This is a genomic window from Ignavibacteriota bacterium (assembly GCA_019637995.1).
Taxonomy (GTDB): Bacteria; Bacteroidota; Ignavibacteria; order Kapaibacteriales; family UBA2268; genus JANJTB01.
Genome location: JAHBUQ010000001.1, coordinates 749729 through 865071 on the forward strand (window position 1 = coordinate 749729; position 115343 = coordinate 865071).

The following is a 115343-nucleotide window of genomic DNA, read 5'->3' on the forward strand; positions in this document are numbered from 1 at the left end:
GCACCTGTAAATGACTGAACAGTAGTTTGAATTCCGAGTATTATTACAGGTAATATAATGGGGAAGGACAGAACAGGAAAAAGAGCATTTTTGGAATTTGCTTTAGCTATAAGTGCTGAAATAATTGTTGTCGCTGAAGCTATAGCCAGGCTGCCCATTAAGATTGACAAAATAAAAATCCAGGCATTAGTTATTTCAATATTTCCGATAAAAAGAAAAAACAGGAAAACTGCAACAACGTTTAGTGATATACTTAGAATTATATTAAATATCAGCTTGCCGAAATATATAGCTGAAGAGCCAGCTACAAGCTTGAGATATAAGGAAGTGCCTCGCTCTTCTTCACTTACAAAGGATTTCGACAGTCCGGTCATTGCTCCGAAGAACATAACAATCCAAAGGACACCTGCAGCAACTTCAGAAGACAATACATCGCCTGATGTAGCAAAAACAATCATTGTTATTGTAGTAAGTACAAAAAGCAATATTGCAGAGATTGCGTATCTTGTACGAAATTCACTAAGCAATTCTTTTTTTAATACTGCGATTGATTTTGCTAACACTGCCATAATTTTTTCTATAGAAAATCAGAGTTGATATTTCACACCAAGTATAAATGACAAATTATTGATTTTCCAATCACCATCATTAATTATATCCATTGGATAAAAATTATAAGTTGTTTCAATAAATCCTGAAAATCTTTGGTACACAGGTATTGATGCACCAAGACCTCCAAATAATCCAAATCTGAATGCGGTAAGTGAAGTCATATTATCAAATTCGCTAAGAGTAATTTGATTTTCTCCATTTGCATAAACAAAATTATCAGGAATTGTGATTGCCCGTCTTAGCTCAATAGAGTTATTCATTCTAACAGACAGGTTCACTCCGGCTACCCCAGAAATAAACCTTGCAAGCGAATATTCTCCGGCAAGAGAAAGAGTTATGAAACTACTGTTTAACTCAAGATAATGCGTTTCCTGAAATGGAAGCAAGCCGCCCGTCTGTGGATCACGTCTGCTGGAAATTATGCTGTCAGGAGCCTCAATAGTCCCGCCAAATTGCTCAATTGATAAACGTGCTGACAAATTGAGTTTAGGCATAACTTTTTTGGATAAATATAATCCTGCTATACCGCCGCCACCTGAAGCTGATTCGAAGTTACCGGGAACGGCAATATTACCTGATTTAGAGAATCCTGTAGAATGTGTCACAATAGAATATCTGCCAAAAGCTCCGATAACAAAGCCCGGTTCGGGCACGCAACTTTTAATATATCCGGGATTAAGAACAAATTCATATTGTCCGGTGATTTCATCTATTGTCCAGCAGAGTGTATATTCAGCCTTATTGCCGGAGATGTCGCCAACTTCAAAATAAAGTTGTCCGGGTGTGTTATAATCTACCGGCTCAATATCAACAGGAAGCTGTAGCATTCCATCCATGATCTTATTGTGATTTATCTTTATGCCTGTGCTGTCAATTATATTGAATGATTTAAGCCCCAAGTCATCAGCACGGTCGTCACGCAAAATCATGTTTTGTTTACCTTCAACTTTTTTCAAATCTACTGTTGGTGGTATAGTATCGGAAACTTGAACATATTCTAAAAATGACTGTCCGCCCATATTGCCATAAGCGTCATAAGCATCAACATCACCAAAACCAAAACCATAAGAATACATGCCAAAAGGCTCATTTGCTTTGATAAAATGTGTTCCAAATGGTACTTGAAGATAAGCAATGGAATAACGACTTATTCCGAGTGGTTCAAAAATTTTAGGGTCAACTTTTTTTCCGTTAAGTTCAAATGTCTGTATTGCTCTTGTAGGAACAACTACATTTACATAGTGATTCCAGCTACCGTTTACAGGTGTTGCAAATCTGTATTGAGTCAAAAATTGTTGAGTCGGGCTGATTAAAAGCATCATAGGGTCACCAATTTGGTCGCCGTTTTCATAACCTTGTGAATATTGTGAAACCAATACCGGTTGGTCAGCAGTAATTTGAATTGCTTCGTTTATATTTTTTTCAACAAAATCGCCTGCTTTCAGTGTAGCAATTAACTTTGAATTTTCAAACACCCTTGTCCCATCAGTGTGAGCGAGTACTCTATAAGTAAATGTTGACCTGCCTTTCAGTTTGCCTATATAAAAGTGCTTACCCCAAGAACTAACAGGTGGAAGCTGCTCAACAATATGATTACATGCTTTAATCCGAGGTGGACCGACAGGTACATAAGTACATTCGTGCCCACTGAATACTGCGATATTTTTATTTGCTTTGATGTGAGAACCGGTTAAATCAATTTCGCGCTCACTAATTTTAAGTTGTCTTAACTGCATCCTGTTTGTTTCGGAGCGAACTTGATAAACATCACCTTTATTTAATGTAATATCAAAAGCTTCATTCTTTTTCTTGCCCTTGAAAGTTAGAGCATTCGGAGTAATTGTAACCAGGGTATTATCTTCTGTTGCTACGATAGAAAAAAGTGGTGACAACTCTTCAGCAACATGGTAGCACATAACGCGATACTCATCGCCAAGAACCTGAACCGGAAGACCGAGGTAAGTATCTGTTGTCTGATATCTTCTGTTCAGTCCATAAACAGAAACCGGATTATCTGATGATATCCTAACCGCAAGTTTTCTTTCGATTATCTCAAAGCTTTTAATCATTACTTTATCAGTTAGCAATATACTTCTTACAGTCCCGCCCGGAACAAAAAGTGTTTCTGTATAATTTATTGCAGGACATTCAATTAATACACTTGCATCCTTATCACCGGTGATGAAAAGTTCTAAGTTAAGAGCATTTTTGGGAGAAGATGAATCGTCGCGAAAATTCATCATGAATGTTAGCCAGAATTCAGTTCCTACAGGTTGTTTGAACTTAAGTTCCATATTTTCTTCCAAAGCTTGCTGAGAATATAAATTTACACTTAAACTCAGGAAAATGGCTGTAATTATAAAATGTTTTAGATAAATTTTCAAGTTTTTGAAATTATTTGACATACATAAAATTGGTTTTAAATACACCGGATTCAGTTTTCATAATTATAAAATAAGCACCTGAAGCTAATTCCCATGAAAATGGCTGTAAAGATAATCGGTAATTGCCACGGGAAAATTTTATATTTTCATAATCATTAATAATGCTACCGGACTCATCGGTAATCTGAACTTTAAAAATATTATTTATATTACTATTGTCGAGTATTTGCCTGCCTCCAATTGCGTAAACAGCAAAGCTGATTCTGGTTTCTTTGTTGATACCAAAAGGAAAAGTTGTCCAGTCTGAAAATGGGTTTGGACGATTTTGCCCAAGACCTTCAGTAATTCCGGGTACAACTGATGAACTCCGAACGGTGATTTTACCTGCTTTGAAATTTGTTTCAAGAATTTCGACGCCATCAATTAATGCTTTAACCGGCGTAAGCATTGTTACTGTATCAGCTCCTGCAAGACCTTCGACAGGTATTCCCCAATTAATAAATTCAGTAAAAACTTCAGGAAACCAAAAATGTATGATAGCTCTTGCATTATCAAGATTTGTTAAATCAGTTGCTATTAAAATTGAATCAATAAATGGATTATCATGCATTTTAATCCAAGGACCTGCTTTGATATCAATGACATTTGCGTCAAAAGTAAATTCGGTAATTATCTCTTTAATTGAAGTATTGTTAAGTTTAAGTTGGAACAATACACCATTTGTACCACCCCTGTCTATAACAGTATCCTGAACAGAAATTTCTATGTTTTGGGAATTTAAATTCCCAAAACATACCAAAATAATGACAAAAATTAATAAGATTGTTTGTATATATTTCATTTATCTAATTATATTTAACTATATATTTCACAAAAATAATACTTTTAATATTAAATTGACGAATTATTCTGAAAAAATATGCAATGACTATGTTTTTTGCTTTTTTTTCTTTGCAGCAGGAAATAGTATATTGTTAAGAATAAGTCTGTAACCGGGAGAATTTTTGAACAAATTTAGGTCAGTCGGCGGGTCACCTATTCTATGGACATAATCCTCAGGGTCATGTCCGCCGTACCATGTGAAAGTACCCCGACCAATATTGCCATGCAAATATCTTGCTTCAGGAGTACCATCTTTAATTGCAAGAATTGTAACAGTATTTTTAATAAACTGCTTGTCAAAAGCAGTTGTCTGACCTAAAAATCCTTTAACAACATTCACGTGATTTTGAGTAAGCATAGTTGGTACAGGGTCATATTTTGCAGAGAATTCAAAAAGTGTAAACCAGTCTGCATCCGGATTATTAATATTCTGAGCGCCTATATCTATATTCGAAAATTCAACTTCAGTAGGATCCATTATGAGTCTGAAATTTTCGAAAGCAAATGTATTTTCAAAATTTAGTTTATCATTGGAGTAATAATCAGCAGGAGTACCATCGAACATACTTTCGCAAATATCAATACCTTCTGTTGCAAGAGCTATATCAAAAGAGTCAGTTGCAGTACACATCGCAAAAATAAATCCACCGGAAGCAACATATTGCCTGATTGTCTGAGCTACTGCTTTTTTAAGCAGACACACATCACGATATCCCATTTTTTTTGCTACACTTTCATTTAAAGTTACTTGCTGAATATACCAGGGAGCATTACGATAGCTTACCCAGAATTTACCGTATTGTCCCGTAAAATCTTCGTGATGAAGATGAAGCCAGTCGTAATCCTTCAATTTACCTGTGAGTACTTCTTCATCCCAGATAATATCATGCTTTACTTCAGCATATTCCATAGCCATACGAACGGCATCATCCCATGGCTGAACACCAGGAGGGGCATACACGGCAATTTTAGGGGCTTTTTCCAGCTTCACAGCTTCCATATTGACACCTTCCTGACGAACTTCTTCAAGAATGGAATTTCCGGCAGCGTCGCTAATTCTCTCAAAAAATACTCCACGGATACGACATTCAGATGCAAGATTGTCGTTATAATCGAACATAAATGAGCCACCTCTGTAATTTAGAAGCCATTCAGATGTACCGCCTTCTGTTAAGTGCCAGTAGGTTATTCCATAAGCTTTTAAATGGTCTGTTTGGGACAAGTCCATAGGGATTAAAAGCTTCTGGGAATATGAAACATTAACAACTATAAATAATAATGCAGCTATAATTAATTTTAAATTCCTCTTTATCATAATCGGTAAATTTCAATAAAAATATTTAGACATAAGACTTAAACATACTAACGATTAAATTCATTAAAAATTCTTATTCTATATTAAATTTAATTATATGATTAGTCATATACAATAAATTCCAAAACAACAATACGGTATAAATAGCAACATTATCAACGATATAATCGTATTAGCTGACAAAATTGATTTGAGAATATTGTAAATATTTTATCAATTAATATCGTTTGATACGTCGCTACATCTTTTATTATTATAAAAATTTTCATTTATGAGCCAAAGCAAACTATATCTAATTGACGGAATGTCATTAGTTTTCAGAGCATATCATGCAATGTCTAATACTGCAATGAGAAATTCCGAAGGAGAGCCAACCGGCGCAGTCTTTGGATTTACTAATATGATAACTTCTCTTCTTGAGAGATTTAATCCAGAAAAAATAGCAGTGGTTTTTGATAGGGCAGAGCCTACATTCAGGCATAATATGTATGAAGCATATAAAGCTAATCGTGATGAATTTCCTGAAGAACTTGTTCCTCAGCTAAAGAGAATTAAAGAATTCTTAGATTTGAGTAAGATTCCAAGAATTGAAAAAGCCGGCTTCGAAGCAGATGATATTATCGGTACACTTGCAAAAAAGGCTGCAGCCCAAGGCAATGAAGTTGTATGTCTGACTTCTGATAAAGATTATTATCAGCTTGTAGAAGGCAATATCTCACTTCTTAAACCGGGTAGAAAAGGGGAGGATTTTGAGAGGATAAATATACCTGAAGTCATTGAAAAATTTGGTGTTACACCGGATAAAGTTATTGATGTTTTAGCAATAATAGGAGATTCATCAGATAATATTCCAGGAGTAAAAGGTGTTGGTGAAAAAACAGCGATTCCACTTGTTCAAAAATACGGCTCACTCGAAAGTATATATGAAAATTTGAATGAAATTGAAAGAACATCTTTAAAGACTAAATTTGAAGAGGCTAGGGATATGGCATTCCTGTCGAAAATTTTGGTTACGATTGATACAGATGTTCAGCTTGACTTCACTTATGAAGATTGCGTAATCAAGGAAGCAAAATTCATTGAGTTGGATAAATTCTTTGAAATTATGAATTTCAATACAATAAGATCTAAATGGCGTAACAAAGCTCCGGCAGGATTTTTCGACAATAATAATGCTCAAAAGAAAGATAGCGAAATTCAATCTGCTGAAGTTTTAGGTAATATTGAGACCAATTATGAGATGATTACTTCACTTGACAGACTTGATTTAGTGATAAGTGAATTATCAAAAAGTGAAATATTGTCTTTTGACCTGGAGACAGATTCTCTTGATAAACAGAATTGTGAAATTGTTGGAATTTCTTTATCCGCTAAGGAAGGCACAGGTTATTATATTCCTGTTGAATATATCGGAAAAGAAATCATAGAAGAAGAAGAATCCTTATTCTCAGAGCCAAAAATTAATAATTCCAAAAAATGGGATGAATCATTAAACATAGATGATGTTATTTTAAGATTAAAACCGATTCTTGAAGATGAAAAAATAGGCAAATGCGGGCAGAATGTTAAGTTTGACATGTTTATTTTGAAAAGGCATAATATTGGCGTAACGCCGATCGTTTTTGATTCGATGGTTGCATCCTATATTCTTGACCCTGACCAGAAGCACGGAATGGATGCACTATCTGAAAAATATCTGAATTATAAACCAATATCAATTTCATCTCTGATTGGAGAAAAAAAAGCAACTCAAAAATCTATGCGTGATCTTCCGCCATCAGAAATTTCAAATTATGCATGTGAAGATGCAGATGTTGCATTGAAACTTAAAAATGTTCTTGATAAATTGATTATAAAAGAAAATCTCAATAAACTTGCTTATGATATAGAATTTCCAATAATCGAAGTTTTGAATTTGATGGAGTTTCAGGGGGTGGCAATAAATACAAATGCACTTAAAGATATTTCAAAAATAATCAAAGTAGAAACTGAAAGATTGCAAAAATTAATTTATAGCGAAGCGGGTCAGGAGTTTAATATTGATTCTCCTAAACAGCTGGGTGAAATTCTATTTGAAAAAATGATGATTCCTGCACAAAAAAAGAATAAAACCGGCTACAGCACTGATGTACAGGTTCTGACAGAACTTTCAGAATCTTTTCCGATAGCTGAATATGTGCTGGATTATCGTCAAATAACAAAGTTGCAGTCAACTTATGTCGAAGCATTGCCAAAATTGATAAATAAACATACCGGCAGAATTCACACAACTTATAACCAAACAGTTGCTTCAACCGGAAGATTATCATCCACCGACCCAAATTTGCAAAATATTCCGATTCGTACTGATTTAGGTAAGGAAATAAGGAAAGCCTTCGTACCACAGCATAAAGATTATGTGATTTTGTCGGCAGATTATTCACAAGTTGAGCTAAGAATAATGGCGTATATTTGCGGAGATGAGTATCTAATAAATGCTTTCAAGGAAAATAATGATATCCACGCTGCAACCGCTGCAATACTCAATGGAATAAGTATCGAAGAAGTAAATCAGGATATGAGACGAATTGCCAAAACCGTTAATTTTGGCATTATGTACGGATTGGGAAGTTTTGGACTAGCCCAAAGGTTAGGTCTTTCCCGTACTGCTGCAAAGGAAATAATAGATAATTATTTTGAAAAATATCCCGGCATACGTAAATATATGGATATAACAATAAACTCAGCACGTGAAAAAGGTTATGCAGAAACCCTATGTGGTCGCCGAAGATATTTTGAAAATATTGACAGTAGAAATGCAAACTTACGCACCGCCGCAGAACGGGGAGCGATAAATATGCCAATACAGGGCACTGCTTCAGATATGATGAAGATAGCAATGCTCAATATTCATAAATATATAACTCAGAATAATCTCAAGTCTAAAATGATGCTTCAGGTGCATGACGAACTTGTCTTCGAAGCTCACAATGATGAACTTAAAGATTTGCGAAATAACGTAATCAGGCTGATGTCCGAATCACTTTCACTTGGCGAAGTACCTGTAATAGTTGATACAGGCACCGGCAGTAACTGGTTTGAAGCACACTAAATCATCTTAGCTCAATTCAGGGGATAAATCTAATTTTGTATAGATTTATTATCCCTGAATAAGCTGTAAGAATGATTGTGGATTTGAATTAGCCTGTGCAAGTGAAATCAATGAAGACTGCTGTAAGAACTGCGACTTAATAAGTTCTAACTGCTCTTTTGCAACATCAGCATCTTCGATTCTTGATATAGCTGCGTTATAGTTTACAATTTGACTCTTAAGCAAATCTTCCTGCGAATCAAGTCTGTTGACAATACCGCCTACAAAAGCAGCGACTTTGTTCACGTTATTGATTGCATCTGATATACTTTTAAGAGTAGCCGTCAAATTATCTCTTGAGAATAAACCAAGATCAGTAGAATTTACATCATTCAATTCTTCAAGGTTCAATCCATCAATACCTGCGAAATTTCCGCCTGCAAGAGCAACTGTGAATCCATTTGCTGAAGCAACGTTGAAATCAGAAGTATTGGTAGCAGATAAATCTACTGAAAGTCTGATTAGATTATTGGTTGCATCTGTACCAATCACGAAATCTGTTGAAAAAGTACCATCAATAAGGTTTCTTCCGCCGAAAACTGTTGACTGAACTACGGTATCAATTTGTTGAGCTAATCTGTATGCTGACTTTGCAAGCGCAACTTTTTCATCAGTACCGGTTGCACCTGAAGATGCGTTCAAAATTGCTTCTTTGATTTTCTGAAGCTGGTCACCAATGTTTTCATAAGAATCCATAATGATATTTGCAAGATTCTTAGCATCGCCCACTGTGTTTACAGCCGATTTGAGTGAAGTATTACGTGCATACAAAGCACGAGAAGTAATATAACCTGCAACATCATCAGCTGCACTGTTAATTCTTTTACCGGTTGATAATCTCAACTGACGTAATGATATACTGCGATTCGATACCTCAAGAGAATTATAAGCATTCTCCGCTGCAATGTTCGTGCGTATCCTCGCATTTCCGCCTATCGCAAAAGGCATAGTCAACCTCCCTGTGACATTAATTAATATAATTTTCTCTTCAACCGCAAAATTCTTCGCAGTTGTATGAATTATTACAAGTTATATGCCAAAATAAAATAATTCGACTCTTATGATGATTGAATAATCTATGAGTTTTGTTCATTCAATATTGATATAATCTATGTTTACAGAGATATAAATTATAATTATCTGAGTATTTTATTAGAATATTGCTAAAATTTTGAAATAATAAAAACTAAAATTTTGGTGAATATTTGGCGAAAAGTTATACTTTTGCACAATATTAGCAGATTACATTTTAAAATATTTTAATTTCAAGTTTTATATAATATAAAATGAATTATTTACCAAATATCAAACTTTCTGATTTTAACTACGAATTGCCGAAAGCAAAAATTGCTGATTATCCATTAAAGAATAGAGATTCGAGTAAACTATTATGCTGGAGCAACGGAAAAATTGAAGACAGAATGTTTCGGGATATTATAGACATTATTCCTGCAAATTCTCATATAATATTCAATAGCACTAAAGTTATTTCAGCCAGATTAAGAATGCTAAAGCCAACAGGTGGGAAATGTGAGCTTTTACTTGTTGATGCAATACAACCGTCTTTAGACCCGGCTATAGTTATGCAAACTAAAAACAAATGCTTATGGAATTGTATGATTGGCGGAAGAAATGTAAAAGAAGGAATGATAATATTGCCTGAAATTGAAACCGAGACAGGACTTACTGCAAAAGTAATTTCAAGATTAAACAATTATGGTGAAATTGAATTCTCTTGGGATGGAAAATTTTCATTTGCGGATATTATTGCAAAAGCAGGGTTGATTCCACTGCCTCCATATATTGAGAGAGAGACCGAAGATAGCGATTCAGAAAGGTATCAGACAGTTTATGCAAAATCTTCAGGCTCTGTTGCAGCACCTACAGCAGGTTTACATTTTACAGATGAAATTATAAATAAATTGGGTGAAAAAGGAATAAAAAAGTCTGAAGTTACTCTCCATGTAGGTCCAGGAACATTTTTGCCGGTAAGCTATGATGATGTAAAAACCCACGATATGCACGATGAAATGTTTATTATTTCTAAAAGTACAATATTAACCATAATCGAAAGCATCAAAATGAATAGAAATATCATTGCAGTTGGCACTACTTCCGTCAGAACTTTGGAATCTCTTTACTGGTTTGGAGTTAAATTGCTAAAAAAAGAAAATATTGATATGCGAAATATTTTATTACATCAGGATGAACCATACAGATTGATGAAGAGTGGTAATATTTTGTGTAGTGATTCTTTAGAGACTGTTATAAAATGGATGGAATCTGAAAAATTAAATGTAATAATCGGAAGAACAAAATTATTTATAATGCCGGGTTATGAATTCAAACTTTATAACGGTATTATTACAAATTTTCATCTGCCTAAATCAACTTTGATTCTTCTTGTATCTGCATTTACAGGCTCAGATGAATGGAGAAAAGTTTATAATTTTGCACTTCAAAATAATTATCGTTTCTTAAGCTATGGTGACTCTTCATTTCTATTTAAACGAAAGTTAGACGTATAATCTGTTTTGAACGTTTTATAATCAATTCATAATAAAATAATATAATATGAGTATAGCTAAACAATACGATTACGAAAAAAAGAAAGTAACTACATTAAGACTTAAAGAAATGAAAAAGTCTGGTGTTAAAATTGTCTGTTTGACAGCTTATGACGCATTGACAGCAAGAGTTTTTTCAGAGTCAGGAGTAGATGTATTACTTGTAGGTGACTCACTTGGAAATGTATTTCAGGGACTTGAGACAACTTTGTCAGTTACTTTAGAGCAAACAATATATCATACGAAAGCAGTTGTAAATGGGGCGGAAAGGTCGCTTATTGTTGCCGACATGCCATTTATGACCTATCAGGTTGCAGCCAATGAAGCATTTACCAATGCCGGAAAAATAATGAAGGAAACCGGTTGTAATGCTGTCAAGCTTGAGGGCGGCTCTGATGTTGTAATTGAAGCAATATCAAAAATGACAAGTGCCGGTATTCCGGTAATGGGACATCTTGGATTGACACCACAGAGCATTAATCAATTCGGTTCTTACAGAGCTCGTGGAAAAGATACTGATGAAGCAGAAAAAATTTTTAAAGATGCTCATCTTTTGCAGGAAGCGGGTGCTTTTTCAATAGTTTTAGAAAAAATTCCAGCTGAACTAGGAAGGAAAATCAGCGAATCTTTGACAATTCCTACGATTGGTATTGGAGCAGGTGCTCATTGTGACGGTCAAATTCTTGTTTGGACAGATATGCTTGGGCTTACAGTTGATTTTAACCCAAGATTTGTCCGAAGGTATGCTGAGTTATATAATTTAATGCTTAATTCCACTAAAAAATATGGGGATGATATCAGAAAAGGAGAATTCCCTAACGATAAGGAGTCATACTAATGATTAGAAATTTTGGTTTTATATTGGTTTCTATATTTATTTCTTCTGCAATACTTGGTTGCGAGAGTTCAATCAGCAGCCCCAAGGATATTATTTTTCCTGAAACAAATGTCAGCTATACTGCCCAAGTAGAGCCTTTTTTGAATTTGACCTGCGCTTTTGCCGGATGTCACGGGCATACTTCAGCTGCAGGAATCAGACTTAATGACTATTTTGCTATTATAAATTCCCCCGGTTTGGTAGTACCCGGTAATGCAGATGGAAGTTTGCTGAATCAAATACTTGAAGAAAGAAAACCACATTTTACTTATTTCGAGAAGTCGAATATTACTCAAAATCATATAACCGGTATGAGGCAATGGGTTTTGGAAGGTGCAAGATTAACTAAAGATTGATTATTAAGGGCTTATAATTTGTCATTTTGTATTGAAAGTATTTCACAAAAATAAGTTATTTTTTAATATTGTTATAAAATATACATAAAAAATGAATTATTTTGCATAATTTTTCATTTTTAAGTTTTATATTACCAATAAATTCGTTAATTTTGAGTTAGTTAATTGACAATTTTTTAAAAAGTATTTCTAAGTTGAAATCTTTGGTAATTTTAAATAACAATAAAAAAGGAAAATAATTATGTCAGAAGGTTCATTCAATCCGTTCAAGATGGCTCAACAGCAGTTTGATGCAATCGCTGAGCAACTTCAATTAGATGAAGCAACAAAAGATTTGTTAAGAAACCCTGATAGAGAATACCACTTCAATATTCCAATCCGTATGGATGACGGTTCATACAGAGTATTTCGCGGATACAGATGTCAGCATAATGATGCACGTGGTCCTGCAAAAGGTGGCATTCGCTTCCATCCTCAGGAAACAGTAGATACAGTACGCGCACTTTCAATGTGGATGACATGGAAAACGGCAGTTGTAGATATTCCTCTTGGTGGCGGTAAAGGTGGTGTAATTTGTGACCCGCGTAATTTATCACTTCGTGAACAGGAGGCTATATGTCGCGGTTGGATTCGCCAAGTTGCCAAAAATATTGGACCTCTTCAGGATGTTCCGGCACCGGACGTTATGACTAATGGTCAGCACATGCTTTGGATGCTTGATGAATACGAGAGAATCGTTGGATATAAAGCACCTGGTGTTATTACTGGCAAACCGCTTGGCTCAGGCGGCTCTTTAGGCAGAACTGAAGCAACTGGCTATGGCGTTATCTATACTTTAAGAGAAGCACTGAAAGAATTAAATATTGATATTAAAAATACTACTGCTTCTTTCCAGGGTTTTGGTAACGTAAGTCAATATGCTATGGATTTATACGCACAATATGGCGGTAAAGCAATTGCTGTATCAAGCTGGGATAACAAAGAAAAGAAAGCTGTTACTTACAAAAAATTGTCCGGTATTGACTGGAGGGAGTTACTTAGCATAACTAATCGTTTTGGCGAAGTTGATCAAGCCAAAGCAGCAGAATTAGGTTATGAAATTCTACATGGCGATGCATGGATTGAGCAGGATGTTGATATTCTTGTTCCGGCAGCTTTAGAAAATCAAATAAATGCTACAACTGTTAATATGATTAGTAAACAAGTTAAAGTTATTGCAGAGGGTGCTAACGGTCCTACTACTCCGGAAGCAGACGAAGTATTAAAAGCACGTGGTGTTTGGAATATTCCTGACTTTTTAGCTAATGCCGGTGGCGTTACATGTTCATATTTTGAACAAGTACAGTGCAATATGAATTATTTCTGGACTAAAGAAGAAGTTCTTGAAAAATTAGACCAGAAGATGACTCACGCTTACCATGCAGTTAGCGACTTAGCTCGCACAAGAAACATATATATGCGCGATGCTGCTTATTTAATTTCAATCTCAAGAGTTGCTGAAGCTTGTAAACTTCGTGGCTGGGTATAAGATAAGACATTTTATAATCTGAAATATGTTTGGGGCTGACTTGAAAAGGTCAGTCCCTTTTATTTATTAAATCTTCCGGAATATCATCATCTATTTCAAATATTTTTTTGACTTCATCAAATGTATATGTATTTGCTGCTTTTTCCTCATCACTCATATTATCAAATTCATCAATTATGGCTTGAAGCTCACAAGCTTGCTCCTGTATTTTTTCCTGAGTAAAACCGTAGAATGTCATTTCATTCAGACAATGACAAATTATTTCAGGTTCACTATAATTATTTCTTGTATTTTCATTTATACTCATACAAAGCCATTCACCCCATGGAGTAAAGTCCAACCCATATATTTCTGACTCTCCATTTTCTGGATTTAATTTTTTTCCTGAAACACTTTCATATACTATTTTTTCTCCATCGCTGTTTGTATCAATACAATTTTCGATAATTATTTCAAAATCAGTTTCAATTGTTTCAATACTTATTAATGTTTCAAAAACACTTTTGTATCCTTTCATATTTCTTTCTTCATCTGGATATAAAACAAGAAGTGATTCGTGTAAATCATTCCAATTATATTTATTTAGCAAATCATAGAAAATCATTCTTTCACCTGAAATTTATACTAAAATTAAATGTTACAATATGTTGTCTCCAGAATTCATCATTGATTACATTAGTAAGTGGATAGCTGTAAGTAATCTCATAACCCAACCCAAAACCATCAAACATAAATCTGTATCCAAGTCCCATTTCAGCTCTGAATTTTGTTAGATTTATGTTAGGAAGTTCCAGATTATGAATTAAGTTCAAAGTATCTCTGCCATTATCATATCTGATTTCATTCTTTACATTCAAAATTTGCAAATATTGGTTAACACGACTTTTTAGAATTTGTGATGTTTTAAGTCCTGTGTAAAGATAATAATGTGACTCCATAGTATTTTCATCTGCAGAAGCAAATGCGCCGTAAAAAGGGATTTCCATGCCTAAATTCATATTAATTCCATATTCCCTCAGATGAAGTAAATTGGCTTCCTCCAAAATTTTTATATTGCCATCTGTACTAAGGAACCTTTTGGACTTATCAACTGAACCAAGCAAACTGTGTCCAAAAACATATGCTAATTGAACCCGTGTGAAAAAATAATCTGTCGTTTTGAATCTTATTCCAAGCCCAATTTCGCCGTATTCTGTTGCCGGTCCGTTATCATCATCCTCTATAGAGTATGCTTTTTTGGTTTTCCGTCGGTCAGTGCTAATAGGAATTGAGGCAATTAAGGGCAATCTTGCGTGTGCTATGTGTGGAGTAGTTTTTAATTGCGCTTCATCCCAAATATCACCACCATTCGCATAAATCAGATAAGATAACTTCGATGTTACTATTTTTGGAAACCAGCCATAACTTGCCTGATAAGAGAAGTCTTCTTCAAAATTTAATTCATTATAATCCAGTGAATCCAAATCCCATGGCTGAAATTCTTCTTGTGAAAATACGGGAAGAACTGAAATGAGTAATATTGTAATTATCAAGTATTTCATTTTATAATAATTATTGGGACGAAATTACCTCTGAACTTTGTTCGAACTTCTAAATAATATAAACCAGATAATATATATGGATTTATTTCAAGCGATACAGATTGAAATCCGGGAGTATTGTTTTGAACAGTCTTTATCTTTTCGGTTCTGCTTAGATAATCAAACAAGTGAAATTCTACTTCGCCGATTATATCGTTATAATATTCAATATTCAGCAAACCATTGCCCGAGAATGGATTTGGATAAACATTAGTGATTTTGGTAAATCTCAGGTAGGGGAGTTCATTATTCAGAGTTTTTACAAAATATGATGCAGATTGGGGGTTGTATTGTGAATCATTAATACTTATGTTAGTCAAACTAATGTCGAAAATTGAATCATTTCCGGCTAAAACCTCTGAATTTAATATTATTGCAATCGAATCTGAAGGAGGAATATTTACTTCTAAATTATAATCATAATAATTGACTTTAGATAATTCAGCTTCTATTTCACTGTTATTATAAATAATTTTCGCGTTTAATATTCTTACAAGAGTGGGATTGCTGAAGTTAATAACTACTTTCAAATTATTTTCGACTAATGAATCAGTATTGAGCCAAAATGTAATTTCAAATGTATCTGAAATATTAACTAAAGTCCGTTCATTTGATAATAAATTGTTGCTAAAACAATTGAAAATTAAGAATAATATGTATAATTTAAATTTCATTTTTCAATTATCTCAAATTCAGTTCGGCGGTTTCTGCGACGATTTTCATCGCCGTCATTCGGAACCAAAGGTCTTGATTTTCCATATCCGGCATAGCTTAATCGGTTTTTATCAATTCCTGTCTCGATTAGTTCATTCATCACTGAAACAGCTCTGTCAATTGATAGTTTTTGGTTGAAATCATCATTCCCGATATCATCTGTATGGCCATTAATTTTAATTTTCAATTTTGGATTATTTCTCATAGACTCAGCTATGAGAGCAATACTTTTTTTCGACTCAGGTTTTATATCTGATTTTCCCAAGTCAAATTCAATATTCACAAAGTAAATCGTACCTACCGGGTCTAATTCTGAGAATGCTGACTTGTCATAAACTCCTTTTGCTTGAATGGTAACATTTTTAAGAAAAGGAAATGTTAGTTCTGCACAAACAAAGTGTTTATCGTAACATTCATCAGGTTTGTAAGTGATTTCATAATAATTATTGAGAATGGTGTAAATATCTCTGAAAACAAAAGGAAATTCCCGTGTTGAAATAATTTGGTAATATCTTCCTCCTGAATAGCGAGCTAAATCTTCAATATTTTTCCCCGCATAGCCATAAGCGATAGAGTGAACCTCTATTTTTTTTTGTCGTGTCAATCTCATGATTGAATCAATTTTAATTTTGGATTGATTATCTCCGCCATCAGAAAATAGAATTATTACTTTTTTAAAATTATCTGGTATTGTATCAAAATTTGAAATCGCAAATTCAATGGCATCATACATTGCAGTTCCCTCGCCATGGTTACCGCCTTTATGTTCGTTAATCTGAAAATAATTCCGATAATATTCACGGTCTGAATTATATGGTAATTCAAAAACAATTTTGCTTGCAAACCTTATAATGCCTATCATATCATTTTCTTTTGTTGCGAAAAGCACATGTTTTACAGCTTCACGAAGCTTTTCTATTCTTTTACTTCCCATAGAACCCGAATGGTCGAGAATAAATGCAATGGAATAAGGTTTCTTTTGGTTATCGCGAATTTCTTTAACTTCAAAATTATTGATCATATTCTGATTAATAAGGCATGAATCAGTTAGTAATTTCCAATATTTAAGATAACTGTCATCTCCTGTATAATAGGGTGGTGCAAGTCCAGAGATATACCTGCCGTTTGTATCGAAAACTACAGTCCGTAGAGAAATCTGATTTGGAAAATTTTCGGATTCGATTTTTGTAATTTCAAATCTTATCGGAAAGCTTTCGGCTTTAATTAATGAATCATAGTTTGCATTACTGTCATTAAAATATGTTGATTCAAGCTCTTCACCGCTTGCTAAAGTTCTACTTTGAGTTAGATATACCGGTTTCCTGTTTTTATATTCCTCCATCTGTTTTTCTTGCTTTTCAAGCATTTTAACCATTTGTTGGGGGCAGGATTGAAGAAGTAAAGCAGATAAAGCAATCATTATTGCTAATTTTGCTTTTGTGCTAATTCCTGATATTTCAATTTTATACATGGATGATTTAATAAGTCAATTTTAAACTGTCATCAATCAATAATGAATTATATGACTTTTCGAATATTTTTTCAAAATAATCAAAATTTGTTTCAGGAGCTTGAAAATATAAATATATCAAATTATCACCCCAGGCAATTACATATTCAAGCATACCGAATGCCATGTGATTTTCAGTTGCCTGTATTGTAGTTCTGTTTAGTATTGTTGCATGCCCTTTAAGCTGAAGATGACGTTGCCAGTAAACTTTATATATGAGCATATCTTCATTGCTTTGGTCCATGCTGCCCTTCCAGAATTCTAAAATATCAGGTTCAGTTGATACAGGTATTGATTTGCTTAAATTCTTTATAATTCCGGCAGTAACACCTACAACCATACCTTCAGATTGAGGATTAATATTTTCAGGTGTTAATAAAAATTCAACTCTGTCACTTGATTCAACCGGCATTTGAATTAATTTCCAATTATCAGGCAATTCGATAGAAAAGCTGCCATCCGGACTTGCAAACTGTTTAAAATTTAAATTTTCGAGTGGTGTAAATATTGCATTTCTTAATTCTGAAAGTAACTTTCTGTCTTTATCTGCTTCAGCCTCTTTTCCAATCAAGCTATAAGTATAAGCTCGATTGTTTAGTGCATCAAGTTCATCGGGGTCAAGTTCGAAAGCAGTAGTATAATCCTTAATGGCTTCATCATATTTTTCCATTTTATAGTAAGTGTTACCTCGATTATAGTAAACTTTTGCACTTGCAAGTCCGAGAGCAATTGCAGTGCTGTAGTCCTTTGCAGATGAAGCAAAATCCTCTTTTATGTAGTGAAGTCTTGCCCTTTGGAGGTAAATTTCAGGATTTTTAGCATCAAGTTTGATGGCTTTATCGAAATCTTTAACTGCTTTATCGAATTGCTGAATTGCTATAAAAGCGCTTCCTCTGTTGATATAAGCCTGAGAAAAACTTACATCAAGCTTAATAGCTCTGTTAAAATCTTCTATGGCTTTTTCCAAGTCTCCTTTATAGCTAAGAGCCAATCCGCGATTATTAAATGAATCAGGGTCATCGCCATTGATATCAAGGGCATGATTGAAATCGTTTATAGCTGCATCAAAATTATTAGTGTATAGAAATGCAACACCTCGTTTGTAGAGTGCATAAGCATCTTTCGGGTCTTTTTGGAGTATTTTTGTATACTCAGCAATTGCTTTATCATAATTTCTTGCAAAAAATGCAGCGTCGCCACTTTCATAGTCAGCATTTTGTGAGTATAATTTTATAAATGTCAATGAAATAATCGTTATTACTATCAGAAATCTAAGCATTAATCTACCATTTAATAAATTTAACAAATCATTTTATTTTTAGTCTATGACGAAGTACTTCGCTATTCATAACATATTGGTCTTTTTCAACGAGTAAATATTGTACTCCATTTATTTCTGCATCCCTCAAATCTGAAAAGAATGATGACTCTTCAGTTTTTTGGACACTAAAAATATCATGGATATTTTCACGGGAAAAAATCAAAATATCATTTTTGGATTTATCTTTGCAAAAGTCAATTATGGAATCAAAATTATCAAAACAAATTATCCTGAATGAGCTGTTTTCAAGTGAACTTTTTTTGTTATCAAATACTGCAATCTGTGTATTTAATGACTTAATTTCTCTACCAAGAGCTTCAGAAATAACTTTTTGCGAAATTGCACCCGGTCTGATAAGTTTTGGCTCATCAACAAGGCTAATTACTGTTGATTCAATCTGATAGCGACATTTACCGGCATCGAGTATTACAGGGACAAGACCCTGCAAATCATCATAAGCGTGCATTGCAATCACGGGAGACGGTTTGCCGGATTTATTGGCTGAAGTGGCTGCAATTGGCTGACCAAATTTTTGTGAAAGTTCTAAAAAAATGTCATTTGCCGGAAACCTGATTGATAATGTATCGCCACCACCTGTTACCAAATCAGGTACTTCACTCCTTTTGCTCATCACAATTGAAAGTGGTCCGGGAAGGAACTTGTCAGCTAGTATATAAAATTCATCCGGTATATCGCGGCAAAGCATTTTAGCATCATTGATATTGGAAATATGAGCAGAAAGTGGATTTTTAAAATCACGACCTTTTATTTTATAAACCATTTCTACTGCATTTAAATCAAATAATCCTCCGCCAATTCCATAAACAGTTTCAGTTGGAAAAACAACAGGCATACCGGCTCTGAGCCAGCTCAAAGCCTTCTCAATTGATGAATCAAAGTCGGTTGATATATTTAGTATTTCTGTTATCATCATTAATATTACAATAAAAAAAGTATCAAATTGACTAATAGACTTTATTTTTATTACATTTTATATTAGATATTATGCTTAATGACGATAGTAATTACAAAATTCTTCAAGATATAGCGGAAAAAAACCTAATTGCTTTGGACTCTTCATTCGAAGAATTGTTTTTGGAAATTGATTGTGATTTATGGTATGAGTCAAATTTTAATCCGAAAACTTTTTTAAAGAAACTTCAATCAAAACATAAGAATCATGAAATTGAAATCAAAATCTATGACAAGTATTGGCAAAGATATGAGAAATTGATTGAAAATTATGATAAAAATCCGACTTATAAAGTAGCATATTTCAGCCCGGAATTTGGATTTCATGAGACTTTCCCGAATTATGCAGGCGGACTTGGAATTCTTGCAGGTGATATCATTAAATCCTCAATAGCTAATAATCTTGGATTAATCGGAGTCAGTTTATTTTATACAAATGGTTATTTCAAGCAATACATCAGCAATAACCGTCAAAAACAAACTTATCCAAATGTAAACAAATATGAAACAGGTATAGAAAAATTTAAGGATAATAATGGTAAGGATATTTTTGTTGACATCAATATTGCCGGATTTGATTTAAAAATTACTGCTTATAAGTACAATATAGCCGGCGGCTTTGTTGTACTCCTGAGTACTGATTCACTAGAAAATGGTGATTACAGAAAAATAACTAAGCAGCTCTATACAGGCGACCGCACTCTAAGATTATTACAGGAGATCGTACTTGGTTTTGGAGGAGTAAAAATCTTAAATAAATTAGGTTTAACTGTTGAAAAATATCATATTAACGAAGGCCATGCTTCTTTTGCAATGCTTGAAAGAGCTATCGTCTATTCAAAAAATAATAGAATTGATTTATTTGAAGCGATTGATAATTTATTAAATGAAAATATTTTTACTACACATACTCCTGTGATTCACGGAAATGAGGAGTTCAAAATCTCGGAACTTGAAAAATATTTAGAAAATATAGTACCTGATTTCGAGTCGAATTTTCCAAAATTAATTAAGTTGGGAAAGACTTCTTCAATTGATGAAGATATGTTCTCAATGACTTCATTTGGAATTAATCTTGCAAAGAAATCCAATGGAGTTAGCAAACTTCACGGGCAGACAGCAACAGTAATGTGGGATGAAATCTATAAAGTTAATAATAAGATTGATTCTATGGATTATGTTACTAATGGAATTCATCTTAATTCATGGATGTCGGGTATTTTTAGAAATTATGTTGATGATTTCTCAGGAGATGAAGATAAAATTAGAGAAGCAATTCAGAGATTAAAGCCTGAAATACTTCTAAATGATAAATTAGAAGTAAAGAATCGCAGCTTGGAATTGATATTTCGCCACAAATCAATAAATCAAAATGAAATATTTTTTAAAAACAATGACTTAGCAAGTCTGAAATCATCTTTAGTAATTGGGTTTGCAAGAAGATTCGCAAGTTACAAGAGAGCAGACCTGATTTTCAGCGATATAGATCGTTTGAAGATAATTTTGGACTCAAGCCCGGTAAATATAATCATAATATTCAGCGGGAAAGCTCATCCTAAAGATAAAGAAGGTAAGAAAACCCTCCAGAAAGTTCTTGATTCAATAAATAATAACAAACTTAATAAAAATATTATTTTTATTCCGAATTATGATATTAGATTGGGCAGATTATTAGTAAGCAGTACTGATGTCTGGTTAAACACACCAGAAAGACCATTAGAAGCATGCGGTACTTCAGGTATGAAAGCGGCTGCAAATTTTGGTATAAATCTTAGTATTAATGACGGTTGGTGGCATGAAGCTTTTAATAAAAAGAATGGATACTCAATTGACGGTAATCAATCGGAAAATGAAATTGTTAGTAATATTTATAATATACTTGAATTCGATATTATTCCTAAATATTCAAATGCAATATATGGCAAATCTTATGAATGGACTGAAATTATGAAAGAGTCTTTTCTTACGTCCATTATTAACTTCAGTTCTGAAAGAATGATGCAGGATTATTTTCGAACGTTATACAATGCATGATTTTTCAAATTTTAAACACGGAAAGATAGTGAATTTTGAATTAAAACCCCTGGGAATTGTTAAATCAGCCTTGATTTTTATATTCTTCACGATTATTTTGTATTTTGCTTGTTGGAATTATCTTCCATTTTTGATTCGCAAATTTGGAGCTCACCCTGTTTTAGCATGGCACATAAGTGGCGGTATTGTATTTGTAATGCTTTTTTCATCAGCTTTTGCAGCATTCTTAGGTGAGAGGGCTATTGGATTAAGACAGTCATTCTGGGAAAGATTCAGGATTAAAAAGCTTGACAAAACAGACTGGAAGTGGTCTTTATGGGGATTGCTTGCATTATATGTTTCAAGTGGCTTAGTGTTTTTTGCAGAAAGTAGTTTGATATCGAACTTCAGTACAAATCCTGCATTTATGGAGATGCCTCCGATAAAACCTAATGAATGGTGGCTTCTTCTTACTTGGTTAATAATGTTCTTTTTCAATATTGTGGGAGAAGAAATTTTCTGGCGTGGTTATATGTTCCCCAAACAAAGAATAGTATTGGGCAAATATACATGGATAGTCAATTCAGCTGGTTGGATGCTTTTTCACCTTGCGTTTGGTTGGCAAATGATGATTATGTTAATTCCAACAATTGTTATTATTCCATATATTATGCAAAAAAGAGATAATACTACTATCGGAATTTTTCTGCATGGTGTATTCAATGGTTTAAGTTATCTGGCAATTACATTAAGTAGTTTCTTTTCTTGACTAACTCTGTTGTAAGGACTTTAAATATTGTTTAGTTGGGTTAGAATCTTTTTTGTGCCACTCTGAGCGAAGTATAAATTGACTTCGCTCAGTTGGACATCATTATTATAAATTATACAAAAATCAGAATATTAGTTATTGCCACCGCGTTTGATACTGTCAATTACTCTGAAAGTAATATCAATCGACTGGTCAGAATAAATTGCAGCCATTTTATCAACAACAAGCATAATTTTTTCTTCCTTGGCTACTTTCTCAATAGCTTTACGAATCTTGTTTCTGATTGGCTCAAGCAATTCTTCGCGGAATTTATTAAGTTCACCCTGCTGTCCGAACTTTTCTTCCTGATATTGCATCATAATCATGTTCTGATTTTGTAATGATTCTTCTTCCACTTGCTGTTTATCTTGGGGCATCATAGATTTTTGCTTCTGATACTGCTCGATTTTTGCAGTCAAATCTGAACGCATTTTCAAAAGTGTATCCTGCCACTTTTGTCCTTTGTCTTTGATAAGCCTGTCTGCATCAATAGCATCAGGAAGTTCCTTCAAAACTGATTCAACATCAACCACACCAAGTTTATTCCCTGCCTGGCTGTAAGAATTTTCCGATACTGTCAGCATCAAAATTGCTGACATAAATATAATCGGAAGATAAAATTTCAACTTATTCATACTCAAAATTCTCCAAAAATTAAATTAATATAATATACTGTTACTGTCCTAAATGAAATAGAAATCTCCAACCCGATTGTTCGCCATTTGATAAAGTGTCAAATCCATAACCATAACTAAATCCCATAATGCCAATGGGCATAACCATCATCTGAATACCAAAACCTGCTGATCTTTTTAAATCAAAGGGATTGGTCGAGCGTAAGTCACCCCAGACATTACCTGCTTCGGCAAAGCCATAGACATAAATTGGCATAGGGTCAAGGGATATTGCGAATCTTAATTCTGCAGTGTATTTTGCCATTACTTTACTTCCTGCTCCCGGTCCGATTTGATTATCAGGATAGCCTCGTAAAGGAGTAACACTGAAACCGCTAAGCCCGTTACCACCCATTCTGTACAATTCAATAGGAGAAATTGTAGTATCAGATTTGAATCCCGCAAGATATCCGAATCTTGTCGAAAGCATTGCTACGAGTCTGTCATTGCCTTCAACTTTCGCTAAAGCATTGTACATATCGAAATTTAACTCGTTTTTGAAATAATCAACTTGACCGATACCAATTGCGCCCATTGCAAAATTTGTGGAATATGAAAATCTTGAGCCTGCTGTTGGGAAAAACATGTGATTGAGCGAAATACGTGATAGTCTTTGTCCGATCGTTACTTCCGTAAATTTGCCCTGTCTGAAGAAGAAAGACTCAGTTTTGTTGTCGTTAATTTGTAATCGGGTACTCCAGTCGGCTCTCCAGTAATCATCAGGCCATCTGAAACGACGTCCAATGTTTATACCAATCCCGGTTCTGCTTTGGTCTAAGTCCTGAAAATTAAAATAAGTATCAAAAACATTAAATCCAACAGTTGTCGGCTCATCAAAAAGCCATGGCTCCGTTACACCAAGAGAGAAGTTTCGGTAGCGGTTAGCTTGTCCAAATTCCCAATTAAAGTTAAAAATTTGTCCGCCACCACCTTTCAATGGTTCTGTAATTGAGAAATTATTAAAGGTAAATCCAACTGCACCGGTAAGTCCAAAACTACCTGCAAAACCAATTGAGGCATTAAAAGTATCTGTCGAGCGTTCTTCTACTTTATAAACAATATCAACTGCGGTGTTATCATTTTCGGTTGGTTTGATGTCAGGTCTTAAAGTTTCAGGGTTAAAGTACTGTAGCACCTGAAGTGCTCTTATGCTTCTAATTATTGCTGACCTGTCAAAGAAATCTCCGGGTCTTGTAAAGAGCTCACGTCTAACAACTTTATCTTTAGTTTTAGTATTGCCGACAATTGTTACTTTACCAATTTTAAATCTTTCATTTTCATATACATTTACAAGAATATCTACCGAATCAGGAGGCAATCTTAGTATTTCAGGCATCATCCTTGCCTGTAAATATCCATTATCAAGATAGAGAGAAGAGGCGTCAGTTTGATTTTCATTTCCGGTTAAATTCTGTTGAAATCTTTCTACATTATAAACATCACCTGTTTTAAATTCAAGTCGTCTCAATAGCACTTCGTCAGGATAGACTGTATTTCCTTCGAAGCGTATATTTCTGACATAAACCTTTGGACCTTCATCCACAGTGATGATGATATGAACAGCTTTTTTGTCTGCATCATAAATAACTGAATCTTTAACAATAAAAGCATCAATAAAACCATTCTTTTGAAAGAATTTTTCAAGAAGTTTTTTATCATCTTCGTATTTTTTCATTTCAAATTTAGCTGACCTCCAAACTTGCCACCAGGATTTGGTTTTAGTTTCTTCAAATGCACCGGACAATTCACCATCGCTAAAATTCTCACTTCCTTCAAATCTTATGGAGCGAACTTTGAAATTAGTTCCTTCATTGACTTTTACTAAAATTCTTGTATATGCATTTGTATCGGTATCCTCAAAATTTGCTTTAACTCTTGTAAAAGGAGAACCTTCTTTTTCATATAAAGCTTCAACAGAACGCTCCGCAAGATATAAATCATATTTTGAAACAATATCACCCCGCATTTTACCAACAGCTTCGATAATATCATTATCGTTTATATCATCATTGTCTTCAATAATTACTGCGCTTACTCTAGGATTTTCCTTTACAACAATTTCAAGAAATACACCCATATCTGTAATTCTGTCCAGCTTAATATCTACAAACGAAAACTGTTTTCGACCCCAAAGAGTTTGAATTGCCTTTTGAACTTTTGGGTCATTTACTAACCTGATACTTTCGCCGGGAACAAGTCCTGATAAAGCTATAATGCTCTCAGTATCTGCGAACTGATTGCCACGAACTGTAACACCGGCTATGGTATATTGTTGAGGTTGTTGCATCTGCATACCACCTTGTGCAGACAATTCGGCTGACAGCGTAAGGGCGGTAAGCAAAAACAAAACAATTTTTTTAAGCATATTCAACTTATTTTCTGAAATCTAAATTTTATTAAAAATACACTGCAAACAATATAATGACGAATGAGTTTCTATTTCTTTAACACATTCATAACTTTTTGCAGATATGATGTTTCGTTATTCATATCTGCTTCTATCAAAACTTGCGAAGAGGTCTTTCCATACCTTCTCTCACGGTTCATATAATTCTCCAAAGCTTCGTATAAATCTTCTCTTCTGAACTCAGGCCAATACTTGTTTGATATATAAATCTCTCCGTAAGCAACTTCCCAAAGAAGAAAATTACTCAATCTCATTTCTCCACTTGTGCGAATCATAAAATCTGCTTCCGGAAGGTCAGCTGTCTGAAGATAAGATGTAAATAAATCTTCAGAAATATCTTCAGGTGATATTTTACCTCTTCTGACATCTAAACCTATCATTTGAACAGCACGGACTATATCCCATCTGCCACTGTAGCTGAGAGCAAGGGTCAAATTCAGACCCGTATTTTCAGCTGTAAGCTCAATGGACTCCTTAAGAAGTTTCTGAACTACTTTAGGTAGTGAGCTAAGCTTACCTATAGTTCTGAGCCTTACTCCATTATCATGAAGCTCATTAATCTCAGACCTCAAATACTGCTCTAAAATATTCATCAGACCCATTACTTCAGTAGCAGGTCTTTTCCAGTTCTCTATCGAAAATGCGTAGAGAGTCAAGTATTTAACACCAAGCTGGGAGGAAGCTTTAACGATATCTCGTACACTTTCCATTCCTGCTTTATGTCCTGCAATTCTGGGCATTCCTTTTTCAATTGCCCATCTGCCATTGCCGTCCATTATGACGGCTACATGTTTTGGCAGCTTGCCAAGTGCTGTAATACATTCTTGTTTTACAACATCTGTATTGCTGCGTTGTTTATTCCAATTCACCATTTCCTCAAAGAAATCTCAAAATTTGACTTTGAACAATTTCAAATTTACGGTTATTTTTCGATATATTCAAGAAATTGCTATTTTTTATCTGTTTTTAAGTTGAATTGTGCGTTCTGCGTAAGCATCTTCTGTCTCATATAATCGAATTGTAAGACTGACAAGATTATCAAATTGACTAAAATGCGGCTTTGCAATATCGAGCATATATGTTACCAGATTTTCTGATGTTGTTAAATATGATATTACATGATACTTAAATCCGTTATCCCGCAGAAAGTTAATCATTAAATCATCTTTATCATCACAAATAAATGAGTGATCTAACTTGTCAAGCAGTGGTTTGACAAAACGGTCAATGTCATAATAATCCAAAACCATTGAATTATTGTCTTGCTCACCTTCTAAAATCACAAACATTTTGTAAGAGTGACCGTGGATATTCTTACATGGTCCATCATGAAATGGCAGTCTATGGCTCATTTCCCATTTATATTCTTTACCAATTTTGGTCAGCATTGCATTAGTCCTGCTTTTTGTAATAAGCCTTGATTACAGACGAAATACCGCCTCTAACATCCCACTCGCTAATGATTTCCATCTCTCTTGGTTGGCAAGCCAATACCAAATCATCAAGAATTTGATTAGTTACTGCTTCATAAAATATTCCTTTGTTTCTGAATTCAAGGAAATAATACTTTAAAGCTTTTAATTCTATGCAAACTTCATCAGGTACGTAGCGGACTGTAATTGTTCCAAAGTCAGGAAGTCCTGTCTTTGGACAAACAGATGTAAATTCAGGATTTATGTGACTTATCTCATAATCCCGCTGAGGGGCAGGATTTGGGAATGTTTCGATATTCAACTTGATTTCTCCGAATAATTTTGTTAAATGAATTTATAATTATGCAAAAATAATCATTTTTTTAATTGTATTAAAACATTGATGGTAATTAATTTAAAAAATATTATATTGTAAGACTTACTGAGAAATCGTAACATCAATTCGAGTACCTTTTCGGTGCATTTCTCCTGCAGGAGGAAACTGAGCAATGACTGTATTTAAAGTATAAGTTTCATTTTTTTGAAAAGTTATATTTCCCAGCTCAAATCCGTGTTCGTCCAGCACGAAACTGACTTCCTCCAGCCATAATCCTGTAAGCATAGGTACTTCTTCCTGAGCATTTGACCCTTGGCTGACAGTAATGTGTATAACACTGCCATAAGGAACAAATTTATTTCGCTGCTCACTTTGAGCCATAATCGAATCTCTTCCTACGGTTTCGCTGAAATCATAACTAATCTCACCAAGTTCCAAACCTTTGTTCATTAGTTCTAATCGAGCTTTGCTCAGTGGTAAGTTGATTAAATAAGGTACTGATACAGTTTCCTTGCCCTTGCTGACTGTCAAATATAATGTTCGTCCCTCTTTTACTTCCATATTATGATATGGAACTTGTTTTACGATTGTTCTGCTTGGATATTCCTCACTATATATTTCGTGGGAAATTTTGTAAGCCAGTTTTGCACCCGAAATAAGTGCCAAACCTTCGTTTAATGATTTACCGGTTAAATCAGGTACTTTTACCAATTTTTTATTATGTACCAGAGCTGGCATCAAGACTCCATCAACCAATAAAAATACTAAATATAATGATAGGATAAAAATTAGAATTACAATCAAATATGGAAGAGCATGTTTAGGTTTAAAACTTAAGTTCAATCTAAAATTACTCTCAGTATCATTTTGGTTGCGGTATTTACTGTAAGGTTTATGCCTTTTTTCTTCTTCGATATTTTTTTCTTGTTCTGACAATATTCAAATTTTAGTTTCTAAAAAAATTAAAAATAAGCATTTTATTTGAGAATTAAAAAAACTTTAAGACTTAATCAATATTTTACATCATTTTCCGTTATGTAAATTTATATTTACAATAATGGTAAAATATATTTTCAATAGAGAAATAATAATATTAAATTATGCTAAACGAAAGTATTGAAAATTACTTGAAAGCAATTTACGGCTTGAGTAATAATGATTATGTTTCTACAAATGAAATTGCAGAGAAATTAGCTGCTTCACCATCATCAGTATCAAAAACATTAAAAAAATTATCAGATTCAGGATATGTTTATTATACTTCTCACAAAGGTGTAAAGCTCACTGAGTCAGGTCTTGCAGAATCTATGAAAATTCTTAGAAGGCATAGACTTCTTGAGTTGTTTCTTCATAATGTGTTAGGATATGATTGGGATGAAATTCATGATGAGGCTTGTGTTTTGGAGCATCATATAAGTAATAAATTTGAAGATGCTATTGATAAATATCTTGGATATCCAAATAGAGACCCACATGGCGATCCAATTCCAAATAAAAATGGTGAGCTTTCACATTATGAAACCAAACCTGTGTCTGAGCTTGAAGTCGGAAATGAGGGAAAAATATTCAGGATTAAAGGGAATGATCCGGAATTGCTTAAATATCTATCAAAAAATAACCTATTACCTGATAAAATTGTAAGAATTATCAGAAAGGAACCTTTTGAAGGCTCAGTCGTATTAGAGAACGATGGCAAGAATACTGTAATAGGTATGGAAGTTGCCAAATCAATTTTAATTTTAGAAATCAACAATAACTAAATATAAGGTAAGATTTTATGAATTTTTCAAAGTTTTTTATAAGCTTCACAATCATTTTTTTTGGATTTTTAATATCATTATCAGCTCATGACAGAACAATTAGGGGTATTGTTCATGATAAAAACGACAAACCAATTCCAAGTGCGACTATTCGCCTTGAAAATACAATGCTTGGAACAATAGCAAACAAGCAAGGTGAGTTTATGCTCAGACGTATCCCCGACGGGAAGTTCAGATTAGCAATAACTGCTGTGGGTTATGAACCATATTATCATACAATTGAATTCGAGCACGAAGATGGAGATGATATGGATTTGAATATTACAATGTTTGAGTCTGTCATATTTTCCGGTAATGTTGTTGTCACAGCAACACGCTCGGACAAAATATATGAGGATGTACCCGTAAAAGTGTCTGTAATTGATGATAAGATATTTACAACATCTCAATCAGTAGCTCTTCGTGACGGACTTAGATTTCAACCGGGACTCAGAGTAGAGGCGAACTGTCAGAACTGCGGTTTTACTCAGGTAAGGCTCAACGGACTTGAGGGCAGATATTCTCAGATTCTAATTGATAGCAGACCTATATTTTCATCATTGAATGGATTATACGGCTTAGACCAAATTCCGGCAAATATGATTGACAGAGTTGAGGTCGTAAGAGGTGGCGGCTCTTCACTTTATGGTGGGAATGCTATTGGCGGGATTATAAATATCATCACAAGGAAGCCTGAAGAAAGCAATTTTGAAGCATCATATCTGCATGGTTTTATAGATGGCAGAATCCCTGACCGTTCTATGCAGTTAAGTGGTTCAAGTGTAACCCAAAGGCAGGACGCCGGAGTTTATCTTTTCGGAAATTTCCACGAAAGAAATCCATGGGACGCAAATGGTGATGGGTTTACAGAGTCGTCACTTCTCAAAGAAAATTCATTTGGAGCAAGAGCATTTTATGCTCCAACAGCATACAGCAAATTATCACTTGATTTTCATTCGATTGGCGAGTTCAGACGTGGGGGAGACCAGCTCGAACTTCCACCACATGAAGTAATGATGGCTGAAGAACTGACACATGATATTCATGGAGGAGGACTAACTTATGAGCAGTACTTCAACCGTAATCTATCGAAATTATCTGCATATACTTCTGTGAATTTTACAAACCGCAGAAATTATACCGGTATTGAAATGGACCCTCGTGGCTATGGCAAAACCAATAACTCTGTATATGTTGGCGGGCTTATGATGTCGCATGCTATTGAAGATGCATGGATAGGAAGCAATGTGCTTACTTTTGGTGCTGAATATCAGTATGACAATGTAATTAATGAAGCTACAGGTTACAGGACATCACTAAATCAGACTACGAGATTATGGGGATTCTATTTCCAGACAGACTGGCTTATGACTGATAAATTCAGCTTACTTACAGGTGCAAGAATTGATAAACATAATTTTGTCGAAAATCCAATGATTAACCCAAGACTTACTGCAATGTATAAAGCTACAAAAGATTTAACTTTCAGAGGTAATCTTACAACCGGTTACAGAGCGCCACAGGCGTATGATGAAGACCTGCACGAAAGTCTCCGCTCCGGTACAAGAATGATTATCCTTCTCGACCCTGATTTGAAAGAGGAACGCTCATTTGGATATTCCTTCAGTGGTGATTACACATATTACATTGATGAATTGCCAATTTCACTTTCGTTGGAATATTTCAATACAAGGCTATTGGATGTCTTCGTTAATGAAGAAACTGGTATTGATGCCGCAGGGAATATTGTATTTACAAAAAGGAACGGAGATGGTGCTACGGTTCAGGGAATGACAGCTGAATTCAAAACATTTTTTACTTACGATATTCAGCTACAGACCGGTATTACTTACCAAACAAGTACTTACGATTCGCCCATTTTATGGTCTGAGGGGGATGAGACTGAAGGAATTCCGGAGCAAACTACAAGCAATATCCTCCGAACACCTAATCTTTATGGCTATCTTACACTGTTTGCACAAATCACTGATAGCTGGGATGTTAACCTGACAGGCATTTATACTGGCAATATGTATGTACCACATTATGCCGGTGGAATTCGACCGGATGGTTCTGTACTTGAATTAGACAGAATGACTGAATCGCCTGATTTCTTTGAGCTGAACATTCAATCATCTCTAAAGGTTTTCAAAAATCCTGATATTTCTCTCAGTTTTGGAATAGTCAATTTGCTGAATCAGTTTCAGAATGATTTCGACAGAGGAGCTTCCCGAGATACAGATTATATATATGGACCTATTCGCCCACGAACATACACCTTTGGAATTAAAGCAGGTATATAGAAGTTTTAAATTTTATACAATCAAAAAAATGTAAATTAAAAATTATTTTAATTATCATTTTTTTATTATATTACAATTGTGATTCTGTCAATTTTGAATTTTGTTCTTTTTATTTAGTGGGTTGAGAGATTAATTGGCGCAAATAATGTGCCACTTTTACTTTATATTAGGAGTATTTATTATGTATTCTAATTTATTTTTAGGCGGCTCGCAGAGCCGCCGGACAGCCGGACAGCCGGACAGCCGGACAGCCGTATTAGATTTTTTATTGCCACAATTATACTTGGTATAATAATAACTTTAGGAGGCAATAAAATGTATTCCGACATACCTGTACCTGAGAAAATGATTGAGATTACAGATTTTCAGGTGCTTACAGGTGATAGCGTAAGCATTGGTGATACTATTGCTGTATTATTGGATTTCAGAGCTATAATTGATTGTGATGTTATGGTTTCTTTGCCAATATTTGGTGGAATCAGATTACTTAACGATACTACGAGAAACTTCCAATATTCACAGAACATAAGTGTGGAAAAGGATAGTATCGAAAGCCTTACTTTTTACTTAATTGCAAGTGATTCAGGTACTACCTATATTAAAGCTGCTGTAGCTATTATACCCAATGATAGCTATGTAAGATTCCCTCAAAATTTTTCCGGTATGGATGAATCACCACATTATGAAATTGATATTGGTACACCCGATATATCGTATTTAATGATTTGTAAGAATTTTATACCAAATCAAGATATTGTATGCCAAAATTTATACTTCGGACAGCTTGTTTTAAATGTAGGTACTGAAGAACTTTCACCTGTTAGAAGAAATGTAAATGTTAACGGAAAAATATTATTTCATGATTATTATGAACCATTCGCTCCAAATGAAGCACGAGAAAAAGGTGCATTAACTAATGTCTGGCTTTTTTTCTACAAGTCAAATTTACATGTTTCATTATATCATCCTGTGCCTTATCATAATGGAAAACCTATTGAAGGGGTTCATTTTGCAAGATGTAACGAGCAAGGTGGATTCGGATTTGCATTTGACTATCTTTTAGATTCTCTGATTTTATCTGACCCTTCAGCAAATTGGAAAATTGGACTTTTTGTAGGCAAGGAAAATGAAGCTGTTTTATTAAATTCTATGAATAAACATCATTTGATACATAATATTGTCAATCCTGACAGAGATTCTGATGAATTAAAAGTATTTCAAATAAGAATAAATCCTGACTTAAATAATCAATTTTCGTCAACTGCAAACTACACATGGCATCTTGGAAAAAGATATTTCGGGTCATTTGGTTCGAATGATGAAGAAGGAGCTATTTTCAGACACACGACTTTAGCAAGAAAATTCTTAATTGAAAGACTGGAAATTGATGAAAACAACTCAATTCAAATGGCTGAAAATATTCCTAATCAAGTTGTTATTAATGAAAAATATCATCCATCTGATAAAAACCATTTCAATGGATTTACAAAGTCGATAAATATCGTACATCGTAATAATGTTAGAAGGTCATTACCAACTGCAAACTTGATGGCTCATGAATGGGCTCATTATTATCATGACTTTTTAACATTTAGAGGTAGCTCAGAAATTTATGAAGGATGGGCAATGTTTTTCGCTAATGTATTTATTGATTGGCAAGAGAACAAATATGGGGACTACCGAAATCATATCGATGATACTGAAATGGGACCGTTTACTTCTCATGAACTTGATGATGATGGCGGGTTAGAAATTTGGGAGCGATTTGGAAATTGTAGTCAAGTTACTTTTAATAACTTGAATGCATATAACAGATGTCGATTTGCAGCTTATCTCGGCAATCTTTATGATAGTTTTGATGAAGGGGATTTTAAAAGTTTTAGATATAGAGGGTATGATAATGATGATGTGCAAGGTTTAGGAAAAACAGTGTTTGATTGTTTTGTACATTACAACCTTAATTACGAGACATTAACAGTTTCCGATAAATCAATACCGAAAGGTTTCAATGATTTATTCAAATCATTTGCTGCTGATACCGACAACGAATTACAAGAATCCATTCAAAAAATATATGATTTTATGGAGTTTGGTGATAATGTATTACCATTATCTTCTGATATCGCTATAAGATCACCACAGATAAACTTATCGTCTTTTGTGGAGGATACAGATTTGGTTTTAGAATTTGAAACCCGTGCTTATCCTGATAATATTGGACTTGGTTCAATAGTGTATTATGAAAATTCAATCAAAGCATTTTCTACTACATCATTTGATTTTCGTAATAGAGAAACAGGTGTTAACATCTATGTTTCAGATGGTTTAGACTGGGTGTTGCAAAATTTTGTCAGTTTTACAGAGCAGGATTATTCTTATGTTATAGATAATCGAATTCCCAATAACTACAAAATATCAAGTTTCAAGTTACATGGTGGTGATTCATACAATCCCTATATAAGGACGACTCCAGGTAAGAGAAGTCTATTTGGATTTGAAGAACAAAACACTAAACCTTTGATATACCCGAATCCTAATAACGGATTAATAAACATCAAGTCCTCATTATTTGGTAGTACAGATTTGACAATCGAACTATTTGACTTATTGTCAAATACAATATTTGTTGTAAATCTTAAAGCAAACAACAATCTTGTTACTTTTTCGATACCACAGCATTTAACAAATGGTACTTACTTTATAAAAATTACTGATAAAATTTCAGGCAATAACTTAATGAGCAATTCAGTAATTCTTAAACGTTAATCTATAACAGGAGTTTGTTATGAAAATATTTTATTTATTTGTGATCATACTGATGACATCAAAAAGTTTTAGTCAGGATAACTGGCGTATTATTGAACCAAATTGGGCAGGATTTGATATATCAGTAATTTACCACATTAATTCATTTGATAATGGGCAGCTAATATTACACACAGATGGTAATATATACCACTTATTTCCAGAAGATTTATCTAATATATCACTCATTAATTTTACTGATTGGAATACTCTCTTAGGGGGTGTATCCGGAAAAAGTCAATCTGAAATTGTATTTTATGGAATTGATTTTAACCCTTTTACTTTCCCTAAAGCTGAAAGAAGACGAGTTTATTATAAGTTATTCAAGGACACTACAAAAAATGTTGATGGCAAGAAATTCAAAGCTTATGCTTATGATGCAATTCCGTATCAGGGATATTCAGATGCTGAAGTTGTTTATTCCAACATCAATACATCAGGTTATGGAATAAGTGTTGCTAAACCTAAAATGATGACTTTCTCTTATGAAAATTGGGTGGAAACAACAGAAGGATTTAATGATGAATACGAGGCACAATGCGGAGTTTTTCACAACGATAAGAATTACATTGTAGCAGTCAACAAACAGAATGAAATTAACATTTTATCTACAATTGATGGCTCTGAATGGGTACTTGAAAGCACTCTAAGTCATTTTAAGTTTGATGAAAACGATGGAATTGTTAAGCTTCTGATAAACAACGAAAATGATTATTATATCATTACAAAAAAAGGGATTCATTATTCCTTAGATTTCGGTAAAAACTGGAATACTATAGAACTGAGTTCTTATGAAATCAACGATGCGGTTCTTAGAAATCAAAATGAAATTTACTTTTGTGGGAAATTAGGATTGGTTGCAAAATTAGATTTACATACATTTGATTATCAAATATTCCAGAATTCAATCGAATTTGATTTAAACACTATTCACTTCACTAATATTGGTGATTGTTGGCTTGGCGGTAAGAGTACGAAATTGCTTAAGTATCAATTTGGTACAAGTCTAGAAGATGCTACTTACAAGTTAGAAAATTTAACGAGTATTTACCCAAATCCAAGTCAGAGTTTTATTCGTATCAAAAGTCCAATATTGGAAAATAAATCAGTCATAATAAATATTTATGACATCAATTCTCTAAAGCTACATACTGCTTATTTGGTTGCTAAAAGTAATGAACTCAACATACAACTTCCTACTTCACTATCAAATGGTGTTTATTTTATCAATATTATTGACAAAAATGAAAACCAACTTTTGTTGAATGATTCATTCATTATTAGTAAATAATTATCAATAGCCCCACTCCATAAAAGTAGGGCTATAACAGGAGAAAATTAAGATGAAAAAAATTATATTTTTATTCATAATGGCCAATGTAACATTAACAATAAAACTTACAGCAGAATGGGAAAGAATACCTTTTGGTGATGATATTTATTCAATAATTATAAAAACAAATGGAGATATTTTCGTTGGTACAGAAGGTCGTGGAGTCCAATTAAGTACAGATAATGGTAATAAATGGAAAATATTAGATAATGGTTTTCCATTTCCGTTTGTTTCTTCCTTAAGTGTAAGTGATTCTAATATTTATGCTGGTACATTTGGTGAAGGTGTATTTTTGAGCACTAATTATGGCGTTGAATGGAAATCATTAAATACCGGATTGGACTCACTAAATCCAAGTGGTTCGGTTTGGTCAGTCGTTGCTGAAGGTACAAATGTATTTGTCGGTACACCGGGAAGAGGTATATTTGTGAGTACAAATTTGGGTCAGTCATGGTATCCAATTAATAATGGATTACCTGAACGAATAATTTTTTCAATTTGTATGAAGGATACCAATATTTTTATTAGTGTAACTGGAATTGGTAGTAATAATAGCTTTGGGATTTACCTTAGTACAAATAAAGGAGAAGGTTGGAACGAAGTAAATAGTGGTTTATCAAACCTTTCTATTAGAACTATAGTTACAAATGGTACAAATCTTTATGCTGGTACACTAGGAGGAGTATTCAAAAGTACAAATAATGGAGAAAGTTGGGAATCTATAAATATTGGTATTACAGATTTTCGTATTTTATCATTAGCATTGAATGATAAATATTTATTTGCTGGTACATATGATGGCAAGATTTTTATGAGCACCAATAGCGGTGATAGTTGGAAAAGAATTGATAATGATATTACAACAAGTCGTATTCAAACATTAGCAATTGGTAATGGATATATTTTTGCCGGTACATCATATGGTTCACCTAAAGGTATTTTCAGAGCAAAATTAAGCGACATAGAAACAAGCGTAGCGGACATACCTGTAAATAATAATCAAATATCAGTTTATCCGAATCCCGCAAGTGATTATATTACAATTTCTATCCCTGAAATCAACCCTACGGTTAACCGCAGGGTTGATGGGTTGGTTGATAAAGTGCAAATATTTGATATGCTTGGGCTGGAAGTTTTATCTGTAGGGATAGGGCTTGACCTGTCCACACAGAAAATTGACGTATCGCATCTGCCGACGGGAGTGTATTTCATCAGAATTATTTGCAGCAATGGAGCTTGCTCCATTGTCGAGAAGTTTGTGAAGCAATTGTAGCAATGGAGCTTGCTCCATTGTTGAAAAGTGCCACACTTGCGAAGTGTGGCACAATTGCCTATTGTTTTCTTTGATATTTTTCCTACTTTACAAGTATCATTTTCTTGGTCTCAGCAAAAATTCCGGCTCTGATTGTATAGAAATAAACCCCTGAATTCAGACCATCTGAAGGTAGTCTTACTGAGTATTCTCCTGGCGACATTACTTGAGTTCCATCAAGAAGAGTCATAACTCTTTCGCCCGTTGTGTTGTAAATTTCAAGATATACAGGCACGCGCTCCATTATTGAGAATCTTATATCGGTATAATCGTTCCAAGGATTTGGGAAATTCTGGTCAAGATTATGATTGTTGTCAGTAAACTTAAGATAAGTCAGGTTGCATCTGCCTCCTGAATTGCAATAACCAAAAAGTGGTACAGGAATCAAATCTAAAAACATTATTGAGTCAGTGCTGAAATCAGCCGGAAAAATATCAAAAGTACTAAAAATACTATCCGGTACTACAGAAAGAAACTTAAGGTCGGCAATTTCACCTCTTTTCAGAGCATTAATACCTATAAATGATAGTCTTATCAATCCATGTTGATACCCTGTAATCATTTCTCCGCCAATTCGATTGGAAGTCGAAAGTAGTTTGAGTGTCCTTGGATTATATACGAAGTAAACATCGAAGGATAATCCCATAATATGATATTCAATATTGTTTCTGATGGCTGAAAAATCGTTTTCATTAAAAATTGATACAATAACAGTATCGCCAAGGAAATAATTCAATGTATCGGGTGTATCAAAATTATAAGATATATCCATTCTTACAGGGAATTCAGGTGCGTAACCAATACCTTCTACAGATACCGTATCAGTGACATCACAAGGCTCAAAACTGAGAGCCTTTGCAAGTGAATATCTTTCACCGCTTCTTCTTGGGCAAAACTCAATTTCGATTACTGCCGAGTCACCTACTTCTATATAGGTTCCTGCAACAGGTGTCATGTTTACTATTTTCACATCATCGGGAAGGTCAATCAAATCATTTACTTCCAGTGATACATCGCCAATATTAACTATTGATATAAGTCTTGTCACACAATCTAAAACCTGTACACTGTCGAAATCAGCACCTGAAGTAATTTTAATTTCAGGCTGTAAAATTATAACGGTTCCGTAATCATTGGCAGCTACAATATTGAATAAAATAACTTCTTCAGTATCAAACGATATTGAATCTATTGAAATATTGAAAGTATCACGTAAACCAAACTTAGATGTATATTTAGCATACATTATTGGTCTGATTGAATCAACTGAACAGAAATTTTTGAGTAAAAATTCACTTCCGCCATATTGCGACAGCTGATGACTGATAGAAGGAATGTGTGGTTTGCAGGTATCTCTTAGATATGGCGATTCGTAGCCAGCAAAATTAAGTTTGGTAGTGTCATATCCTAAACGAAGTTTAATATCAACAACATCAGCAGGAAATTTACGAGATGAATAAACCGGTACATAAAGTGTGTCGCAGGAAATAAAACGTAGTGTATCTGGCTCAATTCTCAGATTGTCGAAATTGAAAGAAAGACCGAATGCCGGTGCATATCCTGAGCCGTAAACCAAAATGGTAGTATCAGCAGAGTTACATGGTTTACTGTAGTGAATTACCATTTTTGCCCTATATTCTCTTACAGCCCGAGGTTTGAAATCAATCTGAATTACTAAAGAATCTTCTCTTTGCAATTCCACAGGAAAATCAGTAAATCCATTTATTGAAGCCGAAAATACTCTTTCATTTGGCATAAATGTGATTGAATCAATTACAACTGTTTCCTGATTTTGATTAAACTCTATAGGTGGAATTTTAATTTTTGTAAAACGTGGAGAAGCAAAAGTATCAACTCTTGTTGGTGGAAAGTCAAGATAATGATTGTCTGATTCAAATAGAAGTTCCATCTTACCGGCAAGATATACGTTATATAATCTGTCCCAACCATTACCATGAGCTTTTATCCAAATTCTTGCTTCATGATTTATACTGTCACGGTCGAAAACACCACCCGGGCAATAATTGATTCTTAATGTGTCTCTTGTTGAGGGCGGTATGCTGTAGGGCAAATTGACTGCACTTTTAGTCATAATATCAGAATTCCATGTGTATAGCTCAGGATAAGCATTTACAATATTGGCACCATCAATATAAATACTGTCTATTATCATATCGAATTTAGCCGATTCATTTATCAATTGAATTCGACGTTCAGAGCATCCGCAAGGCTTGATATAACCAAAACTAAGTACTGAAACAGGTATATCGAGCGGAACAATTAATCCTCGTCCTGACATATCTCCGCTGAACTGAACAGGGCATGGTGATGATGAGTAAACTCTGATTTTTTCATTGTAAAATTTGTCCTGAGTAGGAGCAAATTCAATTGTTACCCGAATTGTATCGCGTGGATTAATTATAGCTCCGGTAAAATTCTGAGGGTAAATAATATTAAAATCCTGTCCGGAAATAATGCTGTCAATCTTAATATCAAATAATGAGATATTTTCAATCATAATTACTCTGCGACGAGTATCACCAACTTCAAGCTGACCAAAAGCTGACTCTTGAGTAACAAATATTTTTGGAGACTGCGAGGTCCCGATTATCTTTAGGTTCCATTCAATTCCGTCAGAAGTTTTAAAGTAGATAAATGCTCTGTCAACTCTGTCGCGGGTTACATCATTAGGGCTGTATTCTACTTCAAAATCAAATGTCTGATCAGGATTTAAAGTCATTGCTGTTGGTAAAGTTGAAGGATTAATAAGTTTAAATCTCCCTGAAGTATCAGCGAAGAAAAATTCATTCATATTCAAAATGCCTGAGCTCTCGTTTTTAAATTTAATTGTGCCTCTACCTGTTTGACAACCAATTACGTCGTTAATTCTTAATACATCAGGTTCGTAACTGAATCTTTCAATATATGCGTTTCCTTTTACAGGAATACAGCCGGAATTATAGCAACGAGTCTCAAAGAAGCATACTTCATCAAAATATTCTTTTGCCTGCGATGGATTAAATGTCAGTGGAACTTTGCCTACTCCGTTTGGTGGAATATTTATCGTACGTGATCCTGTAAGGAAAAATCCGCTTCCTTCTTTTACATAGAATGAAACCCTTATCGGGTCACTACTCTTATTTCTTACTTCCACATCAACTGTACGTGATTGCCCTACAGGTATAGAGCCAAAGTCAATCTCCGGAAGTATAAATTCGAGCTCAGCTTCATAGCCAACTCCTCTTACATAAATAGCTTTATGAATAGTGCATCCCCCAGAGCGAACTACAAATATTATTGAATCATTATAAATACCTTTTCGAGTGGGATAAAACCTGAAAAAATCCGGAAGATAACCTGTTTCAGGGTCTAAAGTTACAGGATATCTGAATGGAACTCCCGTAAAACCATCAGGAAATATTATGGTATCGACAGTAATTTTTTCACCAATCAACAAATTAGCCCACATATACTGAATGGCATCTGAGGCGAAATTAACGCAAACTGTTCCAAAATCCAAGGGAGGAAGTCTGTCAATCCCATTTGTTTGATAAATTCCAATAACTTCCTGTACTTTTCCAACTAAGTCTATCTCTACTATAGAATTACATTCATCATTCGATAAAATTGTTAGTTTACCTTTGTATAATTCAGTTGTATCTTTTGACCTGAACCTGATAGTAACATCACGGCAATCACCTGGTTGAATATCAAAAGGAACAGAAGGGGAGATTACTTGAAATATTTCCGGGATTGATGATATTAATGAATTGATTCTTAATGTTTTGTTAGTTGTTGTATTACAAATTGTAATAACTGAGTCAATAAAAGGAGTTTCGCGGCACATCGCTTTCAGCATATCAAATCCCAGAGAATCTTTGCTGTATGATAGCTCAGATCCTCTTGTCAGACGAACAGGAATATTAATTAAATCTCGACAACGATTGAGTGAATAAATCTGAAGAGTTGGAGCTATATTGCCAATTAATTCTCCATCAAAGCTCACTGTAAATTCATATTCCTGATTTTGGTTCGTATTGTTAAAGCGGTTAGGCGTAACTTTAAAAAATTGATTACCATCTCCGATGACCCGTACAAATAATGTTTTTGAACATGAAGAGGTATCTCTGACTTTGAACTTCCATTCTTTAGTGTTTTCACATTTTAAAGTATCCCTCAATACGCTAATATCAGGTTCGATTAATACAGTTCTTTTGAATGACCTGTTCGACTGTCGACAAGCTGCATTGCTTCTTGCAATACCATTATTACCAAAATCAGTTGCATCGCAGAGATTAAATATTGTTGGGTTTTGATTATATCTATGGTATAAGATAAGTCCGGATTCATTTCCTTCAAGCGACATATCTTTACCACAATATATTTCTGCAGCTGTACGTACACGATGCCAGATTCTGAATTCATCTATTTGTCCTAAAAAAGTACGGTTATTATTCGGCTCGTTCCAAAGAGCATTAGTCGAGCCTATTTGAAGTGACAAATCAGCTCTTTCAGGCTTTTTAAGTACACTAAGAGGAAAATTTGTATTTGATGCAGTAGCTGCTGTTGAACCATTTATATATATAGTTGCAGTGTTATTGCTTCCATTGAAAACAAAAGCACCGTGTACCCAATTCGAATAAAATGCAGAAATTGGAGTGCCGACTATTGTATTATCACTACTTTTAAAACTGAAATTTGGATGATTGAGTTCAAAAATAAGGTTATCATCAGGTGATATATATATTGCCCAGACATCATTAGCATCTTCGGCAGGTCCCCAAATACCTGCCACAAACTGTGTTTTTCCTGATTGGCGCTCAGGTTTGAACCAAAATTCAACGGTTAATTCATTTGTATAGGAAAATAAGGAAACAGATGAATTAACATCTACATACTCTGCTGCGTTTCCGGAAGTGACTGATAATGTGAGGGCATTGCCGATACATGCTTTCAGGGAATCACATTGGCTTGCTGAATATGAATTAAAGGATAGAATTACAAATGACAGCAAATAAAATCCTACCGTTAACAATATTTTTCTAAGTTTGTAACGAGGTCCCAAATCTCAACTCGCATTGATGAATTTACATAAAACTATGACTTATATTAAATAAATAAATTGTAGTCGTGACATTTAAAATAATAATTTTGTATATTCATTTTTTTTGATGATTTTTGTTTACTATTATGATACAATTTTGATTTATCTATGAAAATATCTGTAATTCAATTTAAACCAGAGTTTGGAGATTTGGAAGGAAATTTCCATAAGATTGCTTCTTACTCAGAATCTATTGAGAGTGATATTCTGCTATTTCCGGAACTTGCATTCTCAGGGTATGACTTTTCCGGCAGAGATGAAGCTATGGACTTGTCGGAGGAATATCTGAAAGGATATACAGGCAAATTGCAGGAAATTTCAACTAAATTGAACAAAATAATTTGTACAGGCTTTGCAGAAAAGTCGTCTGACAGGTTACATAATTCTTGTTGTTTGTTATTTCCAAATTCAGATTATTCAACAACTTATCATAAAGTACATCTCTTTTTTAGAGAAAGATTTGTTTTTGATGAGAGTGAAAAAGGATTTTTTGTTGTTAATTATCCTGATTCCGAAATTAACATCGGTCCAATGATTTGCTATGACTGGAGATTCCCGGAGGCATCAAGAACACTTGCTCTAAAGGGAGCTGATTTGATTTTATGTCCTTCAAATTTAGTTACTAAAGTATGGCATATTTCAACACCATCTAGGGCACTTGAAAATAAAGTTTATCTTGCTGTCGCTAACCGAACAGGAATCGAAAACCGAAATGGTAACGAACTTGAATTTAACGGTGGTTCTGTTATACACGGTTTTGACGGCAGCACCATTTCTAAAGCCGGATTTGACAGCGAAGAAGTGATTACAGCAGAAATATTTCCCGAAATGACAAGGGATAAATCATTCAACGAATATAACGATATTTTTACAGACAGACGTCCAAATTTTTATATATAAATTTTATGAAAGAAACAATTTTAAGTGTTAACAATCTCACAAAGATTTACTCCAAGGGCACGAAAGGAGAAACCAAAGCACTTGACAATGTATGTTTTGAGTTATCAAACAGTGAAATAACAGGACTTATTGGTCCAAATGGTGCAGGCAAGACTACTCTCATTCGCATAATAATGGGATTTGACAAGCCCGACAGCGGCACAGTATCTTTCCTTGGAAAACCAACTACTGAACTTAGTGTCAGGAATTTGATAGGTTATCAATCTGATTTGCAATTCCGCAGCAAATATATGACTTTATTCAGCTACTTAAAATTTCATTGCGAAATTCGAGAGCTTTTCAATTTCGACGATAAGATTATGGAACTGCTAAGATATTTTAATCTGCAATCATCCGCTGACAAAAATTTATCGGCTCTTTCTAAAGGTATGCGACAAAAAGCTGAGCTTGTAGCTGCTTTTGTTGTCAATCCGAAGTTATTAATTTTCGATGAGCCGACAGCGGCACTCGACCCTCCGTCTGTGTTTGAGTTACGTGATTTTATTATGAATTATAAGAAAACAGGTGCTACTATAATCTTTAGCTCTCATCACCTGACCGAAGTAGAAAAAATTTGTGACAGAGTTCTGTTTATACAGTCAGGCCAAATTATTTCAGATATTAATACTTCTAAAACTGAGAGCGGGTTTATGGAAGAAGCATTTAGAAAATATGAAACTGAAAGGAGGTTCTTATGATTCTCAAGACCTTAATTTCAATTGAATTAAAGCGTACCTGGACCCTGGGAAAGATTGTAACAGTTTCTGCTTTGACACTGATTGCCTGCATAATCACATTAATTCCAATATGGCTCGATATTGCCGATTCATTTCCGGCGATGAAACTTGATTTTTCTGAGATGCTTTTTGGAGTTTTCAAGATTTTAGTTCCATTTTCAGTATTCTTTTTTGCATCAGGTATAATTTCCAATGACGTAAAAAATCATTGGGCTCGTTCAGTTCTAACTGCTGCAGTAACAAGACAGGATTTTTTGCTATCAAAATTATTATCTGCGACAATTTCAGTATTATTCATAATGATTTTGCTTGGAGCTTTACCACTCGCTGTGTTTGATATTTTCTCTGAAATCAGTTTTGATTACAGCTTTTCAGCAATAATCAGTGTTATATTTTTTCAAATGTTGAACACATTGCTTTATATTACGGTTGCGGCTTGGATTTCATGCCTTGTAGGAGGTTTTTTGAATATTTTTCTACTTGCAATATGGATGTTTTTGGATAATGTTGTGGTCAAAGGAATTTTAGCAGGATTTTTTGAAAATAACATCGTTGGTAGCATGTTTGTGGATTTTTTCTTTCCATCAGGTTTCAGTGATGCAGCTCAGGTTATTGGAAGTAGTGGTTCATTTCCATTTGAATTTATATTATGGGGTCTTGCTGCCTTGACTCTTTTTGGTTCTCTTGTTTTTTGGAATGTAAATAAATTATTAATTGATACAAGTTCAGATTAATTAAAAATGAAACAAAATTCAAATCAATATTCGAAATATTTAGCTGTAGTGTTTATTTTGGCATTCGTACCTGCATTTGTAATGTATTTTTTTCCGACTTCAGGGAAAATAAATTGGGTTACCATTGAAGAAGCTACTAAGAATGCAGAGAATAATCAAAAGCCAATATTTTTGTATGTCTCAAATAAATACTCCGGCGTTAATAAATTAGCCGGAAAGTCACTATTTTCCAATGATTCAATCGTTTCTTTTATCGAAACCGAATTTAATCCAGCAATTCTTAACCTTCAAAATGATGAAGAGAAACTTCTTGCCGAGAATCGTTATCAGGTTACAAATGGAAATTATTCAATCTTGCTTGATAAATACGGACGTGGTGTTTCTTTTTTGGATAACTCATGGACAGCGTCAAATTTTTTGAGTTTCGCGGCAAAATCAGTTGATTTTCCATATTTTAATTTACCATATATTGATAAAGCACAATTAATTGCCAATGAAAGTGGAAAGTATATACTTGTAATTCTTACACACGCATATTTTCAGAATATTAGTATGAATGAATGGCTTTTGTCAACTAATATGGAATTACTCGATTCGAACTTCGTTATTTGTGCTATGATGGCTTATGAAGAGAAGGATAAAGCTCGTTTAAAGAAATATTATGATGATGATATTTTATTTAATCAACATTTTGATACTAAAATAAGCACAGGTGGATTGAATTTTGCTAAAACAAATCAAGCATCTTTTTTAATTATCGCACCTCAGGATTCTTTAATAGGTAGGGTAGAGGCTGATCTCTCAAGAAATATTGTAATTGATTTGCTTGAAACAATAAATGTCGAAAAATAGTTATTTATATTCCAGCTATTGAATTAATATACCGATATTTTGTAATTATTTATTCGGTTTCAAATGCGACTTTTCTTTTCAGTTCAGCTTGACGGCGCTTTCTAAAGGTGATTTTTCCTTTGTGCATTTTTTCGAAAATTGAAATGATGTCAAAAAAAGTCTTATAATTATAGAATGGGATTCTATTTTTTGTACAATATGCAGCTAAATTTTTCTTCGCAAAAATTATGTCACAATGTTCAGCTACACAAAAATCAGAGTATCCGTCACCAATAAATACAGTGATTTCTTCATCTTTTGAATTAGTAAGTACTACATTTCTTTTGCACGATGCTGAGAGACAGTTGCAAGATTCGCTCGCACCATAAAATTCAGGCTTAGGCTTTTCTAAAAAATTAATTTTGTTACAATATATATCATTACTAGCTAAAGAATATTTCTCAAGTAATGGCTCTATATAGATTGAAAAGCCATCGCTTACAATTTTTGCATCATATTTGTATTTTGAACATAGGTTTAAAAATTTTTCAAAATAAGGGTCAACGTCTGATTCTAAGGCTAGTTTCTTAATATCATCCGGAAAGTTGCCATTCAGAGTAGGTACTATTCTGTGCCAATACTCTTTGATATTAATAACACCGCTAACAAGTTGCGTATGATAAGGTTCAAACTCACCGAATACCTTAAAAATCTCATCACCTAAGTCTTTATTTGTGATAGTTCCGTCAAAATCACAAAATATTTTTATCATTTTATCATTAATCATTTTTTAGTTATCAAATTATTTCTTATTTTGCATTACTTAACGTTATCAATAATTAAAAATTGGAAAAAACATTGAGCGAATTATCAAAAAGAATATTGGTTGCAGTAGTGGGAATTCCACTTGCTGTTGGATTAATTCTTTGGGGTGGCATATTTTTTAAAATATTTGTTTTGGTTTTAGTATGGCTGGGTGCGTCAGAATTTGCATCATTCATCCGTTCAAAGAATCCAAATTATAAAGGATATGTATTAATATTATTTTCCATACTCATCTCAAGTGCACTCATTTTCAATAAAAAGCCTGAAATAATTTTGGTTTCATTACTAATTTTATTTCTTTTTTTGATAATTGCAGCATTCTCCTTCAATCTGAAAGCAGGTCCTGAATATTCCATAGTTTCAATTTCAGGAACATTCGCCGGAGTAATATATGTTGGATTTGGATTCAGTTCTATTGTACTGCTCCGCGAATTCAATCTTCTACTTCTTTACTGGAGAGATATATTTAATCAGGAGTCAGTATTTTTCACTATGAATTTTGCTGAATCAATTACTTGGGGCTGGCTGGTATTATTTGTTTTTATATCAATTTGGGTTTGCGATTCAGCGGCTTACTTCATTGGTACTAAATTTGGTAAAAACAAACTTTTACCTTCTGTATCACCCAAAAAATCCAAAGAAGGTGCTTATGCAGGTCTTGCCGGTGCAATTGTTTCTTTTGTGATACTTGCATTTTTCTTCTTTGATGATATGCCAATATGGGTTGCTTTAGTAACCGGAGGGATTTCCGGTACAATCGGACAAGCAGGCGACCTTGCTGAATCTCTTCTGAAACGTGACGCAGGACTTAAGGACAGTTCGAGTATACTTCCCGGTCACGGAGGTATATTAGACCGCTTCGATAGCGTTCTTTTTGTTTTTCCTGCAATATTAATCTTTTATTTGATATTATCGTTTATTTAAAAAAAGAGAAGAATGAAAAATATAACTGATATTTAATTTTACGAAAAACCAATTGAATCTGATAAACTAAATAATTATTTCAAAATTTGAATTTGTTTATGAATAATCGAATTATTAGATAGAATTTTAAGAATATAAATGCCTGAATTTATGTTGCTCAAGTCTAACCCAATACGTTCACCGGGAAAAAATTCTCTTATATTTTCAGGTAGAATTACTTGTCTGCCTAAGATATCGATCAATGAATATTCAACACTGTATAAATGTTCGCTTGTCTCAAAATAAAGAACTTCACGAGCCGGATTTGGAAAAATAATTACATCATTAGATTTTACGATCGAATTTTTATTAACAGATGTAACTCCTGTAAGGCACTTTTTAAGCTCACTGCTTAATTCATCTTCATTATCTCCTGCTCCGATGCAAATTACACAATTCCGTGTTTCACCTGGCTCCCACGCCCCTGGAAATTTGATTCCTGTTAATCCACCCATATCAGAAACTATCTTAGATTGAATGCTTTTACCGCTGTTAAGAGCCTGATACCTCTGAGGTCTATCGAAACTACTTATCATCGAGTTATCGAGTCCGGCAGATTGGGCTTCAACATTCGGAAAGTCACTATATGCAGCAGAACCAAAATAAGGGAAATTATCATCAACATAAACTGCCTGAGCTGCTACAGAATTAGCTGAAAATTCTTCAGGAATTGCATTTAATAGCAATTTAGTTCGATTATTTTCGGGATTACTACCAATATCCCAGTCTATATAAAGCCCGAAGGAGGCATCTTCAATGATATTGCCGGATTTATTCTTCAATGAAAATTCCATACGAGCAGCTTTTGAATTACTGGTAAGAAATTCGATTTTATGATCCACTTCGACTCCTATTCTATTACTTCCGCCGTTAGCATCTTCATAAACAGCATTATATCTGTCTGGTGGAACAAACCCTTTAATCGCCGTAAAGTTGTAAATCTTGCCGATATTGGCATTATAGACGACCTTATTTGGAGAAGCTGAAAGCATCACCGATGAGTTACGATATATTTGGTTTCCTAGATTCCTGTAAGCAAATCCAATGCCTGATACAGTTGCAGTATTTGTACTATATCCAAATTCACCGATATCACTCATAGAAAATTTTATTTCATCGTTAGCAAATGTGCTGATATCTTTTGCCGGTACAAAGTTGAACTTGAAAAAGTCACTATAGCCGCTATTGCTTGTAATATTTACTCTTAATATTGTATAACCAGAATAATTCTGGGAGATTCGAAGTTTGAATTTATCTAATATTATATCCTGACCTGAAGATATAGCTTCAATATTCTGAACACTATCAATAATTACAATGCTTGATGCGGGGTCATAAGCGATTTGCAGAGTAAATCTCAAATTTGAGGTATTACCAAGGATATTTTTTGCATTAATAACTATACTTATATCATCACCTGCTTTAAATCTGTCAGTTTCTAAGCCTTCTGAATCAAAATAAGAAATTGCGTGGGGAAGTATTGCAGGTATTGAGAATGGGTCATTGCTTACAGCTTTTTCGAGATTTAATCTGCCTGGAATAAGAAGTTTATCGTTATTACTAAAATTATCATGCTTGTCAACTGATTGGCGTACAAATTCCAAAGCTTGCAAAGCATTTAACTGTGGATATTTCGAGCGAGCCAAAGCTACTGCACCTGCTACTACAGGAGCAGCAAAAGATGTACCGCCATCACAAACTGAATATCCGAAATTAGTTGTTGTAAAATTACCATCTCCCGGTGCCAGGATTCTCGAACCTGCTGAAATTGAACTCGAGCCTACAAGTCTGTCATTTGAATTAACTTCGCCAACACCTAAAACGCCATAATAACCTGATGGGTAGAATAAATCATATTTGTTTGCTCTAGTTGATGTATTGCCAGCAGCGGCAACTATTGAGACATCACGGCTTACTGCAAAATCTATGATTGATTGATCTATATCTGAAAAAGGTTTGACAACACCCCAACTGCAATTTATCACCTTGAATCCTCGTACAGCTGCATAAATTATTGATTCGTAAGCATATTTTAAAGTATTCCCTTCAATTATTTTTAGTGGAAATATTCTTGAATTAAAAGCAATGCCTGCGATCCCGATTCCATTATCAGTTGTTGCCCCTGCTATACCTGCTACTTGCTGTCCATGCGTATCAGAATTGTTGAAAGTATCTCCCGGGTATGCTGAACCTGTAGTCTGCCATGCGAAATCATAGCCGGCATAATCATCAATATAACCATTGCCGTCATTATCTATGCCATCATCAGGAATTTCACTTTCGTTTATACCTATATTTCCTGATATATCTTCGTGATCTTGGTTTGTGCCACTGTCACTTATACCAATAATAATGTCAGGACTTCCTTTTTCAATTGCCCAAGCTTCGTATGCTTTAATCAGCCTGAGATTCGCATCCTGATTTGGTATATGTGTATCATCAGGTAAATAAGACAAAAATTCGGGTACGTAATATGGTTCTGCAATTTCAACTGCTGGATTTGATAACATCAATTGTTTGCAATAATCTTCTGGGTTGGTTTCACCGTCATAATAGACTATGAATGTTCTGAGAATTTTTTCTTCTGCTTTGTAAGCTTTTATTGTTTGCAAGTCTGGTGAAAGCTTTTCAAGCATTTTATTATTATAAGTTATACTTGATGAAGGGTGCAAAAGAAAATTTACTCTTTTAGTATTATTTTTTATCAGAATATCATCTTTTCTAAAAATATCATAACCTGCCTTGAGCCGCACCATTACTTTATTTGCAAATACTGATGATCTACGTCCTTTCTTAAGGTCTGGAGGAAGAACTTCATCTGCAAAAACATTTGCAAAAATTACAAAACTGAGTATTATAATTAAGTATTTCATAGAATTTCTCAAAATTATTTTTTTATATAGACAAATTTAATTAAATTTGGTTACAATTTCATAAATATTTTTCGATTTTAAATTATGTGTGGAAGATTTGCTCTAAAAGCTACAACCAAAGACATAGAGAAGCTAAAACCCGGAATTATTGTAAATTCTGATGTTTTAGCTTCGGATAATATTTCGCCTATGCAAAATATTTCTATCATCACTAATGACAATAGCGATTTACTTCTTGAAAGTGCAAACTGGGGTTTTATTCCAAAATGGGCAAAAGACAAATCGATTGGAAGCAAAATGTTCAATGCAAGAGCTGAAACTATAGATGAAAAGCCATCATTCAGAAGTTCATTCCAAAATAGAAGATGCCTGATTCCGGCTTCTCACTTTTATGAATGGCAAAAAACAGACAGAATTAAACAAAAAATTCCTTTTAAAATTGACGTTATAAATCAGAGCTTTTTTTTCTTTGCAGGAATTTGGGATGAATGGAAAGACGAAAATTCAAATATTATAAAATCTGCAACTATAATCACTACTGAACCAAATTCATTAATGTCAACAATTCATCATAGAATGCCGGTTATTCTGAATATAAATCATGTAGATTTATGGTTGAATGTTACATCTAATAGCACAATATTAAAAAAATTTTTGGAGTCTTATTCGTCTGAAAGTATGAGCTTAACTGAATTACCACCAGATTATTTCAAAAATAAATACAAAGCAAATGAATCTCAGGAGTTATTTTAAAAAAACAGAGGAGTTTGTGGCTCCCCTGTTATGCCGCGACTGTTCAAAGTCGCCGGTGAATTGGAATGTTTAATAATTATTCCGGTATTTTTATTCAAACATATATTAATCTCAACCTAAAAGTAATACCGGAAGATTCATATTCTTAATATTCAATTATTTAATTACGTTAACTTTTATATTTTCAAATGAATTACCAGCTTTTATTCTGAGCATATAGACACCGTTTGATAAATTACTCAGGTCAAGGGATATTACTTGCTCTCCGCTGTTTTTATAGCCTATATTGTTTGTTCTGATAGTCTTACCGAATACATCCACAATATCAACAACTACTTCAGCACTTACATTTAGACTGATATTAATATTAGCTAAATCATTAGCAGGATTAGGGAATACTGACGCATTCGTAAATTTTGCTTCATTATTTACTGATGTTGGTATTGAAGGAAGCTCAATTACAGTACCATCAGCAAGAGCTGCAAATAAACCAAAAGCAGGACCATCAGAGTTATTCGCAGGATTTAGAAATCCACTCGCAAATACTGTAATTGCAGCACCCTGAGCATTCAAAGTTTTGAGTGGGGCGGCATATGATGCAACAGTTACTTCGCCTGTCTCATCTCTGATTTCTAATACATAATCTGCATTTGGCAATTCTAAATAATCTGAGAATTCACCGTAAGAAAGGTCATTAATAATTGTACCCGCACCTACTAATGTTTCCACGACATCTACAGTCGGAGCGTCTGTTGACCCGTGGTAAACCAATACATCAATATTCAATGGGTCGGCTGCAACAATTCTTGAACCTGCAAAAACAGCTAAATTAAATGAAGGAGAAGGTTCGTAACCTTCGCCACTTATAATACCTGTTGCAATGATTGTATAAATACCATCAGCTTCGAGATTATAAGTAAATTCAGCCAAAGGATTTTCTGCACTTGTACTGTTTGCAGGCTGAATAGCAACTGTAAAATCAACTCCGGCGACAAATGGTAAATATTCAGTTGCCTGGCGGAATTCAAAATCATCCAATGCAAGCTGACCATCAACATATATATCTACTTTTGCTGCTGCTGCATCCGCTACATTGTGAATAATTTGTACATAAGCAGTTGGTTCTTCGTTGGCTAGCGGTAATTCAATTACAGTACCATCAGCAAGAGCTGCAAATAAACCAAAAGCAGGACCATCAGAGTTATTCGCAGGATTTAGAAATCCACTCGCAAATACTGTAATTGCAGCACCCTGAGCATTCAAAGTTTTGAGTGGGGCGGCATAGGCTGCAACAGTTACTTCGCCTGTCTCATCTCTGATTTCTAATACATAATCTGCGTTTGGTAATTCTAAGTATTCTGAGAATTCACCGTAAGAAAGGTCATTAATTACTGTTCCTGCACCTACTAAAGTTTCAACAACATCTACAGTCGGAGCGTCTGTTGACCCGTGGTAAACCAATACATCAATATTCAATGGGTCGTCTGCAACAATTCTTGAGCCTGCAAAAACAGCTAAATTAAATGTGGGAGAAGGTTCGTAACCTTCGCCACTTACAATTCCTGTTGCAATGATTGTATAAATACCATCAGCTTCGAGATTATAAGTAAATTCAGCCAATGGGTTTTCAGCACTTGTACTGTTTGCCGGCTGAATAGCAACTGTAAAATCAACACCTGCAACAAATGGTAAATATTCAGTTGCCTGGCGGAATTCAAAATCATCCAATGCAAGCTGACCATCAACATATATATCTACTTTTGCTGCTGCTGCATCCGCTACATTGTGAATAATTTGTACATAAGCAGTTGGTTCTTCGTTGGCTAGCGGTAATTCAATTACAGTACCATCAGCAAGAGCTGCAAATAAACCAAAAGCAGGACCATTAGAGTTATTCGCAGGATTTAAAAATCCACTTGCAAATACTGTCATAGCAGCGCCGTCTGCATTTAAAGTCTTAAGGGGAGCTGAATATGCTGCAACAGTTACTTCGCCTGTCTCATCTCTGACTTCTATTACATAATCTGCAGTGGGTAATTCTAAATAATCTGAGAATTCACCGTATGACAAATCATCTACGATTGTTCCTGCTCCGGCACCCACTTCTACTACATCTACAGTTGGTGCATCAGACGCTCCATGGAAAACGAGAACGTCAGTATTATTTTCACTAATTGCAACATCGCGGCCCATTGAATATACATCTATATCAAACTCTTCTTGTGGGTTATATCCATCAGGGCTTACAATACCATTAAGAACGATTACATAAGATTCACCATCTTCTAATAGAATTTCCTTCGACTTGATAGGGTTTTCAGGGCTTGTACTACCGGTAGGTTGTATAGCAATGGTAGCTAAACCTGCAGTAACTTCAACAAATGGAATAGCCGTACGGAAAGCAAAGTCTTCTATCCTGATGTCTTCTATCCAAACATCAACTTTGGCAGCGGCGGCATCTGCGGAATTATGTATGATTTGTAATTTAGCAAATTCATTTTGCTGTGGAACCAATGGTAATTCTATAAGCTCACCGCCTGTTGGTAGGGCAACCCATAAACTAAGCTCTTCACCATTACTATTATTTTCAGGATTAAAAAATCCGGATGCGACGACTGTTATCGCATCTCCATTTAAACCCAAGGAAGACAAAGGAACTTCATATGTTGCAAAAGTTCCGTTCACCGCTTCAAAAAGATTTAAACGGTATCTGTCTGAAGTAGGTAATTCAAAATAGCCTTCAAATTCTCCATAAGAAATGTTATCAATGATTCTACCATAACCAACACCAGCTTCAACTACTTGAATAGTTGGGGTATCAGTTGAACCATGGTGTACAAGTATATCTGTATTGCTTGAAGTACTTGCTTCTTCTCTTCCCATATTGTAAACATAAATGTCAAAGGGTTTTGAAGGTTCGTAACCTGAAGCTCTTACAATACCATTAGCAACAAGAATATATGTTTCTCCTTCAGCTAAGGTGTATTTCTCTGACCATATAGGGTTTTCAGGACTTGTACTGCCGGGTGCTTGTATGGAAACAGTAAATTCAACTCCAGCGGGTGCATCAATAAAAGGTGTAGCTGTCCTGAATGCAAAATTTTCTAATAGTTTGGTTTCATTTAACCAAACATCAACGTTAGCGGCTGCTGCATCAGCAACATTGTGTATAATTTGTACTCGTGCATTTTCTTGCGAAAAGCTTTTTGTGTTCAACATCGTTATTGCGAACATACCGAAAAATAGAAATTTAAATAAACTCATAAATCACCTTGTATAATTAATTAAGTAAAATGTATAATATTCGTATAATATTTAAAATAGCAATTAATATTAATATTTTAATATTTTGCTTACTGTTACAAAGTATAAAACAATTAAATTGAAATATTATTGTATAAATAATATAAATTTTATATAAAATTTTTATACAGTTAATTTTTTATGTTGAGATATTGTATAAAATTTGTATTTTTGTATTATGAAAGATAACATAAAATATAATATTGATATAGCTTCCAAAAAAACAGGCCTCACTAAGAATACAATCAGGGCTTGGGAGCAACGCTATAGTTTTTTGAATCCTGAAAGAACTGAAACAAAGCGTCGGCTTTATTCAGATGAAGAAATCGAAAAGCTATCGCTTCTTGCGATGGCTACTCAATCGGGATTTAAGATAGGTAACATATTCAGTTTATCTAAAGATGAACTGATGAAATTGCTTAACCAGTCAATTAATTCTTCTATTGGAGTCTCAAATAGTACGGGCTTTGATTTCTCAAAAGCAATGGAATGTATCAAAAATTTTGACCATTCAGGTTTCAGGGGTCTTCTTGATGATGCTATGATTGAGTTTAGCAAACCTGCATTTCTTCAGAATATCTTAATACCACTTGTAGAACAAATAGGCATAAGATGGAAAGAAGGAAGTTTCAGAATATCTCAGGAGCATTTTGCATCATCAATAATAACAGGTGTATTATCAAGGATGAGAGAGACAGAAGTTCCAAACGATAATTCACCCGCAATCATTGTTTGTACACCGGCAGGGCAGAGGCACGAAATAGGTGCTCTGATAGCTTCGGTGTTGATTGCATCTTCAGGTTGGAAAGTTGTATATCTTGGAATAGACCTTCCTGCAGAAGATATTGCATTTGCAGCGAAAAAAACTAACGCCAAAGCAATTGCAATGAGTATAGTATTTCCAGTGAATGATTCACAAATTAAGACCGAACTTTTAACTCTTAACGAGTATTTACCAACTATAAAAATAATCATCGGTTCCAGATATGTTTCAAAAAGTCTTGTTGATTTCACGAACAATATTACAATTCTTGATGAATTCAGTTCAATATTTGAAATTTTAGAAAAAATTAAAAATTAAAATAATTCTTTTGTCATTCAAAAATTACTTAATTTTGTAGGTATTTTGTTTACAATTTTAGGAAAAAGAAAAATGACTAAGTATTATTTTTTGTTATTTGCATTATTATTAATTTCATGTGGTATGGAAAAGAAGTTGGCAGAGGAACAGTTGGAAACCAAAGGACATAAGAAGTACGTGACCGAATTGACAATAGAAAAAACTATCAAAGAAATCCAATTAAATTTTGAAGTACCTGACAATATTAGAATTGAAAAGGGTGTAAGACAGGCAGCAGAATTTTGGCGCTTCGAAGATGGTACTGAAAGTGAATTCGCTGAATTCTGCATCCAGAATTTCATCAATTCGCAAGAAGATTTGGAGAAAGCATTTGTGACGTTGCAGAATAATTTTGAAGTACTGAACGGACACTTTAATAAAATTAGTTTGAGTCTCAAATTTGCTTTGCATATTGATGAAGGAGAAGTTTCACCCTTAGATTTAATGTTTGGAGGATACGAACCTTCTTCGAATATGCTGACTGATTTATTCAAAAATAAAATTGCATTTTATATTCTTCTTAACTTCCCTCATTACAGTCTTGATGAAAAAAATACTATAAGTAAAGATTGGACACCAAAACAGTGGGCTTATGCAAGGATTGGAGATATATTCTCTTCACGTGTTCCTGCTGATTTGATGATGCAATTTGCTGAGTTGAACAACCAATGCGACCATTATATTGCAAATTACAACATTTATATGGGAAATATTATTGACCCGGAAGGAAAAGCCGTTTTCCCTGCAGATATGAAACTTATATCTCATTGGAATTTAAGAGATGAACTTAAATCTAACTATAAATCTGAAAGCGGTCTTGATAAACAAAGAATCATTTTCAACATTATGAAAAGGATCATTAATCAGGAAATTCCAGAAGATGTTATAAATAACCCTGATATTAGATGGAATCCTGTATCAAATAAAATTGCAGATGGTGAAATTGAAATTGAATCTGCAAGAGAACCTGATACAAGATATAAATATTTACTGGATAATTTTAAACAGCTCTCAGCAATGGATGCATTTAATCCATTTTATCCAACATATATTGACCGCAAATTCAATCAGGATATGGAAATGCCGTTTGAAGATGTAGAGAAATTATTTATTGAGTTGATTTCATCAGAGCAAACCAAAAAAGTTGGAAATTTGATTAAACAAAGGCTTGGACGCAATCTTGAACCTTTTGATATCTGGTATGATGGATTTAAATCAAGAAACGCCATCCCTGATGAAGATTTGAGTAAGATTACAATGGCAAAGTATCCTGATAATAAAGCATTTGAAAAGGATTTACCTAATATTTTATTCAAACTTGGTTTTACAAGTGAGCGTTCAAATTATCTTGCAGATAAAATATTGGTTGATGCTTCTCGTGGTGCCGGTCACGCCTGGGGTGCTCAAATGAAAGGTGAAAAAGCTCGGCTACGTTCTAGAATTGGTAAATCAGGAATGGATTACAAAGGTTATAATATCGCAATGCACGAATTCGGACATAACGTTGAACAGACATTTTCGCTTTATGATGTACCTGAATATATGATTGCTGGTGTTCCAAATACTGCATTCACAGAAGCTATGGCATTTATTTTTCAGCAAAGAGATTTAAATGTTCTTGGAATAAAGAATCCTGACCCAAATGCTGAATTTCTGCACGCTCTTGATGTTTTTTGGTCTTCTTATGAAATTATGGGTGTTGCCTTAGTTGATATGTATGTTTGGAAATGGCTTTATTCTAATCCAAAAGCAACTCCTTCTCAGCTTCGGGAAGCAGTTGTTTCAATAGCTAAAGATGTTTGGAATAAATATTATGCCGATGTTTTTGGAATAAGAGACCAGGAAATTCTTGCTATTTATTCACATATGATTAGTTATCCGCTTTATTTATCTGCATATCCAATCGGACATTTGATTGAGTTTCAGATAGAACAGAAAATCAAAGGCAAACAATTCGGAACAGAAATTGAGAGAATGACTACTATCGGTCGGGTTACACCCAAAGACTGGATGATTAAAGCCGTCTCAGAAGCACTTTCAGCAAAACCCGTTCTTGCTGCTGTTGATGATGCTATAAATAAACTGAAATAATATTCGTTCAACTAAAATTTTAAAGCCATCCAAAATTATCAATATTGGATGGCTTTATTAATTTAATTTTTATATATAATTATCTTACTGCTTTCTTATCAGGGTTATTGTCTTTATCAGAAGTAACATAACCTGACCAATTAATTGCTCCATTATTAGCCAGTAATATACCTGCTACATGTGGCGCTGCCATTGATGTACCGGATTTGGTTGAATATTTGCCTGATTTTGAAGTAGAATATATACTTACTCCTGGTGCAGCAAAATCTATAGGCGGATTGCCATAATTTGAGAAAGTTGCGAATTTCCCTTTTGAATCATAAGCTGAGATTGTAAAAACATTTTCAGCATTCACTCTTGCCGGGGAGAAATTAGTTGCACTCATTGAAGAATTTCCTGCTGCAATTACAATATAAGCTCCCTTAGAAGCAAGGGATACAACAGCATTATCCAATGTTGTTGATGCTGAACCACCAAGACTCATATTCACAACATTGATTCTATCAGACTTTAAATTTTTTCCAATATAGTCAAGCCCTGCAATAATCTGAGATGCTGTTCCGCTACCTCTTGAGTTGAAAACTTTAATTGCAACAAGTTCAGCGCCTGCACATACTCCAACAACACCAAAATTATTGTTTAAAGCTGCAATTGTTCCTGCTACATGAGAACCATGACTATTACCATCGTTTGGTGATAAAGCATCAGCACCTGATCTAACAAATGTACGACTTAAATCAGTACTTACATTTAAATCAGGGTGAGTCAAATCTATACCAGTATCAACAACCCAGGCAACTCCTGTTGATGAACCGGAATTGACAAAACTACCTACTGCATTGATTCCCCATGGAATATTTTGAGTTTGCATTTCGTCACTATCATTTTCTTCTAAATTATTTACTACATTGATTAAAAACTCCAAATCTTCCTCAATATTTGAAATTCTTTTGTCATTTAGTAAAGAATTTAACTGTTCATTATTAAGTTCTGCTGCAAATCCTAAAATAACAGTATTATATACAAAAAATACTGACGTTGGTTCAATGGAATGAAACTCAAAAATTTCTTCTAATATTGACTCACTTTGATTTGCACTTTGAAGTATCTCTGAATTATTAGAAATTGTAACAATGTAATCTTTTGTTTCACCGGGATCATTAATCAATGAATGATCTGATGAATTCTCGCATGCTAATATTATGGTCAAAATTACCATAATGATTGATAATTGAATTGTTTTTTTCATCACAGAAAGCCTCTTAAATTATTTAATTGAAATGAACAACCTAATAAATGATATAATAGGTAGCTACTACAATTCAAAAATAAGTAATAAATTTCACATAAACAAATAATTATTTAAAATATATATACCTAATATGATTTATTTTTATTATTTAATTGATATTATTATTATTATTATTAATTTTAAGTATTACAACAAAAATATATTAGGTATTATTTCAATAAATTTTGTTATTTTTGTATAAAAAGGAATTAATAGTTATGGATAAAATATATAAAATATTAATAATTGATGACTTTGAACTTTCTGCTTTAGGTATAAAGGCTCTTTTAAGAGACTTGCCCTTGAGTTTTGATATAAGTACAGCAACCACAGTTAAATCAGCTTTGGAGATGATGGAAAATTCTTATTTTGATTTAGTTTTGTGCGATATTATAATGCCTAATTTAGACGGATTTTATGCATTAAAAGCAATAAAAAGTAAATATCCTGATACAAAATTTATGTTTTTATCAATTTACTGTGAGAAATCAATTATATATAAAGCTATTTCATATAGAATAGACGGTTATCAATTTAAGGATGTATCAAAAGATGAACTTTTTAAATCAGTTAAGTTGATTTTGAATGGTTCTAAATATTTCAATCAGAGAATAATTGATATGATTTATGACGACTTAGTGGAATACTCAAGTAAAAATCATAGTTCCTATTTATTGAATATTCCTAAAAATAATTCAATTATATTGAGTAAAAATATAAATAATGGATTAAGTAATGGCTTTCATAATGATTATCTCGAAATAAATAAATCTATGTTAGAGTGCTTATCTTCTAGAGAACAAGAAATATTTGAACTCGTAGGAAAAAACCTGAATTCTCAAGAAATAGCTAATAAATTGAATATTAGTATTTATACAGTAAGTACTCATAGAAAAAATATTTACTCAAAACTTAATTTGAAAAATTTAACTCAAATGCGTGAAATTTCGAAAAAAATATTTAATATAGGTTGATATTGCTAAATCCAAAAAATGTATAAAAACCAAAATCCCCTGAATAGTAATCAAAACCTATTCAGGGGATTTAAATTTATGTGAAGAATGATATTACTTTTGAATTACAACTTCACCTGAATAGATATTACTTCCAGAGATTACTTTTATGAAATAAACGCCAGTATTAACATTACTAAAATCAAGTTCCATTAATCCATTTGAATAATTTACATTGGATATTTCTATTACTTTTCCTGTCATATCAGAAATTTCGATTTTCTGTAATTCCGCAAAAATCCTTTCAAAATTAATCAGAACAATATTCCGGGAAGGATTTGGATAAATCATAGAGCCCGAAATTTTGATTTCATTAACGCTGTTAGGGTCTTTAGTTCCAAACATCCATGTCTGAGACCATGGAGAATTACCTTCAGGTGTATTAGCTCTAATTCTCCAGTAATATGTCTTAGGATATTGTAATTCTGAACTAATATAGAAAATCGCATTAATATCAGAGTTGAAATGAGCCATCGAGGTGAAATCAGGTTGCTCGGAAATATTTATTTCATATTTAATAGCATCTGTTACTGTATTCCATTCAAATTTCACAGGAACAATAACATCTGTTTTTCCATTTTCAGGAGCAACAAGAATTGGGATATTGTTGCCTGTTGTAAACTGCCATACTTCTGACCAATCTCCAACACCTTCCGGAGATACAGCTCTAACTCTCCAAAAATAAGTTGATGCAGGCACTAACTGAGTAAATTCATGAGATAGACTACTGACTGTATCCTGAGAGAAAATCAAATCATTGAATGATTGGTCATTAGCTATCTGTAAGTGATAAGTCTGTGCACCCTTTGTAGCAAGCCAGATAAACCTCACAGCTACAGGATGATTATCTGATAAATCTGCAGGGAAGCGCAAACCAATCTTATCTACTTTTGTTTTGAATTTATAAACATTAGACCAAATACCAGAGTTTACATCTGAAATTACTCTAGCTCTCCAGAAATAATTCTCATAAGATTCTAAATTTCCGGCTGTAAAGTCAGTTTGATTTATAATGTCTTCAAATATTACATTATTTTGGAAATCTTCAGTCTTTGAAACTTCCAATTCGTAATTGTTTTGAGTCTCGTGCTGTTGCCAATTGAAAATTGTGTTAATTACAACATTGACTGACTCATGTGCAGGACTTGTTAAAAGCACAGGCGAATAGCCGGTTCTAAAATGATAAACCAATGACCATTCACTTACTACCTGACCATTACGTGAGCGTACTCTCCAATAATATTGTGTATCATAATTAAGTTCTGTTGAAATGATGCCGGTTGACATAACATTTGATTTTTCAAAGACAACTGTTTTAAATTCAAGATCTGAAGCAATCTGAATATCGTATTCAGTTACTTCGGTTGCTTTTTCCCATATCATTTCCGGGTTTATTTCTATTCCATAAGATAAATGAGCCGGTAAAAGAAGTCTTGGTGGTCCAAAAACTGTTTCAAATGACCAAATAACTGACCAGTCACTTGACGAAATGTCATTCAAAGCTTTAACTCTCCAGTAATATTTGGTTCTACCATCTAAAAGGGGAGAGGTTGTAGTAGTATCATCCGAAGACCATTCAAATTCAATATCGTTGAAATTTTGTGATTTAGATAATTGAATACTGTAATTTGTTGCACCGTCAGCTTTATGCCACACTAATGGTGCATATACAGCTATATTAATTTCTTTATCGTCAGGTGATATCAATTCAGGTGGCGAAAGTTTTGAATAAAATGTACGAACTTCAGACCAATCACTTACAGCTTCATGATTTTTTGAACGAACCCTCCAGTAATATTTTGTATTTGGAAGTAAGGAACCATGAAGCAAATGCATTGTATCTCTTTGAGTAACACTTTCCCAAACGTATGCAAAATCCTGCTCATAAGAGATTTGAAGTTGATAAAGCTCTGCTCTCTGAGATGATGTCCATTTGAATTCTGCTCCAGTATCTACATCTTTTGCTTTATCTTCCTGATTAACCAATATAGGTATGCGAAGATTTTTCTTGCTGATAGCTCTGTAAATCATCCCTGAGACAGTTGACATATACATATCTTCAGCATTATTGACAGTAAAGGACATCACCTTTTCTCCGTTGAAACTATTATTTATATTAGTAAAGGTTTCACCTAAGTCTTTAGAAATATATGTTGCTTCAACAAACGCAAAAGCTGCATCAATAAGAACATTCTCGCCGGAAATATACATTATATTGTTCTTGTCAATATAAACTGTTGAAATTGAATTCGCCGGAAATTCATTTATCCTGACAAAAGAATTTACTGTGACAGACTTGTATAATCCTGCACCCGTAGTCCCAACAATCACAGTATTATCTCTAAAAAATCCAATAGAGGAAACAAAAGTTTGCATCAATCCTGAAGAAGCCCATGTTTCACCATCATTTGTCGAATAAAACATAACATTACCGGCAGCAACATAAATGTTTCCATTGTAGTTAACACCAATTTCATGAGGTCTGGGAACTTTCAAATCAAACAATAATGGAGCTTCAACCCAATTTGATCCGCTACGATTGTACCATACTTTTCTGATATCAATAGGTTCCTGCATTTCACGTTCAAGGAAAAAGTGTGTTGCTATAAATTTCGTACCGCTTGGTGAGATTTCAACATCCAAAACATTCGTATCAAGACTTTTTATAGGATTCCATGAACTTAATGAAGGGTCTGCTGCAAATAACCCTTTTTCAGTTGCAGCATAATAAAATCCTGAAGAGTCAACAGCAATTTTATTAATTCTGGCAATCGTTGGTGCTACAAAGGACCATGTTTTACCTTCATCAGTAGATTTTTTTACGATATTATTCGAGTATGCTACTAATTCCTTTTCTTTCATTGAAATAACATTTGTAAATTGTATCATTGGTTCAAATTGCTCTTTTGCTCTTTCTCTCCATATTTCGTTTGAACCTGCACTTTTCCTTGGGGGCATACTTGGGAAAAAACCGTATAAACTATCCTTATCTCTTAATAAAAGATTAACTCCCTTGCCCCTCGTATTTGTTGGCACCCAAGTATAATCTTCAAACTGATCATCAGCGTAAATTCCACCATATCTGCTACCAAATACAGGGTGGAAACTATCATTAAAAGTAATGGTAGTGGCATTCAAGTCAGGAAGAGGAACGGGGTCAATTTTTAATGGCCTGGTCATAAATGTGTCAAGCTCAGCCCAGGCTATACCATCATTTACTGAATAATAAACACCTCTACCGTTTGTAGCTGCGTATAAATAATCAAAATCATTAATCTTAATTTCATTTATAAATAGATTTTTCAGGCCAGAACTTTGTCTTGACCATGTTTTGGCACCATCACGGGATTGAAAAATACCGCCTCCGTATGTTCCGGCTACTATCCAGCCATTATCAGCAACTTCTATTGAAGTTACATCTTTATAAAGTAGTCCCTTGCTTGATTCAACCCAAGTTTCTCCTTTGTCGGTTGACAAGTATATGCCGTTTCCATAAGAGCCTAATAAAATATTGCCATTTGGAAGTCTTTTGACTGTACGAACATCAAGATTGTTCAATCCGTTATTTGCTTCTTTCCAAACTACATTCGTAAGTGAAGTTGTTTTAAAAACACCTCCACCCTGAGTAGTTAATAAAATTTCGCTTGATGAAATAATTGCAATTCCTGTAAAATTGAAATTTGTCAAGCCATTCAGAAGTGGAGTCCAGGTGCTTCCCTGACTATTTGAACGAAATACACCTGTTCCCCAAACTGCAATATAAATATCACCGGTTGGACTTACTGTGCCAGCTGTAACATAACTTGTTGGACCAATTGGAAGCATTCCAAACAAATCCTGTGATTTCGTTTCAATGTTTGAAAAGAATGTAACTAAAATCAGACAGATAATGAAGTTTACAGTTAGTGACTTCAAAGTATAAAGTTTCATAATTCACCAAATAATTATTTTGTTAATATCTAATTAATTCTATAAAACAAATTAAACAAAAAAGTTACAATTTTATTTGATTCTATCTCAATTTATTTGAAAATTTCAACGAATTTTTTCACTTTGGATATAATCTGCCTTAATTATTAATCGGATTAATATTGCAATTAAAAAAAGGCGAACTCTCAAGTTCGCCCTTCTAAAAATCATTCATCAATAGATATCACAAAGCCACATATAAGAAATGCAATAAAATTACTTAACTATCATCAAGGATTGTGCTTCAATAAAGGGTCCGGAAACCATTTTAATCATATAAGCACCTGAATTTATCTCATTTGTTGGGACAGATAATGTATAGACTCCTGCTTTAGCTTCACCTCTGGATATGGTTCTGATTACTTCACCATAAGCATTAATTATCGCGATATCAGTCTCAACATCAAATGCCACAGTATAAGTAAATTCAAAGGAATCTCCTGCAGGATTAGGTTTTGGAACTGTCATTCCAAATTTATGACCGGACATTTGGATAATTCGATTATCATTTAAACAAACTTCATTTGTATTGAAAATTGTTAACTCATAAAGGTCGGTTGTGCAACCATAATCAATTTCAGCAGCTAAAAGTGTTCTATGTTTATCATTCAGATAAGTTTGAATCTCAAAATTCATTATTTCCAGAATTTGATTATCTCTCAAAGCCCCACTACCTGTAACTTCAAAGTATCCGTTTCCAAGTGATACTATATCTGACCAACTGAATTCATTGCCAATCTGAGCACCTTTTCTGATAGAGTTTTGCATTATGCCGAGTACACTTGGGTCAGCAGAAAATGTGATTTTAATATTATTTATGAATCCTGAATATGTTTGAGGCAATTTAGCCATAAGTGAATATCTGAATTTCTCACCAATAGTCATTGTTATCTCCTTAACGGCACTTTCTAATTCTATACCCAAGGACTTTCCGGAAATTGGTACTTTAAATGGAGCAGACATAGAATTTGGTACGATAAGTTCAACATCAAAATTGCCTTTATTTTGAGGTTTGAAATTTACATCAAATGTGAAGCTTTCACCACCTTTTAAAGTTCTGTCTCCTAGAGAAGGAAGTTCAAACTCATTTGAACCACTTCCGGTTATTACCATTTCGCTGAGTCTTATTATTAAGTCTGTATCACGGCTCTTGTTTAATATAGTGATCGGTAAAGAACGTTCAGTACATACCAGAAGATTACCAAAATCAAGAGGGTTAGTAATTTCAGCATCTAAACCATCACAAACAATTGGGACAATTGTAGTATTCCATTCATCCATAAAACTACCGTCATAATCATCGGCTAAAATGATGAAGTTATCAGTATTATCGCCACCTGATATAGGTTTGAAAATTACAGGGATAGTTAATGAGCCTTCCTTATCAATTGTCAAATTACTTGTAACTGTACCGGGTAAAAATTCAAATTCATCATCATTTTCAATTGTAATTGATTCAACTGTGAGAACAGATGAACTGCTCGGATTATTGATAGTAATACTTCCAAGGGCAGTTTCACCTACATTTACCTGCTCGCCGCAACTGACAGAAGTCGTAAGTTTAGGAAGAAAGCCGGTACCTGTTAAGTAGGAAACAATTGGCTCTTCTCTTGAGCCCAAAAACACTAAGATTTGTTCTGAATAATCAATCTCTTCCTGTGGTCTGAAAGAGACGTTCATTTTTATTTCACCATTTGCTGGAATCAATAAAGGGAAATTACCTGGGCTGGTGAATCCAAAAATATTGCCGATATTTCCATTTTCAAATTGAATATTTTCAATCATTTCAGCGACATTGCTGTTGTTAATAATTTCAACTTGTGCAGTATAATTTCCTCGAATCCTTTGCTGACCCCAGTCATGTGATGTGATTCCAACATCGGAAGTTATACCGGTACCATATAATTTTGTTATTGAATTTTTGCATGGAGCCTGAACAAAGAAATTCAATTCAGCTTCTCGTAATCCCAAAGACTTTGGTTCAAATATTACAATTATATCAATACATTCACCAGATCCAACTGTAATTCTACCATTGACTTCCTTAGCTTTGACATAGTCTGGCAGAATTCTGAGGAAATCTGTAATATGAAGTCCTCGAATTTGAGGCGATATAATCGTAGGTGATTCACTAATATTTTGAAAAACACAAATAAGTGTATCCATCTTTTGCTTATTCAAATTAACATCGCCAAAATCATATTCTTCAAGTGCTGTACCACCACATACTCCATTGCCTACTAAACTGAGTGTAATATTATCAGCACAATCTCCATAAAGAGTAAGAACAGCTCTTCTTTCGTTCAAACCACCAGGTTTGAACCACAAAGTTATATCAATACTCTCTCCGGGATTTAATGTCATGCCTACGATTTCATCAATAACTCTGAAGTCAACCATATTAGCATTTTGAGCATCTCTTATTGTATATCTTGTTATAGTATAAGGCAATTTTCCAACATTAGTTATTAATCCATCAACAAGTTGTTCGGTTTCATCACCGAAGACAACTGGACCAAAATTATATTCCATAGTTGAAAAAGCTGCAGTAGGTCTCAGAACTTCAAATTCTTCTGTAATATCCTGACTAATTGGATTTCTCGCATATTTTGTAAACCAGAAATCTGACAATCCAGATGAACTAAGTTGTTGTCCCTGAACATTAGTATTTCCTGAAAAATTACCTGCTGTATAGATTGTTCCTGATGGAATATGATTAGAAATCAAATCAGAGAAATTGTTATTATCAGGTACACCAGCTATCAGGTCTATCATATTCAAATTTTCATCAAAAACAGCTGTGAAAGGTAGTTCAGCTCCGTCTGAATCAGGAAGGGTTTTATTTAATTGGAGATTTGTGAAGGTGCCTTTGTATTTACCAATTACAACAATCTTTGTTTGCTGTCCTAAAATCTGCACTACTTTAATTCTTGAACCTTCAGCTTCAAATATATTGAAAAAAGTAGATGCACCTACAAAAGTAGAATTGAGATATTGGCCTGTCGGACTATATTTTGCCAAAAACATATATTTCTTATCTGGCATTTCAAGAGATGGAGCGATGTTTCCGAATCTTATTCCACTATAAGCAAAGCCTGTTACATATATAAATCCTCTGCGGTCTAATGCCAAACCGTTTGCTCTGTCATTACTTTGTCTTGCACCGGCAACATTAACCCAGACAGGATTCCCATCCAAATCAAATTTTGCAACAAAGAAATCTTCCAGACCCGATTCATTGAAATTTTTTCCGGCAATATTTAATGAGCCTTTGAAATATCCGGAAGCAATATAATAAAGTCCGTTGCTCTGAACTGCTACAGAAGTAACAAATTCATCACCTGCTCCACCATAAGAGCGTATAAAGTCATACCCAAACTGGTCTGAAACTTTGGCTTTTACTAATATCTTGTCTGAAGTAAAATTAGTAAACCAAGAATATTTATTACCAGTAGCTTTTTCTCTGATTACATTCCATCTATTGCCACCATCAGTTGAATAATAAAGGTCAACCTGCACATTTGCAGGAACGCCGCTCCAAGAAATTTCAACAGTATCGCATCTGGAGATTATTTCTGCATCAACTGGTGTATCAACATTTATTTGCTGATAACCACCATGTAAAGGAATTTCAATAGGGCACGGTTCACCATTTATCATAAGCGTAGCTTGTCTGTATTTCCGTTCGTTCTGAGGAGTATAACGAATCTTAATTGTTCTTGCAATACCTTCGGGAATGAGAAAAGGATATGCAGGAACATTTCCGGGTCCCTGACCATAATCAACAATTTCAAAATATTCGGCGGGGGAGACCTCAATATTTAGTACTCTCAAGGACCTTACCCTTGGAGTAATTATTACATCACGCTGAGAAGTCTGTCCAATAGGAGGGTCACCAAAGTTGTAAATTTCCTCGCTTTTATCAATATAAACAATCGCTTCTTCAGGTGCAGTATATTCTCTTGTAACTCGATCATCATGAACTAAAAACCAAATTTCAGCTTTTCTAAATGTTTCACTTATATCACATATTTCGGGACTAATCCAAGATAAATTACATTGTACAGTCATTTGTAAATCAGAGGCAAAAGTTTTGTAAATGTTATTTAAAGCTGATTTAGAATTAACAAAAACGCTTTTTCCTGCTGTGTTGAGCGACCAATAAGGCAGGTCAGGACTATTCTCGTACATTAATGTAATACCGTAGAAGCGAATATTTAATTCATTTAAATTTTTCAGTATTTCTTCCCGTCTTAATTGGACACCTAGTTCGTGCTCACCATCTGAAAGGAACACAATAGCCCTTCGGTGATGTGCAGGACGCGTTTTTAACAAATTTAAAGCACCAGCCTTTTCATCGAAAAAAGGACCGTTGAAATTAGTTGAACCATAAGGATTTGGCAATGCATAGAGAGAATCTATCAATTCTTTTTTATTATTAGTGAAATCACAGACTAATATGGAAACTCCTGAAAAGGCTGTTATAGCTATAGTTGAGCTGTCGCCAAAAGCGAAATTATCTATAAAAGAAGTTGCACCTTCAAGAACCCATTGCCATAGTGTTTCACCCTCATATTTCTCAGTCATAGATGTACTTCTGTCTAAAACCAAAACTGCATTAACAGGTGAATTATTTGTACAAGTAAGTTCATATAATTCCAGTGGAATTTCAAAACCATTATCAAAAACCTTAAAATCTGTTTTGGATAAATTTGTGTAATATTGTCCTTGAGCGTTGAAAGCAGAGAAATTAACGCTGACTGATGGATAATTTTCAGAATTCACTTCTGAAACATTGAATCTCTGAGCATTTAGAAGTGATGAACTGAGAATTAAGAATAAAATAAGTAGTCCAACTTTATGCATAAAACACCTAAAAAAAAAACATTTTTATATAATACTAAAACAATATAAAGCATTAAAAGTTACAAATTGATTTTTATTTTATTATTTTTTGAATTAATTGATTTTAATCACCTTTTGAGTAACATTAAAATTGTTACTTTTAAAATTGATCAAATAAATATTTGATGGTAAACTCATTCCGTTTTCATCGAGAAATTGAATTTCATACACTTGATTATTTAAAACATTTTTATATTCTTTATTAAAAATCTGCTTTCCATTTAAATCAATAATTGTAACAATAAAATCAGTCATTTCTTCAGAACTGATAATAAAATTCAAATAATCAGAGATAGGATTTGGGAAAATATTGATTAGGTTATTGTTAGTAACAGTATTGAAAAATATTGAATTACTAATTTTACCTGTGGATAAATTATTATAGGATCCGGATGCCGTGTACTGAATATCTTCCACTCTTATCATATAATGATTAATTCCGGCATTTGGATAAATATCAATATAAAATGTATCCTTTACTGCTTGAGAATTAAGAAGTATATATTTGCCATGTATTGAATTTGAGCGATAAACATAATAACCATTCACATTATCTTTGTTAAAATTGCCTGACCAATTTATCATAATGCTATCATTGAATTTTTCTGCTATTACAAAATCAACAGGTTTTACATAATGAAGTCTTAAAGTAGGGTCACCGAGCAAAGCAATATGGTTAAATCTACGGGCATAAGGGCTTGCTGCAGGATAAATATCAGGCAGGGCATTCTGACTTAACTTTGTTGAGTATCCTAAATTATAACCAATAGCTAAATGATGCAAAAACCAAAACGGTCTTCCTGACCACATAGTACCAAGTCCGAAAGGCTCAGCAGCAAGAGTAGCACGTAAAACATTATCTTCCGAATCCCAATCACCGTTATAAGAACCAAAAAAGAGTGAAAAAGCAGCATTGAATGGGGTGGAGGCAAGCTCATCAGTATAAACAGTTTGACTTACAGAATTGAAACTACCTGCACCACAACCATAAGCCAAAAGAAAGCTTCTTTTTTTGACTGCATCCCTTAGGTGTGAATTTGAGATCATATTAATACCTGAAACAGGTGCAAAGTTCATCCAGCCTGATGCTGCAAATCCTTCTCGATAATCCAATCCAAAGAAATCATTAACAATCGTGCTATCAGAAGTCTTGATTTCAGAATTTCGGAAATTATGATTTTTAATCAAATATCTTCTTAAAAGTTCAATTTCATTTTCCTGAAATGCCGGAAGATTATACATGTCAATTCTTCCGATTTCAAGTAATGATGATGCGTTTAGTATTGTTTGGTCATATTTCCCGTCACCGGGAAGATTTATTATTCTTGGATTATCAGATTTTATGTTAGTGATATTATCTGTCCAACTTCCTTCGAATACTGAATAAAAAACATCGGTGGGCCATGCCCCGTCATGGTCTGGTGAATGACCGTCCACAGCAAAACTACCGGAATAGGGAACTGCAACTCTACCGATTAAAATGACAGATTTCAAATCAGTATGGGTATCTTTAAATTTTACAATTAAAGATTTGGTAAATTGAACATTTTCAGAGTTAAAATCAATAGTTCTAGGTACTTTCTCAATGAATGGCTTCCAACCGTCACCCGATAAATTCAACTTAAGTGAATCCAACAAATCTTCTAAATAAACATAAACCGAATCATCACATAAGATAAGACAAGTTCCGTGATAATGAACAGGCGGGATGTCGTATCCAACAGCTATGTATCCGTATGCCCAATAATCCCATGCATCTCTTTCAATTTGATATTCATATATAGTGCCAGGGCTTAGGCTATCAGTAAATGTAGTTATATTTTTGTTCAATTCAATATAAGGTGAGCCAAAGGTAGAATCTGAAACAAGTTTTTTATAAATTATGTACTTATAAGTATTAGTGTCATGTGACCAATTGAGAATAACTTTCTTATTGTTACTATCAATATATGCTTCTATCATTACAGCTAAATCTTTAACAGAATTTGGTTTAGCTGCAAATACATTAAAAGTCAACATTAAATTGACGATAAAAATTTGGAGTATGATTAATATTATTCTTAAAGTTCTCATTTCCCTTATTTGTAAATAATCAGATTGCCCTTTTTGACAACCTGATTATTTACTAACTAATAAATCAACATATTTTAAGAAGTAAAAAACACTAAACCATTATAATATATAGTTACTGCACATCGACACTATATAAAGTCAATAAATTGATATAATATATTATAATATCAATTATTTAATAGCCTTTACAGTGATTGGTTTAAAATATATAGTTTCAGCAAATTTGTAAGCCCCAAATAGTACAGTCGAATATAATAACACACTTTCAAGAGTATATCTGAAAAATGGTATTGCTTCAGTATAACATCTTACAAGACCGGTGATATCTTTAGAGTATGGCATATTCATAATATCAAGACCAAACATCCATGAAGAGAAGTTTGTTACTACAAAAAAAAGTATAGCTGATGCAAGTGAAGTACCTAATATTGCTAATGGCTTGATATTGCTTGCAAACTTCATACCCAAAAGCACAATCAAACCAAAACTTAAATAAACAGACCACATTGAAGAGTGAAAACCGGCATAGTAGCCAAATAAACTCTCACTGAAAAAATGAAGAAGAACATCACTAAATAGCATAGCTGATACAGGAATTAGAAATCCAAGTAATTTGTTACTTGAAAAAACAGCACCTGCAAAAAGTGCAATTGCCATTATCGGTTGGAAATTTGGCAATACAGGAAAAAGCCTGGAAGCTGCAGCGAGAAAGATCAATCCAGCTGCAAAAATTATCTTTAGATTATTATTCGAAGTATTCATAACAAAATCTCATTAATTATTTAAAATATTCAAATTATGGGGGATATACCTTTATGGTCATATCCAAATGTTAGTTTACATAATATAGATTATATTGCAAAATATATTATAAATTTATTTATAAAGAACTATCTAATCATCTTCTTAAAAGTTTGTATTAACTTAGTATCGCCTTCCAAAATGGCTTTTTCGATCAATTTAATTTTCCTTTTCTTTTCAGATTCTTTCTCTACAATATCCTGAGCTTCAATAGTCTGAAGTAAATTTTTCATACTAATTACAGATCGCATTCAAAATACTGATTTTTATTAATTGACATCACAGGCTTACCTTTCAATTTAAAACCTTCGAATGGTGAGTTTGACGATTTAGATTTAAACTTCTTTTTATCAACAGTCCATTCTTCATCAGGATTAAATATTGTCACATTAGCGATCTCGCCTGTTTTGATTTTTGGTTGAGCAATTCCTAAAATTTCTCTTGGGTTATTTGTCAACATTTCTATCATACGATTTACAGAAATATGACCGGCATGAACTAAATATGTCATAGAAAGTCCAAGTGCAGTCTCCAGACCAATTATTCCATTAGGTGCTTTTTGTAATTCATTATTCTTTTCAACTTCTGAATGTGGTGCGTGGTCAGTAGCTATGCAATCAACTGTTCCGTCTTTAATTCCCTCAATAATACCATCAACGTCAATTTGTTGTCTAAGTGGTGGATTCATTTTATAATCGGCATTATATTGCCGCATATTTTCTTCAGTCAAAACAAAATGATGAGGCGTGACTTCACATGATACTCTTTGATTATTCGATTTTGCATATCGGACTAAGTCTATTGCTCCAATAGTACTTAAGTGTTGTGCATGATATTTCCTGTTACCATAATAATCCGCCATTCGAATATCTCTGAAAAGAATTATCTCCTCAGCGATTCTCGGATAGCCTTCCAATCCCAATGTTGTTGATAATTCACTTTCATTCATCACAAAATTTCCGGTAAGTTCAGTATCTTCACAATGTTGGGAAAGTATTAAATCTTTATAGGCAGCGTATTCAAAAGCTTGTTTCATAACATTGCTGTTGCTTACAGGTGCCCCATCATCTGTAAAAAGCAAAACACCTGCTTCACTAAGTTCATTCATATCAGTGAGCTGATCGCCTTTTCTGCCTTTAGTGATTCCGGCAGATATAAATACATCTACTAATAAATCCCTTGATTTTGAATTTATGTAGTCAATTACTTCAACATTGTCAATATCAGGTTTTGTGTTTGGCATACAAACCACACCCGTAAAACCACCGTTTGCAGCCGAAGCTGTACCTGTTTTGATTGTTTCTTTGTGTTCCTGTCCAGGCTCGCGAAGATGAACGTGAATGTCGATGAAGCCAGGAGTCATAATCAAATTAATACCATCAATTTTACGAGTTTCTAAATCCAAATCACATTCAGATTTTGATATTTGGGCAAAAATACCGTCTTTAATTCGTACATTAAAAAAATCATCTATTTTTTCAACAGGGTCAATCAATCTAATATTATGAAAATAAAAATCCATTTAACAACCAAAGTTTAATAATAATATCATACAAAAGTAACACTAATTTATGGGCTATAAAAATATTGTTATTGAATTTCCATTTCTTGGCAAAACTTTTGATAAATTCTTTTCGCTTCTCCTATTCCAAGTTCATTTGCCTTAGTCCAATCCCGGCATGCAGAATCCATATCTCCTTTCTCAAAAAATACATTTGCTCGTTCCAAAAATATAAACCCATCATCGTGATATATATTGATAATACTCGATAAATCATTGATGGACTTATCCAGCAATCCAAGCATACGGTATGACTTAGCTCTTTCTTTGTAAGCTGCAACATAATCAGGATTAATTTCTAAAGCTATATCATAGTAAACAAGTGATTCTTTCAAATTGTCCATTGCAAATTCTAATCTTCCCATCAATACAAACGCTTCATAGTTAGTTGAATCATTTTTAATGACTTTTTCTAAATTCAACCTCGCAGATTCGTATGCACCCTTATTGAGATTTGCTTTAGCTTTAAGCAAACGCTCATCATTTTCTTCAGAGCAAGATATCATTAAAAGTAATGAAATTAACAAAATTATTTTTTTCATGAAATATTTCCAATTTAATTATTTAAAATTTTTACAAAAATAATTTATTTATCTTATTCTTTTTGATTTTTTTTTAAAAGCATAACAAATACAACTAAATTTTATACTTATTATAAAATTTTTGTAAAATTAACTAACTTTTGGATAAAAAAATGTATTTTTGTGTTATTAATCAAACTAAAAAAAAAAAATGAGTTTATCCGAAAATCTTGCAAAAATTGACAGACTGTTCAGACCCATAGCATCATTGATGTCTCCGGGTTTTTATATTGATTTCTATTCCAGAGCCAGACGTGATTTTCTTTACAGATTATCGAATGATGAACCTCGAAATTTAGACATTGAGAATTGGAAAAAACCTGTCAAGCTATGGGATATAGAATTTAACAACCCAATTTTTAATGCAGCAGGAATGTTTAAATCGGGTAACGGATATCAAATGTCGGCATTGGAAGGTGCCGGCGCATGGCTTGCAGGTACATCAACTTCAAACCCCAGAGCAGGCAACAAAAAATTCGATATTTTGCATCCTTTTTTATCTCTTCCAAGGACTAAATCAGCTCTTAACTGGCTTGGTCTTCCGAATGATGGTCACATTGCACTTGCCGGAAAAATCAAAAGGTTTGAGAAAATCAAAGGATGTCCTGTAGGTGTTAGTGTAAGTGCAGATCCAGGTGATTCAGGTGCACTAGCTTTAAAAAATTTAGTTGAAGGTATGAAAATTCTACACCAATCCGGAGCTGACTTCATTGAGCTTAACGAGAGTTGCCCGAATGTTCCTCACCATGACAATAATTCAGAAACCGGACTTGATAATGAAATGATAAATAGGCTTGAGTATATTAAAGATAATTTTATCTCTCAATCAAATAGTAAAGTTCCACTCATTGTAAAATATTCAGTGGATACCAAGCCGGAACTTCTTGATGAATTAATTCCAATGCTTATTGATATGGGATTTTCGGGTATTAATTTAGGGAACACTTCTATATCTTATGAAGATTATATGGAATTTATTAATCCAAAAGAATTGACATCATTTAAATATTTTACTGAAAATTTCGGTGGTGGAGTTAGTGGAAAATTAATAGCTGCAAAATCTTTAAACCTTACAATTAAAGCTGCCCGGATACTCAAGTCCCTACAAACAAGAAATGAGTTCCATATAATTAGAACCGGGGGCATCGAAAATTCAAAAGACGTACAACAAACACTTGACGCAGGTGCCTCTTTAATGCAATGGTACACAGGATACTTTGAGAATTTCTCAATTTTTGGGCACAAAGTTTACAAAAATATCATAAGCAATAATATCTAATTTAATTTTGTGAGTTTAGAATCAATTTTTGCTATATAAGAATCTATCCTGGCAATCAAGTCCACCCTTTTGGCTGAAATATCACCTTTTACTAAAATAATCTCATTCAACTCTTTTTCGAGAATATTTATCTGCTCATACCTTGTTTTAAGTAAATCTTCAAGGTCTGCAATTTTTTCACGTGATTGATTAAGATTGACCTCTGATATTGTGAACTTACCATTTAATTCATTTAATGAAAGTTCAAGTGCATGGATAGTATTGTCTTTAATTGTTATAAGTTCATTTAATTTGTCAATTTGCTCTGAATATACATCGGAATTGTCAATCAATCCAAATAAATCATTTTCTTTAGATTTGATATTTATTATCTCTTTATCTTTTAAAATAATTTGCTCAGATAAATTTGATATAATTTGCTTTAGCTCTTCAATTTTTCTAAGTTGTTCATTAATATTATCATCTTTTGATGATAATTCGCCATTCAATTCACCTATTTCCTTTCGATAACTATCCAATTCTTGTGTAGCTTCATTGAGTTTGGATTCAAAATTGACTTTAGAAATTTCATATTCGTTTAGCGACTTTTTGGAAAATTCTAATTCATTATTCAATAAATCAATTTTTGAAAGGTTTTCATCAATTGAAGTTTTGAAAATATTTATTTGTGTTTCTTTTGTTTCTAAATCAGAAATAAGTATTGAATTCTCTTTTTTAATGGTGTCAATTAAATGATTTAGCTCATTAATTTTTATAGTTAATTCATCTGTAATATTGTTAGTTAAATTTGTGTTATCAACATCTTTAAGTCTATTTTCAAGCTCTTCTACTTTAGATGTAAGTGCTCTAATTTCAATATCTTTAATTGCTAATCTATTATCAATAATGTTAGAATTTTCATCAGATGAAGCCATAAATTGAGAAATTGTTTCATTAGCTTCTATTAGTTTATTATCATATTTTTCAATTGTTTGGATAAGTTTATCTAATTCTTTTTTATTGTACTCATAATTTGTTCTCAACTCGTCTGATTCTAATTTGTAATCTTCATAATTTGCAATTGATTCATTAAGTTGATTTAATAATTTTTCATTTTCAGATTTTAAATATGATATTTCTGCGTTAAATTTTTCTATTTCAGGTTTGTAAAAATTCTCAATATTACCACTTAAAAATGCCTGTTTTTCGATATTCTGATTATTAGTATGAGTTAATTCTTCATTATTTTTCAATAATATATTATAATCAACTTGATATTTCTGATATTCATTTTTAATGGTCTCAAATTCTTTTTCCAAGTCAGAGTGATTATTAGACAACTTGAAGATTGTATTCTCTAAATTGGCAATCTTATCTTTAAGTTTTTCAACTTCAATAGCTCGTTCATTTAATACTATATTCTTATGAGCTAACTCTTTACTTACTATTGATAAATTCTTTTCAACAGGCTTAAGTTGTTTGAGTTCATTCTCAAGATTGTCAATCATAATTTGTAGAGAAGCTTTCTTTTGTCTTTCGTCGTTAAGCTCTTTATCCAATGCTGTAACAAATCCAGCTTTTTCATTGACAAGTGCAAATTTGTGTTCTAAATCATTGTACTTCTGTTTAAGATTATCAATCTCAATTTCTTTATCTTCAAGTTGTTTAGTTGCATTTCCACTATCTGATATAATACTTTCAAATTCCTGATTTTTTTTCTTCAGGGATTGAATTTCACTCTCAAGCTCGGATTTTTGATTAACTAATTCATAAAATCCGCTGTCTTTATCTCCAAGCGATTTTTCAAGAATTGAATTACGACTGATGAGTTCATCATTTTTATCCTTAAGCTTATTTAGCTCTTCCATAGAAAATTCCACTAACTCACTCAATTTATCTACAAGTGGCTTAATTCCACTGTTCATTTTTTCATCAAGATAATTTTCAGCCATAATTTTATTCCTAAATTAATTTTTTCTTAAATGCGCAGAATATTTGGATTCAATTTTATTAATAATATTATTCAAGGATTCATCAATCTCATTTTCCTTTAATGTCCTGTCAATTGCTCTGAAAGTCAAATTAAATGCCAGACTCTTGCTGTTATCATCAATTCCCTGACCATGATAAACATCAAAAAGAACTAAATCCTGAAGAAATTTTCCACCCGATTCTTTAATAGAACTCAGTACGTCACCAGCGGCTATATCATTGCTTAAAATAAAAGCCAAATCTCTGGTTATTGCGGGGAAATGACTTATAGGCTGATACGTTTTGAGGAATTCAGCCGATTTATAAATTTCGCTTAAATTGATTTCAGCAATAAATACTTTTTGCTCAATATCATAATGTTTCAAAACAGATTTTTTGACTTCACCGAAATAACCAATTAATACCTTTTTCAAATATAATGTAAGTGAATTTGGAGAAAGTAAATTATGCTTTTCAAGTTGCTTTATTTTTAAACCATTTATAGAAACAATTTCAGAAAATTCTTCAACACAACCTTTAATATCATAAAAATCGAAATCATTCGGCTGCGCTGCCCATTGTAAAGGAATATTTTCACCTGTTAAAGCAATAATTAATTTTTCATTTTCCAAAATTCCCGGAATAAAACTGTTTTGATTATCAGTTTTCTCAAAAACTTTTCCAATTTCGAATAGTTTTAAATTTTTGCTCCCATTTCTGATATTATGGTTAATAACTTTCAGCATGGAGTTTATCAAGCTGGTACGCAATAATGAAAGTTCCTCACCAAGAGGGTTCGAAAGTTTAACAGCCTCCACCCCATTGAGTTCGATTGATTTTGGGTCAATTTGGTTCTGAGTTAGTATCTCAGTAAATCCAGCATTCACATAATGATTTCTTAGGGAACCTCTCAAACTTGGAGATGATAATTCTTTAACTATTCTATGAAGACCAAAATTAATCTGAGAACTAAAATCTGACTCAATATTGTCATAATTATAAAGTCTCGCAATCTCTTCAATCAAATCAATTTCCATTGAAATATCAACTCTGTAAGTTGGAACCGATATTGTAACAGTTCCGTCTTCAGAGTTAATTATCTTAAAATTAAGTCTGCCGAGAAGATTCAAAATCGTATCGTCATCTATGTTTATTCCAATAATCCTTCTAACTCTCTCAAATCGTAAATTAACACTTTGTTGTTCAATTTTATCAGGATAAACATCAATCATGCCTGTTATTAGTTCACCTCCGGTTAGCTCTGCTATAAGTTCAGCTGCTCGCATTGAAGCTAATGGTACATTTTGAAAATCAACTCCTCTTTCAAATCTGTAAGAAGAATCACTTTGAAGACCAAGTTTTTTAGAAGTTTTACGAATCGAAGATGGATTAAAATATGCTGATTCTATCAAAATATTAGTTGTTGCATCAGTAATCTCAGAATTTTCACCCCCCATCACACCACCTATTGCTATGGGTTTTTCTGCATCACAAATCATAAGCATTTCACTGTCAAGGACTCGTTCCTTTCCATCAAGAGTAATAAATTTCTCCCCCGAATAAGCAGACTTGACAATAATTTTTCCTTCGGAAAGTTTATCAAAATCAAAACCATGAAGTGGCTGACCTGATTCCATTAATACTAAATTTGTTACATCAACAGCGGAGTTGATCGGTCTAAGCCCTAAAGATTGCAATCTTGCTTTAAGCCAGTCAGGTGATTCACCGATTTTGCAATTTCTTATTAATTTTGCAGTATAACGCGGACATTTATCAGTATCTTTTATTACAACTGAAATATAATTTTCAATATTACCTGTTTGAGGTATATTTTTGGTTGCGGGCATTCTTAATTTATTACCATTCAGGGCTGCAATCTCTCGGGCAATTCCAATATGACTAAGGCAATCAGCTCTGTTTGGAGTAACAGATATTTCGAATATAACATCATTTACGCCTAAATATTCAGCTAAAGACTTACCCACAGGAGCATCATATGGAAGCACCCATATTCCTGACTCATCTTCACCAAGTTCCAGTTCTTTTTGGCTGCAAATCATTCCATTTGATTCGATGCCCCTTATTTTTCTCTTTTCAAGTTTAAAGCCTGCAGATGGAACTATTGCACCTGATGTTCCAAGAACAACTTTTTGACCTTTGTCAACATTTGGTGCACCACAAATCACCTGCAAATCATCGCCACCAATAGTAACCTGGCAGACAGATAATTTATCGGCATCCGGATGATTTTGTTTTTCGTTAACATAAGCTACAAAAAAACCATCGAGCTTTTTTGCAGGATTTTCAATTCCTTCTACTTCGATACCGAGCATTGTCAAGGACGCATCCAATTGCTCAGGTGTCATTTCAAAATCAATAATTTCTTTAAGCCAATTTAAGGATAATTTCATTTTAAAACTTAGTGATAAATATTCAACATCATTTAATTTGTATTAAAATTATAATTCAATTTATTCAATTTGGTCTGCAATCGAGTCATCAATTTCAAAATTGTGATATAAATTCTGAACATCATCCTGTTCTTCAAAAGCATCAACAAATTTCAATATCTTGCGAGCTTCATCAGGATTAGATATATTCACTAAATCCTTAGGAATATACTCCAGTTTACCCTCACTAATTTCAAAATTATTTTCTTCAAAATATTTCATTACAATACCAAAATCAGCCATCTGACAAACAATTCTTGTAACTTCCTCATCCCATTCCATATCTTCGGCACCGGACTCAAGAACATGTTCAAGAAGTTCCTCTTCACTTTTGCCGTTTGTTTTAATATTTACCACACCTTTTCGCTCGAAATTCCATGCAACAGAATTTGTTTCACCCATATTCCCGCCAAGTTTTCCGAAAAGCGCACGAACTTCAGCAACAGTTCTTAATTTTTTATCAGTTACAGTTTCAAGTATGATTGCTACACCATACGGAGCATAACCTTCGTAAGTGATTTCTTCATATTGCACACCTTCAATTTCCCCTGTACCTTTTTTTATTGCTCTTGTGATATTCTCGTTAGGCATATTTACAGCTTTTGCATTCTGCACAGCAAGACGTAGTCTCGGATTTGCAGCGATGTCGCCACCACCTTCTCTTGCTGAGACTGTGATTTCTTTAGCTAATCTTGTGAAAATTTTTCCTCTTAAGGCATCCTGTCTGCCTTTTCTATGTTTAATATTTGCCCATTTACTATGACCTGCCATATCTCTTTTATCGTTTATTTATTTAACATATATATTTTTTCAAAAGTAACAATAATTTAAGACTTAATAAAATTATCATCGTTAAGTCTGTAAGGAATTTTTATTATCATATTATCAATTAATCTTGTTTTACCAAGATGAACAGCTAAAAGCAAGACAATCTCATCCCCCGGAAAAAAATGCTCAGGTTCATAAAGATTAACAGCCAATGCTGCTGCTGCATAATCAATTTTAATTTCCTGCACAGTTCTTAAAGTCATTTGCAACGTGGTATTAATTATCTTCCTATTTGTTTCGCCCTTAGCAATTATTTTTCTGGTTTCTTCCATAGCAAAGAATAGAACTCCGGCTTTTTTTCTTAAATCCTCCGGTAAGTAGGTATTTCTCGAACTCATAGCCAAACCGTCTTTTTCTCTGATAGTAGGTGCTATAATTATATCTATTCCAAAATCTAAATCATCATTGAGCTTTTTTAATAATAGTGTCTGTTGATAATCCTTCTGTCCAAAAATAGCAAAATGAGGTATCGTTGCATTAAACAGCTTAGCAACCACAGTTGCAACTCCTTGAAAATGAGTAGGTCTAAACTCTCCCTCAAATTTTTCTGTAACTCCCTGTATCAATATAGATGTATTAAATCCTTTAGGGTACATCTCATTGACCTCAGGGAAAAATATATAGTCTGAGCCATTCTCTTCACATAGTTTGAAATCTTTGTCGTAATCACGCGGGTACTTGCTGAAGTCCTCATTTGGAGCAAATTGAGTTGGATTTACAAATAATGTTGTAATCACAATATCAGCAACCTCTTTGCCTTTTCTAATTAAACTTAAATGTCCTTCATGCAGGAAGCCCATAGTTGGTACTACAGCTATTTTGAAGCCTTTCAGCTTATTTTCAAATGATATTTTCTGCATTTCGTTTACTGTTTTGATAATTTGCATATAAGGTTACTCCATTTCTGAAATTTCGTCCTCATTAAGTCCAAATAGTGCCTCAACAAACAAACTTGGGTCGAAAACCTGCAAATCATCAATTTTCTCACCTACTCCGATATATCTAACAGGTATTTTAAGCTCGCTTGCAATAGGAATTACGACGCCGCCTTTAGCAGTGCCATCAAGTTTTGTAAGTACAATTCCGGTGATTGGTGCTACTTTCATAAATTCCTTAGCCTGCATGACTGCATTTTGTCCTGTTGTTGCATCCAATACTAAAAATACTTCATCCGGTGCTTCAGATTTATGCTTTTTCATAACACGACTTAGTTTTTCAAGCTCCTGCATCAAATTAACTTTATTATGAAGTCTTCCGGCGGTATCAATTATTACAACATCTTTCTTATTAGAGATTGCTGATTTCAAAGTATCAAACACAACAGCTGCAGGGTCAGAACCCTGAGATTGTTGAATAATATCTACTTCTGCTCTCTGTGCCCAAACCTCCAACTGTTCATTTGCTGCAGCACGAAAAGTATCAGCTGCTCCAATGATTACATTTTTACCGGCTTTTTTGTAATTATGTGCTAATTTACCGATTGTTGTTGTCTTACCGGCTCCATTGACACCAATAACCATAATCACGTGAGGTTTTTTGCTTTCATCAATAGAATAAGTTGAGTCATTGGCTGCTGAAGGTGTTTTAAGAAGTATTTCATGGATTTCTTCTTTCAGAATATTATATAAATCTTCTGCTTCTTCAAATCCCTCTTTTTTGACCCGAAGCTTCATTTTTGAAATAATCTGCTCTGCAGTTTCAACGCCAATATCAGCAGTAATTAATATTTCTTCGATTTCTTCAATAAGTTTATTATCAATCTTTCTGCCTGAACCTAATAGAGCTTGAAATTTGTCTATAAAACTAACACGGGTTTTTTGAAGACCGTCTTTAATCTTATCAAATTTAATAGCATTTCCTGCTTGGGAAATTACCGTACTTACTTTTTCTTGTACTTTGTCAACCTTTTCGGTGAATTTTTCTTTTAACTTTGAAAAGAAACTCATATAAAATTTTACCAATTATAATAGATAAAGAATGCAAATATAATCAATTTCATTGATATAATAATGAATAAAATGACTGTAATTGTGAAACAATAGTAACATTATTACGTAATTTTTATTTTATAAATTATTTTTTTATTTTTTATGAACAGATTAAACAATAAAATTGCTCTGATTACAGGAGCTGCAAGAGGAATTGGTAAGTCAATCGCAGAAATATTTAAAAATGAAAATGCTTATGTTGTATTGTCTGATATAAAAGATGATTTAGGCATTAAAGCAGTAAATGAAATTGGAAATAATTGTGAATATATAACTTTGGATGTTCGTGATGAGAACAACTGGATAAAAGTTTCTGACTATATTCTTCATAAATTTGGCAGATTGGATATTTTGGTAAATAATGCCGGTATTACGGGATTTTTAGAAACAAATGGACCATTTGATGCAGAAAATGTTAGTATAGAAAGTTGGGACGAAGTGAACAAAGTTAATTCAACAGGCACTATGCTCGGTTGTAAATATGCCATCAAATTGATGAAACAAAATGGTGGTAGTATAATTAATATATCATCCAGAAGCGGAATGGTTGGTATTTCAGGTGCTGTTGCGTATGCTGCTTCCAAGGCATCAGTCAGAAATCATACAAAAAGTGTAGCATTATATTGCGCAGATAAAAAATATAATATCAGATGCAATAGCATTCATCCTGCTGCAATTATGACCCCAATGTGGGATGCTATGCTCGGTGAAGGAGAGCAAAGGAATAAATTCATAAGACAAATTGAATCAGGAATACCGCTCGGCAGATTTGGAAAGCCAGAAGATGTAGCGTACGGAGCATTATACTTTGCTAGCGATGAATCGAATTATGTCACCGGTACTGAGCTGACTATTGATGGCGGAATACTTGCCGGTATGGATGTTAAAACTAATCAGGAATGAAATCTTCTGTTAGATTTTCTGAAACAGTACCATATCTTTCTAACTTGAAAGTTTCACCAAGATAAAGTTTGCGGACTTGTTCGTTATTTGCAATATCTTCTGCTGTACCCGAAATATAAATATTGCCATCAATCAAAATATAAGCCCTGTCAGTTATCGAAAGGGTTTCATGCACATTATGGTCAGTTATCAGCACACCGATATTTTGTTCTTTTAGCTTGAGTACAATTTTCATAATGTCTTCGACAGCAATAGGGTCAATACCTGCAAAAGGTTCATCAAGAAGAACAAATTTTGGACTCGATGCCAGTGTTCTTGCTATTTCGCAACGTCTTCTTTCACCTCCTGAGAGCATATATCCTTTACTTTTTCTGATATGATTGAGTCCAAATTCCATTATTAAGCTTTCAAGTTTTTCTTTTCGCTGCTTGGAATTCATCTTTTGCAACTGAAGAATAGCCCTGATATTATTTTCTACAGACATTTTTCTGAATACTGATGGTTCTTGCGGTAGATAACTTATTCCAAGGCGCGAACGCTTAAACATAGCTTTACCGGTAATTTTTTCATCATTAAAGAAAACTTCACCTTCATTTGGTTTAATCATTCCTACAATCATATAGAATGATGTGGTCTTCCCAGCCCCGTTTGGACCGAGAAGACCAACAACTTCACCTTGTTTGACTTCAAGACTAACGCCTTTAACTACTACCCTTTTCTTGTATTTTTTTATTAAATTTTCTGCTTTGAGAAGATTTTGTTCAGACACTTTATCGCCTTGGATTACTTTCTAAAATAAGATTTTTGATAATACTTTTACCGTTACGATTAATATTGAAAATAAGTTTATCTCCTGTTTTATTATCACCAACAGCAATTAAATAATCTTCAATCCTATTAATTTTATTACCATTAATTTCAATTATTATATCACCAAGTTCAAATCCTGCTTTCTCTGCTGGTGAATTCCTCTGCATACCGAAAACCACGACACCGTCATTAATGTCTGTTTTTATCATTCTGGCAAGTTGTTCATCAAGCTGTCTAGGCTCAATTCCTGTATAAAAGTCTCTGTCAATGGTTTTATTCGCTTTAAGAATTTCCATTATTTCTTTTACTCTGTCTATAGGAATAGAAAATCCAATACCTATACTTCCTGCACCTTGTCTGCCTTGAGAAGTTGAGTATATGATAGTATTCATTCCGATAACTTCACCAAGGGAATTTACAAGTGGACCACCTGAATTACCCGAACTGATTGCTGCATCAGTTTGTATCATTCCTTTGTAAACTCTGTTAAATGGTTGGTCTTCATGTAGAATATTTACGTTATTATTTGAAACAACACCGACAGTTACAGTTGGTTTAGCATTTTTATCGAACAAACCGAATGGATTTCCAAAAGCAATTACCCATTCTCCGATAATTAAATCATCTGATCTGCCAAGCTTCAAATAAGGTAAATTTTTGCCTTTAATTTTAAGTAGAGCAACATCAGATACCATATCAGAGCCAATTATTTCAGCATCATATTTTGAACCATCAGTCATTGTTACTACTATTTTACTGGCATTTCCTGCAACATGGTGATTTGTCAATATATACCCGTCCGGTGAAATAATAAATCCTGAGCCTAATCCGCTTACTTCGTATTCACGGCTTCTGCGGGATCTATTAGAATTGTCTCCAAAAAATCGTCTCATGAATTGATTGAAAAATGGATCGTCGTAAATCGGATCTCTTACAATATACTGGCGTACTTCAGTAACATTAATCCCAACAATTGCAGGACTTCCAACCGAAACAGCTTTTGTAATTGAATTTTGTCTTGAATTATATACCTCATCATTAGCTTTAATCAATTCATAATTTTGAGTTTTACTATTATTAGAATTGTTATTTTGTGACAGATACACATCATTTGCAATATTATCACCGTTACTATGTAGTTTATGCTCGGAATTGCAAGAATTTAAAATTGTTAAAAAAACAATTATTAAAATCCAAAATTTACTCATATTTTTGTATCCTATAATAATACTAAAAAGTTTTTTTCAATTTTACATTAGTATAAACGTAATTCAAATTAAAAAGTTTACATATTCAATTGTAAAGACGGAAAAATTAATAAAGAATTTGGTTTTAATAAATAATTTCGGATTTGATGAGTAAGGCAGTTAAAATAGCAGTTCCGGTACCAACTGACCAGCTGTACACATATACTATACCGGATGATGAGGTTGATTATATCGGTAAAAGAGTTCTGGTAGAATTTGGTTCCAGAGTTCTAACAGGGATAATTGTATCTGATGAGAATTTATCAGTAATGCGCGAATTAAAGCAAGTATCTGAAATACTTGACATTTCTCCAACCTTTACTGAGAGTATGCTAAGGTTGACTAGGTGGATATCTGAGTATTACATGTGTTCTTGGGGAGAAACACTCAAAGCGGCTACACCTCCTTCAATGTCGCCTGAGACTACTATTAAAATAAAGGTGTTGAAAGTTCCGGGCTCTTATGAAATTATTCGTATGCGCCACAGAAGCCCGCTTAGGGCTGAACTCCTCAATTACCTTATGAATCAGGAAGACCCCGTTACAATATCAACTATAGAAAGAAATCTAAACAACAAAAATATACATTCAGCTTTATATGCTCTTGAACGTTTGGGATTCCTTGAAATCAAGCGAGTCCTCAAGAGGGAAGCAGCAATGAAAAAAATTAAATGTCTGCAAGTTTCACGACATATTTACAATGATGAAGCAAGACTGAAATTTGTTATGGAAAAACTTGAATCCGGCTCTCCGATCCGTTCCCGATTATTCAGTTATGTCTTCATGAAAAATAAAGATAATGATTATCCTATAGTTAAAGCGGCACTTACATCTACCCAAAGCAATCACTCACATCTGAAGTTTTTGATAGATAAGAATTATTTGCAAACAATTGAAATTGAGACTCCCAAAAAAGCTTATGATGAAAAAAATAGCCTTGGCAAGGGAGATGAATCATTTTTGCAAATGACAACTGAACAGGAAAATAATTACAAGATTATAGCCGAGTCTATCGAAAAAGGAGAAAACCATACATATTTATTGCATGGAATAACCGGAAGTGGTAAAACATTAATTTACCTTCACTTGATTAAAAAAGCGATTGAGCAAAATAAATCAGCTCTTGTACTTGTACCTGAAATATCTCTGACACCTCAGTTAATAGACAGATTTTCTGCTACATTCGGTCATCAGATTGCATTGTTGCACAGCCGTATGACTGATGCAGAAAGATATGAATCATGGAAAAAAATTCATACCGGAAAAGTTCGTATAGCTCTTGGGGTGAGATCTGCTGTTTTTGCTCCATTTAATAATTTAGGTATTATCATTGTTGATGAAGAACACGAATCTTCATACAAGCAGGATTCACCGGCTCCGAGATACAACGCAAGAGATGCTGCTGTTATTCGGGGAGTTTTTGAAAATGCTACTGTTGTTTTGGGTTCGGCAACACCATCGCTTGAGTCTATGTATAATGCTCAAACAGGAAAATATACACTTTTAGAAATAAACTCAAGAGCTGATGGAGCTTTACTTCCTAAAGTAACCATAGTTGATATGCTTAATATAATGAAAAAAGGGCAGTCTAAGTCTATGGTATCAAAAGTTTTGTACGATAAAATCAAGGAAAATCTTTCCAATGACAAGGGTACTTTGATTTTACAGAACCGCAGAGGTTTTTCTGTAAATATTCGGTGTACTGATTGTAGTCATGTTCCTCAATGTAAAAATTGTGCTATAAAACTAACTTACCACAAGAGCAAGAACCAGCTGAAATGTCATTATTGTGGCTTTCAGACAAAAGCCCCCACGAAATGTCCCGAATGTAATAGTTCACATTTCGAAATTGTGGGATTTGGAACTCAGCGTGTCGAAGATGATATATTCAATAATCTCAAAAATGAGGGATTTAGTGCAAATGTATCAAGACTTGATATGGATACTGCATCAAAAAAAGGCAACCAAAGACGCATTCTTCAAAATTTTGCATCAGGCAAGATAGATATTTTAGTTGGCACTCAAATGATTGCTAAAGGACTTGATTTCAAAAATGTTTCCTTAGTAGGTGTTATTAATTCTGATATTCAGCTTTATCTACCTGATTTCAGAGCTGCTGAGAGGACCTTCCAGCTCCTCACACAAGTATCCGGTCGGGCAGGTAGAGATAAAGCTATCCTTGGAGAAGTATTCATTCAGACTTTTGAACCAGATAACAGCGCTATTAAATATGCTCAAAATGCTGATTATAAAGGCTTTTATGATAGTGAAATAAAAATACGAGAAGCCGCAAATTATCCACCTTATGCAAGATTTGTTATAATTGAATTTTATGGTAAGGAAGAAAATCTTGTGTCTAATTATGCTTCTGCATTTGAGGGTTTACTTCCAAAAGATATAGATTTTGCTGAAATATTAGGTCCTATATTACCTGCTATGCCTAAGCTGAATAATAATCACAGAAGACTGATTATTATCAAAAATAATAAAGCTAACGATAAATCAGGTTCAAAACTTAGAAAAATGTTGAGAACTACTCTGCTTGACTTTAAGTTAAACATATCTCATCAGGGTGTTATGATGAAGATTGATATTGATTCACACTCAGCAATTTGATTTATTCATTAATTCGATTGATTATATCATTGATATATTCTCCAATAGCCGGTGCTGCAGTTAACCCCGGTGATTCAATACCTATGAGATTAATCAAACCTGAGTAGCCCTTATCAATTTCATTAAGTATAATAAAATCTTTAAGGGCTTTCTCATATGGCTTTTGAACTGATGACATTATACCACTCATATCTGATTTTATATCATTATACTCTAAAAAAGGCAGATACAGCTTCACTTCATTATAAAATAACTCATGAAAACTATCATCAACAGAATAATCAATTTTATCAGACCAAATAAAATGGGGTCCTAATCTCATCCCTCCATTTAAGTCGGGTGTTGTATGAATTCCAACAGAGCCTTCTTCCGGAGGTATCGGATAAATCAGCATCTCAGGATATAACTCCAGTTTTCTAAGGGCACGAAAATAAATCCCTTTATGATAATGGATTTTATATTCCGGCAAATCAAGACCTGCCATAGCTGATACTTCCCCACTCTGCAAACCTGCTGAATTTATTAAAATATCGCACGTGAATTCATAAATGTCTGAACCTGATTTTACTTTTACAACAAATCCTGAATACAATTTTGTAATTCCAATAACTTCCTGATTGTATAAAAATGAAACACCATTTCTAATGGAATTGTTTTCAAAAAATGACATCAGTGACTCAGAATCAACATACCCGGAACTAGGAAAATAAATTGCTTTTTTAGCTCTGATGTTTGGCTCAAAAGAATTTATTTCATCCAAATCAATAATTCTGCAATCTTTTGCACCATTTGATTTTGCTAAATTAAATAATCCATTCAATTTTTCAATACTTTTTTCATCATTAGCAATTAATAATTTTCCAGAATTTTTATGAGGAATATTATTTTTCAAGCAAATATCATATATTAGCTCGTTACCTCTTAGGCATAACACCGATTTTAAGCTGCCAGGCTGGTAGTAAATACCGGCATGGATTACTTCACTACTTCTTGATGATGTTTCTTTTCCAAAGCGATTATATTTATCAATTACAGCAATTGAACTATAAGTTTGAGACAATTTACTTGCAATTGCAAGACCAACTACCCCTGCTCCGATTATAAGAATATTAACATCACTCATACTATTTTCTAATAATATTTTATAAATTACTTAAAAAGTGTAAACTGAAAATAAATTGTATTAAACTTTAAAGATTAACAAATTGAAATTATGAATTAATTAAAGGAACAACTTATTAATTTTTCATAAAAATGGTATAATTTATGCTTAAATTATAACATTTATCGTATAAATTTGTACTAAAATTAACTTTTTTTGTGAAAATATTATGAAAAATAAATTAAATTCAATATTTTGGAGAAGAATCAAATGAACATTTTTGACAAAGTATTAAAAAAAATGAATTTTGTAATAAAAACTGGTATAATAATACTGCTCTTTTTGATGCTTCAAAACGAGTTAAACTCACAACCCAACTACTCTGCATGGCATTTCAGAGATGGTAATTTAAGTGGGTCGAAACGAGGTGGCTCTGGTTTTTATATTCAAAATATTGATTCATTCAGAGTAAAATGGGCTACTCCTGATATAAGCGGTGATGTTACTCCGCTGATTGGTAATCTTGTTGATAATACTTTTGAGGGGATTTCTTTCACTCAACCACTTGAAATGACTGCGCTTATGGGTGATGAAATTGTTATTATCGGTGGCTCCGGTGTGCTTCTAAAAAAACAGAAACTTCCTGCTTATGCACAAAATGTTAAAGCATTTACAGTTCTGTTTGATTCAATGAACACAGGATTCAGCAATTATGCAAATAATACTGTTCTCATTGGTAGTGAATCAATAGAATTTTTTAATCCTAATAGCACCGATACTCTTGCACACTCTTATATTTTCGGTTATGACGCTGAACTGGATTCAATAAAAGTTGTAAAACGCCTTTCAATTGATTTGAGAGATTTTGCACCCAATGTATCAGCCTCTATCAAACCTTTTTACGGAAGAAGAGTTGGTGGCAGACTGATGGTATATACCGTAATTGACATGAATAAACCAATTATTTCGGGAAGTTCTACAACTGAGCCTGAATTTTTCAGAGGCTTTGCTCAATTTTACGATGATGACCAAAATTCGATATTTCCACTTCCGGATATGAAGGACCAGAAGGATTTAAGAATTCATTTAGCATCTGATGTCGGCTTATATCAGCCATCTGTGCAGTTATTAGCCAATAATTTTACAGGTGTTCTCCTTCCATGGCAATCTTCTGTACAACCAAACATAAATATTTCAGAGCTCGTTGGAGGTGGTAATTTTAACACATCTTCCGGAGAAAGTTATCTTCTTGGTTTCAATATAGCAGGTGCAGGTTTAGCAAATAATTTCTCTCCGAGAGTAATTCCGGTTAATGGGACAAGATCAATTTTAAGACCAATTTATGCAGAACTTGATGTTTCAGCTAATGTCAGGAATAATTTTATTTTAGTTGCAGAGCAATATTCAGGTATTGATGGCTCTGATGGGGAATCTAAGCTGCATCTTTATACTCAGGGTGGCGCCCCAATTACAGGAACACCTCAATCATCTGTTCCACCGTTAAGTGGCGGCAGAAACCATTACTGGTCGGTGGGGGTTGGAAATATTGATGGTATTTCGTCAAACTCTTGGGGTAAATATTATCCGAATAATCCCGGGAATGAAATTGTTGTAACACAAAGTTCCAAAGAAAGTGTTTTTCCTGAAAGCAGATTATATATAATGCGATACAGATTAGGAGCCCCTATCGAAAAGCCAACTCCATCAGGTGATACACTTTTTCAATTCGATACTATAGCTACTTCACGAGTCAATGGCTGGCTTGCAGCTGTTGCTGATATAGATTTACATCCTGATGGAAAAGATGAGATTATTTTAGTTGATGGCTCTAAGCTTATGGTTTTGAGGATGAGAGATTATCAGGATGTAAATTTCCGTCTAGGATACCCTTTTGATACAGTTTATACTAAAGAATTCAGAAAACAAACAATTTCTAATGTTGCAATTGCTGACCTGGAAGGCGATGGAAGACCTGATATCATAGTTACGACATTCGACAGCACTTATGTAATTGGAAGTATCATAGAAAATACAATTGTAATTGATTGCCCTCAAAAAGAAGGGATTTCGGATTTTTGCTTAAATGATACAATCAATCTTCGTTGGCAGAATATTATTATGGGTCAGCCAAATGTAAATATACTCTTTGAAAGACTTGACCCGGATGGAAACCTAATTGATACATTAGTTATCCAAGAGTTCGCAGATAACAACAACGAATTTGTTGATTTTCAGGTTCAAGCAGGTACAAACTTATTTAAAGGAACTAACTTCAGGATTATTCGAGGCAGATTTATTATACAGGGGACAGATTATCCCGAAAAAATAAATGCAGCTTCATGTTACTTAAGCATATATTATCCTGAAATTAATTTGATTAGCACATTGCCTGCTCTTCTTGAAACGGGAGATTTATTAAGCATATCTGCATCTGTTTCTTGCATTGATTCTGTTAGTTCATACTACAAAGTGATTGACACAACAGGTTGGAATTATATTGGATTAGCTGATATTAATTCAGGACAGGCTGATTTCAACTTCATTATCCCTTGTTTCAGCGATATTTTTGACTGTGGTCAAAGTTCTCAAATCGAGAGATATATTGATTTAATGTTTGTTACCCACATTAATGGTTATTCTGATACTGTATATTATTCTGGTATTCAAATTATACCTAAAAAACTACAATTTACAATTGACGAAAAATTAACAGCAGACCCATCAATAATAGTAAGATGGAATCCATCACAGTTTGCAGGTATTATCCCCTGCTCCGAAATTTCTATATCAGTTTCTCTTGATGGAGGCTTTACTTTCAATCAAATTGGCACTTCAAATGTAAGCGATGCATTTTATAAATGGAATGTGCCTTATAATATTCAGGACAATTTGATTTTAAGGCTTTGCTGTCTTCAGGAGGCTTGTTTCAGAGCTGATTCAAGTATTACTGGTGTTACACCGAATTATGTAAATATCATAGCTCCTAACCCCTTTAATCCTGAAAGAGAGATAATGGAGTTTGTTTATAAAATACCTGAAAGTTTGAATATTTCAGTATCAATTTATGACCAGAGTAACAGATTAGTAAAGCAAATTTTAAAAGATGTTCCCAGAACTGCAGATATTGTATATACAGACTACTGGGACGGCGCCCGAGCTGATGGCTCTTATGCTGCAAATGGTTTGTATTATTTAATTCTTGATTTATCCAACGGCAAACGCGAGATACATCAGGTATTTTTAGGAAAATGATTGTTTTGTATTTTATTTTTTAAGGAAAAAATATGAGAGTGCTTGTTGTAGAAGACGAAAGAAAAGTTGCAAATTTTATCAAACATGGACTTGAAGAAGAGCGTTACATTGTAGAAACAGCTTATGATGGTATTTCAGCACTTGAAATTGTGATGAATAATCACTTTGATGCAATTGTGCTTGATGTTATGTTACCGGGAAAAGACGGCTTCACTTTGCTGAAAGAAATGCGTGATTCAGGAATTTCAACACCGGTAATCATGCTCACCGCTCGTGCTAATGTCGAAGACAGAGTAGCAGGTTTAGACCTTGGAGCCGATGACTACCTTCCGAAACCATTCTCATTTGATGAGCTTGCAGCAAGACTTCGCTCTATTCTTAGACGCTCAAGTCCTGAAAAGAGTACTAAGCTTAGGTCAGGCGATTTAATTTTGGATACAGTTTCACATCTTGCATATCGTCAGGGAAGGGAAATTGAACTAACAACTAAAGAATATGCCCTACTCGAATATATGATGAGAAACAAAAACAGAATTTTAAGTCGTAGTACAATCACGCAGCACGTATGGAAACATAATTTTGATCCTGAATCTAATATTATTGATGTATATATTAAAAGATTAAGGTCAAAAATTGAGAAAGATGGTGAAAAACCATTGGTTCAAAGTATAAGAGGTGTTGGTTACAGGCTAAGAGAAATTTCAACAGATGAACAATAGGCAACCCGAGAGTTTAAACTCCTTATTAGAAAAAGTAGCCGAATATATTCAAACAATTCAAAGTGGTTTTGACGCTTATCAAAATGAATGTTTCGATAAGCGTCTTCCTCAATTTTTTTGTCTGGAATTAAATGGTGAAGCAGGAGAGCTCGCAAATTTGGAAAAAAAGTCATGGAAAGGAAAAGATGTACCTTTTGATAGATTTGAAGATGAAGCTGCCGATGTCATGATTGCACTGTTAAACTATTCGAATTCAAAAGGGATTGAACTTGGAAAAGCAGTTTACAATAAATTAGTTCGGATTGAAAATAAACGTGCATTACTTGAAAGTAAAGGTGAAAAGTATTAATAAATCCTTGTAATTTATTAATATATAAAACCATTAATTATCCAGCAGAATGTAAGCTAAACAAATTTTAGATAAATTTTTATAATATTGTATAATTTAAGATATTTATGTCAATAAGAATTTTTGTAACGGGCGGTACTTTTGATAAAGAATATAACGAACTTAATGGTTCATTATACTTCAAAGACACTCATATGAATGAAATGCTGAAGCTTGGCAGATGCAAAGTTGATATAGAAATTAGAACTCTAATGATGATGGATAGCGTTGAAATGACAGATGACGACCGTGAGCTTATTTCTAATAATTGCATAAAAAGTAACCACGACAAAATAATAATAACTCATGGCACAGATACTATGGTAGAAACAGCTAAGGTTATTGCTTCCAAAATAACCAACAAAACCATTATTCTTACAGGTGCAATGATACCTTACAAATTCGGCAGTTCGGATGGCTTGTTCAATTTAGGAGCGGCTATTGCATTTGTTCAGACTCTGCCAAATGGAGTCTATATTGCGATGAACGGTAGATATTTTAATTGGGACAATTGTCGAAAAAATAAAAATATTGGAGAATTTGAAGAAATTAGATGATTTAATTATTCTCAAAGCTACTTTGATTTTTATAAATCTTGGAATTTAGCTCTTTCTCTTTGCGGAGAAGCTCAAGAAATCGGTTTTTATGACCAATGTTATCTCCGTCTTCTTTCATTAAATTTTGTACTTCACGAATTTGTTTTTGGACAAACCTCATTTTTATCCTCAATATTGAGTCACTAATCATAAGCGGATAATCAATAATGACTTCTTCAGCCTGAAACTTTTTGTGCCAAAGCTCACTTTGGGATTCACCGGCTAAAGCAATGTCTGCAATCAGTCCTCTGATATTCCTGCTTAAACTTTCATCACTCATTATGGAGTCAAGAATTTTATCATTAACCGAATGTGACTGAATAACTGCAAATAAGGCTCTTGCTGAATCTGAATAGAAAATTTCGGGACCAACATCATAACGCTCAATTAAATCAGTAAATTCGTCTTCACCTTGCAGGGCATACTTCAAAAGTAGCTTTTCTTCGTTTAATATTTGCTCCGGATGAACTATTAAATCTTCATAATTAAATGCAGTTTGAGTTTCAATTGAAACCAAAAAGTCTTCTGGTTCGCGAGAATCTGCATAATTAGTTTCAGATTGAATTAATTCATTAATATACTGTCCTCTGAATTTATAAACCTGTCTGAGCTGAGACTCTGATAAATCCAACAACCCTGATAATTTTCGTATATAAAAATCATGTTGCATCGAATCAGGAATTGATACGATTGTTTTTACCGTTGAACGCACAAAATCCGAAAGCGATTGAGCAGAATCAAGCTCACCTTTTTGCTTAGCATGTCTGTATTTGAAATCTAAAAATGATTCAGCGTCACGAATCAAATACTCCATTTGGACAGCACCGTTTTTCATAATCACAGTATCAGGGTCTTCACCATCTGGAAGATTAATTACCGAGACATCCAGTCCCTGAACAAGAGCAATTTCAGCCCCGCGTTGTGCTGCCTGAATTCCAGCTGAATCTCCATCATAGCAAAGTGATATACTCTTGGTGTAGCGTTTGATTAATTTCACTTGTTCAGAAGTCAGTGCAGTACCACTTGATGCTGCGACATTCTCAAATCCGGCTCTGTAAAGTGTAAGATAATCGGCATATCCTTCAACCATTATCACATATTTTTTATCCCGGATTGCGGATTTTGATTCAAATATTCCGTAAAGTAGCTTACTTTTATCATAAATAACTGACTGAGGTGAATTTATATATTTAGCCTGAGTTTTATCATCAATCATTAGCCTCGCACCGAATCCAACAACTCTTCCCATAAAGTCACGAATTGCAAACATAGCACGAGATCGAAATCTGTCAATTAAATTTCCTCTCTCAGTCCTGATTGAAAGACCTGTATCAATAAGCAATTGCTCTTCAAACCCATGCTTGATTAATCTTTTTGATAATATTTCCCAGTCATTAGGCGAATAACCGAGCAAAAATTTGTCAATTATGTCATCTGAAAATTGTCTTTTGTAAAAATATTGAAGTGCGGCAGCGCCTTCTTTTTTTCTTAGATATTTTGAATAAAACTCCGCAGCTTCTTTCATAGCTTCATAAGCTGCATCATTTGATTTTCTCTCTGTACCATCATCCTCATGCATTCTCGGCATTTCTATGCCATATTTGTTTGCAACAAGATGCACAGCCTCAAAGAAACTCAATCCCTGATAATCCTGTACAAATGTAAACACATTTCCTGCTTTTCCGCACCCGAAACATTTGTAGATGCCTTTATCAGGTGATACAGTAAACGATGGTGTTTTTTCTTTGTGAAAGGGGCATAATCCTAAATAATTTTGTCCTCTTTTTCTGAGGGATATAAATTCGCCGACTATTTCAACTATGTCGGCGGATTCTTTTATGCGTTCTATTATTTCATGAGGTATTTTCAAGATGCCAAAGCACTATAAAGTTTGACCTGTGATTTATCTTCGCATTCTTCAAGTAATTTTGTAATCGTTTTATTTGATAACGGATCTCTTAAACTGCCTGCTATTTCTACAGTTGGCATTAATACAAATTTTCTTTTGCTAAAATACGGATGAGGTAGTATCAGTTTTTTATCATTGACAACATTTTCTCCATGTAAAATTATATCAATATCAATTTCACGCTCATGCCAATGTTCACGCTTTTGCCTGCCGGAAATATATTCTATACTTTTTGCAAAGTATAAAATTTCTTCTGCTGAGTATGAAGTTTTACCAATTAAACTAACATTCAGAAACCAAGGCTGATTCTCGTATCCAAAAGGTTCTGATTCGTAAAATGAAGATATTGAAATATCCGAAATTAGTTCTGATTCCTTAAAAAGTTTAATTGCCGTTATAATATTATCATAACGGTCCCCGAGATTAGACCCTAAAGAAAGAAGAACAGGTGTATCGGTATTATTCTTCATCTTGGTTTGGTTGTATTCTTGAAATAGATTGTTCTGCTTCAATAAAACCCACAACCCGTCTCATTGGAACTGACATCTTTCTGATTCTGACATTTGCCATTTCGAGATTATCAAATTTATCCATAAGCATATTCAGAATATCTGAACACAAAGTTTCTACTAAATTATAATTTTCTGAACCTGTAATAATCTCAGAAACACAAAATAGGGCTTCCTCGTAATTAACTGAGTATTTTACATCATCATTGACAATAGCTGTTTTGGCATCATAATACAAATCAAGATCAACTTCGTACTTTCCGCCTAATTTTTTTTCCTCTTCCTTAACACCGTGATATGCGTAATATTCTGCGTTTACTATGCTAAGCCTTGTAAGATCAGTATGGAACATATATTTCATCCTTTTAATTTCATTAAAAAAAATAAAGACGTAATTGATTTGCAAAAATTTAACGATATAAAAAAAATATAAACATTAGATTTGTTTATGGAATTGAAATTATAGCCAATAATTATTCAATATTTTGAAATAAGTTCGGGGATTGGGAATTGGGAATTGGGGATTAGAGGCTGGGGCTCGGGTTTCGGAATAGCAACGTAGTTGCGAACTATTAATAGAAAAGGTATCGGGGCTAGGGTGTCGGGTGTCGGGAAAAAGCTGCGTAGTAGCTTACTATTAATAGAAAATAAGTTAAATAGAGAAATCCCACTTTTAAAAAGGGGGAAAGCTCGCTTGCGAACAGGGGGATTAAGACAAAAATTAGTTGATAGTTATTGAGTTATTGAGTTTAAATTCAAATCCCTCTGTCACTGCGTGACATCTCCCTTTAATAAGAGAGAAAATAGAAAATGCAAAATCCCCATTCCAATTCTTCCTAACCCCTAACCCCAAGCACCGATACCTTTTCTATTAATGGCACGCAACTACGTTGCTATTCCGACACCCGAAACCCAGAACCCCAAATTCTTCTCCTACGGAGTTGGCTATTTGGTGCAGTTGGGGGCAAATTCTGCTATTAAGTGTAAGCAACTACGTTGCTATTCCGACACCCGAAACCCAGTCCCAAATCCTACTCCTACGGAGTCAGCTATTTGATGGCTTCGGGCTTACTTTCTGCTACTAATGGTACTCAACTACGTTGCTATTCCAAAAACCGATACCCGATACCCGATACCCAGAACCCGATACCCAAAACCCAGAACCCGAAACCCAGAACCCATCACCCTTCCCCTTCCACTATCTTAATTTCATCATCACTCAATTCATAAAGCTGATAGACGAGCTGGTTAATCTCACGGTCGGTTTTAAATGGGAATGAGCAGTTCATTTTCATAAACTATGTCCTTAGACTGTAACAAGATAATATAGAATGAATTTTTCAGATATTATTTTTTTCTATTCAATTTTTTGAGTTTCTTTTGAGTATTACTTATTGATTCAATAAACTGTTTTTCAACATCCGATAGTTCGTTTATAGTTTTTGATTTATATAATTCATATTCAGAATCTGCTTTTTTTTGTGCTAATTCGGCAGAAATTTTTCCTGCATTAGCAAGTAATTCCTGACGTGACATTTTAATAAAACCATCAAGAACTTCAATCCAATCTTTCATGTACATAGGTCTTCTCTGCATAGCATTTACTTCGGCAATATCAAGATAAGCTGATACAAGCCGATTGAGAATGCCAAGTTCCTCATCATTTAAATAATTTTTGGCAATTGAAATCTCGGATTTTGTTGGTTTTCTACCTTTAAAACTTGTCAAACCCATAAACGGCAATTCAGAATTGGCTCTTTCAAATATAATTTCAGCAGCAGTATGACCATGCGCCGCCCAATGAAGTTTATTCTGTACTGTCTGAAAAAATAATTCCGTAGTTTCAGATTTAGGATTATAATCAATACTTGTAGCATAAATTTCTAATACTTTACGATAAAAGACTTTTTCCGATGAGCGAATATCCCTAATGCGGTTAAGTAGTTCTTCAAAATAACCACCTCCTTGTTTGAGGAAGTCGTCATTCATTGTAAATCCTTTTATAAGATATTCTTTCAATCTTTCAGTAGCCCAAATTCTAAACTGTGTACCTCTTAAAGATTTAACTCTATAACCAACCGAAATAATTACATCAAGGTTGTAAAGATTTGTAGGTTTGGTAGAAAAATCGGAAATTCCGATTTTTCTTACAGAATTTTCCTCAACAAGTTCACCCTCATTAAAAACATTCAAAATATGTTCATTAATAGTTGACCTTGATTTTTGGAATAAATCTGTCATTTGGTCAATTGTGAGCCAGATAGTGTCATTTTCGAAGCGGGTTTCAATTTTAGTCTTACCGTCTTCAGTTTGGTATATAATTAACTCAGTTAATGGTTTATTTTGGCTTGTCACAATCTAGTCCTTAATAGTTTGAAACATCTTAATACATATTTTTGCAGTAATTTCCATCACCCTACTCCCCCTCCACAATCTTAATTTCTTCTTCTGTCAGTTCGTAGAGCTGATAGACGAGTTGGTCAATTTTATTGTCAGTATATTTTATGCGGGCTTGCAGGTGCTCTTTTTGTTCCGGAAGTGTCGCGGCTTGCAAGTCCTTGTTTAGTTGGAGCATTGTTTCGACTAACTTAATTAGTTGGTTCTGTGTTTCGGGGGCTGGGTTTTGGGGGATAGGAAATAACCTAAATACTTTTACCCCAATATCAACACCAATACCTCTTTTTTTTCCATTCATATTGAACCAATATCCACCGACTTTTGAATTCATTAAACTTAGTAAAAATTTTAAATCATATTTATTTGATTTTTGAATAATAACAGAAAATGAGAATCCACAATAATATTTTTTCTCATCATAAAAGAATTCAGGTTTTAAAAACATTCCCTTACAAATCAATTTTGGCTCATCAAAAAATCTTTGTTCTCGTGTTCTATGTATCCCATAGGGAGCATTTGATGATGTAATAAATTCTTCCATATTGTCAAGATGTTTTTTTATATTGGGATAAATGCCTCTTGCTATTCTCTCCCTCTCAATTTTACCTAAATACAGCAAATACTCATTCTGATAATTAATACTATATCGCTTTACATGACTAATATTCAAATATGGTTTTAATAGTTCTAATTCTGAAGTAGTTAATTCCAATGATGAAATCTCCTTTTCATTTAATACAAAAACTCCATCACCAATTTTTATATTTTTATTTTTGGTATTTGTAAAAAGATTTTTAGAAATCTTATCAGTTGCTTCTACCACTCCCTGTGAAACTTCAAAATGGTTGACTAATGAATCACAGTTATTGAAAATATCAAGTCCACAACTTAAATTTATTTTATCAACCCCGAATAAATTGCTATTATTAATTCTATGATTATCATATGAATCAATATTATCATTTGGATCATCCTGACTTATACTGTAAATTTTTGTGTAATATTCTTTTTCATTTGCTTTTCTAAATATTGAAATATTATGTTTACCACTTACATCCTTGAAGACCTTGTAATTATCAAAATTTACGATAATTTCAATTGTAAGTTCCTTTTTTATTCGATTAATTAGGATAGAAGCACCATCACTTTTCATCCAATAACTGTTCGTTATTATACCGAATAGTCCATTTTGTTTTAAAATATCAATACCACGATGTACAAAATAATACCAATAATCCATTTTACCTTGATGGTATAATTGACCAATTCTTGATTTTAAAATTGGTTCAAATATTTCTTGGCTTCCCCTTTCTTTTAGATACGGCGGATTACCTATCACTACATCAAAGCCACCTTGCTTGAATACCATCGGAAAAGCACTCTCCCAGTTGAAAGGTTTAATCTTCTTTTCGGCTCCCGGCTCGAAATCAATCTGATTATCATAAAAATCTATGTCAATAAGAGAATTACCACTTTTGATATTGCTGTCAAGTGAGGGCAGTACCCTTTCATGCAGAAACGATAACTGGCTTATTGATGCTTCCGTTTCTCCTTCCATTGCCTTCAGCATTAAAGAGAGCTTTGTAACCTCGACAGCGTTTGTGTCAATATCAACACCGTAAATATTATTCAGAAGTATATCTTTCTTAACCTGTGTAGTCAAATTTCCGTCCGGGCGGAGAAATTTATCCTTATTCTTAATATTTGAATTATGATAGTATTCCTTATGCCAATCCAAAAGATACTGATAAGCACCAAGCAGAAAAGAACCACTACCACACGCGGGGTCACATATTTTTATTTTCTCGATTTCCTCCGGAGTAGCGAACTGATTGTAGAAGGAATTAGGAATTAGGAATTGGGAATTAGAAATAAAACAATTTCCTTCTTCCTCATTCCTATTTCCTACTATACTATTTTCGAATTGATATTGCTTATCATTGATGACAGCATTTTCTGAATTCCATTTAGTTTCTCCCAAATTGGAGTCATTACCTCCCTGCTGATAAATTCTAATTTCACTGCTAATATCAGATGAGTTTCCAATTCCGTCGCTGAACCTCTCGCAATTATCAAAAACCTTCTGAGTTCCGGTCTGGAAATTCTTCCCCATCCCTCCGCTATGTTTGCCGGAATTGATGTAACCGCTCTTTTTATTTGACTTGTCAGACCAAACATTTCCTCCTTCGGCAGTTCCCTCGCCATTTGATATGTCAAAACTGTCAGTTCTATTGATTGTTTCCAAATTTCCAGGTCTTTGTAACTCTTGACCTTGTCCAATTTCATTTTTTTCTCCATATTTATTATAATAAATTTGCTTTTTTAACAAACTATTCTCACCATCATTATTCCCTTTTCCTAATTCCCAATTCCTGCGTCCTATTTCCCCAATCAACTTACCAACAGTATTCTTAACTATATAATCAACAATATATTGAGGTGTATAATAAACCCCACCGGCTTTGCGGACTTCTGGTTTCTCTTCTATTTTTATTCTGTGTCCGGGAGTAATACGGATAATTTTACCAAGATACTGCTCATACGAATGACCAAGAATTTCAACAGGTATTACTGAAAACTCATAAGGGCTTTTCGGATAATACATTTCTTCGATTATTGTTTTCAGTATCTTATCATCAATTTTCAGATTATCAGTAATCCTATCCTTTTGATAATCAAAAAGTCCGGAATTGTATTTTAAATCGGCAGTATGGAACAATGTTTTCAGATTTTCATAGGAATTATTACCGATTAGATTAAATAACTGATTTTCACTTTCAACTCCGCGGTCTTCGCATATTCTTAAAAATATTATCCTGTCCATAATTTTTTGAAGTGAATAATTCAATTCATCTTCATCAATAGCCGGATTGCGGTTGACAATATTTCGAGCAAGCAAATCTCTCCAGGTGTCAAGTGATTTCAGAAATTCAGCGTCAACTCCGGTAGTACCTTTTTTGCCTTTGTTAGAGCTTACAAACTTATCAAAACTGCCTTTGAGAACCATTTCTTTAGAGAAGGTCTCCCAAAGAAAATCAAACTCTTTCAGATAATCTTTGTAAGTGAAATATTTAATTCTCGAAACAGAGGCTTTATCTGTTGGTGCGGGCTTTATGGTACAATCATAAATGGAAAATTCTTCAAAATCTGAAATAATTGAAATCGGCATTTTAGCACTCCAACCGTATCGTCTTAGTTGATAAGCCGGTTCGATTGTGTCTTTTATTGATACACTTGGCTTTTTGGCTTCCAGAAAAAATTTCTTCTGACCATAAATTGTAAAGCAGTAATCCGGAGCTTTGGTTTTTCCGGCAACTTTGATTTTATCTTCGTGAATAACTTCACGGTAACTTTCAGCAAGTCCGGCTCTGTTGTTTATATCCCAACCTAATGCTTCAAAGAATGGATTGATATAATCCGTCCTTGTCTGAGTTTCGTTGAAACTACCTTTTTTATATCCTTCGACATGATAATCGAATCTTTCAGCTAATTTTTCAATCGTATCTTTCGCATCAATTTTGTTCATATTAAAATCGCTTTTTTAATTTTTTCTTATTTTCACATTTTCAAACGATACAAATTTAATTAAAATTCTCAATTAATTATCAAATTTAACTATAGAAGTTTTCAACAGCTAAAAATACTTCTTCGCAAGGTTTTATTTCAATAAAATGATTTGTTAAATTCAATCCACCCTACTTCCTGTTATTCGCAATCGCAATAGCTGCTTCGATTGCATCAAGTGTGCTTTGGTGATTGGCGATATTTTTTCCGGCTATACCAAAAGCTGTGCCATGGTCAGGCGATGTTCTTACAATTGGCAAACCGGCTGTGAAATTAACCCCGCCACCCGCAGCAATTAGTTTCAATGGTATAAGCCCCTGGTCGTGATACATCGCAAGATAGCCATCGTAATTTTTGTATAGCTGATGAGCAAAAAAACCATCAGCCGGAAATGGACCTTCGCAGTTAATTCCTGATTTTTTGGCAAGTTTTATGGCTGGAATTATGTGCTCAATCTCCTCAGTACCAATATTCCCATTCTCACCGGCATGAGGATTTAATCCCAAAACTGCAATTTTTGGAGAAGCAATTCCGAAGTCATTTTTCAGAGATAAATTAAAATTTTCAATTGAATTTAATACCAATTCTTTGGTGATTCTGTCAGCAATTTCTCTTAACGGACTATGAATTGTAACAAGAGCCGCACGTAAATTATCTTTGAATAGTATCATCAATGGTTTTGCGACATGGCAATTTGCGGCGAGCATTTCAGTATGTCCTGGATATTTCCAACCTGCAAGATACATTGCTTCTTTTGCAATGGGTAGAGTTACAATCGCATCATTTTTTCCACCTATTGTATCAGCTACACATAACTCCAATGCATCTGCCGCATGTCGTCCGGCTTCAATACATACTTCGCCAATTTCAATTTGATAAGAAGAAGAAATTTCCTGAATAAGTACTTTATTATTTCCAAGGAACAAATAATCATCCTCAATTATTATTGAATTATCAATGACTTCCAGCCATTGCTTGAGAATACTTGTAGAGCCATAGAATACAAATTCTACAGAATCAGGATTGCTGAAATTCTGTAATGTTTTAATCATATTCTCAATTCCGATGCCGTTTACATCGCCGGTTGTGATAGCTATTTTCATTTTTTCCTGTATTTAAAATAATAATAAAGTGGTAATCCTGCCAATACAAGTAATAACCCAAAAGTTGAATTAATTATTTCACTTTTTCCGCTGATATAATTACTGATGTCATTATATAAAGTCAATACTACAAATATTCCGGCAACCAGCACAAATGTAAGTGGAATGTAAGGATACAAAGGTACTTTGTAAGGTCTTGGAGTATCGGGCATTTTTTTACGCAAAACTATTACCCCATATGCTCCCAAAGCATAAAAAATCCAACTGACAAATATCAGCATATCGGTTAAGTCGTCAAAAGAGCCACTGATAACAAGACCACAAGACCATATTGCTTGTAAAAAAAGTGCATTTGCAGGTGTATGATACTTTTTGCTTACATTTCCAAATACCGGAAAAAACATATCACGTTTTGCCATTGCAAAATAAACCCTTGCACTAACCATGATAGTGCCATTAGAAGTGCCGAATGTTGATACCATCACAAGTGCGGCAACTAAGCCTCCACCCCACGCCCCAACAGCTCTGTCAGCCACATCTGCTGCGACTAATTTCGATTTTGCCATTTCATCAATTGGCAATACATAGAGATAAGCAAGATTAATCAACATATAAACACCAATTATTATCAAAGTGCCAATAATCAATGCTTTAGGAATATTTTTCATTGGATTTTTGACTTCACCGGCTATGTATGTAACATTATTCCATCCGTCGAATGCCCAAAACGCCGCAGATAGAGCCGCAATAATGCCACCTATCAAACCAAGCTCTCCATAAGAGAAGTCAGGAATATCATAAGTTAGATTACCAGCAGAGCCACCGGTGTATAGAAATCCTGCAACAACAAGAATTAATATTGCTAAAACTTTTGCAGTTGTAAAAAACTCTGCTACTCTGCCTCCATACTTAATTCCGAAATAATTTACTATTGTAAGAAGCAATATGACAAACATTGTAAGGGATTTGACACCGAAGTCCTTTAGTGGGAAAATTTTGCCTACAAAAGGCATATAAATTTGGAAAGATGCTTCAATCTCAGACGAAAATCTTGGCAGAACAAAAAAGTATTCTGTGTACTCAGCAAATACATAAGTTATTGAAGCTATTGAGCCCGTCTGAATAACAGCAAGGATAGCCCAGCCGTATAAATATGAGGTAAGACTTCCATACATTTTATCAAAGAAGACATATTGTCCGCCTGTTTCTGTTATCATTCCGGCTACTTCAGCATTTGAAAGTGCTCCAAATAATGTCAGAATTCCGGCAATAACCCAAATTAGCAGAAGCAATTCAGGTGTTCCTAAGTCTGCAGCCATTACAGCCGGTTTTTTAAATATTCCGGAGCCGATTACAGCTCCTACAACTATTGCAATGGTCGTAAAGAGTCCAAGTTGAGGTAAAAGTTTGTCTGATTTCATTCTTTTGCAAAATTTGACAAATAAATATTTGTAAAATTAATAAAATTTTTAGTTATAATATTATTAAGTTTGATTTTTTAAAAAAAATCTGCAACGCTTTTTAAATTGATGTGTATTTATTAATGAGTGAGAAATATTTTATAAATAATTTAAGGAATAACAAAAATGTTTAAGAGATTACTCAAGAGTAGCAATTGGTTAACACTAACAATTGCTTTGGTTTTTGGAATCAGTTCATTTGGTTATGCTCAAAATCAATTGAAGCCGGTGGATAAAGTAAATGTTCAATTGATGGGCGGTAAGAAAGGTGAAATTTATATAGCTGACGGTTTTATCAGCTGGTTCTACCCGAATGACGAAAAAACCGCAACCGGTTTTAATATTTATATAGCCGAAGGTAAAAGTGAAGATATCAAAGATTTCCAATTTTTTGATAAAGTCAGCAGAGAAGATGCATTAGGTCGTGATCAGTATCATTTCAAATTTTCCGGTTTGGAAAGTAAAAAAAATGGCTGGAGTTTTGTTGTAAAGGCTACAAACAATAATGGCGCCGAAGGTGCAGTCAGAGAGTATGTATTTGCTGAATTACGCAACAGCAACACTCCTGTCCATAAAATAATTTTCACATCCAAGCCTTTATTACATATTGGTTTAAATGAAACATATACATACACTCCTGAAATTGAAACAAATATTGAAGAAGCTGAATTTATTTATTCTTTAGTAAATTCACCTGAAGATGTTGAATTTGATAGCCAAACCGGTGAATTAGTCTGGCAACCTAAAAAATCTGGATTACACCATTTCAAGATTGAAGTCAAAGCAATTGCGGGAGATAAAATTATTGCCTCAGCTGTACAAACATGGTCTGTAATGGTAAAGGAATGTTCTGAGCTTGCTACTGTTTCCGGTACTGTTAATGATGTTGATGGAAATAGTATTAAAATGGGTATGATTTCAGTTTTTAGTTATTCTGATAATAATGGAAGACTTAATAAATCATTTGTGTTCAATGCAAGATTTGAAAATGGAATTTTCGAGATACCAAATCTTGATAAAGGTGAATATTACATTCTTGTAGAAGCATTCTCAATGAATAATACAACAGCATATTATCCAACATGGTATGATAATGCTATAAATTTTGATGATGCAAAACCAATTGAAATTGACTGTGGAGATGAAATCGAACTTGCTTTCATTATAAAAGAAATTCCAAAACCTAAGATGTATAAAGTTAGTGGTAAAGTTGTTGATGCAGATGATTTTGAGCCTGTTCGTAATGGTGTTGTCGAATTCAGGGGTGAAGACATTAACTCAGGAAAAATGATAGGACACACATTCAAATTAAATCAAAACGGAACTTTTGAAGGTAAACTTCCTGATTCGTTTATATACAAAGCCGTTGCGAGCGGAGTATATTTCTCTAATGACCAAAACAGACCACAGGCATATTTCCCTCAGTTCTATGAATTAGCCGATAATCCGACAGATGCAAAATCAATAATGCTCACAGATGATAGAACTGATATTGATTTTTATCTTGTAAAAGTACCTAATTATGAAAACAATATTTACGGAACTGTTGTTGACATTGAGGACAATCCGCTTGAAGGTATTGAAGTAACTGCTTTCTTAGTCAACTCTGACGGCAAATTCGTAAAGTATATTTACATGGGGAAATCATCAATTACCGATGAATTTGGAAACTACAAAATTGAAAATCTAATTCCCGGTGATTATGTTATTCTTGCAAGACCGCATTCAAGAACTCTTTCACCCGGTTTCTATGTTGAAGACGACATTTCTACTCTCTCATGGCAGGAAGCTACACGGGTAAGTGTTGACGAAGAAGGAAGCCACGGTAGCTACCAAATCACTCTAACACTAATTGAAAGAAACGGAGGAAAAGGAATAGTTCGTGGTAATGTTGGCAGAGACAAAAAAGGCTTTGTAAACTCTAAAGATGACCCTTCTGATGCAATTTTAGGTGCTAGTGTTTATCTTGTAAATGCAAAAAATAACGTTACTCATTCATTATCTACTGATGAATTTGGAAAATTTGAATTGAACAACGTTGCTGAAGGTACTTATACACTTGTACTTGATAAAATTGGTTATCAGGGCAGCAAAACTGAAATTACAATAGGTGATGGAAATGTTGTTGAAAAAGATATGGAAATGTCACCGGTTGATGTTACAAGTGTAAATGATGAAATCACATTTGGATTCGAAGTATATCCAAATCCAGCTACTGATTTTGTAAATGTGCAAATAGAGCAAGTTAATACTGAATCACGCATTATTCTATATAATAACACAGGTATTGAAGTTTTAAGATTGAATGCTTTGACAGGCAATATTCAGTCCATTAATACAAGCGAACTGCCTGCCGGTTCATACTTCCTCAAAGTATTGAATGGCAATGATTATTCAATCAAGCCAATTATTATTATCAAATAAATAAAGATTTGAATAAATAATAAACATACCTCACTCTCATCAATATCCTCCCTTTTTTTCAAAGGGGAGGATTTTATTTTGCAGTTATCAGTTAAACTAAAATTGCCCAACATGAATAATGAATGTCGTACAAAAATGTATTGTCAGTCTGAGTGGAGTCGAAGACTAAAGAATACACTTCGACTTCGCTCAATGTGACACGACTCGCTCTATGTGACACTGGGATGTTGTTATGATATGTTTTGTCAGTCTGAGCGTAGTCGAAGACTAAAGAATACACTTCGACTTCGCTCAATAGCAACTGGCATAATTTTAAATCAATGATATATAAGTGCTTGCAAATCGCTAAAAACAGTTTCCTATATATTTCCAACAATTTTTGAAATTATCAGTATGATGTTGAAAAATATACGAAGAAGTCGTTGTGGGTGAATAAACATTATTTTAATAGTTTATAGTACCTTGATTAATATACTGCTCAAGACCTGCACTGGAGAAAGCATTCGGATAATTTTGTCAAGCTACTGAAAATAATGACTTCCAAAATCCATTCTATTGCGGTTTTAGAAGGATATTTGATAATTACCTGACATCAGAATACAAATCAATTGCAAGCAAGAACTGTTTGAAACGCAGGTATTTACTTGATGAATAGTTAATCAGTAGCGAATAAACGATTAATGTTTCAGTTTGCTTAATATTATAATTATTTTCTTGCTTAATTGGATTAATTTAGATAATTTTGTAAATCATTTATTGAGAATTCGTAGATAAGTGAGATGGCGTTAATTATCGAACCGTCACCGAACATGTCGGTAAGCAGAAATCCGGTGGACTACGACTACCGCCTGACTATTATGTCTTACGATGCACGTGGACGTGTGGAAGCGATTATGAAATGGAACGATAATACAGGCTTTGATATGGTTCATTACATTTACAATTCAATGAACCAGGTCGTTACGGTTACTGCCGCTGATGCTTTGTATAAGTTTATGATTTGGAATGAATATGATGATAATGGCAGACTTCATAGAGTTTATACCAAGAAAGGCGAATTAAATTCAGGCTTATTTGAAAATGGAAACATCCATTTTGATGATTTAAGATTTCCATATCCATTTTGGACTGGTGACCCCGATGGTGGATTTCCTGTTAATGAACCTGCTGTCGAGTATGAATATAATGAAAGGGGTTCAGTCAGTAAGATTAAGTATTTCGGCTTTGGTGCAGATGAAGATGTTGTAATTCAGAAAGAAATTATTTATAATCCAAGAGGTTGGGTTGACCAGCTCACTATTAGGGAAATGGTAACTTCGCCGGTTGTACTCTTCTCCCAAGCTTTTGAACGTAATTCTATTGGGAATATAACCAAGCAAACAAGTAACAGAAATGGATACGACGAGTTGGTACAGGATTATACTTATGACCGCCTCAATCGTCTTATTGAATGGGATGAAAGTAAGTACGGAACTAATGAAAAATATTCTTACGATAAAATTGGCAACAGAACATCACATGAAATAAACAACATGACTATGCGGGATTATGTTTACAATCCTGATACGAATCGGTTAAATTACTTTTATTTTGAGGATGAGAACTTTGACCAACATAGTACTTCGTACACTTATAACAACATTGGTCAGATGCTTACAAGGCTAAAAAGTTTTAATTCAGATACTATTTCTCACGAAGGATACAAATACAACACGGCAGGACGATTAGTGGAATACACCAAGAGCAATATTTCTGGATTTGGTTCGAGTTTCAACCAAAGTTTATTACCACATGAGTCATTCACAGCGGACAAATGGACTTATGGCTATAAGTATAATCATGCAGGAGTGCGTGAACAGAAGCGTATGCTTACTAGTCCGCATGGGGATGGTGATATTGATGATGAAGGAATTAAAGTATTCGCTCATCTTTGGGAGTATTATATGACCGGAGCATTTGGAGAAGAAATTGTCCAGTACAAGGGCTTTCAGACGTCTGCAGATGTTGGAATGGGACCGGAGAGAAAAGTATATCTTGGGGCTTATCGCTACCGGGCAGGTGGTGAACTGCTGTACCATCACGACGGTACAAAAGAGGTGAACTTCACGGATAATAACGGCTCTGTCCGGCTTGTTGTACGTCAGAATGGCACGGCTTTTGATACTTTACACTTTGATTACAAACCATTCGGCGATACACTATGGACATCAGCAGGCACTATGAACCGAGATAATTTTGACGGCAGCACGTATGATTCTGAATCAGATTTGCAGATGCTCGGTTTCCGTATGTACGATAATGAAACTGGTCGCTTCACCACGCCTGACCTCTTGTGGTCTGCCTTCCCAGCTCAAACGCCATACCACTATGCGTATAACTCACCAATGACTTATCGTGACCCGACAGGGCTGGCTCCGGAGAAGGAGAAGGAAAGAGAGGAGTTGCAGGTATTTCTTATACCAGACTTGGATTTGCATGATGGATTAATTAATGAGTTAAAAAATAATCCCGCATACAACCACTACTATATTATTGCAATGGCTGATCTTACATTTGCAAATGTAATGAAATTAAATGATTTTTATTTGTCTTATGGTGGTGGTAGCGGAGGAAGAACTGCCGAAGGTAAAGGTGCTGAGAATGGACAAGGAGGAAAGATAAAACAATCCAATGTTTTTGACCAAAATGGCAATCTAATTGGTACTGTTGAAAATGGCGATGGTATAGATTATATAACCGATAAAGGTTTAATGGAGTTTACTAATGGTGATGGTGAGATAGACCTTGAAAGTGTCAAAGCTGGAACCAAGGATGGAAGAAGTTTAGCTTTGCCTACTGGAGTACAAATCGGTGAATTTAGAGATTGGTTAAAAACAATTAAACAAAATAGTGAAGGTGGAATTATATTTACAAAAGATGGTAAAACTTTAGCAGTTCCTGATAGGTTTATAAAAGGCAGAGACGGAGGTATTGAAGGATCCGTTGATTTAATTGGTACAATAAACAGTGATGAATTTAAAGCAATTGTTGGCAGTATAGAGAATATTCTTTTAATCGTTCATTCGCATTTAAGCAGTGGTTTGCCTTCTTATGTCCCTGGTCTTACTGGGTCTGATGATCTTAGGACAGCAAGGCAATTTAATAATCTATATGGTAGAACCGGATGGGGAGTTTTTCAATTTAACAGAGGAAGCGATTCTTTTATGAACGGTTCAATGTACTTCTTTGATGGTTATCTTCACAATAGAAATACATATAGGTTCCAAATGAAAATGAAAGACTTTACTAATCCAAGCAGAGGACAATAATGACAAAAATATTATTTCAATTTAAAAAAATACGAACTTATTTATTATTTGTAATCATCATTTTAACTAATGTTGAACTTAAATCACAAACCGAATGTGACAGTCTTGAAAATCTTTATCCTGATGTACCTGATTATTGGTCGTGGAATGATTCAGTCAATCAGATAACTTATAAAAAATGGTACAATGATTTACCTGATTGCAAAAAATACAGAAGATTTCGATTAAGTGAATATCGGCAAATTCCTTTTAATAAAAGAGAAATTGTTAAGGAATTTTACACAGTACCAGGAGATACAATTTTAATAAATGATGATTTCAAAGACTTTGAAAATTTAAAAGAAATTATGATAATAAGTTGTTATATAGCTGGGATATCCAAGGAATTATTTAAACTTCCAAAGCTAAAGACTTTATTTATTGCTACTGGTTATTATATTGGACAAGATAAAAATAATTTTCTTAATGGAATCAGTGAAGCTCAACAATTAGAAACTTTGGAAATATCCGAAATTTTAGGAACTGAAACATTAAGTCCCGAAATATTGGAACTTACTAATCTTCAACAACTTAAAATTGTAAATTTAAATGCTTCAAGCTTACCTGATAAATATCAAAACTTAACAAAACTGAAAGAATTAACTTTAACTGATCTTGCAAGTTCTGAAATTCCAACTTCATTGGAGAATCTTACACAAATTGAATATCTGAAACTTTCAGGAAAAGGAATAAGTTATATACCTGAATTTATTTCAGATTTTAAGAATTTAGAATTCTTAGATATATCAGGTAATATAGATGTGCTTGATTCCAATTTTGGTTTTTTCCCAAAATTAACATGCTTAGCCCTAAGTGATAACAAATTAGAAAATATTGACAATTTAATTGACAATTTAATAAGTTCTGATGTTAAAGGTCTATATTATATTGATTTAACAAACAATAAATTTAAGAAAGTTCCTAAAAATTTAACAAAATTCAAATCAATTGTATATTTAGATTTAGACAGTAATGATTTGGAATCTTTTGATGTTGATTTTAGTAAAACGGGATTAGGAGTACTTGAATTATCAAATAATAAATTGAAAGACATTCCAAAAAGTATATCACATTCTACGGAAAGCGATTTGGAAAGCCCTATAGTTTATATGAATGATAACAATGTTGAAAAGCTACCTGATTGGATCGGTGAAGCTAATTTTCCATTTTTATACTTAAAAAATAACAAAATCAAATATTTCGGAACTGAATTATGCAGAAAAAATGATTTAAAAAAAGTATATCTTGATGGAAATCCTATAGAAGATTTTGACCCCAAAATATGTGAGTGTGAAAATGGAATGTTAATTTCAATTATCGGAGCAGATGAAAAATTATCCGAAAAAATCAGAAAGTATAATAATCTGGAGACGGACAAAGTTAAAATTGTAACCACTGAAGAAGAGTATGAGAAGTACCAATATTTAATTAGTGATTAAGGTGAAATTATTTTCCTTATTGGTCAGATGCTTACAAGGCTAAAAAGTTTTAATTCAGATACTATTTCTCACGAAGGATACAAATACAACACGGCAGGACGATTAGTGGAATACACCAAGAGCAATATTTCTGGATTTGGTTCGAGTTTCAACCAAAGTTTATTACCACATGAGTCATTCACAGCGGACAAATGGACTTATGGCTATAAGTATAATCATGCAGGAGTGCGTGAACAGAAGCGTATGCTTACTAGTCCGCATGGGGATGGTGATATTGATGATGAAGGAATTAAAGTATTCGCTCATCTTTGGGAGTATTATATGACCGGAGCATTTGGAGAAGAAATTGTCCAGTACAAGGGCTTTCAGACGTCTGCAGATGTTGGAATGGGACCGGAGAGAAAAGTATATCTTGGGGCTTATCGCTACCGGGCAGGTGGTGAACTGCTGTACCATCACGACGGTACAAAAGAGGTGAACTTCACGGATAATAACGGCTCTGTCCGGCTTGTTGTACGTCAGAATGGCACGGCTTTTGATACTTTACACTTTGATTACAAACCATTCGGCGATACACTATGGACATCAGCAGGCACTATGAACCGAGATAATTTTGACGGCAGCACGTATGATTCTGAATCAGATTTGCAGATGCTCGGTTTCCGTATGTACGATAATGAAACTGGTCGCTTCACCACGCCTGACCTCTTGTGGTCTGCCTTCCCAGCTCAAACGCCATACCACTATGCGTACAACTCACCCCTGACTTATCGCGACCCGACGGGCTTAGCTCCGGAGAAGGAGAAAGAAGGTGAGGAGTTGCAGGTATTTCTTATACCAGACTTGGATTTGCATGATGGATTAATTAATGAGTTAAAAAATAATCCCGCATACAACCACTACTATATTTTTGCAATGCTTGACGCAACATTTGCAAATGTAATGAAATTGAATGATTTTTATTTGTCTTATGGTGGTGGTAGTGGTGGAAGGGTTGCTGAAGGTAAAGGTGCTGAGAATGGAACTAATAAAATTAGTCGCGATAAATTAATAAAGAAATTTAATAAAGAAATTAAAGAAATGTTTAAAAAATCAAAAGACAATAACAATAAAGAATATGGAGGAATATTTTTCTATGATAAAAATGGTAAACTTAGATTTGAGTATGTGGAAGGAAAAAATGATGTTAGTATGGGAACTAAAATAGCCGAGCTCGTTATGGAAATTATGGAAAGAGAAGGAATAGGGCGTGAATCAATAATTGCTGATATCCATACACATGCAAAATCTGGTGGTCCTTTTTCATTTAATGATATGTATGATATAGCAGCATATTGTGATTACCCACCACCAACAGGTTTTAAAAGTTACTTAGATAATGGAGATTTCTCGTTTGTTGTAGGAGAAAATGGAATTTACGGTTTTGAAATAACTGATGCTAAGGGGTTTCACAAGGATATACATATGATAAAAAGGGAAAGTCCAGCACGTGAAAAGAATACTAAATATTATTTAAATTATTTTAATAAAAAATATGGTGCATATGGCAATTTCTTTTATTTTAAACAAAAATTTGGAAATTAAAATGAAAACGATACAAGTACTTAATAAATATTTTATATTTAGCGTGTTATTAATTATAATTATAAGTTCACTTTTTTCTGCTAATCAAATAGATGAAGAATATTTGAAATTGACTCCTGAAAGAAAAAGAATAGTAGATTTTATTATTTTCATCCGAAATTTTAATCAAAATACAAGACTATTTGAAATATTTAATTTGAGTGATGAATATGAGGAACTATTAAAAAATAAAAAACTATTCTTTGATTTTTTTGATTATAATAAATATAAAGAATTAAACTTAAGTGAATTTAGAAGAAAACTAGTTCCCGAATATAATTTAAAGTATTTAGGTAAAACGCAAAGTGTAATAGTTGACTCAAAGGAAAATTGGGTGGAATATGGTTTTCTTGAATATTATAAATATAATGATAGCTTAATAATGGAAGTAGAGTACGGCTTTCATACAAGTTGCTTCAAATACAAATTCATTGAAGATGAAGATTGGGCAAAATTCGATACAACAAATATAAGTTTATGCAATAAAATTGATTATTGTGTAATGTTGATAGATAAGAATTTTGTAAAAAATGTTTTAAAAACTCGTATTGCAGATATAGAAGAAATGCAAAAATCATTTGAAATAAATTTTTATGATGAAAAGGAACAATTATTGGATATACTTAATAATTTAGAAAAAGTTTTTGATGTTAATAATTCTCCATAAAATTTAACATTAACAAAAAAATAACAGATGAGTTATCGGAAAATACAGTTAAACATTTTACATACAAAGAAAAAAATTGAGAGTAAGTTATGAAAATTAGAAAAATTAGTATAATTATCATATTTATAATGTTAATAAGTACTCTGAACGTTGTGGAAAGTCAGATAAATAATAAAATTATTAGGGATAGTGATTCAATAAATATTTATGATTATCCTGAAGTGATAGATAGAGCAAATAAATTTTCTCAATTTTTAAGAGAATTTAATACAAACACTGATGAATATGATCCACATTATTTTTGGCCCCAGCAAATTGAACTTATGATTCTTGAAAAAGAGAAATATGATAATTTTGATTATTATGCATTCAAAGGACTTGCTCTTAATCACTTCATTCAAAAATTGGATAGTATTTATGGTAATGAAAATTTCATTGACAGCTTAATAGTATTTCATTTTGATGAAATTGAAGCTTCGCCACATTTATGGTTTATTTTGTACTATAAGTATGACACTGATTATCTACTTGAAATTTTTATTTCGCTTGCCAAAGAATGTTATGAAGTTCAAGGGTACGATAATAAAAGGACTTTTTTAAATGACAAAATTTATTATTGTAATAAGTTTGATTTCATTGCTGTTTATAAGAAGTTAGATTAAGTATTAGATGATAATAGTTATAGCCATTATATGAGGGCTGATCAAAAAATTGAGCAAAAATTTATTAAAAAGGTTAAAAAGATGTATGGTATAAAAGAGATTAAATGAGCATTAAGTTAAAAGATAAAACGTAAGGAGAAATTCATATTTGCTTACAAGTCCGCATGGGGATGGTGAGTATGATGACGGTACTTATGATAATTATAAAATATTGAACTATGGATTTCGTTTAAATTATTATTTTAAAATTGAGGTTTTTATGCCGGAGATATCCAGATTTCTTGGAATTGTAGTTTATATGCTTTATAATGACCACTCTCCACCACACTTTCATGCTAAGTATGGTGAGTACAAAATTACAGTTGAGATTGAATCAGGAGTTATCGAAGGTAAGTTCCCAAGACGAGCTTTGAACTCTGTCATTGAGTGGTATTTAAAGTATAAGGATGAACTTATGGATGATTGGAATTTGGCAATGGAACATGATGCTTTGAAAAAAATTCCACCACTGGAGTAAAATATGAAAAATCTTAAAATCTTATCAGCAAAATATTTAATTGACTATAAAATATTTCTAACATTTAATGATGGAAAATCAGGTGAAGTAAATTTAGAAAATGACTTGTGGGGTAAAATTTTCTTACCTCTTAAAGACATTTCAAATTTCATTCAGTTTAAGATTTCACCTGTAACA

Annotated in this window: 81 protein-coding genes (2 of these 81 running past the window's edge); 37 read left to right on the plus strand and 44 right to left on the minus strand. The window is 33.7% G+C overall.

The window, feature by feature from the left end; genetic code table 11:
* From KF896_02950 to KF896_02965, 4 genes are all read right to left on the minus strand, one after another.
* Nucleotides 1–569, minus strand: partial view of a heme exporter protein CcmB gene (locus tag KF896_02950; GenBank protein ID MBX3042651.1) — the 5' portion only. The gene continues 103 nt to the left of window position 1, outside the view; the window shows 569 of its 672 coding nt (coding positions 1–569); the start codon lies at nt 567–569; the stop codon falls past the left edge of the window.
* An 18-nt stretch (nt 570–587) separates the two neighbouring features.
* Complete coding sequence (locus tag KF896_02955) at nt 588–2906, minus strand: IgGFc-binding protein (GenBank protein ID MBX3042652.1); 2319 nt, start codon at nt 2904–2906, stop codon at nt 588–590.
* 100 nt (nt 2907–3006) lie between these two features.
* Entirely contained in the window at nt 3007–3837 is an 831-nt protein-coding gene (locus KF896_02960; protein ID MBX3042653.1) for a hypothetical protein, read from the minus strand.
* An 87-nt stretch (nt 3838–3924) separates the two neighbouring features.
* Nucleotides 3925–5193 (minus strand): asparagine synthetase B, encoded by a 1269-nt coding sequence (locus KF896_02965; protein ID MBX3042654.1) that lies wholly within the window; start codon nt 5191–5193, stop codon nt 3925–3927.
* 271 nt (nt 5194–5464) lie between these two features.
* On the opposite strand from KF896_02965, the gene polA reads away from it, so the two are divergent.
* Complete coding sequence (polA, locus tag KF896_02970) at nt 5465–8284, plus strand: DNA polymerase I (protein ID MBX3042655.1); 2820 nt, start codon at nt 5465–5467, stop codon at nt 8282–8284.
* A 48-nt stretch (nt 8285–8332) separates the two neighbouring features.
* Here polA and KF896_02975 read toward each other — a convergent pair whose 3' ends face one another.
* Entirely contained in the window at nt 8333–9271 is a 939-nt protein-coding gene (locus tag KF896_02975; protein MBX3042656.1) for a flagellin, read from the minus strand.
* Nucleotides 9272–9609: 338 nt separating this feature from the next.
* Here KF896_02975 and KF896_02980 point away from each other — a divergent pair, with 338 nt between their 5' ends.
* The 4 genes from KF896_02980 (at nt 9610) to KF896_02995 (ending at nt 13651) form a co-directional block, all read left to right on the plus strand.
* A complete protein-coding gene (locus KF896_02980; protein ID MBX3042657.1) occupies nt 9610–10851 on the plus strand; it encodes an S-adenosylmethionine:tRNA ribosyltransferase-isomerase in 1242 nt (413 codons plus the stop codon).
* 46 nt (nt 10852–10897) lie between these two features.
* Nucleotides 10898–11728 carry a 3-methyl-2-oxobutanoate hydroxymethyltransferase gene (gene panB, locus KF896_02985; protein MBX3042658.1) on the plus strand — a complete coding sequence of 277 codons (831 nt, stop codon included), beginning with the start codon at nt 10898–10900 and terminating at the stop codon, nt 11726–11728.
* Nucleotides 11728–12123: a hypothetical protein gene (locus KF896_02990; GenBank protein MBX3042659.1), complete on the plus strand. Its 396-nt coding sequence runs from the start codon at nt 11728–11730 to the stop codon at nt 12121–12123. The genes panB and KF896_02990 overlap by 1 nt, the downstream gene beginning before the upstream one ends.
* 241 nt (nt 12124–12364) lie before the next feature.
* Nucleotides 12365–13651 carry a Glu/Leu/Phe/Val dehydrogenase gene (locus KF896_02995; protein MBX3042660.1) on the plus strand — a complete coding sequence of 429 codons (1287 nt, stop codon included), beginning with the start codon at nt 12365–12367 and terminating at the stop codon, nt 13649–13651.
* 49 nt (nt 13652–13700) lie between these two features.
* On the opposite strand, the gene KF896_03000 is transcribed toward KF896_02995, so the two are convergent.
* From KF896_03000 to KF896_03025, 6 genes are read right to left on the minus strand one after another with little or no spacing between them, the layout of a single operon-like run.
* Nucleotides 13701–14255: a hypothetical protein gene (locus KF896_03000; GenBank protein MBX3042661.1), complete on the minus strand. Its 555-nt coding sequence runs from the start codon at nt 14253–14255 to the stop codon at nt 13701–13703.
* A 4-nt stretch (nt 14256–14259) separates the two neighbouring features.
* On the minus strand, nt 14260–15192 hold the full coding sequence (locus KF896_03005) for a hypothetical protein (GenBank protein ID MBX3042662.1): 933 nt from the start codon (nt 15190–15192) through the stop codon (nt 14260–14262).
* Nucleotides 15189–15905 carry a hypothetical protein gene (locus tag KF896_03010; GenBank protein MBX3042663.1) on the minus strand — a complete coding sequence of 239 codons (717 nt, stop codon included), beginning with the start codon at nt 15903–15905 and terminating at the stop codon, nt 15189–15191. The genes KF896_03005 and KF896_03010 overlap by 4 nt, the downstream gene beginning before the upstream one ends.
* Nucleotides 15902–17416 (minus strand): OmpA family protein, encoded by a 1515-nt coding sequence (locus KF896_03015; GenBank protein MBX3042664.1) that lies wholly within the window; start codon nt 17414–17416, stop codon nt 15902–15904. The genes KF896_03010 and KF896_03015 overlap by 4 nt, the downstream gene beginning before the upstream one ends.
* Nucleotides 17417–17423: 7 nt before the next feature.
* Entirely contained in the window at nt 17424–18734 is a 1311-nt protein-coding gene (locus tag KF896_03020) for a tetratricopeptide repeat protein (protein MBX3042665.1), read from the minus strand.
* 28 nt (nt 18735–18762) lie between these two features.
* Nucleotides 18763–19707 (minus strand): threonylcarbamoyl-AMP synthase, encoded by a 945-nt coding sequence (locus KF896_03025; protein MBX3042666.1) that lies wholly within the window; start codon nt 19705–19707, stop codon nt 18763–18765.
* 74 nt (nt 19708–19781) lie between these two features.
* Between KF896_03025 and glgP the strand changes: the two genes are divergently transcribed.
* Together glgP and KF896_03035 are read left to right on the plus strand one after the other, a co-directional pair.
* A complete protein-coding gene (glgP, locus tag KF896_03030; GenBank protein MBX3042667.1) occupies nt 19782–21782 on the plus strand; it encodes an alpha-glucan family phosphorylase in 2001 nt (666 codons plus the stop codon).
* Between the two features lie 28 nt (nt 21783–21810).
* A complete protein-coding gene (locus KF896_03035; protein MBX3042668.1) occupies nt 21811–22530 on the plus strand; it encodes a CPBP family intramembrane metalloprotease in 720 nt (239 codons plus the stop codon).
* A gap of 131 nt (nt 22531–22661) precedes the next feature.
* Here the strand turns inward: KF896_03035 and KF896_03040 are convergent, their stop codons facing one another.
* The 6 genes from KF896_03040 to KF896_03065 form a co-directional block, all read right to left on the minus strand.
* Entirely contained in the window at nt 22662–23204 is a 543-nt protein-coding gene (locus KF896_03040; GenBank protein MBX3042669.1) for an OmpH family outer membrane protein, read from the minus strand.
* A gap of 40 nt (nt 23205–23244) precedes the next feature.
* Nucleotides 23245–25608 carry an outer membrane protein assembly factor BamA gene (gene bamA / locus KF896_03045; GenBank protein ID MBX3042670.1) on the minus strand — a complete coding sequence of 788 codons (2364 nt, stop codon included), beginning with the start codon at nt 25606–25608 and terminating at the stop codon, nt 23245–23247.
* Nucleotides 25609–25679: 71 nt separating this feature from the next.
* Complete coding sequence (locus KF896_03050; protein MBX3042671.1) at nt 25680–26522, minus strand: isoprenyl transferase; 843 nt, start codon at nt 26520–26522, stop codon at nt 25680–25682.
* Nucleotides 26523–26606: 84 nt separating this feature from the next.
* The gene (locus KF896_03055) at nt 26607–27038 is read right to left on the minus strand and encodes a 6-carboxytetrahydropterin synthase (protein MBX3042672.1); all 432 of its coding nucleotides are present in this window, start codon (nt 27036–27038) and stop codon (nt 26607–26609) included.
* A gap of 4 nt (nt 27039–27042) precedes the next feature.
* Nucleotides 27043–27390 carry a preQ(1) synthase gene (gene queF / locus KF896_03060; protein MBX3042673.1) on the minus strand — a complete coding sequence of 116 codons (348 nt, stop codon included), beginning with the start codon at nt 27388–27390 and terminating at the stop codon, nt 27043–27045.
* 111 nt (nt 27391–27501) lie between these two features.
* A complete protein-coding gene (locus tag KF896_03065) occupies nt 27502–28335 on the minus strand; it encodes a PASTA domain-containing protein (GenBank protein MBX3042674.1) in 834 nt (277 codons plus the stop codon).
* A gap of 164 nt (nt 28336–28499) precedes the next feature.
* Between KF896_03065 and KF896_03070 the strand changes: the two genes are divergently transcribed.
* The 5 genes from KF896_03070 to KF896_03090 all read left to right on the plus strand — a co-directional run bounded on the left by KF896_03070 (nt 28500) and on the right by KF896_03090 (nt 36912).
* Complete coding sequence (locus KF896_03070) at nt 28500–29159, plus strand: metal-dependent transcriptional regulator (GenBank protein MBX3042675.1); 660 nt, start codon at nt 28500–28502, stop codon at nt 29157–29159.
* Nucleotides 29160–29176: 17 nt separating this feature from the next.
* Nucleotides 29177–31501 carry a TonB-dependent receptor gene (locus KF896_03075; protein ID MBX3042676.1) on the plus strand — a complete coding sequence of 775 codons (2325 nt, stop codon included), beginning with the start codon at nt 29177–29179 and terminating at the stop codon, nt 31499–31501.
* 315 nt (nt 31502–31816) lie between these two features.
* Complete coding sequence (locus KF896_03080; GenBank protein MBX3042677.1) at nt 31817–34267, plus strand: T9SS type A sorting domain-containing protein; 2451 nt, start codon at nt 31817–31819, stop codon at nt 34265–34267.
* 19 nt (nt 34268–34286) lie between these two features.
* Nucleotides 34287–35597, plus strand: coding sequence for a T9SS type A sorting domain-containing protein (locus tag KF896_03085; protein ID MBX3042678.1), 1311 nt, complete (start codon nt 34287–34289; stop codon nt 35595–35597).
* Nucleotides 35598–35649: 52 nt separating this feature from the next.
* Nucleotides 35650–36912 (plus strand): T9SS type A sorting domain-containing protein, encoded by a 1263-nt coding sequence (locus tag KF896_03090; GenBank protein MBX3042679.1) that lies wholly within the window; start codon nt 35650–35652, stop codon nt 36910–36912.
* A gap of 82 nt (nt 36913–36994) precedes the next feature.
* Here the strand turns inward: KF896_03090 and KF896_03095 are convergent, their stop codons facing one another.
* Complete coding sequence (locus KF896_03095; protein ID MBX3042680.1) at nt 36995–41965, minus strand: T9SS type A sorting domain-containing protein; 4971 nt, start codon at nt 41963–41965, stop codon at nt 36995–36997.
* A 198-nt stretch (nt 41966–42163) separates the two neighbouring features.
* On the opposite strand from KF896_03095, the gene KF896_03100 reads away from it, so the two are divergent.
* The 4 genes from KF896_03100 to KF896_03115 are packed head-to-tail and all read left to right on the plus strand — an operon-like array spanning nt 42164 to nt 45317.
* Nucleotides 42164–42955 carry a carbon-nitrogen hydrolase gene (locus tag KF896_03100; protein MBX3042681.1) on the plus strand — a complete coding sequence of 264 codons (792 nt, stop codon included), beginning with the start codon at nt 42164–42166 and terminating at the stop codon, nt 42953–42955.
* 5 nt (nt 42956–42960) lie between these two features.
* A complete protein-coding gene (locus tag KF896_03105) occupies nt 42961–43692 on the plus strand; it encodes an ABC transporter ATP-binding protein (protein ID MBX3042682.1) in 732 nt (243 codons plus the stop codon).
* Nucleotides 43689–44465 carry a hypothetical protein gene (locus tag KF896_03110; protein ID MBX3042683.1) on the plus strand — a complete coding sequence of 259 codons (777 nt, stop codon included), beginning with the start codon at nt 43689–43691 and terminating at the stop codon, nt 44463–44465. Before KF896_03105 ends, KF896_03110 begins: the two co-directional genes overlap by 4 nt.
* 6 nt (nt 44466–44471) lie before the next feature.
* Nucleotides 44472–45317, plus strand: a complete 846-nt coding sequence (locus tag KF896_03115; GenBank protein ID MBX3042684.1) for a hypothetical protein — start codon at nt 44472–44474, stop codon at nt 45315–45317.
* A gap of 49 nt (nt 45318–45366) precedes the next feature.
* Here the strand turns inward: KF896_03115 and KF896_03120 are convergent, their stop codons facing one another.
* Nucleotides 45367–46083, minus strand: coding sequence for an MtnX-like HAD-IB family phosphatase (locus KF896_03120; GenBank protein ID MBX3042685.1), 717 nt, complete (start codon nt 46081–46083; stop codon nt 45367–45369).
* 71 nt (nt 46084–46154) lie between these two features.
* On the opposite strand from KF896_03120, the gene KF896_03125 reads away from it, so the two are divergent.
* Entirely contained in the window at nt 46155–47045 is an 891-nt protein-coding gene (locus KF896_03125; GenBank protein ID MBX3042686.1) for a phosphatidate cytidylyltransferase, read from the plus strand.
* A 74-nt stretch (nt 47046–47119) separates the two neighbouring features.
* On the opposite strand, the gene KF896_03130 is transcribed toward KF896_03125, so the two are convergent.
* Nucleotides 47120–49957, minus strand: coding sequence for a S8 family peptidase (locus KF896_03130; protein ID MBX3042687.1), 2838 nt, complete (start codon nt 49955–49957; stop codon nt 47120–47122).
* An 84-nt stretch (nt 49958–50041) separates the two neighbouring features.
* Between KF896_03130 and KF896_03135 the strand changes: the two genes are divergently transcribed.
* Entirely contained in the window at nt 50042–50710 is a 669-nt protein-coding gene (locus KF896_03135; GenBank protein ID MBX3042688.1) for an SOS response-associated peptidase, read from the plus strand.
* Between the two features lie 156 nt (nt 50711–50866).
* On the opposite strand, the gene KF896_03140 is transcribed toward KF896_03135, so the two are convergent.
* Entirely contained in the window at nt 50867–53974 is a 3108-nt protein-coding gene (locus tag KF896_03140; protein MBX3042689.1) for a DUF4397 domain-containing protein, read from the minus strand.
* 217 nt (nt 53975–54191) lie between these two features.
* Here KF896_03140 and KF896_03145 point away from each other — a divergent pair, with 217 nt between their 5' ends.
* Together KF896_03145 and KF896_03150 are read left to right on the plus strand one after the other, a co-directional pair.
* The gene (locus tag KF896_03145; GenBank protein MBX3042690.1) at nt 54192–55094 is read left to right on the plus strand and encodes a MerR family transcriptional regulator; all 903 of its coding nucleotides are present in this window, start codon (nt 54192–54194) and stop codon (nt 55092–55094) included.
* A 72-nt stretch (nt 55095–55166) separates the two neighbouring features.
* Nucleotides 55167–57224: a hypothetical protein gene (locus tag KF896_03150; GenBank protein MBX3042691.1), complete on the plus strand. Its 2058-nt coding sequence runs from the start codon at nt 55167–55169 to the stop codon at nt 57222–57224.
* A 79-nt stretch (nt 57225–57303) separates the two neighbouring features.
* Here the strand turns inward: KF896_03150 and KF896_03155 are convergent, their stop codons facing one another.
* Nucleotides 57304–58473, minus strand: coding sequence for a S8 family serine peptidase (locus tag KF896_03155; protein ID MBX3042692.1), 1170 nt, complete (start codon nt 58471–58473; stop codon nt 57304–57306).
* A gap of 260 nt (nt 58474–58733) precedes the next feature.
* On the opposite strand from KF896_03155, the gene KF896_03160 reads away from it, so the two are divergent.
* Nucleotides 58734–59489, plus strand: a complete 756-nt coding sequence (locus tag KF896_03160) for a response regulator transcription factor (GenBank protein ID MBX3042693.1) — start codon at nt 58734–58736, stop codon at nt 59487–59489.
* 93 nt (nt 59490–59582) lie between these two features.
* Here KF896_03160 and KF896_03165 read toward each other — a convergent pair whose 3' ends face one another.
* From KF896_03165 to KF896_03195, 7 genes are all read right to left on the minus strand, one after another.
* Entirely contained in the window at nt 59583–63458 is a 3876-nt protein-coding gene (locus tag KF896_03165) for a T9SS type A sorting domain-containing protein (protein MBX3042694.1), read from the minus strand.
* Nucleotides 63459–63713: 255 nt separating this feature from the next.
* Nucleotides 63714–68363, minus strand: coding sequence for a choice-of-anchor D domain-containing protein (locus tag KF896_03170; protein MBX3042695.1), 4650 nt, complete (start codon nt 68361–68363; stop codon nt 63714–63716).
* A gap of 93 nt (nt 68364–68456) precedes the next feature.
* The gene (locus tag KF896_03175; protein ID MBX3042696.1) at nt 68457–70421 is read right to left on the minus strand and encodes a T9SS type A sorting domain-containing protein; all 1965 of its coding nucleotides are present in this window, start codon (nt 70419–70421) and stop codon (nt 68457–68459) included.
* Between the two features lie 225 nt (nt 70422–70646).
* Complete coding sequence (locus KF896_03180; protein MBX3042697.1) at nt 70647–71237, minus strand: hypothetical protein; 591 nt, start codon at nt 71235–71237, stop codon at nt 70647–70649.
* Nucleotides 71238–71365: 128 nt separating this feature from the next.
* Entirely contained in the window at nt 71366–71509 is a 144-nt protein-coding gene (locus KF896_03185; protein MBX3042698.1) for a hypothetical protein, read from the minus strand.
* Nucleotides 71510–71514: 5 nt separating this feature from the next.
* A complete protein-coding gene (locus KF896_03190) occupies nt 71515–72798 on the minus strand; it encodes a dihydroorotase (protein MBX3042699.1) in 1284 nt (427 codons plus the stop codon).
* Nucleotides 72799–72866: 68 nt separating this feature from the next.
* Nucleotides 72867–73379: a hypothetical protein gene (locus KF896_03195; protein MBX3042700.1), complete on the minus strand. Its 513-nt coding sequence runs from the start codon at nt 73377–73379 to the stop codon at nt 72867–72869.
* Between the two features lie 190 nt (nt 73380–73569).
* Between KF896_03195 and KF896_03200 the strand changes: the two genes are divergently transcribed.
* On the plus strand, nt 73570–74697 hold the full coding sequence (locus tag KF896_03200) for a hypothetical protein (protein ID MBX3042701.1): 1128 nt from the start codon (nt 73570–73572) through the stop codon (nt 74695–74697).
* Here the strand turns inward: KF896_03200 and KF896_03205 are convergent.
* The 5 genes from KF896_03205 to ftsY are packed head-to-tail and all read right to left on the minus strand — an operon-like array spanning nt 74694 to nt 81871.
* Nucleotides 74694–76628, minus strand: a complete 1935-nt coding sequence (locus tag KF896_03205; protein ID MBX3042702.1) for a hypothetical protein — start codon at nt 76626–76628, stop codon at nt 74694–74696. The two genes, KF896_03200 and KF896_03205, sit on opposite strands and share 4 nt — an antisense overlap.
* A 15-nt stretch (nt 76629–76643) precedes the next feature.
* On the minus strand, nt 76644–79058 hold the full coding sequence (pheT, locus tag KF896_03210; GenBank protein ID MBX3042703.1) for a phenylalanine--tRNA ligase subunit beta: 2415 nt from the start codon (nt 79056–79058) through the stop codon (nt 76644–76646).
* Nucleotides 79059–79118: 60 nt separating this feature from the next.
* Nucleotides 79119–79868 (minus strand): YebC/PmpR family DNA-binding transcriptional regulator, encoded by a 750-nt coding sequence (locus tag KF896_03215; protein ID MBX3042704.1) that lies wholly within the window; start codon nt 79866–79868, stop codon nt 79119–79121.
* A 56-nt stretch (nt 79869–79924) separates the two neighbouring features.
* Nucleotides 79925–80812 carry a pantoate--beta-alanine ligase gene (panC, locus tag KF896_03220; protein ID MBX3042705.1) on the minus strand — a complete coding sequence of 296 codons (888 nt, stop codon included), beginning with the start codon at nt 80810–80812 and terminating at the stop codon, nt 79925–79927.
* Between the two features lie 6 nt (nt 80813–80818).
* The gene (gene ftsY / locus KF896_03225; protein MBX3042706.1) at nt 80819–81871 is read right to left on the minus strand and encodes a signal recognition particle-docking protein FtsY; all 1053 of its coding nucleotides are present in this window, start codon (nt 81869–81871) and stop codon (nt 80819–80821) included.
* A 144-nt stretch (nt 81872–82015) separates the two neighbouring features.
* Between ftsY and KF896_03230 the strand changes: the two genes are divergently transcribed.
* Nucleotides 82016–82816: an SDR family oxidoreductase gene (locus tag KF896_03230; GenBank protein MBX3042707.1), complete on the plus strand. Its 801-nt coding sequence runs from the start codon at nt 82016–82018 to the stop codon at nt 82814–82816.
* On the opposite strand, the gene lptB is transcribed toward KF896_03230, so the two are convergent.
* The gene (gene lptB, locus KF896_03235; protein ID MBX3042708.1) at nt 82803–83585 is read right to left on the minus strand and encodes an LPS export ABC transporter ATP-binding protein; all 783 of its coding nucleotides are present in this window, start codon (nt 83583–83585) and stop codon (nt 82803–82805) included. The genes KF896_03230 and lptB overlap by 14 nt on opposite strands.
* 1 nt (nt 83586) lies before the next feature.
* Nucleotides 83587–84834 carry a trypsin-like peptidase domain-containing protein gene (locus KF896_03240; protein MBX3042709.1) on the minus strand — a complete coding sequence of 416 codons (1248 nt, stop codon included), beginning with the start codon at nt 84832–84834 and terminating at the stop codon, nt 83587–83589.
* Between the two features lie 146 nt (nt 84835–84980).
* Here KF896_03240 and priA point away from each other — a divergent pair, with 146 nt between their 5' ends.
* Entirely contained in the window at nt 84981–87488 is a 2508-nt protein-coding gene (priA, locus tag KF896_03245; protein MBX3042710.1) for a primosomal protein N', read from the plus strand.
* A 1-nt stretch (nt 87489) separates the two neighbouring features.
* Here the strand turns inward: priA and KF896_03250 are convergent, their stop codons facing one another.
* Nucleotides 87490–88611, minus strand: coding sequence for an NAD(P)/FAD-dependent oxidoreductase (locus KF896_03250; protein MBX3042711.1), 1122 nt, complete (start codon nt 88609–88611; stop codon nt 87490–87492).
* A gap of 249 nt (nt 88612–88860) precedes the next feature.
* On the opposite strand from KF896_03250, the gene KF896_03255 reads away from it, so the two are divergent.
* The 4 genes from KF896_03255 (at nt 88861) to KF896_03270 (ending at nt 93506) form a co-directional block, all read left to right on the plus strand.
* Nucleotides 88861–91842, plus strand: a complete 2982-nt coding sequence (locus KF896_03255; GenBank protein ID MBX3042712.1) for a hypothetical protein — start codon at nt 88861–88863, stop codon at nt 91840–91842.
* A 32-nt stretch (nt 91843–91874) separates the two neighbouring features.
* Nucleotides 91875–92561 carry a response regulator transcription factor gene (locus KF896_03260; protein ID MBX3042713.1) on the plus strand — a complete coding sequence of 229 codons (687 nt, stop codon included), beginning with the start codon at nt 91875–91877 and terminating at the stop codon, nt 92559–92561.
* The gene (locus tag KF896_03265) at nt 92551–92910 is read left to right on the plus strand and encodes a hypothetical protein (GenBank protein MBX3042714.1); all 360 of its coding nucleotides are present in this window, start codon (nt 92551–92553) and stop codon (nt 92908–92910) included. The genes KF896_03260 and KF896_03265 overlap by 11 nt, the downstream gene beginning before the upstream one ends.
* A 107-nt stretch (nt 92911–93017) precedes the next feature.
* Nucleotides 93018–93506, plus strand: a complete 489-nt coding sequence (locus tag KF896_03270) for an asparaginase (GenBank protein MBX3042715.1) — start codon at nt 93018–93020, stop codon at nt 93504–93506.
* A gap of 1 nt (nt 93507) precedes the next feature.
* On the opposite strand, the gene dnaG is transcribed toward KF896_03270, so the two are convergent.
* The 3 genes from dnaG to folB are packed head-to-tail and all read right to left on the minus strand — an operon-like array spanning nt 93508 to nt 96315.
* Nucleotides 93508–95415: a DNA primase gene (dnaG, locus tag KF896_03275; protein MBX3042716.1), complete on the minus strand. Its 1908-nt coding sequence runs from the start codon at nt 95413–95415 to the stop codon at nt 93508–93510.
* The gene (gene folK / locus KF896_03280) at nt 95412–95924 is read right to left on the minus strand and encodes a 2-amino-4-hydroxy-6-hydroxymethyldihydropteridine diphosphokinase (protein ID MBX3042717.1); all 513 of its coding nucleotides are present in this window, start codon (nt 95922–95924) and stop codon (nt 95412–95414) included. The genes dnaG and folK overlap by 4 nt, the downstream gene beginning before the upstream one ends.
* Complete coding sequence (gene folB, locus KF896_03285; protein MBX3042718.1) at nt 95914–96315, minus strand: dihydroneopterin aldolase; 402 nt, start codon at nt 96313–96315, stop codon at nt 95914–95916. The genes folK and folB overlap by 11 nt, the downstream gene beginning before the upstream one ends.
* 522 nt (nt 96316–96837) lie before the next feature.
* On the opposite strand from folB, the gene KF896_03290 reads away from it, so the two are divergent.
* On the plus strand, nt 96838–97020 hold the full coding sequence (locus KF896_03290) for a hypothetical protein (protein ID MBX3042719.1): 183 nt from the start codon (nt 96838–96840) through the stop codon (nt 97018–97020).
* 290 nt (nt 97021–97310) lie between these two features.
* Here KF896_03290 and KF896_03295 read toward each other — a convergent pair whose 3' ends face one another.
* From KF896_03295 to KF896_03310, 4 genes are all read right to left on the minus strand, one after another.
* On the minus strand, nt 97311–98204 hold the full coding sequence (locus KF896_03295) for a virulence RhuM family protein (GenBank protein MBX3042720.1): 894 nt from the start codon (nt 98202–98204) through the stop codon (nt 97311–97313).
* Nucleotides 98205–98379: 175 nt separating this feature from the next.
* Nucleotides 98380–101886 (minus strand): N-6 DNA methylase, encoded by a 3507-nt coding sequence (locus KF896_03300; protein ID MBX3042721.1) that lies wholly within the window; start codon nt 101884–101886, stop codon nt 98380–98382.
* A 169-nt stretch (nt 101887–102055) separates the two neighbouring features.
* The gene (gene pdxA / locus KF896_03305; GenBank protein MBX3042722.1) at nt 102056–103027 is read right to left on the minus strand and encodes a 4-hydroxythreonine-4-phosphate dehydrogenase PdxA; all 972 of its coding nucleotides are present in this window, start codon (nt 103025–103027) and stop codon (nt 102056–102058) included.
* Complete coding sequence (locus KF896_03310) at nt 103024–104448, minus strand: amino acid permease (GenBank protein ID MBX3042723.1); 1425 nt, start codon at nt 104446–104448, stop codon at nt 103024–103026. The genes pdxA and KF896_03310 overlap by 4 nt, the downstream gene beginning before the upstream one ends.
* 165 nt (nt 104449–104613) lie before the next feature.
* On the opposite strand from KF896_03310, the gene KF896_03315 reads away from it, so the two are divergent.
* The 8 genes from KF896_03315 to KF896_03350 all read left to right on the plus strand — a co-directional run.
* A complete protein-coding gene (locus KF896_03315; GenBank protein ID MBX3042724.1) occupies nt 104614–106911 on the plus strand; it encodes a carboxypeptidase regulatory-like domain-containing protein in 2298 nt (765 codons plus the stop codon).
* 779 nt (nt 106912–107690) lie between these two features.
* Nucleotides 107691–110219, plus strand: a complete 2529-nt coding sequence (locus tag KF896_03320) for a hypothetical protein (protein MBX3042725.1) — start codon at nt 107691–107693, stop codon at nt 110217–110219.
* Nucleotides 110219–111697 (plus strand): leucine-rich repeat domain-containing protein, encoded by a 1479-nt coding sequence (locus tag KF896_03325; protein ID MBX3042726.1) that lies wholly within the window; start codon nt 110219–110221, stop codon nt 111695–111697. Before KF896_03320 ends, KF896_03325 begins: the two co-directional genes overlap by 1 nt.
* A 27-nt stretch (nt 111698–111724) precedes the next feature.
* Nucleotides 111725–113281, plus strand: a complete 1557-nt coding sequence (locus KF896_03330) for a hypothetical protein (protein ID MBX3042727.1) — start codon at nt 111725–111727, stop codon at nt 113279–113281.
* Between the two features lies 1 nt (nt 113282).
* On the plus strand, nt 113283–113987 hold the full coding sequence (locus tag KF896_03335; GenBank protein MBX3042728.1) for a hypothetical protein: 705 nt from the start codon (nt 113283–113285) through the stop codon (nt 113985–113987).
* Nucleotides 113988–114076: 89 nt separating this feature from the next.
* On the plus strand, nt 114077–114649 hold the full coding sequence (locus KF896_03340) for a hypothetical protein (protein MBX3042729.1): 573 nt from the start codon (nt 114077–114079) through the stop codon (nt 114647–114649).
* 259 nt (nt 114650–114908) lie between these two features.
* Nucleotides 114909–115166: a DUF4160 domain-containing protein gene (locus KF896_03345; protein ID MBX3042730.1), complete on the plus strand. Its 258-nt coding sequence runs from the start codon at nt 114909–114911 to the stop codon at nt 115164–115166.
* A gap of 3 nt (nt 115167–115169) precedes the next feature.
* Nucleotides 115170–115343, plus strand: the 5' portion of a protein-coding gene (locus tag KF896_03350; GenBank protein MBX3042731.1) for a DUF2442 domain-containing protein. Its footprint extends 66 nt past the window's final position; the window shows 174 of its 240 coding nt (coding positions 1–174); the start codon lies at nt 115170–115172; its stop codon lies beyond the right edge, outside the window.

Coding starts and splice junctions, on each gene's coding strand:
- KF896_03330 (MBX3042727.1), top strand. CDS start 111,725: ATGCTTACAAGGCTAAAAAGTTTTAATTCAGATACTATTTCTCACGAA.
- KF896_03190 (MBX3042699.1), bottom strand. CDS start 72,798: ATGGATTTTTATTTTCATAATATTAGATTGATTGACCCTGTTGAAAAA.
- KF896_02975 (MBX3042656.1), bottom strand. CDS start 9,271: ATGCCTTTTGCGATAGGCGGAAATGCGAGGATACGCACGAACATTGCA.
- KF896_03290 (MBX3042719.1), top strand. CDS start 96,838: ATGGCACGCAACTACGTTGCTATTCCGACACCCGAAACCCAGAACCCC.
- KF896_03135 (MBX3042688.1), top strand. CDS start 50,042: ATGTGTGGAAGATTTGCTCTAAAAGCTACAACCAAAGACATAGAGAAG.
- KF896_03025 (MBX3042666.1), bottom strand. CDS start 19,707: ATGATAACAGAAATACTAAATATATCAACCGACTTTGATTCATCAATT.
- panB (MBX3042658.1), top strand. CDS start 10,898: ATGAGTATAGCTAAACAATACGATTACGAAAAAAAGAAAGTAACTACA.
- KF896_03040 (MBX3042669.1), bottom strand. CDS start 23,204: ATGAATAAGTTGAAATTTTATCTTCCGATTATATTTATGTCAGCAATT.
- pdxA (MBX3042722.1), bottom strand. CDS start 103,027: ATGAAAATAGCTATCACAACCGGCGATGTAAACGGCATCGGAATTGAG.
- KF896_03300 (MBX3042721.1), bottom strand. CDS start 101,886: ATGAACAAAATTGATGCGAAAGATACGATTGAAAAATTAGCTGAAAGA.
- glgP (MBX3042667.1), top strand. CDS start 19,782: ATGCTTAATGACGATAGTAATTACAAAATTCTTCAAGATATAGCGGAA.
- KF896_02965 (MBX3042654.1), bottom strand. CDS start 5,193: ATGATAAAGAGGAATTTAAAATTAATTATAGCTGCATTATTATTTATA.
- KF896_03315 (MBX3042724.1), top strand. CDS start 104,614: ATGTTTAAGAGATTACTCAAGAGTAGCAATTGGTTAACACTAACAATT.
- KF896_03070 (MBX3042675.1), top strand. CDS start 28,500: ATGCTAAACGAAAGTATTGAAAATTACTTGAAAGCAATTTACGGCTTG.
- KF896_03250 (MBX3042711.1), bottom strand. CDS start 88,611: ATGAGTGATGTTAATATTCTTATAATCGGAGCAGGGGTAGTTGGTCTT.
- priA (MBX3042710.1), top strand. CDS start 84,981: ATGAGTAAGGCAGTTAAAATAGCAGTTCCGGTACCAACTGACCAGCTG.
- KF896_03265 (MBX3042714.1), top strand. CDS start 92,551: ATGAACAATAGGCAACCCGAGAGTTTAAACTCCTTATTAGAAAAAGTA.
- KF896_02980 (MBX3042657.1), top strand. CDS start 9,610: ATGAATTATTTACCAAATATCAAACTTTCTGATTTTAACTACGAATTG.
- KF896_03185 (MBX3042698.1), bottom strand. CDS start 71,509: ATGAAAAATTTACTTCAGACTATTGAAGCTCAGGATATTGTAGAGAAA.
- KF896_03000 (MBX3042661.1), bottom strand. CDS start 14,255: ATGATTTTCTATGATTTGCTAAATAAATATAATTGGAATGATTTACAC.
- KF896_03340 (MBX3042729.1), top strand. CDS start 114,077: ATGAAAATTAGAAAAATTAGTATAATTATCATATTTATAATGTTAATA.
- KF896_03165 (MBX3042694.1), bottom strand. CDS start 63,458: ATGAAACTTTATACTTTGAAGTCACTAACTGTAAACTTCATTATCTGT.
- KF896_03200 (MBX3042701.1), top strand. CDS start 73,570: ATGAGTTTATCCGAAAATCTTGCAAAAATTGACAGACTGTTCAGACCC.
- panC (MBX3042705.1), bottom strand. CDS start 80,812: ATGCAAATTATCAAAACAGTAAACGAAATGCAGAAAATATCATTTGAA.
- KF896_03085 (MBX3042678.1), top strand. CDS start 34,287: ATGAAAATATTTTATTTATTTGTGATCATACTGATGACATCAAAAAGT.
- KF896_03320 (MBX3042725.1), top strand. CDS start 107,691: ATGGCGTTAATTATCGAACCGTCACCGAACATGTCGGTAAGCAGAAAT.
- pheT (MBX3042703.1), bottom strand. CDS start 79,058: ATGAAATTATCCTTAAATTGGCTTAAAGAAATTATTGATTTTGAAATG.
- KF896_03270 (MBX3042715.1), top strand. CDS start 93,018: ATGTCAATAAGAATTTTTGTAACGGGCGGTACTTTTGATAAAGAATAT.
- KF896_03240 (MBX3042709.1), bottom strand. CDS start 84,834: ATGAGTAAATTTTGGATTTTAATAATTGTTTTTTTAACAATTTTAAAT.
- KF896_03055 (MBX3042672.1), bottom strand. CDS start 27,038: ATGCTGACCAAAATTGGTAAAGAATATAAATGGGAAATGAGCCATAGA.
- KF896_02990 (MBX3042659.1), top strand. CDS start 11,728: ATGATTAGAAATTTTGGTTTTATATTGGTTTCTATATTTATTTCTTCT.
- folB (MBX3042718.1), bottom strand. CDS start 96,315: ATGTTCCATACTGATCTTACAAGGCTTAGCATAGTAAACGCAGAATAT.
- KF896_02995 (MBX3042660.1), top strand. CDS start 12,365: ATGTCAGAAGGTTCATTCAATCCGTTCAAGATGGCTCAACAGCAGTTT.
- KF896_03295 (MBX3042720.1), bottom strand. CDS start 98,204: ATGACAGATTTATTCCAAAAATCAAGGTCAACTATTAATGAACATATT.
- bamA (MBX3042670.1), bottom strand. CDS start 25,608: ATGCTTAAAAAAATTGTTTTGTTTTTGCTTACCGCCCTTACGCTGTCA.
- KF896_03205 (MBX3042702.1), bottom strand. CDS start 76,628: ATGGCTGAAAATTATCTTGATGAAAAAATGAACAGTGGAATTAAGCCA.
- KF896_03215 (MBX3042704.1), bottom strand. CDS start 79,868: ATGGCAGGTCATAGTAAATGGGCAAATATTAAACATAGAAAAGGCAGA.
- KF896_03100 (MBX3042681.1), top strand. CDS start 42,164: ATGAAAATATCTGTAATTCAATTTAAACCAGAGTTTGGAGATTTGGAA.
- KF896_03335 (MBX3042728.1), top strand. CDS start 113,283: ATGAAAACGATACAAGTACTTAATAAATATTTTATATTTAGCGTGTTA.
- KF896_02960 (MBX3042653.1), bottom strand. CDS start 3,837: ATGAAATATATACAAACAATCTTATTAATTTTTGTCATTATTTTGGTA.
- KF896_03230 (MBX3042707.1), top strand. CDS start 82,016: ATGAACAGATTAAACAATAAAATTGCTCTGATTACAGGAGCTGCAAGA.
- KF896_03155 (MBX3042692.1), bottom strand. CDS start 58,473: ATGAAAAAAACAATTCAATTATCAATCATTATGGTAATTTTGACCATA.
- KF896_03180 (MBX3042697.1), bottom strand. CDS start 71,237: ATGAATACTTCGAATAATAATCTAAAGATAATTTTTGCAGCTGGATTG.
- KF896_03260 (MBX3042713.1), top strand. CDS start 91,875: ATGAGAGTGCTTGTTGTAGAAGACGAAAGAAAAGTTGCAAATTTTATC.
- KF896_03160 (MBX3042693.1), top strand. CDS start 58,734: ATGGATAAAATATATAAAATATTAATAATTGATGACTTTGAACTTTCT.
- KF896_03010 (MBX3042663.1), bottom strand. CDS start 15,905: ATGAAATTTAAATTATACATATTATTCTTAATTTTCAATTGTTTTAGC.
- KF896_03150 (MBX3042691.1), top strand. CDS start 55,167: ATGACTAAGTATTATTTTTTGTTATTTGCATTATTATTAATTTCATGT.
- KF896_03255 (MBX3042712.1), top strand. CDS start 88,861: ATGAACATTTTTGACAAAGTATTAAAAAAAATGAATTTTGTAATAAAA.
- KF896_03110 (MBX3042683.1), top strand. CDS start 43,689: ATGATTCTCAAGACCTTAATTTCAATTGAATTAAAGCGTACCTGGACC.
- ftsY (MBX3042706.1), bottom strand. CDS start 81,871: ATGAGTTTCTTTTCAAAGTTAAAAGAAAAATTCACCGAAAAGGTTGAC.
- KF896_02955 (MBX3042652.1), bottom strand. CDS start 2,906: ATGGAACTTAAGTTCAAACAACCTGTAGGAACTGAATTCTGGCTAACA.
- KF896_03105 (MBX3042682.1), top strand. CDS start 42,961: ATGAAAGAAACAATTTTAAGTGTTAACAATCTCACAAAGATTTACTCC.
- KF896_03175 (MBX3042696.1), bottom strand. CDS start 70,421: ATGTTGACTTTTAATGTATTTGCAGCTAAACCAAATTCTGTTAAAGAT.
- polA (MBX3042655.1), top strand. CDS start 5,465: ATGAGCCAAAGCAAACTATATCTAATTGACGGAATGTCATTAGTTTTC.
- KF896_03120 (MBX3042685.1), bottom strand. CDS start 46,083: ATGATTAATGATAAAATGATAAAAATATTTTGTGATTTTGACGGAACT.
- KF896_03115 (MBX3042684.1), top strand. CDS start 44,472: ATGAAACAAAATTCAAATCAATATTCGAAATATTTAGCTGTAGTGTTT.
- KF896_03005 (MBX3042662.1), bottom strand. CDS start 15,192: ATGAAATACTTGATAATTACAATATTACTCATTTCAGTTCTTCCCGTA.
- KF896_03145 (MBX3042690.1), top strand. CDS start 54,192: ATGAAAGATAACATAAAATATAATATTGATATAGCTTCCAAAAAAACA.
- KF896_03170 (MBX3042695.1), bottom strand. CDS start 68,363: ATGCATAAAGTTGGACTACTTATTTTATTCTTAATTCTCAGTTCATCA.
- KF896_03075 (MBX3042676.1), top strand. CDS start 29,177: ATGAATTTTTCAAAGTTTTTTATAAGCTTCACAATCATTTTTTTTGGA.
- KF896_03020 (MBX3042665.1), bottom strand. CDS start 18,734: ATGCTTAGATTTCTGATAGTAATAACGATTATTTCATTGACATTTATA.
- folK (MBX3042717.1), bottom strand. CDS start 95,924: ATGAAGAATAATACCGATACACCTGTTCTTCTTTCTTTAGGGTCTAAT.
- KF896_03080 (MBX3042677.1), top strand. CDS start 31,817: ATGTATTCCGACATACCTGTACCTGAGAAAATGATTGAGATTACAGAT.
- KF896_03195 (MBX3042700.1), bottom strand. CDS start 73,379: ATGAAAAAAATAATTTTGTTAATTTCATTACTTTTAATGATATCTTGC.
- KF896_03130 (MBX3042687.1), bottom strand. CDS start 49,957: ATGAAATACTTAATTATAATACTCAGTTTTGTAATTTTTGCAAATGTT.
- KF896_03310 (MBX3042723.1), bottom strand. CDS start 104,448: ATGAAATCAGACAAACTTTTACCTCAACTTGGACTCTTTACGACCATT.
- KF896_03325 (MBX3042726.1), top strand. CDS start 110,219: ATGACAAAAATATTATTTCAATTTAAAAAAATACGAACTTATTTATTA.
- KF896_03345 (MBX3042730.1), top strand. CDS start 114,909: ATGCCGGAGATATCCAGATTTCTTGGAATTGTAGTTTATATGCTTTAT.
- KF896_03140 (MBX3042689.1), bottom strand. CDS start 53,974: ATGAGTTTATTTAAATTTCTATTTTTCGGTATGTTCGCAATAACGATG.
- KF896_03015 (MBX3042664.1), bottom strand. CDS start 17,416: ATGTATAAAATTGAAATATCAGGAATTAGCACAAAAGCAAAATTAGCA.
- KF896_03050 (MBX3042671.1), bottom strand. CDS start 26,522: ATGGTGAATTGGAATAAACAACGCAGCAATACAGATGTTGTAAAACAA.
- KF896_03090 (MBX3042679.1), top strand. CDS start 35,650: ATGAAAAAAATTATATTTTTATTCATAATGGCCAATGTAACATTAACA.